An 87,500-nucleotide genomic window follows, 5' to 3' on the forward strand; every position below is an offset into this window, starting at 1 on the left:
TCTATCGTTTCCCACAGGATTGGGTCCAACCAACAATGTTGCGGTTGGGCAGGGCCTGCGATGAGGCTAGGTCAGGGTTGTACAAAACCATAGAACCTCCCACGGCCCGCGGAAGAATTCGCTATGGGCAAACCTGAAACCAAGTATTTCAGAAAGCCCGGTCCTAGGAATTTGCCTACGCCGGTCACAGCCGCTTCCGCGTTGTTGTGCCTTGCCATCAAGGCTAACGTTGCCCGCTCGCCCACCGAGGTGACAGGAGAAGCACCATGACCGATCAGGCCGCCAACGCACCCGCAGCAAAAACCAGCCGCAACTTCTTCACCATCAACCACGACATGTCCGGCGAAGACGCACTGGTGCATGCCATCGAACTGATCCGCGGCATAGAAGACACCATCGATGAATACTGCTGCGCCATGGCCGGCGAGCCCGGCGTGGGCATGCTGGTCAACGCCGCGCACAATGCGCAGATGAGCCGGGCGCTGGCCGAGCATGCCCTTAAACGCGCAGTGCCCGACTAGCTGGCAAAAAGCAGGCTGTCAGTCTTCGAGCAGCGTGCAGGCCATGACCAGTGCATCTTCACGCCCGCCCGCCAGCGGGTAGTAATCGCGGCGCCTGCCGATTTCGTTGAAGCCGTAGCGCTCGTACAACCGGTAGGCCGACTGATTGCTCGCACGCAGCTCCAGAAAGCACTCGCGGCCATTGAGCTGATAGGCCCGCGCCATCAGATGCTCAAGCAGGCGCAGGCCCAGCCCGCGCCCCTGGTTCTCCGGCTTGACGGTGATATTGAGCAGGTGCGCCTCGTCGATGATCACATTGATCACGCCATGGCCCACCTGTTGCTGGCCGTCGAACATCAACCACACTTCATAGGACTTCAGCGCATCGGTGAAGATGCCGCGGGTCCAAGGGTGGCTGAATGCGGCATATTCGATTTTCAGCAGGGCATCGAGGTCCGCCTCGGTTGCCGGGCGGAAACTGATCGAGTCACTCATTCAACGCTCTTCCAGCGCGCCATCAGCTGGCGCATGGCTTTCCAGACGTGCGCTTTACGCTGCGGCTCGTCCATCAACAGTTCAAGGCCCGGCAACGCCCATGCGTCACCGAGCAGGTCGACCTTGAGGGTCTGGTAGTACGCCTCGGCATCGGCCTCGCCGGCAAAGCGCACGGCAGGCAGGCCGATCAGCCACAGGCAGCTGCACGGCGCTTCTTCGACACGGGCGGCAATAAACCCCTGCACGAAGTCGCGTGCAGCGTCCGGGCCTTGGTCCATGTTGCCGCGCACCAGCAGCGGCCAGCGCACCGGCTCGCCGATGATCTGCGGCGCGTCCGGCAGGCCGGCGGCGCGCAGCAGGTCCTTGAGCAACAGGTAGGACGGGTCGCGGCTCTGGAAGGGCTGGCCAGTGGCAAGCTCGACCAGCAGCAGGCAGCTACCGGCGCGCAGCAGTTGCAGCGAAAACCGCGGAGGCGGCACCGGCGCTGGGCGCGAGGGCGCTACCTCAGGCTCGGCTTCGACCGGCTTGGCGGCGACCTTCGGCGCGCTGCCTGGGCGCGGAATTTCGATTTTCGGCCGCTCGCTGCGCGCCTGGGGCGCTGCCGGGGCGGCGCTGGGCGTGGCACTAGGCGCCGCCGGGCGCACCTCGAAATCGGGCTCGTGCAGCGGTGCCACCGGCAACAGCAGTTCTGGGCGCGAGGGCGCGGCGAACGGCAGCTCGGCGCGCGGCAGCCAGTGCACCACTTGCATGGCGGACAGGTAAGCGCGGCGGCGGGACTCGATCAGCAAGGGCGGATTTCCGGGCGGGTGAAGTCAGGCGCGCATTCTAACGTCATTGGCGGTGTGGCGCCGCATCAGATTGTCGGGCCTGTCGCGGTGGTTCGGCGTTCCGACCAGGCCCGCTCCCAGGGCACATGGGCAGCCCAACCAGAAAAAACCCCACAAAGGCTCAGGCATTCCCTCATTGCAGACCAAGGGGTGAAATCCTCCCCCCCGGATGCAGTACAATCGCCGCTTTTATTTGGCAACGAGTCGACCCGCCAATGATCGAACCCAAGCGCGTCCTTCGCGCCCTAGCCGAACACTGGGCCTTGATCGAGCCGCTGTGCGAGCGCTTCGACCAAGGCACCCTGAGCCTGGTCGAACTGCGCCAGCAACTGGCCCGCCAGCAGGTGGAAAGCACCGCGCAGGACATCACCCAACTGCTCGACGTGTGGATCCGCCTGGACATCCTGGTCCCGGTAGCAAAAAGCCCGAACCGTTTCGAACTCAACGCGCAGATCCACGATTTTCTGGCCTACCTGCGCCGCGAGCACCGCCTGGGCCTGTGCCTTGAGATCGAAGCCTACCTGCGCCACCTCGAACGCCTGGCCGGGCATATCCAGGACGCCTTCGACAACCGCGACAGCGACGACCTGGCGCGGCAACTGCGCCTGCTCGACATGCGCGTGCGTGACGTACTCAAAAAGCTCGACAACGACGAGCAGGCGCTGGTGGCCGTGGCCGAGCGGGCCAAGACCAGCAACCGGCAGATCCCCCTGCGCCAGCGCTACGCCGAAGTGCTGGCCACCTGGGACGAGTACGTCGAGCCGATGATCCAGCTGGTCAACGCCGACGGCGCCTTCGAGCAGGGCGTGCGCAAGGTAGAAACCGTGCTGCTGCGCCTGCTGGGCGAGCAGGCGCGGCTGGGGCACCTGGTCGATGACGACATGTTGCTGCGTACCCACGCGCGTATTCTGGAAATGCAGACCAGCGCCCAGCTGACCCTGCGCCACGCCCGCGAACTGCTGCTGCCGCTGCGTGAAGAAGCGCGCCGGCACAACGCCGTGACCCGCGGTGCCGCGCTGGCGTTGTCGGTGATCCGCAAAAAAGGCATCGACGCCGTGCCCCAGGCGGCCATGCCGATGTTCACCCGCCCGCAAAGCACCTTCCTCGGCAGCGCCAGCCAGGTCGAGGCCTACGTCTATGCCCTGGCGCGTTTCGAGCCCAAGCCTGCGCGCTTCCCCAAGGCGCACAAGACCCACAAGGGCCCGGTGCCGCGTGCACCGCGCACGGTCAAGGAAATGCTCGAACGCTGCGCCGATGCCCTGCCGCTGCCCGACCTGATGGTCTGGCTGCTGGAGCAGGAACCCGAAGGCGCCACCGACGAGCTGCTGTACTGGTTCTCGCGCCTGTCGCGCGAAAAACGCTTCAGCCGCCAGCGCCTCGAACGGCAGGAATATGCCACCCGCGAACACCTGGTCAGCCTGCGCTCCTTCGCCCTGACATCCAGCCGCGAACCTACAGCCGCTGCCACCGAATCCACCGCGAGCCCAGCCAATGCATCTTGATCTTTCCGAACTGTCCCAGCTCGCGCCGATCTTCCGCGAACTGTTCAAGGGCTTCCACGTCAGCCGCCGCGACCCTGAAATGTACGCGCAGCTGTCGAACTTCCAGGACCAGTACCGCACGCTGTTCAAGGCCCTCGGTTTCGAGCTGGTCTGCGACACCCGTGGTTTCTACTATTTCGTCCCCGATCAGGCCGCCGCGCAGGTCAACAAGACCGCCCAGCGCCTGTCGCTGTTCACCTTCATCCTGGTCGAGCACCTGGCTGACCAGGGCCGCGACCCGATGGCGGTGCTCGACGGCGGCAGCATTGGCCGCGACGAGCTGCCTTCGCTGCTGGACAAATACCGCGACCTGTTCCTGCAGGCCGAAGTGCAGGCCGTCGACGAGCTCGAGGAAAAGATCCTGCGCCGCATGACCCAGCTGGGCTTCGCCGCCGAAGAAGGCGGCATCTACCGCTTCCTGCCGCCGATGCACCGCTTCCTCGACGTGTGCCTGTCGGTGCAGCAGGACCGCGACCTGGCCGCCACCCTGCACAGCGACCTGCCGCTGCCGGTGCCTGTGCTGGTCGAAGAAGAATCGCCCGAGCAACTCAACCGTACCGACGACCCGCTCGACCTCACCCCGTTCGAGGGTGAAGAAAGCGAAGAGGACGCGCTGGCCCGCGCCATCCGCGAAGAACAGGAGATTGACGCATGAGCCAGGAACGCTACGGCATCCGCCGCTTCGCACTGCTCAACACCGCAGGCTACAGCCTTGGCCTGTTCCCGCTGGAGCACCCGCTGTCGGTCTACGGCGCCAACAACCTGGGTAAATCGGCGTCGATCAACGCGCTGCAGTTCCCGATTCTGGCGCGCATGTCGGACATGAGCTTCGGCAAGTACAGCCTTGAGCAGTCGCGCCGCTTCTATTTCGCCACCGACACCAGCTACATCCTCTGCGAACTCAACCTGCCCCACGGCCCGCACGTGATCGGCGTGGTCGGGCGTGGCCCCGGTGGCGGTTTCGGCCACCAGTTCTTTGCCTACCAGGGCGAGCTGGACCTGGCCCACTACCAGAAAGACGACACCTGCCTGCGCCAGAAGGAGCTGTTCACCAACCTTGAGCGCAACGGGCTGAAAGCCTACGAACTCAAGCCCGACGAACTGCGCCGGCTGCTGGTCGGCGGGCACACTTCGGTGCCGCTCGACCTGACCCTGATCCCGCTGCGTTCGACCAGCGAGCAGAGCCTGAAGACCTTCCGCGCGCTGTTCATCAACCTGCTGCACATGCGTGAAATCACCGCCGCCAAGCTCAAGCAGCTGTTCCTCGATGCCTTCGAGCACAGCCTGCGTTCGGGCAGCGTCGACTATATCGCCGCCTGCGAGGAAGCCTTCCGCGACGTGCGCCGCATGGAGCAGGACTACAACGCCCTGGTCGCCGCCGGCCCGCTGGTCGAGGCCCTGGCCGGTGGCGTGGCGCAGCGCGAGATCCTGCGCGGCAAGCTGCACCGCATCTCGCCGGTGCTCGACAACCTGCTGGGCACCTGGCAGGAATACGGCATGGCGCGCAAGGAAGAGCTGGTGATCCAGGCCGAGCACTACCGCGCCGAACAAGACCGCCTGCAGAACGACCAGCGCGGCGGCACCCAGGAGCTGATGCGCCTGGAGCGCGAGATCACGGGCGTGCAGCGTTGGCTGGGCGAACTGGCCGTGCTCAAGCACCGCTTCGCACTGGTTGAGAACGCCAAGGTACTGGAGCAGCAACTGCTGGCCGCCAAGGACGCCCACGACGAACTGGCCGGCGCCTTGGCGCAATCGCGCCAATTCTCCGCCGAAGACCTCGACGAGCGGGTGCGCGACCTCGAAAAACGCCTGAAGGCGGTCAAGCAGCAACTCGACCACGCCGACAACAACAGCTACGCCCGCCTGCGCGAAGAGTTCTCGCAGCAGGACGTCGACCGCCTGATGCGCCTGTTCAACGGCGCGCTGTTCAGCCTGCCGCTGGGCGAGCGTGGCATCGAGCTGGACGAGAGCGACCTGTGGGTGAAAACCCTCGAAGGCGTGCTGGACCGCTTCAAGGGCGAGCGCTTCGAAGTGCCGGGGCTGTCCATCGACATCTCGCACATCGACCCGCCGGCGCTTCAGGCCCTGGCCGACCGCGCAGCCCTGCGCGACCAGAAAGAACGCCTGGAAAAAGAGCTCAAGCAGCTCAAGACCCAACAGTCGGTCGCCCTCGACCGCACCGCCAGCAAGGCGCAGACCGAAGCCCTGTACCAGCAGGTGCTGGATGCGCAGAAAGCGCTGGAAGACTACCGCCGCAGCGAAACGCTGAGCGCCGAAGAGCCGGAAAAACTCGAACAGCTGGCCCAGCTCGAAGCCGCCCAGGACGAGCTCAAGCGCTCAAGCGATGCGTTCACCGAGCGGGTCCAGCAACTGTCGGCCAAGCTGCAACTGGTCGGCCGCCAGATCGCCGACCTCGAAGCCAAGCAGCGCACCCTCGACGACGCCCTGCGCCGTCGCCAACTGCTGCCGGCAGACCTGCCGTTCGGTACGCCGTTCATGGAGGCGATCGACGATTCCATGGACAACCTGCTGCCCCTGCTCAACGACTACCAGGACAGCTGGCAGGCGCTGCAGCGCGTGGATAACCAGATCGAGGCGCTGTACGCCCAGGTGCGCCTGAAGGGCGTGGCCAAGTTCGACAGCGAAGACGACATGGAGCGGCGCCTGTCGCTGCTGATCAACGCCTACTCGCACCGTACCGAAGAAGCGCTGACCCTGGCCAAGGCGCGCCGTGCGGCGGTGACCGACATTGCCCGGACCTTGCGCAACATCCGCAGCGACTACGACAGCCTTGAACACCAGCTGGCGCTGTTCAACCGCGAGATCAACAAGCGCCAGGTCTCGAACCTGGAGAGCTTCCGCGTGGTGCTGGCACCGAACAAGGAAGCGCTCAAGCACATCGACCAGATCATCCACAGCGCCGGCCAGTACGAAGAAGGCGAGACGCTGTCGGTGTTCGACCTGACGCAAAGCGCCGACCAGGACAACAAGAACGAAGAAGCCAAGGAATACCTGGCGCGGCTGGTGGCGGCCAACCACAACCAGTTGGGTTTGAAGGATTTGTTCGAACTGGCATTCGAGATCACCAAGATCAACAGCCAGCCGGTGATCCATGCCGACATCGACGGCGCCGCGTCCAACGGCACCACCATGACCATCAAGGCGCTGACCAACATGTACCTGTTGCTGCACCTGATGGACCGCGACCTGGCCGGGCGCATTCGCCTGCCGTTCTACCTGGACGAGGCGGCGGACATCGACGAACGCAACCAGGCGGCATTGCTTGAAACCAGCCAGCAATTGGGCTTCGTGCCGATTCTGGCGAGCGTCAAGCCGCAGGTGTCGGCGCGTGTGGCGATTGACCTTGAAGGTGGCAGCGGGCCGAATGGCATCTACATCGACGAGGCGGACTGGAAGTACATCAGCCGGCTGGATGAAGTGAAGGCGATTGTGCGTGAGGATCAGGCCGAAGAACTGGTCTGAGGTAGCAGCAGGGCCGCTTTGCGGCCCATCGCGGCACAAGGCCGCTCCTACAAGGGTTGCGCGCAACGCAAAACATCGCGGGGCAAGCCCGCTCCCACGCCTCTGATTACCGGGGCGTGGGAGCGGGCTTGCTCGGAATGCCGAACCACCGCGATCATTTCGGCTGGGGTATTACTGCGCCCAAGGCACGATCGGAATCGCCGTCACCGCGTTCTGCGGGCTGCCTTCGATCAGGCGGTCGCTGTATACCAGGTACACCAGCGTATTGCGCTTCTTGTCGAGAAAACGCACCACTTGCATGGTCTTGAACACCAGCGAAGTGCGCTCCTTGAACACCTCCTCGCCATCCTTCAAGTCACCCTTGAAGTTGATCGGCCCCACCTGGCGGCAGGCAATCGACGCTTCGGCACGGTCTTCGGCCAACCCCAGCCCACCCTTGAGCCCACCGGTCTTGGCCCGCGACAGGTAGCAAGTCACGCCATCGACCTTGGGGTCATCGAACGCCTCGACCACGATGCGGTCGTTAGGCCCGACAAACTTGAACACAGTGGACACTTGGCCGATTTCCTCGGCACCCGCCAGCATCGGCAGCGCCAGGGCGGCGACGGCGATCAGTTTTTTCAGCACGCTCAACTCCTTCACACCAGTACCAGGTTGTCGCGGTGCACCAGCTCAGGTTCCGCGCTGTAGCCAAGCAGGCTTTCGATGGCATCGGACGGCTGGCCAATGATCTTCTGTGCTTCCAGCGCGCTGTAGTTGGCCAAGCCACGGGCGACTTCAAGGCCGTCCGGGCCGACACACACCACCATCTCGCCACGGCGGAAACTGCCCTGCACGGTCTTTACGCCGACCGGCAGCAAGCTCTTGTTGGCCTGGCGCAGGGCCTGCACGGCACCGGCGTCGAGCACCAGCGTGCCACGGGTTTGCAGATGGCCGGCCAGCCATTGTTTACGGGCGGCGAGCATGCCGCGCTCAGGCGACAGCAACGTGCCCAGGCGCTCGCCGGCCTTGAGGCGGTCGAGCACGCGCTCGATGCGCCCGCCAATAATGATGGTATGGGCACCGGAACGCGCAGCCAGGCGCGCCGCACGCAGCTTGGTCTGCATGCCGCCACGGCCCAGCGCACCGCCAGTGCTGCCGGCAACGCCGTCCAGCGCCGGGTCGTCGGCACGGGCTTCATAGATAAGCTGGGCTTCGGGGTTGTTGCGCGGATCGGCGTCGAACATGCCGTCGCGGTCGGTGAGAATCACCAGCAGGTCAGCTTCGACCAGGTTGGCCACCAGCGCCGCCAGGGTGTCGTTGTCACCAAAGCGGATCTCGTCGGTGACCACGGTGTCGTTCTCGTTGATCACCGGCACCACGCCCAAGTCGACCAGCGTGCGCAGGGTGCTGCGCGCGTTGAGGTAGCGCTTGCGGTCAGAAAGGTCGTCGTGGGTCAGCAGGATTTGCGCGGTGTGCTTGCCGTGCTCGCCGAAGCTCGACTCCCACGCCTGCACCAGGCGCATCTGGCCCAGGGCGGCGGCAGCCTGCAGCTCGTTCATCGCGCTCGGTCGGGTGGTCCAGCCCAGCTGGCTCATGCCAGCGGCCACGGCCCCGGAGGACACCAGCACCAGTTCGACGCCTGCTTCACGCAGGGCCACCATCTGCTCGACCCACACCGCCATCGCGCCACGGTCGAGGCCCTTGCCATCAGCCGTCAGCAGCGCGCTGCCGATCTTCACGACCCAGCGCTTGGCGCCCGTCACCTTGCTTCGCATCTTGTCTTCCAACCTGTGTCGAATCTGTAGATACCGTAGATACAAAAACGCCGCTCCTGGGAGCGGCGATTAGTGTACTGCAACCGATCAGTCGCGCACGTAAATGATTTCCGGGCCGTCTTCGTCGTCCTCGAAATCATCCCAGTCGTCGTCATCGCCGATGTCGTGCACGCTCTTGACGCCGGTACGGCGCAGGGTGCGCGCATCGTCCAGGGCCTGCAGCTGGGCACGGGCTTCGTCTTCGATGCGCTGGTCGAGGTCAGCCAGCTCCGCGGCGTAGGCCGGGTCGTTGGCCAGGCGGTCGGCGCGGTCTTCAAGGTAACGCATCAGGTCACGGCTGAGCTGCTCGGTGCCCTGCTTGGCGATGGCCGAGATCACATAGACCGGGCCTTCCCAGTTCAGGCGCTCGACCACATCCTTGACCCGCTCGTCACGCTCGTCGTCCATCAGCATGTCGGCCTTGTTCAGCACCAGCCAGCGCTCACGGTCGACCAGCGCCGGGCTGAACTGCGCCAGCTCGTTGATGATCACCTCGGCAGCATCGGCCGGGCTGCTGTCATCAAGCGGTGCCAGGTCGACCAGGTGCAACAGCACGCGGGTACGGGCCAGGTGCTTGAGGAAGCGGATACCCAGGCCTGCGCCTTCGGAGGCACCTTCGATCAGGCCGGGGATGTCGGCGATGACGAAGCTCTTCCAGCGGTCGACACTGACCACACCCAGGTTTGGCACCAGGGTGGTGAACGGGTAGTCGGCAACCTTTGGCTTGGCAGCAGAAACCGAACGGATGAACGTGCTCTTGCCGGCATTGGGCAGGCCCAGCAGGCCGACGTCGGCCAGCACTTTCATTTCCATTTTCAGGTCGCGCTGATCACCCGGCTTGCCCGGCGTGGTCTGGCGCGGCGCACGGTTGGTGCTGGACTTGAAACGGGTGTTGCCCAGGCCGTGCCAGCCGCCTTGGGCGACCATCAGCTTCTGGCCCGGGGTGATCAGGTCACCGATGACCTCCTGGGTGGAGGCGTCGATCACGGTGGTACCGACCGGCACGCGCAGGAACAGGTCCTCGCCCTTTTTACCGGTGCAATCGGTGCTGCCACCGTTGGCGCCGCGCTGGGCTTCGTGGTGACGGGTGTAACGGTAATCGACGAGGGTGTTGAGGTTCTCGTCGGCAACCATGTACACCGAGCCGCCGTCACCACCGTCACCGCCGTTGGGGCCACCGTTCTCGATGAATTTTTCGCGGCGGAAGCTCATGCAACCGTTACCGCCATCACCGGCTTTTACCCGGATCGATACTTCGTCTACAAACTTCATTCAAAACCGCCTCTCGCCAAATGACGAGTTGAAAACCAGAAAACATGAGGCTCTTGCAAAAATGAGCGCGGCGGCCCCGTACCATCAGAAACCAACGCCGGCAGCCCAGACAAACAGCTTTGCAAGAGGCTCACCACAAACGAAAAAGCCCCGTCGCGTGACGGGGCTTCTGGAGCGGCGTCGCGATTAAGCGGCGACGATGCTCACGTAACGGCGCATGAACTCGCCTTTCTTCTCGAACTTGATCACGCCTTCGATCTTGGCGAACAGGGTGTGATCCTTGCCCATGCCAACGCCGTAGCCTGCGTGGAATTCGGTGCCGCGCTGACGGACGATGATGTTGCCTGGTTTGACAACCTGGCTGCCATACATCTTCACGCCAAGGCGTTTCGATTCTGAGTCGCGACCGTTACGGGTACTACCACCAGCCTTCTTGTGAGCCATGGTTCAATTCTCCAAATAAATTCAGGGGACCTGGGGGATTAACCCTGGATACCGGTGATTTTGATCTCGGTGAACCACTGGCGGTGGCCCATACGCTTCATGTGGTGCTTACGACGACGGAACTTGATGATGCGGACTTTGTCGTGACGGCCTTGCGAAACGACTTCAGCAACGACTTTAGCGCCGGCGACGACGGGTGCGCCGATGGTGACTTCTTCACCGTTGGCAACCAGCAGAACGCGATCGAAGGTTACGGATTCGCCAGTGGCGACTTCCAGTTTTTCGATCTTGAGGAATTCACCTTCAGCGACTTTGTACTGCTTGCCGCCGGTAACAATTACTGCGTAAGACATGGTATTTCTCCGATAATCCTGCTCACCCAGCGCTTTATATGATGAGTATTGGCTGGCATGGCTGCACGAGGCTGGAACGGCCCGGTGCAATTGCGTAAGGCAGGTGCTGCCCAGGAAGTTAGGGTGCGCGATTGTACGCAACCGGCCAATGCCTTGCAAGTGGCGCCCAAGCACCACCGGCACCGCGCCTTGACACGCCGATACCCGCGACCTAGCATGCCGCGCAACCTTAATGGAGCAGCCGATGCAACCCCAATCCTTCTACCGCGCGGTAGCTGACGATTTCAGCGCCGTCGACGAGATCATCAAGAAGCAGCTGACCTCGCGCGTGCCGCTGGTATCGAAGATCGGCGACTATATCACCTCTGCCGGCGGCAAGCGCCTGCGCCCACTGCTGGTGCTGCTGTGCGGCAAGGCCCTGGGCCGCGAAGGCGACGACCTGCGTCTGCTGGCAGCGACCATCGAGTTCCTGCACACCGCCACCTTGCTGCACGACGATGTGGTCGACATGTCCGGCATGCGCCGTGGCCGCTCCACCGCCAACGCACTGTGGGGCAACGCCCCAAGCGTGCTGGTGGGCGACTTCCTTTATTCGCGCTCGTTCGAAATGATGGTCGAGCTGGGCTCGATGGCGGTCATGCAGATCCTTTCCAAGGCCACCCGGGTGATCGCCGAGGGCGAAGTGCTGCAGCTGTCGCGGGTACGCGACGCCAGCACCAGCGAAGAGGTCTACATGGAGGTCATCCGCGGCAAGACCGCCATGCTCTTCGAGGCTTCGACCCACAGCGCGGCAGCGCTGGCCGGCGCCAACGAGCAACAGCGCGAGGCGCTGCGCACCTTCGGCGACCACCTGGGCGTTGCATTCCAGCTGGTCGACGACCTGCTCGACTACAAGGGCGACTCCGAAACCCTGGGCAAGAACGTCGGTGACGACCTGGCCGAGGGCAAGCCGACCTTGCCGCTGATCTACACCATGCGCGAAGGCACACCGGAACAAGCCGCGCTGGTTCGCCAGGCCATCCAGAAAGGCGGCCTGGAAGACCTCGAGCAAATCCGCATTGCCGTCGAAGCCTCGGGGGCGCTGGACTACACCGCCAAAATGGCCCGCGACTACGTCGCCCGCGCCATCCAGTGCCTTGAAGTACTGCCGGCCAGCGAGTACCGGGATGCCCTGGTAGAGCTCAGCGAGTTCGCGGTCGCCCGTACCCACTGATTCCTCGCGTCACCCTCATCGCGGTGGTTCGCCGCTCCGAGCAAGCCCCCCCACTAGCCCCAGGGCATTTGTGGCGGCGGGCTTGCCTGGAGTGGCGAACCACCGCGACGCATTTGTGCATCCCGACACTAAACCCTATACAATGTGCGCCTTTATTGACCTGTCCCCTTAAGGAAGCGAAGTGAGCACTCTGCCGCACTGCCCCAAATGCAACTCCCAATTCACCTACGAAGACGGCACCCAGCTGGTTTGCCCGGAATGCGCCCACGAGTGGTCGGCCGCAGGCGATGCGCAGGACGCCAGTGACGACGTGGTGAAAAAGGATTCGGTGGGCAACGTGCTGCAGGACGGCGACACCGTCACCGTGATCAAGGACCTGAAGGTCAAGGGCTCGTCGCTGGTGGTCAAGGTCGGCACCAAGGTCAAGAACATCCGCCTGTGCGACGGCGACCACGACATCGACTGCAAGATCGATGGCATCGGCGCCATGAAGCTCAAGTCCGAGTTCGTGCGCAAGGTCTGACGCCCGTCTGGGGCTGCCGTCCGCGCAGCCCCGACAGACCCTGCAACAGGGTCGCCTGTACCATTCGGAAGAATTCTTCCAATAGTCACTTGCTATTTTGATAATAAGAATTATTCTCATTGGAATTGATATCCAAGGAGAACAGCCATGACCTACCTGATCGACGCCTGGCTTGATCGCCCCCACCCTTACCTGCGCATCCTGCATCGCGAAACTGGCGAAGTGTGCGCCGTGCTCGAAAAAGACGCGCTTGATGAGCTGCGTGACCAGGGCGACCTGGACATGACCGGTTTGAATTCGAGTGAGCCTTCGGTGCTCAAGGAGCTGGTGAGGAACCTGTTTCTGTTCTGCTATGCGCGGGCATTGCGCCCTGGGGGTACCGATTGGAACTGAACAGCATCGCAGGGTAGGCTCGCTGCCAGCAGGTCGCAAACAACCGGTGGCAACGGGCCCGCCCCGCGATCAGGCATTACAGAACGTCGAGCAGCTCGACGTCGAACACCAGGACGCTGTGCGGCGGGATGCTGCCAACGCCTTGAGCGCCGTAGGCCAGCTCGCTCGGCACGTACAGGCGCCATTTGCTGCCAGCGTTCATCAGTTGCAGGGCTTCGGTCCAGCCTGGGATCACGCCACCGACCGGGAATTCAGCCGGCTGACCACGCTCGTAGGAGCTGTCGAACACGGTGCCGTCGATCAGGGTGCCGTGGTAGTGGGTGCGCACGTTGTCTTCGCGCGATGGCTTGGCGCCGTCGCCTGCGGTCAGCACTTCGAACTGCAGGCCCGAGGCCAGGGTGGTGATGCCGTCACGCTTGGCGTTTTCAGCCAAAAATTCCTTGCCGGCACCCGCAGCAGCTTCGGCCTTGGCAGCGGCTTCGGCTTGCATGATGTCGCGGATGACTTTGAAGCTGGCCGACAGGTCTTCTTCGCTGACGCGGCTATCGGCGCCGTTGAAGGCGTCGGTCAGGCCGGCAACGATGGCTTGCAGGTTGACGCCCGGTGGCGGGTTGTCACGCAGCTGGCCACCCAGCTGGCGGCCGATGCCGTAGCTGACGCGGGATTCGTCGGTAGTCAGGTTGAGTTCGGACATTTCGCACTCCGCAGTAGGGCGAACGCAAAGCCGCCCTATTAGAAAAAGGGCATGAAGCCTAGCACACAGCGGTGCCGTGAATCAGCTTCAGCGCCAGAGATTGGATCAAGCAGCGCCGTGCTTGGAGATCTTGTCCAGGTAACCCATTACAAATGCCGAGATCACGAACGTCATGTGGATGATCACGTACCACATCAGGTAATCGGTGGAGATGTTCTGCGCATCCATGAATACGCGCAGCAGGTGGATCGAGGAAATCGCCACGATGGACGCGGCCACTTTCATCTTCAGCGAAGACGAATCCATCTTGCCCAGCCAGCTGAGCTTTTCCTTGTGTTCATCGATGTCGAGCTGCGAGACGAAGTTCTCGTAGCCGGAGAACATCACCATGACCAGCAGGCCGCCGACCAGCGACATGTCGATGAGCGACAGGATCACCAGCACCAGGTCCGCCTCGCTGAGGGCGAAGACGTTGGGCAGCACATGGAAGATTTCCTGAAAGAACTTCAGGGCCAATGCCAGCAGGCCGAGCGACAGGCCAAAGTAGATCGGGGCGAGCAGCCAGCGTGAGGCATACATCGCGTTTTCGAGAAGACGTTCCATGGACAGGGGGGCTCGATAAGTGGCTGAAAAATCGAGCGCGAGTATAGCCAGCCGCCTGTTACAGCAAAAGCCTGTGGTGGCTGTTAGGGGTGCAGAACGCCGCCTTACTGGCAGGTTCACAGTGGACCCTGTAGGAGCGGCCTTGTGTCGCGAAGGGCTGCGCAGCAGCCCCAGGATCTGCGCATCATGCTTTATTGCCGGGGCTGCTGCGCAGCCGTTCGCGACACAAGGCCGCTCCTACACCAGGTCGCGTGGCTGCCGTGGAGGCCCTCAGGTTTCGGGGTGAAATTGGTAGTCGCCCAGGTGACGGCAGCGCTCGCCGTTGATGCGCCGTAGCTGCGCCTGCAGGTGCAAGCACCAGATCTGCGGGTCTTGCGCCACTTGGTAGCCATGCAAGGTCAAGCTGTCGACGATGGCGTTCATCACCGACTCGGCCACCATCGGGCCATGGAATGGCCCCTGCGCCTTGATGGCCGAAGGTTGCTCACCGGCCATGCCGGCCGCGAACAGCAGCGTCCACATACCGTTGTCACCGGCAAGCGGGCGGATACTGCATTCAATACGTGTCACCAGGCCCAGGCACTGGCGAGTAAGGCTGAGGTTGCGCATGACCGCGTCCCCTCCATAAAGCCCTGTTCAGCCCGAACCGCTCCGGGCTGTTTCCATCCTGAACCCTGATGCTGTCCCTTGGTTCAACTCTAGCCGATGGGTGGAGAAAGTTAGAAAACCGGCGCCGAACGGTAGCAATGTGCCTCCAGCGCCGGTTTATTGACTTACGCCGGTTTGGCCTGGGCGACCATCTCCTCAAGCCGCTCTTTCTCGGCTTCCTTGATCTCTTCCTCGCTGATCATTTCGGAAATTTCCCGCAAGCGCTCAACCACGCGGGCGTTGACGCTGCCCTCGGCGAACTCGCCCTTGTCGTCCAGCGCGCCGGCCTCCTCGCCCACTAACAGGCTCAGCGCCTCGTCGGCCTGGCTCACCGCATACACATGGAAGCGCCCGGCCTCTACAGCCTGTAGTACACGCTCATCGAGCATCAGGGTGGCCACGTTGGCGCGCGGGATGATCACCCCTTGCTCGCCCGTCAGGCCGCGGGCCTCGCAGAGGCGGAAGAAGCCTTCGATCTTCTCGTTGACCCCGCCGACCGCCTGCACTTCACCAAACTGGTTGATCGAGCCGGTGATGGCAAAGCACTGCTTGAGCGGGGTGCGTGACAGCGCCGAGATCAAGGTGCAGGCCTCGCCCAGCGAGGCACTGTCGCCATCGACGTAGCCGTAGGACTGCTCCAGGGCGATGCTGGCCGAAATCGCCAGGGGGAATTCCTGGGCGTAACGGCTGCCCAGGTAACCGGTCAGAATCATCACCCCCTTGGAGTGAATCGGCTGGCCCAGGTTGACCTCCCGCTCGATATCGACAATGCCGCTGCCGCCCGGGTAGACCGTGGCCGAAATCCGCGCCGGCATGCCGAACGCCGAATCGCCCACTTCCAGCACGGTCAGGCCGTTGCACTTGCCGATGGCCGCGCCCTCGGTGTCGATCAGAATGATCCCGGCCAGCATGTCGTCGAGCACTCGCTGCGAGACACGGCCAGTGCGCGTGGCCTTGGCCTTGAGCGCCCGCTCGATGTGCCCGGCGTCAGTCATTGCCTCGTTGGCCAGTTGGCGGATGAAATCGGCCTCGCTGACCAACTGGAACAGGTCGCCGATACGCGCCGACAGGCGCGACTGGTTCTCTGCCAGGCGGGCGCTGTAGGTGGCCAGGCGCGCCACTGCGTCACTGGTCAACGGCGCCATGCCCTCTTCGTTGGTGCGGGTGCGCAATAGCTGGGCGAACTGCTCAAGGTTCTCATCGACCATGGGCATGTCTTCGTCAAAATCGACCAACACCCGGAACATCTCCTGGAAGTCCGAATCGTGGTCTTGCAGCGCGTAGTAGAGCTGGCGCGAGCCAATGATGACTAGCTTGACGCTGAGCGGGATCACCTGCGGGGTGAGGCTCACGGTGGCGACCCGGCCCAGCTCGCCCAGCGGCGACTCCATTTTCAGCTTGCGCGACTGCAGGGCGCGCTTGAGCGCATCCCAGACGAACGGCTCGCCGAGCATCTTTTCTGCTTCCAGGATCAGGAAGCCGCCATTGGCGCGGTGCAAGGCGCCGGGGCGCAACTGGCGGTAGCAGGTGTACAGCGCGCCTTGGTCGGTGCTGTATTCGATACGGCCAAACAGGTTGTCGTAGGTAGGGTGCGGCTCGAACACCACGGGTGCGCCGCCATTGCCGGGGTGGCCGACCACAAGGCTTGGCGCATATTGCTCCTCGAGCATCTTGCGGGCCACGGCGTCGGTCTTGCTGTCTTCGACCAGTTGCTCGACCACGGTGCGCAGCAGGTTGAGCTGAACTGACTGCAGATAGGCGCAAACAGCGGCGTTTTCGGCGTATTTTTCCGATAATGGCGCCAGCAGCGGCTGTAGCGCCAAGGTGATGGTCTCTTCGTTCAACTGGCGCAGCTGGTTGTTCGACTCACGCTTCCACTGCGGCAGGCTGGAAAGCTCGTCGTTGAGGCGCTCCTCGAGCTCGGAAATGTCCTCGTGGAAGCGCTCGCGCAGTTCCTCAGGCAACTGCGCAAACTCGGCCTCATCCAGCGCCTTGCCGTCAGCCATGGGGGTGAAGGCGACGTTGCTGCTGTCGCGGTACAGGGCCACGTCCTTTTCCAGCGAAGCGCGTTCGATGACGTCCAGGGCGCGGTCATAGCGCTGGTTGAAGGCGCGGTCGATGGCGCCTTTTTTCTGCTGGTAGGACGGGTGCTCGAACACCGCCGGGAAGGTTGCCAGCAGGTTGTCGATCAGCCCGTTCATGTCGCTGATGAATTCGTTGGCGGTGCCCGAAGGCAGCTCCAGCGCCCGCGGCTCGCGGGATTCTTCGAAATTGTTGACGTACAGCCAGTCTGGCGGGGTGGCCTGGCGCTTGCCTTCGGCCTTCAGGTAGCGCTTTACGAACGAGAAGCGGCCCGTGCCGGGCTCGCCCATGACATACACGTTGTAACCAGGGCGCGGCATGGCCACCCCGAATTGCAGGGCCTCAACGGCACGCTCCTGGCCCAGCACACCACGAAACGGCTCCAGATCGTCGGTATTGGAGAAGGCAAACTGTTCAGCGCAGAAACGCCGGGTCAGGGCTTCGGGCGCAAGACGCAGGCGCGAGGCGACAGGATCGGGCATGGGGTTTCCTTACTTCGGCGGGGCGGATGCAGGCATTCTGGCGCCGCCAGCGCGCAGCTTGCAAGGCTGTACAGGACTTTATGTCGCAGCCTGGGCTTTGCAATTTTTCGCAATAAACAACGCAACCTTTGGATCGTGCCTAAACTCCAAGCTGCGCGGGGGGGTGGAAAACTTCCCTGTCCTGGCAGCCCTGTTGCCAGAACTGACCCTTTGGTAGTCACTAGAATGAGAACAACGCTATGAAACGGATTCTTCTGGGTACTCTGTTCGCCGCTGTCTCGATCAACGCCATGGCGGAAGCGCCAGGCGGCCCGAACTGCGGCTGGGGCAACATGCTGTTCGAAGGCCAGCGCGGCACACCTGCGCACTTCCTGGCCTCCACCACCAACGGCACCTCCGGTAACGCAACCTTCGGCATGACCTCGGGCACCAACGGTTGCTCGACCAAAGCGTCGCTGACCTATGGCGGCCGCTCCTGGTTCGCCATGAACGGCATGATGAACGAACTTTCCGAAGACATGGCCAAGGGCGATGGCGAAGCCCTGACCACCTACGCCGTGGTACTGGGCGTGGCACCTGAGGACCGCGCGCACTTCGCCGCTGTCACCCATGAGCACTTCCAGCAGATCTTCAGCAGCGCTGATGTGACTGCCGAAACTGTCCACAGCAACACCCTGGCCGTGCTCAAGAGCGACCCGCAACTGGCCAAGTACGCCACCGAGGCTTGAGTCCCGCGTCTCCCGCCCCGCTACCGGGGCGGGTTCTGGCGCGTTATCTTTCGGCATCATCAGGATGTAGTTGCCCGACATGCTCAAACGCCTCGCACCCTTGGCGCTGCTTGCCAGCGCACCGTTGCACGCAGCACCACAACCCGACCCCGGCCGCCTGCAACAGCTCGCTGCCACGCCCTACTGGATTGCCCTGGGCCATTACGAAACCGCCAAGCTCGGCGGCTGGCGCAGCTATGTCGACGACAAGCGCTTCTTCCTGGCCGCCGACGGTGCCCACCACCCGGACCAGGAGCTCAAGGCAACGGTCGATGCGCTGTATGCGCCGGCAAGCCTTGGCGACAAACACGCCCAATGTGTTTATCCGGCACGCACCCGCTGGTTGCGCGAGCAGCTTGCGCTGACCGACCTGCCAACGCCCGACTGCAAGGAATTCAACACCTGGTACACGTCGATCGACCCGCACAGCGCGGCATTGATATTCCCGGCGGCCTACCTGAACAGCCCGTCGTCGATGTTCGGCCACACGCTGCTGCGTATCGACCAGTCCAACACCCGGCGTGACGACACCACGCTGCTGAGTTACGCGATCAATTTCGGTGCCTATATCGAAGGCAGCGACAACAGCATTCTGTATGCCTGGAAGGGCCTGATGGGCGGTTACCCCGGCCTGTTTGCGATGATGCCCTACCAGGACAAGCTCTCCGAATACCGCAGCCTGGAAAACCGGGACCTGTGGGAGTACCAGCTGGACCTTACGCCGCAAGAGACCGGGCGCATGGTCGAGCATGTGTGGGAACTCAAGCAGATCCAGTTCGACTATTTCTTCTTCGACGAAAACTGCTCGTACCGCCTGCTCGAACTGCTGCAGGTGGCCCGCCCCGGGCTGGACCTCACCTCGCAGTTCCCGCTGACGGCCATCCCGACCGACACGGTCAAGGCGGTGCGCCAGTCGGGACTGGTGTCCGACGTGCGCTACCGCCCGTCCCGCGAGCGCGAGTTGCTGGCCCGCGCCGAAGCGCTTGAGCCTACCGAGAAGCAGCAGGTGCTGGCAGTGAGCGCCGACACCACGCAACTGCAAAGCCCGGCCTTCACAGCCCTGCCTCGCGACCGCCAGGCGCTGGTTCAGGACGCCGCCTACCGCCTGGAGCGCTACCGCGCCAATGGCCAGGAGCGCGACCCAGGCCAGGCTGCGCGCAGCTTCGAGCTGCTGCGGGCGATGAACCGCAACCCGCCACCGCCACTTGAAATCGAGCGCCCCGGCCTGCCCGAAGACGGCCACCAGTCGCGCACCTGGCAGCTGGGGGTGGGCACCCGCAAGGACCGCGCGTTTGCCGAATATGGCCTGCGCATGGCTTACCACGACCTCAACGACAACATGTACGGCTTCCCGCTGGGCGCGCAGATCGAGATCCTGCAACTGAAGTTGCGCCAGTACGAGGGCAACGACTGGCAGGTCCAGCGCCTGGACCTGGCCACCATCCGCTCACTGACCCCGCGCAATGCACTGCTCAAGCCGTGGTCGTGGCAGGTGGCTGGCGGCCTTGAACGGGTGCCGGGCAAGCATGACGACGAGGTGCTGGTCAGCCACGTCAACGGCGGTGCCGGTGGCACCTGGCAACTGAACGACGAACTGCTGGGCTTTGCCCTGGGCACGGTGCGGGTCGAGCATCACAATGATTTTGCCGAGTTCATCTCCCCGGCAGCCGGCTTCAACAGCGGGCTGCTGTGGCGCAACCCGCTTGGCAACATGACCCTGGAGGCCAAGGGCGATTTCTTCACCAACGGCGAGGTACGCCGCAGCGTGAGCCTGAACCAGCAGTGGGAAATCAGCCAGAACCTCGGCCTGCGCCTGAGCGCATCACGCCAGTTCAGCCACCTGGCCACGGCGCAGAACGAGGTGATGCTGGAGTTGAAGTGGTATCACTACTAGCCGAGGGGCTGTCTACGGATCCTTCGACAGCGTTTTGACATCGCGCCCACATTTACCGCTCTAGACTTGCCGGTATCTACTGGAGGTCATGTGGTCATGTCGCGGTACTTGTGGGTGTTATGCATTGCAGCGCTGCTGGCCGGCTGCCAAACCCAGCACGAGCAGATGCTCGGCCAGGGCTATCCGCCCGCCTATGCCGACGGCTTCGACGACGGCTGCAGCAGCGGCCGCCAGGCGGCCGGGCTGATGGTTGGGGAGTTTCGCAAGAACGTGCCGCGCTACCTGCATGAGCGTCAGTACGAAAGCGGCTGGGACGACGGCTTTCGCCAGTGCCATGCCATGCAAAGCAGCGAAGACACCCGCCAGTACCGCGAGCGCTACTGGGACCAACGCGACCGCGATTGGCAACGGGAAAAAGACCAAGGCGCTGCCCGGGCATTTCGCCATAACTGAGGTCGCAACCGGATAACCGTTGAAACCCTGCTGCTGCGACCATGGTCTCTTGCACAAGGAGGCCCAACCATGAGCCGAGCATTCGTCAACGAAGACCACGCCGCCGCCCAGGCCAGCCAGCCGGTGGAACGGCGCATCAGCGACCAGCCAAACTACATGACCGCCAGTGGCCTTGCCGAGCTACAACAACGGGTGGCGGCACTTAACAACTTGCGCAGCGAGCTGCAGGGGTTGGGTGATCGGGCGGATAAACAGCGCCTGGCTGACGCCGAGCGAGACCTACGCTACTTCAACGCACGGGTGCAGAGCGCCCAAGTGGTACCAGCAGCGACCTCAACGCAGCAGGTGCAGATTGGCAGCCGGGTGCGTTTTGTCGATGAGGACGGCCGGGAGCATGAGGTGCAACTGGTGGGCGAAGACCAGGCCGATGCCCAGCGCGGGCTGATCAACTGGGGCTCTCCACTGGGGCGTGCGCTGCTAGGCGCAGCGCCCGGGGATGAGGTGCTGTGGCGCAGGCCGGTGGGGGACCAGATGCTGGAAATCATCGAGATCAGCGCCGAACGCTAGAGCGGGCGTGCCCCCTCGCAGAATTCTCTACGGGGGGTGTGCAGGCTTGCCCCGGCCTCATCGCAGGCTGTCGCCAGCTCCCACAGGAATCTGGGCCAACTCTCGAAATTGCGACTGTGCGCGGTCCCTGTGGGAGATTCTATGGTTTTGTACGAGCCTGTTCTCGCCAGACATATCTCCTTGTGGCGAGTTCCCTTGTGGCGAGCGGGCTTGTCCCGCGTTGGGCTGCGCAGCAGCCCCTCAAAACTCAAGGGCAATCCTCAGGGCTGCTGCGCAGCCCAACGCGGGACAAGCCCGCTCGCCACAACTACCTGTCATTTCCCACAGGACTGGGCCCAACCAGCAATGTTGCGGTTGAGCAGGGCCTGCGATGAGGCAGCCCCCGGTTTGCTCAGACCACGCCTTGCGCCAGCATGGCATCGGCGACTTTCACGAAGCCTGCGATGTTCGCGCCCTTGACGTAGTTCACCGAACCATCGGCCTCTTGGCCGTAATGCACGCAAGCATGGTGAATGGACTGCATGATGTGGTGCAGCTTGCTGTCCACTTCGCCATCGGTCCACAACAGGCGCATGGCGTTCTGCGACATCTCAAGGCCCGACACCGCCACGCCACCGGCGTTGGACGCCTTGCCCGGCGCGTACAGAATGCCCGCCTCGATGAACAGGTCCACCGCATCCAGCGTGGTCGGCATGTTGGCGCCTTCGGCCACGCAAATGCAGCCGTTGCCTAGCAGGGTACGCGCGTCTTCGGCATTGAGCTCGTTCTGCGTCGCGCAGGGCAGCGCGATGTCGCAGGCCAGGCTCCACGGCGTCTGGCCTTTGCGGAACTCCAGGCCAAACTGCGCCGCCAGCTCGCTGAGGCGGCCGCGCTTGACGTTTTTGAGCTGCATCAGCGCATCCCACTGGCCATCATTCAGGCCAGCTTCGCAGTACAGCGTACCTTCGGAGTCGGACAGCGAAATCACCTTGCCGCCCAAGTCCATGACCTTGCGCGCAGCGTACTGGGCAACGTTGCCCGAGCCCGAAATGGCCACGCGGCGGCCGTCGATACGCAGGCTTTTGCGCTTGAGCATTTCTTCGGCGAAGTACACGCAGCCGTAGCCGGTGGCTTCCGGGCGGATCAGGCTGCCGCCGTAGGTCATGCCCTTGCCGGTCAGCACCGAGGTGAACTGGTTGGCCAGGCGCTTGTACTGGCCGAACATGTAGCCGATCTCGCGCGCGCCCACACCGATGTCACCGGCCGGTACGTCGCAGTCGGCGCCAATGTGGCGGTACAGCTCGCTCATGAACGCCTGGCAGAAGCGCATCACTTCAGCGTCGCTCTTGCCCTTTGGATCGAAGTCCGAGCCACCTTTGCCGCCGCCCATGGGCAGCGAGGTCAGCGAGTTCTTGAACACCTGCTCGAAGGCCAGGAACTTGAGTACGCTCAAGGTCACCGAGGGATGGAAGCGCAGGCCGCCTTTGTAGGGGCCAATGGCGCTGTTCATCTGGATACGGTAGCCGCGGTTGACCTGCACCTTGCCCTGGTCATCCACCCACGAAACGCGGAACAACACTGCACGCTCAGGCTCGACCATGCGTTCGAGAATCCCGGCTTGCAGGTACTGTGGGTTGGCTTCGAGGAAGGGCCAGAGGGTACGCAGCACCTCCTCCACTGCCTGGTGGAATTCGGGCTGGGCCGGGTCGCGCTGTTGCAGGCGGGCCAGGAAACTGTCGACGGATTCGATCATGGTAGACGTCTCACCAAAGAGGGATTGTTTATTGGTTTTTTCTGAAATGTACCAAGAAGCAAACGCACTGCAACAGGGCGAAATGTCGTTTTTTTGAAATTATTTGGTGCGTTTTATATAAATGTATACAAAATACCCACTGATTTGCCGGCGCAAAACGAAATTGCAGGCACAAAAATGGGGCCACTAGGGGCCCCATTTCTGTGCAACTGAACCCGCCTTACTGGGCGAGTTTCTTGTGACGGACGCGGTGCGGCTGGGCAGCAGCGTCGCCCAGGCGCTTTTTGCGGTCGGCTTCGTACTCGGTGTAGTTACCTTCGAAGAACAACACGCTGGAATCGTCTTCGTACGCCAGGATGTGGGTGGCCACACGGTCAAGGAACCACCGGTCGTGGGAAATCACGATGGCGGCGCCCGGGAAGTCCAGCAGGGCTTCCTCCAGCGAACGCAGGGTTTCGACGTCGAGGTCGTTGGACGGTTCGTCGAGCAGCAGGACGTTGCCGCCCTCCTTGAGGGTGAGTGCCAGGTGCAGACGGCCACGCTCACCACCGGAGAGGTCCTTGACGAACTTCTGCTGGTCGCCGCCCTTGAAGTTGAAGCGGCCCACGTAGGTGCGCGACGGGATCTCGTAGTTGCCGATGCGGATCTGGTCGGAACCATCGGAAATCTGCTGGAACACCGTCTTGCTGCCGTCGAGGTCTTCGCGGCTCTGGTCAACACACGCCAGTTGCACGGTTTCGCCAATCTCGATGCTGCCCGAGTCTGGCTGTTCCTTGCCCATCAGCATGCGGAACAGGGTCGATTTACCGGCACCGTTACCACCGATTACGCCGACGATGGCGCCTTTTGGCATGGCGAACGACAGGTTGTCGATCAGTACGCGATCGCCGTAGCCTTTGGTAACGTTCTTGAACTCGATGACCTTGTCACCCAGGCGCGGGCCGGCCGGGATGTAGATTTCATTGGTTTCGGAACGTTTCTGGAATTCCTGCGATTGCATTTCTTCGAAGCGCTGCAGACGAGCCTTGGATTTGGACTGGCGGGCCTTGGCGCCTTTGCGCACCCACTCCAGTTCCTCTTTCATCGCCTTCTCGTGGGCGCTCTGCTGCTTGGATTCCTGCGCCAGTCGGTCCGACTTGGCCTCCAGCCAGCCCGAGTAGTTGCCTTCGTATGGAATGCCGGCGCCGCGGTCCAGTTCGAGGATCCAGCCGGCGACGTTGTCGAGGAAGTAACGGTCGTGGGTAATCGCTACCACGGTGCCGGGGAAATCGTGCAGGAAGCGCTCAAGCCAGGCTACCGAGTCGGCATCCAGGTGGTTGGTCGGTTCGTCCAGCAGCAGCATGTCGGGGGCCGACAGCAGCAGGCGGCACAGAGCAACACGGCGTTTTTCACCGCCGGAGAGGTGTTCGATCTTGGCATCCCAGGCCGGCAGGCGCAGGGCATCGGCAGCAACGTCCAGCTGGCGCTCGAGGTTGTGGCCATCGGCGGCTTGCAGGATGGCTTCGAGCTTGGCCTGTTCGGCGGCCAGCTTGTCGAAGTCGGCATCAGGGTCGGCGTAGGCTGCGTAGACTTCGTCCAGGCGCGCCTGGGCGTCCTTGATGACGCTGACTGCTTCTTCGACCACTTCACGCACCGTCTTGGTGGGGTCGAGTTGCGGTTCCTGGGGCAGGTAGCCGACGTTGATGTCCGGCATCGGGCGGGCTTCGCCGTCGAACTCTTTGTCGACGCCAGCCATGATGCGCAGCAGGGTCGATTTACCCGCGCCGTTCAGGCCGAGCACGCCGATCTTGGCGCCGGGGAAGAACGACAGGGAAATGTTCTTGAGAATTTCACGCTTCGGCGGCACGACCTTGCTCAGCCGATGCATGGTGTAGACGTATTGAGCCAAAACCAAGCCCTCTATCAAATAGGTAAAGACATCGACGTACGCCCGCGGCGGTTGCCCGGGGGATGTGTTTACGGGGTGTCAGTGAACAAAGTGGGCCATTCTACGCCAAGTCGGGGCATTGCACAGATGGGGTAGATGGCAGGCGGGCCGTCAGGCCCTGTAAGGCCCGGGCCCACCCTGCAGGCTGTATCAGACGTGCGCCTGGCGTTTCTTGCCACGCGGCAGACGGCTACGGCCCGGCTGCTCGCCCAGGCGCGCAGCCCAGGCCGACTTGACGCAAAAACCGCCACTGCGGGCCGGCGGTTGCGCATCTTTTTCGGCAGGCTTGCTGGCCACAGCCGCCGGCTTGACCACAACTGCAGGCCTGGCCGGCGCGGCCACAGCCACTTCGCTGACAACCGCTGCGGCCATTTTCGCGGCCTTGGCCGACTTGCGCAGCTCGGCCAGCGACGGCGTCTTGTTGACGGCGACGGCCTCAGGCTTGGCCAGCGAACGTTGGCAGGTCTTGCACGACACGCCCTCGGCCAGGGCGGTGCTGACCAGCTTGTCACTGCTGCGCCCGCAGGCGGATTCAAGCCCATTGATGGAATAGTGGGTAACCAAAACCGTACTTCTCCGATGCGTTGACTATTGAAGCGGCCGGCATTCTCGCACAGCTGGCAGGGGCTTGCCGAACAGGCCGGGCAGGATGGCCGCACCGCCCATCGCCAAGCCGGCTGGCACTTTGCCACAATTGCAGGCATGCTAGCCGCCTTCAAATGTGCAGCTTATAGTGCGCCGGCCATACGCCAGGCCACGGCATGCGCCGTGCATGGAACCCCTGCCATCGCCAGCCCAATCGCAGGACCAACGCTTGACCAATCTGACGCAAATGCCCCCTCTGCGCCCTGCTGCCGCCCACGCGGTCGGCTCACACCTGCGCGGTTCGCTGAAGGGCGCACTGGCCCTGCTGGCCTTGGTTTTGCTGGCCCTGTTGCTGTGGCAACTGGTCACCCAGTACCGCCACACCCAGAATGACCTGCGCCAGCAAAGCGTGGCCACCAGCGCCGAACTTGCCGACCATCTTGGCCTGAACATGTCGCTCAAGGCCCAGCAGGCGTTGAATCTGGTGCAGGCCTACGTCAAACCACCGGCGTCCAGCGCGTTACCCAATTTGCTCGAAACCTTGCAGACGCGCCTGCCTAGCCTGCGCGATCTGGCCTGGATGGATACCAGCGGGCGCTTGCTCAGCGACACCCTGGCCGGCAGCCCCGACCGTCAGTTGATTGACGAAATGCGCCAGTTGAACCAGGGCCATGCGTTCTTTTTCTCCAACAGCCCCGACAACCAGCGCATCTACCTGCTGCTGCGCCAGACCGCAGAGCAGGACCGTGGTTACTGGCTGCTGCGCCTGAGCACCGACTACTACGAGGAACTCACCCAGCACCTGGACGGCTCCGGCCAGCCGCTGTGGCTGCTGGAAAACAGCCGCGACGGCGCGGTCATTGAGCGCCACGGGCCAACTGCCACAAGCGGCGAGCCGTTGCAAAGCGTGATGCTGGCGTTCCTCGACCACAGCAACTGGCAGCTACGCGGGTTGTTCGACGAAGGCCTGGCGCGGGGCAAGTTGCTTCCGGCACTGCTCGGCAAGTGCCTGCTGGCCTTGTTCTGCGCCCTGCTGCCGGTGCTGGCGCTGATCAATATGCGCAGGCGCCAGCGCGCCCTGCAAGAAGACCGTCGGCGCTATCAGGAAATCTTCGAAGGCACGGGCGTTGCCCTGTGCGTGCTTGACCTTTCCAGCCTGCCCGGCCAGCTCGACCGCTACCACCTGCGCAATCTTGCTGCACTCAAGCAGAGCCTGGCGCTGGACGCCAACCTGCGCCGCTCACTGTTGCAAGAGCTGAAGATCACCGAAATCAACCAGGTAGCCCGCCAGTTGCTCAATGTCGACTGCCACGCAGGCGCCTGGCAGCGCCTGATCGACGGCAGCGGCGATGGCCGCGACAGTGTCGGCATGCAATTGATCGATGCGCTGCTCGAAGGCCGCAGCCAGCTTGAACTGGAAGTGCGTTTGCAGGCCCCGCAGGGCGACGAGTTGCACCTGTGGCTGATGGTGCGCATGCCGCAGCAGCGGCGCGACTATCAGGCGGTGATCCTCAGCATCAGCGACATCACCAGCCGCAAGCGGGTCGAGCTGTCGCTGCTCGAACGTGAGAGTTTCTGGTCGGATGTGGTGCGCACCGTGCCGGACCAGTTGTATGTGCAAGATGTGCACAGCCAGCGGATGATCTTCAGCAACCGCCACCTCGGCCAGACCCTGGGCTACGACCGCGCGGAGCTTGCGCAAATGGGCGAGCGTTTCTGGGAGCTGCTGCTGCACCCCGAGGATGCCGAGCACTACAACGCCTTGCGCCAACAGCAGCTGGACAGCAGCTACGGCGACTCGCTGCACTGCCAGTTGCGCTTTCGCCACCGCGATGGCCGCTGGCGCTGCTACGACATTCGCGAACAGGTGCTGACCCGCGATGGCGATGGCCAGGTGCAGCGCATCATCGGCGTGGGCAAGGACGTCACGGTGCAGATCGAGGCCAGTGCCTCGCTGCGCGACAGCGAACAACGCTACCGCATGCTCGCCGAAAGCATCAGCGACGTGATCTTCTCCACCGACAGCAAGCTGCAACTGAACTACGTCAGCCCCTCGGTACAGGCCGTGCTGGGCTACCAGGCGGACTGGATCTTTGCCCACGGCTGGCAGTCGATCGTCGCCAACCCGGCACAACTTACCGGTGTGTACGCACTGATGGAGCGGGTCAGCAAGGCGCTGGGCGACAGCGAGCAACTGGCCAGCCTGCGCACCACCCTGCCGACGCAGTTGTTCCTGTTCGACTGCATGCGTGCAGACGGTCGCAAGATCCCCATCGAGCTGCGTCTGGTGCTGGTCTGGGACGAACACGAACACTTCGAGGGTGTTCTGGGGGTGGGCCGTGATATCAGTCAGCAGCGCCGCGCCGAGAAAGACCTGCGCATGGCGGCGACGGTATTCGAGCACTCGACCTCGGCCATTCTCATCACCGACCCGGCCGGTTACATCGTCCAGGCCAACGAGGCATTCAGCCGCGTCAGTGGCTACGCCGTGGCCGAGGTGCTCGACCAGTTGCCGGGCATGCTCACCGTGGCAGACCAGCAGGACGCGCACCTGGGTTATATCCTCAAGCAGCTCAACCAGCGCGGCAGTTGGGAGGGCGAGGTGTTCCTCAAGCGCCGCAACGGCGAGCACTACCCGGCCTGGGTCGGCATCACCGCCGTGCTCGACGACGAAGGCGACCTGGCCAGCTACGTGTGCTTCTTCACCGACATCAGCGAACGCAAGGCCAGCGAGCAACGCATCCACCGCCTGGCCTACTACGATGCCCTCACCCACCTGCCTAACCGCACGCTGTTCCAGGACCGCCTGTACAACGCCTTGCAGCAAGCCGAGCGGCAGAAGGCCTGGGTGGTGCTGATGTTCCTCGACCTGGACCGTTTCAAGCCGATCAACGACTCCCTCGGCCACGCCGCCGGCGACCGCATGCTCAAGGACATGGCCGAACGCCTGCTGGGCTGTGTCGATGGCGACGATACGGTCGCGCGCATGGGCGGCGACGAGTTCACCTTGCTGCTACAGCCGCGTGCCACCCGCGAACAGGCGCTCAACCGCGCCATTCATGTGGCCGAGAACATCCTTGCCCGGCTGGTCACGCCGTTCGTGCTGGAAAACCGCGAGTTCTTCGTCACCGCCAGTATCGGCATCGCGCTCAGCCCGCAGGATGGCAGCGAGCTGAGCCAACTGATGAAAAACGCAGACACCGCCATGTACCACGCCAAGGAGCGCGGCAAGAACAACTTCCAGTTCTATCAGGCCGACATGAACGCCAGCGCCCTGGAGCGCCTGGAGCTGGAAAGCGACCTGCGCCATGCGCTGGAGCAGAACGAGTTCATTCTGTATTACCAGCCGCAGTTCAGCGGTGACGGCAAGCGCCTGACCGGCGCCGAAGCGCTGCTGCGCTGGCGCCACCCGACCCGCGGCCTGGTGCCGCCGGGCGAGTTCATCCCGGTGATCGAAGAGCTGGGCCTGGTGGTGGATATCGGCGACTGGGTGCTGCACGAGGCCAGCCGTCAGCTCAAGGTCTGGCACCAGCAGAAGGTGCGGGTACCGAAAGTGTCGGTGAACATTTCGGCGCGGCAGTTCTCCGATGGCCAGTTGGGCACGCGCATCGCCAACATCCTCGAAGAAACCGGCCTGCCGCCGGCGTGCCTTGAGCTGGAACTGACCGAAAGCATCCTGATGCGTGAAGTCAACGAGGCCATGCATATTCTCGACAGCCTGAAAAACCTCGGCCTGAGCATCGCGGTCGATGACTTTGGTACCGGCTATTCCTCGCTCAACTACCTCAAACAGTTCCCGATCGATGTATTGAAGATCGACCGGACCTTCGTCGACGGCTTGCCCTCGGGCGAGCAGGACGCACAGATCGCCCGGGCCATTATCGCCATGGCCCACAGCCTGAACCTTGCGGTAATCGCCGAAGGCGTCGAAACCCACGAGCAGCTTGAGTTCCTGCGCGAGCACGGCTGTGACGAGGTGCAAGGCTACCTGTTCGGGCGGCCGATGCCGGCCAACCAGTTCGAGGCGCAGTTCAGCAACGAGACGTTGTTCATGTTCCAGTGAGGCAGGCAGGTTGTTGTCGAGCACCTCGCCGGGGCCGCTTTGCGGCCCTTTCGCGGCACCAGGCCGCGCCTACGCAGGCGTGCGTGAAAGCGGACTCCGAAGTCAACTCCAGCCCAGTCCCGACGCGGCCTGCAACATGAACCCCTTTGGTCCGCGACTTGATGCCACTTCATATGCCAGGCGCGAATCAATCGGTTAGAATGCCCCCCCAATTAAGCCCGATCCTTGAGGACCGCCATGTTCAGCCGTGATTTGACCATTGCCAAGTACGACGCCGAGCTTTTCGAAGCCATGCAGCAAGAAGCTCTGCGCCAGGAAGAGCATATCGAGCTGATCGCTTCGGAAAACTACACTAGCCCAGCCGTCATGGAAGCCCAGGGTTCGGTACTGACCAACAAGTACGCCGAAGGCTACCCAGGCAAGCGTTACTACGGCGGCTGCGAATACGTCGACGTGGTCGAGCAACTGGCCATCGACCGCGCCAAAGAGCTGTTCGGCGCCGATTACGCCAACGTTCAGCCACACGCCGGTTCCCAGGCCAACGCTGCGGTCTACCTGGCCCTGCTGTCGGCCGGCGACACCATCCTGGGCATGAGCCTGGCCCACGGCGGCCACCTCACCCACGGCGCTTCGGTCAGCTCGTCGGGCAAGCTGTACAACGCTGTGCAGTACGGCATCGACGGCAACGGCCTGATCGACTACGCCGAAGTCGAGCGCCTGGCTGTCGAGCACAAGCCAAAAATGATCGTTGCCGGCTTCTCGGCCTACTCGCAAGTGCTGGACTTCCCACGCTTCCGCGCAATCGCCGACAAAGTCGGTGCCTACCTGTTCGTCGACATGGCCCACGTCGCTGGCCTGGTTGCTGCTGGCGTCTACCCGAACCCGGTGCCATTCGCCGACGTGGTCACCACCACCACCCACAAGACCCTGCGCGGTCCACGTGGCGGCCTGATCCTGGCCCGTGCCAACGCCGACATCGAGAAGAAGCTCAACTCGGCAGTCTTCCCAGGCGCCCAGGGCGGCCCGCTGGAGCACGTCATTGCCGCCAAGGCGATCTGCTTCAAGGAGGCGCTGCAGCCTGAGTTCAAGGCCTACCAGCAACAAGTGGTGAAAAACGCCCAGGCCATGGCCGAAGTGTTCATCGAGCGTGGCTTCGACGTGGTGTCCGGCGGCACCCAGAACCACCTGTTCCTGCTCTCGCTGATCAAGCAGGAAATCTCGGGCAAGGACGCTGACGCAGCCTTGGGCAAAGCGTTCATCACCGTCAACAAGAACTCGGTCCCGAACGACCCACGCTCCCCGTTCGTCACCTCGGGCCTGCGTTTCGGCACCCCAGCCGTCACCACCCGTGGTTTCAAGGAAACCGAGTGCCGCGAACTGGCCGGCTGGATCTGCGACATCCTCGCCGACCTGAACAACGAAGCGGTAATCGACGCTGTCCGTGAGAAGGTCAAGGCCATCTGCAAGAAGCTGCCGGTGTACGGCAACTGATTGGCGAATGCCTGATATGAAGAAGCCCGGCCTTGTGCCGGGCTTTTTTGTGAACGGTTGCCCCGGATCTTGAGAGCCAACCCATTCAAGGTATTTTTGAGAGAACTGGGTCCCTGAACGGCGTGGGCGGTTCTATGGTTTTTTGCAAGCTTGTGGTGGCCTCATCGCAGGCTGTCGCCAGCTCTCATAGAACAAACGCTAACTATCTGATTTACATGGATAACGTGGGAGCGGGCTTCCTCGGAATGCCGAACCACCGCGATGGATGGCACCGGCGACGCCGGTATCGCGGGGCCCAGTTCTCTGCGCGACAGCGCAGCCCGGAAGGGCTGGGTGATCTCCCACAGGATCTCGGTCAGACATCTCTATCACCGGCTGGCGCAGTATGTATGGGAAATTCTATGGTTTTGTACAACCCTGTTCCCGCCAGACATATCTCCTTGTGGCGAGCGGGCTTGTCCCGCGTTGGGCTGCGCAGCAGCCCCTGGGGTTTTCAGGGCTGCTGCGCAGCCCAACGCGGGACAAGCCCGCTCGCCACGACTCTCTATCATTTCCCAAAGTATTAACCAGCAATGTTGCGGTTGAGCAAGGCCCCTGTGGGAGTGGGAGCTGGCGCCAGCCTGCGATCAGGCCGGTGCAGGGGTGCGCATAACCATTCAGCTACATCCCTTTCACACGCAGGCCAAAGCCTCGAACCCCGTCCGTATCTTATCCTCCGGCAGTTCATCCCCAATGAACACCATCACGCTCTCGCGCGCCTCGCCGTCTTTCCACTCGGCATCCCAGTCGAACCCGTACAACTTCAACACCCCTTGGAAAACCAGGCGGCGGTCTTCACCGGCGATGTTCAGCACGCCTTTGTAGCGCAGCAGTTGCTTGCCGTGGCTTTCGAGCAGCTCGTTCATGAAGTCGCTGAGGCGGTCGATGTCCAGCGCTGTGTCGCTGCGCAGCACCAGCGTGCTGATGCGGTCCGGGGTGGCCGGCTTGAGCACCGGGCGCAGGGCCGGTTTGGGGCTGATGCCCAGGTCCGGGTTGAGGTTGAAGCCGCGCACGTCCAGCAGTTCGGCCAGGTCGATGCGGCCGTGCTCGACTACGCGGATTGCCGCCCGGCCATTGATCCGCGACAGGCGTTCACGCAGGGCCTCTACCGCTGCAGGCTCGGCAAGGTCGGTCTTGCTCAGCAACAGGCGGTCGGCAAAACCAACTTGAGCCTGGGCGATGGCCTGGGCCAGGTGCACCTCGGCATGCACGGCATCGACCAAGGTGATGATGCCGTCGAGGATGTAGCGCTCGCGCAGGTCTTCGTCGATGAAGAATGTCTGCGCCACGGGTGCCGGGTCTGCAAGGCCGGTGCATTCGATCACCAGGCGGTCGAAAGCGATTTCGCCCGCATCCAGGCGTTCGAGCAGCAGGTACAAGGCGCGAGTCAGGTCACCATGGATGCTGCAGCAGACACAGCCGTTGGCCAGGGTCATGACCTGCACCGGTTCATCGCCCAGCAGTTGGCTGTCGATGCCGGCCTCGCTGAACTCGTTTTCGATGACGGCGAGCTTCATGCCGTGTTCGGCCTTGAGCATGTGCTTGAGCAACGTGGTCTTGCCGGCACCGAGAAAGCCGGTAAGCACGGTTACGGGTATGGGCGTGTGCACGCAAATATCTCCTGAAGCCGAAAATGACTGTGGGAGGCCGGTTGCCCGGCCTCCCACAGGTTCAAACGTGTCGCAGGTTCAACAGCACTTGGGGCCGGACTTGCCACCATAACGCGCTTCCTGGCGTTCACGGAAGAACGCCTCGTAGCTCATCACCGGCTTGTCCGGGTGGGTTTTCTGCATGTGCTCGACATAGTTGTCGTAGTCAGGCATGCCTACCATCAGGCGGGCCGCCTGACCCAGGTACTTACCCAGCCGACCCAGGTCGTTGAACATTGCGGCAGTCCTCTCAAGCGTCCGGCAGAGCCTGGAACGGGGTTTCTTTATCGGTCCGTTCCTTGCGGCCCCAGGCGGCGTAGCCAACCTTGACGGCGAAGAACAGGATGCTGAACACCACCACCAGGAACAGGATGGTCAGGCCGGCGTTGGTGTAGGCGTTGAAGATCACGTGCTGCATCTGCCCGATATCCTTGGCCGGAGCCAGTACCTGGCCTGCGTCCAGCGCGGTGCGGTACTTGTTCGCCAGGGCCAGGAAGCCGACCGCAGGGTTGGGGTCGAACAGCTTGATCAGGCCAGCGAAGGTGGTGCAGATCAGCAGCCACACTGCCGGAACCAGAGTGACCCAGATGTAGCGCTGGCGCTTCATCTTGATCAGCACCACGGTACCGAGCATCAGGGCGATACCGGCCAGCATCTGGTTGGAGATGCCGAACAGTGGCCACAGGGTGTTGATGCCGCCCAGCGGGTCGATCACGCCTTGGTACAGCAGGTAGCCCCACATCGCCACGCAACCGGCGGTTGCCAACAGGTTGGCACCCCACGATTCGGTGCGCTTGAGCGCAGGCACGAAGCTGCCGAGCAGGTCCTGCAGCATGAACCGCCCGGCACGTGTGCCAGCGTCTACCGCGGTCAGGATGAACAGCGCTTCGAACAGAATGGCGAAGTGGTACCAGAACGCCATGGTGTTCTCACCTGGCAGCACCTGGTGCAGGATCTGCGCGATACCCACCGCCAGTGTCGGCGCACCACCGGCACGGGCCAGGATGGTGTGCTCGCCGATATCACGGGCCACCGCCTCAAGCTGCTCGGGGGTAATCAGGAAGCCCCAGCTACTGACCGTCTGCGCCACCGACACCACGTCGCTGCCCACCACTGCGGCCGGGCTGTTCATGGCGAAGTACACGCCTGGCTCTATCACCGAAGCGGCAACCATGGCCATGATGGCGACGAACGACTCCATCAGCATGCCGCCGTAGCCGATGTAACGGGCGTTGGTTTCGTTGTCCAGCAGCTTGGGCGTGGTCCCCGAGGAGATCAGCGCGTGGAAGCCGGACACCGCACCACAGGCGATGGTGATAAACAGGAACGGGAACAGGGTGCCCTTCCAGACCGGGCCGGTACCGTCGGTGAACTGGGTCAGCGCCGGCATTTTCAGCTCAGGGGCGATGATCAAGATACCGATGGCAAGGCCGACGATGGTGCCGATCTTGAGGAAGGTCGACAGGTAGTCACGTGGCGCCAGCACCAGCCACACCGGCAGCACGGCGGCGACGAAACCGTAGCCCACGAGCATCCAGGTGATCTGCACACCGGTGAAGGTGAATGCCGGGCCCCAGACCGGATCCGCGGCAATCTGGCCCCCCAGCCAGATCGACAGCAGCAGCAAGACCACGCCGACCAGCGAGATTTCACCGATGCGGCCCGGGCGGATGTAGCGCATGTAAATGCCCATGAACATCGCGATCGGGATGGTCGCCATCACCGTGAACATGCCCCACGGGCTCTCGGCCAGGGCCTTGACCACGATCAGCGCCAGCACCGCGAGGATGATGATCATGATCAGGAAGCAGCCGAACAAGGCGATGGTGCCCGGAATGCGGCCCATCTCCTCGCGCACCATGTCGCCCAGCGAGCGGCCGTTGCGGCGGGTGGAGAGGAACAGGACCATGAAGTCCTGGACCGCGCCGGCCAGCACCACGCCTGCGATCAGCCACAGGGTGCCGGGCAGGTAGCCCATCTGCGCAGCAAGCACCGGGCCGACCAGCGGGCCGGCGCCAGCGATGGCGGCAAAGTGGTGGCCGAACAGGATGTGCTTGTTGGTCGGAACATAGTCCAGACCGTCGTTGTTGAGCACCGCGGGGGTTGCCCGACGGGGGTCGAGTTGCATCACCTTGGTGGCGATGAACAGGCTGTAGTAACGGTATGCGACCAGATAGATGGCCACTGCCGCGACCACGATCCACAAGGCGTTGATGGCCTCACCGCGACGCAGGGCAACCACACCCAGCGCGCAGGCTCCTATGATCGCCAGTGCCAGCCACGGGATGTGGCGTAGCAGGCTGTTATTGTTGTTCATGGCATGCTTCCAGCTGATTGGTTGGAAAGGACTGCCCCCTGAGTCTAGGGCCTGCCTGCGCGCATTACCATATTGAATTTCTTACACCCACCTCGACCGCCAGCACCCGCGCTAGAGCGGCATCGGCCATTGGATGGCGAGGCACCTGACATTTTTGCCAGTTGTGGGATCTTTTACGGTGACCGATCTTCAAGGCCCACCTATAGCATGCCAAGGATGACCACCATGAACATGGTCTTGAGAAGCGCGATTGCCCTGCTCGCTGCCGGGCTCAGCCTGCCCGGCATGGCGGCGCCGGTAACGCCGATGCATGGCGCAATGGAAGTACCGGCGTCACGCCAATTGGCCTGCCACAAGGCTGGCGACTACAACTGGCCGCTGGACGGTTCGGCGATCAAAAGCCCAGGCTGCCGCGCCGCCTACCAGCACGTATACAAAAAGTTCGACAATGACGCCTTGCAGGCGGTGTTCCAGTTCAACCAGTGGCACGAGGTGTCCAAGAACGTTTCGGACTACCGCAACATGGATGCGGTAAAGGCGGCCATTCCTGACGGCCAACTGTGCTCGGCGGGAAATCACGTCGACCCAGCCAAACGCAACGACTTGACCGCCTGGCTCAATAAGTTCAAGAGCCTCCTGTGGTTCCACGTGCTGGTCAACGACAAGAGCGGCCTGGACGTCGCAGCCGACTGGCAGGCCTACAATCTGCAAAAGGACGCCAACAACAAAGTGCAGATGCACTTCAAGATCATGGCCGAACACAACCCCAGCTACTGGGAAATCTATGTCTCCAAGGACGGCTATGACGCCAGCGCGCGGCCAATGAGGTGGGATGACCTGGAACTGGTTGCACAGATCGGCGACACCCAACCCAGCAATGGTTACTACCTGCTCGACGTAGACTTGAAGAACTACACCGGCAAGCGGGTCATCTATACCCGCTGGCAGCGCGACGATGCAGCAGGCGAAGGCTTCTATAACTGCAGCGACGTGAACATCGTCGCGGCTAAATAGCCAGGCGCAAGGTCACGCCTGAGTGGTCATGGCTGGTCTATAGTCAGTGCAACTGACCAGGGGCCTTGCCATGACCACTCCATCCAACGAACGCCGCCGTTTCCAGCGTATCGACTTCGATGCCCCGACCGAATTGCGCCAGGGTGATCGGCGCTGGCAGGTGAACCTGCTGGACGTCTCGCTCAAAGGCCTGTTGGTGGAACGCCCGGCGCGCTGGGATGCCGACCTGAGCCAGGACTTCGAGGCGGTCATCCACCTGAGTGACAAGCGCTCGGAGGTACGCATGCAGGTCGAGCTGCGCCATGAAGAACCCGAACGCCTGGGCTTTTTCTGCCTGCATATAGATGTCGACTCGATGACCCACCTGCACCGTTTGGTGGAGCTGAACCTGGCCGACAGCACCGAAATGATGCGTGAGCTGCGGCAATTGATCGAAGATTGAAATCTCTTAGCCTGCTAAGCAAACCCCCGCCAAAGTGTTTCCTGACTACTCAGACAGCTTACATCCGGCTGGCTGACGGGTTGTACACACACATCTAGTACCGAATTCATCAAGTTGGAACGCATTCTGCATCCAGGCACCACGTCAATGGAGGCGCGCGCGTGCTCGTTACAATCAAAAACTTGTATACAATTTCGATAGCAATCGAATGCACTCCTTGCCTACAGTAGTTCGACAACAATAAATTCGAGAGCCTGCTCCATGACTACGTCCACCAGCACGTCTCCTACGCCGCGCCCAGAGGATGAAAACCTCGGCCTCGGCGCCAACCTGGCCTATGGCCTGCAGCATGTTCTGACCATGTACGGCGGCATCGTTGCAGTGCCGCTGATTCTCGGCCAAGCCGCAGGGCTTGGGCCGGCTGAGATCGGCCTGCTGATCGCCGCGTCGTTGTTTGCCGGGGGCCTTGCGACCCTGCTGCAAACCCTCGGCCTGCCGTTCTTCGGCTGTCAGCTGCCGTTGGTACAAGGGGTGTCGTTCGCCGGAGTGGCGACCATGGGTGCAATCATCAGCAGCGAAGGCGGCGGTGGCTTGCAGGGCGTACTGGGCGCGGTCATGGCGGCTTCGTTGATCGGTTTTCTGATCACCCCAGTGTTCTCGCGCATTACCAAGTTCTTCCCACCACTGGTAACCGGCATCGTCATCACCACCATCGGCCTGACCCTGATGCCGGTGGCCGCACGCTGGGTGATGGGTGGCAACAGCGCATCGCCGGAATTCGGCAGCGTGGCCAATATCGGCCTGGCCGGGCTGACCTTTGCCATCGTGCTGTTGCTGAGTAAATTGGGCAACGCAGCCATTTCACGCCTGTCGATCCTGCTGGCGATGGTGGTCGGCACCCTGATCGCCTGGTCCCTGGGCATGGCCGACTTCAGCAAGGTCAGCGAGGGCCCGATGTTCGCCTTCCCCACGCCGTTCCATTTCGGCATGCCAACGTTCCACATCGCAGCCATCCTGTCGATGTGCATCGTGATCATGGTGACGCTGGTGGAAACTTCGGCGGACATTCTGGCGGTCGGTGACATCATCGACACCAAGGTCGATTCCAAGCGCCTGGGCGATGGCCTGCGCGCCGACATGGCATCGAGCATGCTGGCGCCGATCTTCGGCTCGTTCACCCAGAGCGCATTCGCCCAGAACGTAGGCTTGGTGGCAGTGACCGGGGTCAAGAGCCGCTATGTGGTGGCCACCGGCGGGGTCATTCTGGTGGTGCTCGGCCTGCTGCCGGTCATGGGCCGGATCATCGCCGCTGTACCCACGCCAGTGCTGGGCGGCGCCGGCATCGTGCTGTTCGGCACGGTCGCGGCCAGTGGCATCCGCACCCTGAGCAAGGTCAGCTACAAGAACAACGTCAACCTGATCATCGTGGCGGCCTCATTGGGCTTCGGCATGATCCCCATCGCTGCCCCGACCTTCTACCACAACTTCCCTAACTGGTTCGAAACCATCTTCCACTCCGGTATCAGCTCGGCGGCGATCATGGCCATATTGCTGAACCTGATGTTCAACCACTTCACCACCGGCAACTCGGAAAACCAATCCGTTTTCGCCGCGGCCTACGAGCGCACCATCCAGTACTCCGACATCTCGGCACTGCGCGACGGCGATTACTTCAAGGACGGCAAGTTGTTCGATGCCGAGGGTAATGAAGTGCCGGTACTGGAGCTGGACGAGCAAGGTAACCAGGCGCCCCGGCGCAAGGCGGTGGCCGAGCACTGACTGCTGATCGAGGCAGTCAACGCAGGGCAGCCGACGCGCATCGTCGGCTGCCCTTTTTGCTACTCGAACAACGCATCCAGCGCCTGTTCCAGCCGGGTTACTGCAATCACCTGCAAGCCTGCCGGCGATTCCTTGGGGGCGTTGCCCTTGGGTACGATGGCGCGTTTGAAGCCGTGCTTGGCGGCCTCTTTAAGGCGCTCCTGGCCGCTGGGCACCGGGCGCACTTCGCCAGACAGACCGATTTCGCCGAACACCAGCAGGTCATGGGCCAGCGGCCGGTTGCGCAGGCTCGACATCACTGCCGCCAGCAGCGCCAGGTCAGAGGCGGTCTCCAGCACCTTGACGCCGCCGACCACGTTGAGGAAAACGTCCTGGTCGTGGGTGGGGATTCCGCCATGGCGATGCAGCACCGCCAGCAACATGGCCAGGCGGTTCTGATCAAGGCCCAGGGTGACCCGGCGTGGGTTGGCCAGATGGCTGTCGTCGACCAGCGCCTGAACCTCCACCAGCATTGGCCGGGTGCCTTCCCAAGTGGCCATCACCACACTGCCGGGTACTTCTTCCTGGGTGCGGTTGAGGAAGATGGCCGAGGGGTTGGACACCTCCTTGAGGCCACGGTCAGTCATGCCGAACACGCCCAGCTCGTTGACCGCGCCGAAGCGGTTTTTCACAGCCCGCAGCAAACGCAGACGCCCGTCCGACTCACCCTCGAAATACAGCACGGTATCGACCATGTGCTCAAGCACGCGCGGCCCGGCCAGCGAGCCTTCTTTGGTGACATGGCCAACCAGGAAGATCGCCGTGCCGCTCTGCTTGGCGTAGCGCACCAGCAACGCAGTGCTCTCGCGCACCTGCGCCACGCCACCAGGCGCAGATTGCAACTGCTCGGTAAAGATGGTCTGGATCGAGTCGATCACCATGACCCGGGGTTTTTCCTGGCGGGCGGTGGCGATGATGGTTTCGATGCAGGTTTCGGTCATCACCTTGAGCTTGTCCTGGGGCAGGCCCAGGCGCCGCGAGCGCATGGCCACCTGTTGCTGCGACTCTTCGCCAGTGACGTACAACGCCGGCATTTGCGTGGCGATGTTGCACAGGGTCTGCAGCAGGATGGTCGATTTGCCGATACCTGGGTCGCCGCCAATCAGCACCACCGAACCGTCGACCAGGCCGCCGCCGAGCACCCGGTCCAGCTCGCCGCTGCTGGTGCTGAAACGTGGGATTTCCTCGACGCTGACTTCGGCCAGGGTCTTGAGCTGGGCCTGTTGCCCGGTCCAGCCGGCGCGCCCGCTGGGGGCGGCAGCGCCACCGCTTTCGATCATGGTTTCGACCAGGGTATTCCAGGCCCCGCAGTCGGCGCACTGGCCAGCCCATTTGGGGAAGGTCGCGCCGCACTCGGTGCAGCCATACAAGCGCTTGGCCTTGGCCATGGACGGGGTACTCCTGGAAAAAACCGCCATGATAGCCGAACCGCAGGTGCTCACGGGCGCCCTGGGATGCGACAAAACTATTCGGTCTAACCGAAGTCAACAGCCCTGTATCCAGCGCATGAAGCGTCACAGTGGCTTACACTGCGTTTACCTCACCATTTGTTACAAGGAAAATCCAACATGGGCGTGCTCAGTGAGTTCAAGGCCTTCGCGGTCAAGGGCAATGTGGTCGATATGGCCGTGGGTATCATTATCGGCGCGGCCTTCGGCAAGATCGTCTCATCGTTCGTGGGCGATGTGGTCATGCCGCCACTGGGCCTGTTGATCGGCGGTGTCGACTTCAGCGACCTGGCGGTAGTGCTCAAGCCCGCCGCAGGCGATGTGCCGGCAGTGGTGCTGGCCTACGGCAAGTTCATCCAGACGGTGATCGACTTCGTGATCGTTGCCTTCGCCATTTTCATGGGCGTAAAAGCCATCAACCGCCTCAAGCGCGAGGAGGCCGTGGCCCCCAGCGCACCGCCAGTACCGACCCCACAGGAAACCCTCCTGACCGAGATTCGCGACCTCCTCAAGCACCAGCAGCAGAAATAAGCGGCAAGCTTCGGGCTGCAAGCGACAAGAAAAAGCCGGACCGCAGTTGCTGACAAAGCGCGGCCCGGCTTTTTCTTGCAGCTTGCAGCTTGCCTTCTACCAGTAGTTCTCGACGGCCACTTGGCCGGGGCGTTTGCTCAGGCTCAGTTGCAGGTCTCGGGCCTTCAGCACTTGGCGCGTCTCATCGATCATCTGCGGGTTGCCGCAGAGCATCACCCGCGAATGCTCCGGCGACAGCTCAAGCCCGGCCGCCTTCTCTAACTCGCCGGTTTCAATCAATGTGGTAATACGCGCATTCAGCGCCCCAGGGTGCGCCTCGCGGGTGACCACCGGGATGAACTGCAACTTGCCGGCGAATTCGGCCAGGTAGTCGCGCTGCTCAAGCTCGGCGATTTCCTGCTCGTAGGCCAGTTCCTGGGCTTCGCGCACCGAATACACAAGCTTGATGTTATCGAAACGCTCCCAGGCTTCGAAGTCCTGCAAGATCGACATGAACGGTGCAATACCGGTACCTGTGGCCAGCAACCACAGATCGCGGCCGCCGACGAAACGGTCCAGGGTCAGGTAGCCGAACGCCTGGCGGTCGATCAGCAAGGTATCGCCCTGCCCCAGGCGGCTCAACTCGCTGGTGAACTCGCCGCCGGGCACCACGATGGAGAAGAAGTCCAGATATTCATCGTGGGGGGCGCTGACCATAGAATACGCCCGCCACACCACGCTGCCATCCGCCTTGGTCACACCCAGACGGGCGAACTGGCCAGCGCGAAAACGGAAACCGCTGTCACGGCTGACGCGCAGGCTGAACAGGTTCGGCGTCAGGGGCTGGACATCGAGCAGAGTCTGGCGGGTGAACTTGTCGGCACTGGCGGTCATTTCGGGCTCCTGGAATCAGATGCGCCAAGTGTCGCGCAAAGCGCCGCAGATAAACACCGCCGGTTTGTAAGGCATCGCGCGAACACGCGTTTTTGCTAAAGAAGAGTAAGGGCTATAGCAAAAAAAACGAGCAGCCGATCACGACTTTTCCTACACTTCGCTCGTGCAGCATGGAAATTGGATCCACAGCGATCAATGGAGTTTCACCGATGAAACACTGGGAAAGCAACGCACTTCAGCAACTGATGCTGGATTCAGACCCGCAGCGGGTGTTTGCCCAGGCTGTGCGTCTTGCCCAAGAGCTGGACATGGAGTTCGTCGGCCTGAGCCTGCACTTGCACGTCGCCGCGCATTCCCCCCAAGTGATTCTGTACAACAACTACCCCAAGGAATTTAACCAGCGCTATCAGCAAGACCGCTTCATCAGGATAGATCCGATAGTATCGATGTGCCACCAAAGTACAATGCCTGTGCTGTGGTGCGACGAGCAGTTCGAGGAAGTTCCGCATTTGCGTGAGGCCGCTTGCCAACATGGGATGAGGCACGGCTGGAGCCAATCGGTGCATGACCTGCTGCACAACGAAAGCCAGCTCAGCGTGTCGCGCGCGCTAAACCCCATCGACACCCACGAGCTGTACGCCAAGAGTGGGCAGGTCATGTGGCTGTGCCATACGCTGCACGCGGTGCTCAGCGAGCATCACCTGGCAAGCTTGACCCCACCGCCGCAATTGAGCGAGCGCGAGAAAGAAGTGCTGAAATGGTCCGCAGAAGGCAAGACCGCTTCCGATGTGGCAACTATTCTGTCGCTCTCGACCAGCACCGTGAATTTCCATCTGCGCAACGTCATCAGCAAATTCGACGCCTGTAACAAGACCCGCGCCATCGTCAAGGCAACCCGCCAAGGCTTGGTCTGACAGCACGCTCCCCCGCAACTGGCAAAGCCCTGTAGAATCGCCCGCCTCAAGCCTGTCGCGCCGAGCGCCAGGCAGATCCGCAGCAGAGCCGCCACGTCATGCCCTTGTTCAACAGCCCCTTCGCCGACCTCGACCTGATCCGCCAGCCGGAGCAGGCCAACGACCCGTTGCTGGCCTTCGATGCCGCCGACCAGTACTTGCTGGAGCACCTGGCTGCCCAGGCGCCGCAGCCAGGTTGCCGGGTGCTGATTCTCAACGACAGTTTCGGTGCCTTGGCTGCAAGCTTGACTGGGCAGGTGCAGGTCACCAGCAGTGGCGACTCGCATCTGGCGCGCATGGCGCTGGAAAAAAACCTCGCCCGTAACGGCAAGGGCTTCGACAGCGTGCCGTTCATCGCCGCCAACCAGGCCTGGCAGGGGCCGTTCGATTGGGTGCTGCTGCGCGTACCCAAGACCCTCGCCCTGCTCGAAGAACAGCTGATCCGCCTGCAGGGCCATCTGGCCCCCGGTGCGCAAGTGGTTGCCGGGGCGATGATCAAGCACCTGCCGCGGGCCGCCGGTGACCTGATGGAAAGGTACATTGGGCCAGTGCAGGCTTCGCTGGCGCAGAAAAAGGCGCGGCTGCTGACCGCTACCCTGGCGGATCGGCCACACGCACGTTCGCCCTACCCATGCCGTTACCTGCTCGATGAGCCGGCGCTTGAGTTGGTCAACCATGCCAACGTGTTTTGCCGCGAAGGGCTGGACATCGGCACCCGCGCCTTCCTGCCGCACCTGCCCCAAGGCCTGGGCAACGCCCGTGTGGCAGACCTTGGCTGCGGCAACGGCGTACTGGCCATCGCCAGCGCCCTGCGCAACCCGGATGCCCATTACACCTTGGTGGACGAGTCGTACATGGCCGTGCAGTCCGCCCGGGACAACTGGCAGGCGGCGCTGGGCGAGCGTGAGGCGGACATACTCGCCGCCGACGGCCTGGCCGGGGTCGAGAAGCAATCGCTGGATGTGGTGCTGTGCAACCCACCGTTCCACCAGCAGCAGGTGGTTGGCGATTTTCTGGCATGGCGCATGTTCCAGCAGGCGCGTGAAGCGCTGGTGGTCGGTGGCGCGCTGTACATCGTCGGCAACCGCCACCTGGGCTACCACAGCAAGCTGGCACGCTTGTTCAGAGGCGTAGAGCAGGTTGCCGCCACGCCGAAGTTCGTGGTGCTCAAGGCGCGTAAGTGAACGAGGCAGAGTGGGACATTCTAAGATTTTGTACAACCCTGCCCTGGCCTCATCGCAGGCTATCGCCAGCTCCCACAAAGACCGCGCACAACCAAAATATCGAGGCGTGAGCTGGATTCCTGTGGGAGCTGGCGACAGCCTGCGATGAGGCCGGAACAAGCCTGCACATAACTGCGCGCCTCAAATTCGGCGTGGGAGCGGGCTTGCCCCGCGATGGGCCGTGCAGCAGCCCGTTGGCAGTCACTCAGTCGTTCAATGCGTGCTCAGCCCCGCCGCACTCATGAACAAGCGCATCCCGTAAGCCACCACACCCAACGCAGCCACGCTCAGTGCCCAGATCAGTACCAGCCAGCCAAGGCGCTGCCATAGCGGCTTCTTCTGCTCGATATCCATCTGCATGCTCCTGCTAATGGTAACCATCGTCATGGGTAACCTTGCCGCGGAACACGTAATAGCTCCAGAACGTGTAGCCCAGGATGAACGGCAGGATGAACAGCGTGCCCACCAGCATGAAGCCCTGGCTCTGCGGGGGCGCTGCGGCGTCCCAGATGCTGATCGACGGCGGGATGATGTTCGGCCACAGGCTGATACCAAGGCCGCTGTAGCCCAGGAAGATCAACACCAGCGTCAGCAGGAACGGCAGGTAGTGCGCGCGGCGCTGCACTGCGCGCAGCAACTGGTAGAACGTCACCAGCACCAGCAGCGGCACCGGCATGAACCACACAAGGTTGGGCATGCTGAACCAGCGGTCGGCGATTTGCGGGTAGGCAATCGGCGTCCACAGGCTGACCACCCCGATCACCGCCAGCAGCACCAGCGCCAACGGCCGGGCCACCTCGTGCATCTTCTGTTGCAGCGGCCCTTCGGTTTTCATGATCAGCCAGGTGCAGCCCAGCAGCGCGTAGGCGACGATCAGGCCCAGCCCCGAGAACAGGGTGAACGGCGTCAGCCAGTCCAGCGTACCGCCCACGAACTTGCGGTCCACCACCTTGAAGCCTTCGATGAAGGCACCCAGCGCCACGCCTTGGAAGAAGGTCGCCACCAGCGAACCCCAGATGAACGCCTTGTCCCAGATGTGGCGTTTGTGGGCCCGCGCCTTGAAGCGGAACTCGAACGCCACGCCCCGGAAGATCAGCCCCACCAGCATCAGGATCAATGGCAGGTACAGCGCCTCAAGCACCACCGAATAGGCCAGCGGGAAAGCGCCGAACAATGCCGCGCCGCCCAGCACCAGCCAGGTTTCGTTGCCGTCCCATACCGGCGCGACGGTGTTCATCATTACATCGCGGTCGCCCTCGGCCTGAACGAACGGAAAAAGAATGCCGATCCCCAGGTCGAAGCCGTCCATGACCACGTACATCATCACCCCGAAGATGATGATCACGGCCCAGATCAGCGCAAGGTCGATGCCCATCTCAATTCCCCTTGTTCAGGCGGGTGGAGTCGGCCTCATGGCCATCGTCTGCGGCTGAAAGCGGCCGCGCTGGCGTGCGTTGCTGGCCAGGGCCACCCGGCGGCTGGGAATCGCCCTCCCCGGTATGCGGGCCCTTGCGCACAAGGCGCATCATGTAGCCCAGGCCGGTGCCAAACAGCGCAAAGTACACCACCACGAACATCACCAAGGTAAAGCCGAGCTGGGCATAACTGTGGTTGGACACCCCGTCGGCGGTGCGCATCAGCCCGTAGACCACCCACGGCTGGCGACCGATTTCGGTGGTGAACCAGCCCGCCAGGATGGCGATCAGCCCAGACGGCCCCATCCACAGGGTCAGGTAAAGGAATGGCCGCGAGCTGTACAGCGTGCCGCGCTTGCGCAGCCACAGGCTCCACAGGCCGACGAAGATCATCAGGAAACCAAGCCCGACCATGACCCGGAACGACCAGAACACAATGGTCGAGTTGGGCCGGTCTTCAGGCGGGAAGTCCTTCATCGCCGGCACCTGTTTGTCCAGGCTGTGGGTCAGGATCAAACTGCCGAGGGCCGGGATCTCGATTTTGTAGCGGGTCGTCTCGGCCTGCATGTCAGGGATGCCGAAGAGGATCAGCGGGGTCGGCTCGCCGGGTTTGTTCTCCCAGTGGCCTTCAATAGCGGCAATTTTTACCGGCTGGTGTTTCAGCGTGTTCAGGCCATGGAAGTCGCCGATGACCGCCTGGATCGGCGTCACGATCAGCGCCATCCACATGGCCATCGACAGCATCTTGCGCACCGCGGGGTTGTCACGCCCGCGCAGCAGGTGCCAGGCCGCCGAAGCGCCGACGAAGAACGCCGTGGCAACGAACGCCGCAGTGGCCATGTGCATCAGGCGATAGGGGAACGAGGGGTTGAAGATGACCGCCAGCCAATCGACCGGAATCACCCGACCATCGACGATTTCAAAGCCCTGAGGGGTCTGCATCCAGCTGTTGGAGGCCAGGATCCAGAAGGTCGACACCAGCGTGCCGATGGCCACCATGACGGTTGCGAAAAAGTGCAGGCCGCGCCCGACCCGGTTCCAGCCAAACAGCATGACGCCAAGAAAACCGGCTTCAAGGAAGAACGCGGTGAGGACTTCGTAGGTGAGCAGCGGGCCAGTAATAGCCCCGGCGAAGTCGGAGAACTGGCTCCAGTTGGTACCGAACTGATATGCCATGACCAACCCGGAGACCACGCCCATGCCGAAGTTGACGGCAAAGATCTTCGACCAGAAATGGTAGAGGTCACGGTAGGTATCGTTGGACGTTCTCAGCCACAGGCCTTCGAGAACCGCCAGGTAGCTCGCCAGGCCAATGGTGATGGCTGGGAACAGGATGTGAAACGACACGGTAAAGGCAAACTGGATTCGGGCGAGCTCTAGGGCTTCTAATCCGAACATGGTGCTTCCTCTTCAGATAATTCGGCGTCGGGCTTGTGGCCCAATGCCCACTGCCCCTACGTGAGTCGAGTGCGGCGTGTTGGAATTGTTCTGTTCGATCGCAGGGATTGCGGCCCAGTGGCCAATTCGTTGCATCTGTAACGGTTGATCCAGATCAACGAATGTCAGCAAGCATAGTCCCGAATCCTCTGCCAGGGTGCGTGGCGCAATGCCGCGTGACCGGTTGTCCCACCCTCTTTACCTGCGGCTTGAAGCTTGACCCACGGCGCATTCAGCAACTCTTTGTTACAAACAGATGGTAGTCTGCAAAACCCTGTCTTTCCGAGGCCGCAGGCTCGCCGATGTCCGACTCCGCCCCGCAATTGCTGCGTCATCACCGCCCTTTCCTGGCTTTCTGGCTGGCCCGGGTGTTCACCGCCAGCGGCTTCCAGATGCTCACTGTGGCCATCGGCTGGCACCTCTACCAGCTCACCGGCAATGTGCTCGACCTGGGCCTGGTCGGGCTGGTCGAGTTCGCCCCGCGCGTGCTGTTCATGCTGCACACCGGGCATGTGGCCGACCGCTATGACCGGCGCAAGGTCGCCGCGTTGTGCCAAACCCTGCAAGCGCTGATCGCCCTGGCGCTGGCGCTGGGCAGCGTTAGCGACAATATCAGCCGCGAGCTGATCTTCGCCCTGGCGTTTCTGCTCGGTGCCACGCGCTCCTTCGAAATGCCGGCCACCCAGGCGCTGCTGCCCAACGTGGTGCCGCCTGGGCTGTTCCCGCGGGCCGTGGCGGCCTCGGCTTCGGCCACCCAGGCGGCAACCATCATTGCCCCGGCGATCGGCGGTTTTCTGTATGCCTTCGGCAGCATCTGGGTGTATGCGCCAACGGTTGCGCTGTACTTCATTGCCTGCCTGCTGATGCTCAGCCTCGATGCCCGCCAGCAGGCGCCGCAACGCGGGCGTGCGACGCTGGACTCACTGCTGGCCGGGATTAGGTTCATACGCAGCCGCCCGGACGTGTTCGGCGCCATCTCCCTGGACCTGTTCGCCGTGTTGCTAGGTGGCGCCACCGCGCTGCTGCCAGTGTTTGCCAAGGACATCCTGCTGACCGGCCCCTGGGGCCTGGGGCTGCTGCGCTCGGCGCCTGCGGTCGGGGCACTGTTGATGTCGGTGTGGCTGGCGCGTTTTCCGGTGGAGCGCAAGGTCGGGCGCACCATGTTCACTGCCGTCGGCGTGTTCGGCGTCGCAACCATCGCCTTCGGCCTGTCGACCTCGTTCTGGTTCTCGCTGGCGGTGCTGGTGGTGCTGGGGGCGGCGGACATGATCAGCATGGTCATCCGCGGCGCCTTCGTGCAGTTGCAGACCCCGGATGAAATGCGCGGCCGAGTCAGCGCGGTGAACGGGCTGTTCATCGGTGCTTCCAACCAGCTGGGCGAGTTCGAGTCGGGGGTTACCGCGCACTGGCTGGGGACGGTACCTGCGGTGGTGCTGGGCGGGGTTGGCACCTTGGTGGTCACCGGCGTGTGGATAAAACTGTTCCCAAGCCTTGCCCATCGCGATCAGTTGCACGGCAAGGAGCCGAGCTGACACGGACGCCCATTGCGGGGCAGTGTCAGCCTGTAATGCCGCCATCGCAGGCTGTCGCCAGCTCTCATAGAACAAACGCTAACTGACTGATTTACATCGAAACGTGGGAGCGGGCTTGCCCCGCGATAGCGATAGCACTGCCAGCATCGCATCGCGGGCAAGCCCGCTCCCACGGTGCCCAGTTCTCTGCGCGACAGCGCAGCCCGGAAGGGCTGGGTGATCTCCCACAGAGCTCGCCCATCCCCATATCGATGCCGTCTACGCGGTCAGTGTAGGAGCGGCCTTGTGTCGCGAAAGGGCTGCGAAGCAGCTCCAGGATCTGAGCAACCACCAGAATCGCTGGGGCTGCTTCGCAGCCCTTTCGCGACACAAGGCCGCTCCTACACAATCAAAAGCGACTTGCCCGAAACCATAGAATCTCCCACAGGGATCCGAGCCAAGCATCAATATCTTGGCAGGCACAGTTTCTGTGGGAGCTGGCGACAGCCTGCGATGAGGCCGGAACAAGCCTGCACAGGGTTGTGTCCGACGAGCTTGGCGTGGGCCGTAAGGGCCGCAACGCAGCGCTCAGGCCCCAATCAGGAAGGTAAAGCGCCGCTCGTAGCCGACACGCGCGGGGTAACCATTGCCAGTGTCGTGCCAGCAGGTGGCGCGGTAGCAGGCAATGGCCGCCTGGTTGCCCGGGTCGACCGACAACTGCAAGCGGTCGACCTCAGGCCACACGCCGTGCACCCAAGCCGGCAGCGCCTGCATGCACAGCCGCCACAGGCCACGGCCCTGATACCGCCGGTCGATCTGCAGCGCGCTGACCGTGGCGGCGCCCGGTTCGCTCCACGATGCCCGAAGCCCACGCTGCAACAGCATGAACCCGCACGGCTCGCCATCGAGCAGCAACACCAGGCCGCGTATTTGCTCGCGGTTGGCACTCGACAGCAGGTACAGCGCGCTGTCGATGGCGCCTGCGTGCATCTGTTGTTCGGGATGCACTTCAAGCCCCTTCAGGCGCTCGCGCTGCACTGGGTCCAATTGGTCGTAGTCGCTGAGTTGCATGGCGGTGGCGCACCTGCCTGAGAGGATTGGCAGCAGATTCCGCCGCATGCTGCAGTCTATCGCGACATTCGTTACCGCTCAGCAAGCATGCTGGTATGATGCGCGGCTTTTTTCCACCCCACGCAAAACTGCGGCATCCGCTGATGACTGTGCTTTGCTGATGGGGTCGATACATTCACGGCGCCTGGGCGCCCGGGGAGCAGGCATGCTGGAAAGGCTGTTTCAACTGAAAGCGCACAACACCAATGTGCGCACCGAGATTCTGGCAGGGGTCACCACCTTCCTGGCCATGGCTTACATCCTGTTCGTCAACCCGAGCATTCTCGGCGAGACCGGTATGGACAAAGGCGCGATCTTCGTCGCCACCTGCCTTGCCGCTGCCATCGGCTCGGTGACCATGGGCCTGATCGCCAACTACCCGATTGCGCTGGCGCCGGGCATGGGCCTTAACGCGTTCTTCACCTACACCGTGGTGCTGCACATGGGCCACACCTGGCAGGTGGCGCTGGGTGCGGTGTTCCTCTCGGCGGTGCTGTTCTTCCTGTTGTCGATCTTGCGCATCCGCGAATGGATCGTGAACAGCATCCCGCTGCCGCTGCGCTCGGCGATTGCCGCAGGTATTGGCCTGTTCCTTGCGCTTATCGCGCTGCATAACGCAGGGATCGTCGTCGATAACAAGGCCACCCTGGTGGGCCTGGGCGACCTGACCGAACCGGCGCCAATCCTCGCTACCCTGGGCTTCTTCGTCATCGTCGCGCTGGAATCGCTGAAAGTGCGCGGCGCGGTGTTGATCGGCATTCTGGCCGTGACCATCGCCGCGATTGCATTCGGCGTCACCCCATTTGCCGGTGTCGTGTCGATGCCGCCATCGCTGGCGCCGACCTTCCTGCAGCTGGACATCAAAGGCGCCCTGGACGTTGGCCTGATCAGCGTGATCTTTGCCTTCCTGTTCGTCGACCTGTTCGACAACTCCGGCACCCTGATCGGTGTGGCCAAGCGCGCCGGCCTGATGGGCAAGGACGGCCACATGCCGAAGATGGGCCGCGCCCTGATCGCCGACAGTACCGCGGCCATGGCCGGCTCCCTGCTGGGCACCTCGACCACCACCAGCTACATCGAATCTGCCGCAGGCGTGAGCGCCGGTGGCCGCACCGGCCTGACCGCCATCGTGGTGGCCGCGCTGTTCCTGCTGGCGCTGTTCTTCGCCCCGCTGGCCGGCAGCGTGCCGGCCTTCGCCACGGCGCCTGCGCTGTTGTTCGTGGCCGTGCTGATGGCCTCGGGCCTGGCCGAAATCAATTGGGACGACGTCACCGAAGCGGCGCCGGTGGTAGTTACCGCCCTGGCCATGCCGCTGACCTATTCGATTGCCAACGGCATCGCCTTCGGCTTCATCGCCTGGACCGCCATCAAGCTGCTTTCCGGTAACCGCCAGGACCTGAACCCAGCGCTGGTGATCCTGTCCATCCTGTTCGTCATCAAGCTGGCTTGGTTCAACGCATGAGTGCTGCCTTCGACCCTACGCAATATGACGCGCAACTGGCGGCCAAGGCCGCCCGCTTGCGCGAGCTGCTGGCCCCGTTCGATGCGCCGGAGCCTGCCGTGTTCGATTCCCCGCGTGCGCATTACCGACTGCGCGCGGAGTTTCGCCTGTGGCGCGAGGACGGCCAGCGCCACTATGCAATGTTTGCCCCAGGCGACAAGCACAAGGCGATTCTGATCGATGAGTTCCCCATTGCCAGCGAGCGCATCAATGACCTGATGCCGCGCCTGAAAGCCGCCTGGCAGGCCGATGAAGCGTTGAACAATCGGCTGTTCCAGGTGGAGTTTCTGACCACCCTGGCGGGCGATGCAATGGTCACGCTGTGCTATCACCGCCCGCTGGACGAGGCCTGGGAAGCCGCTGCCCAGCAGCTTGCAAGCGAGCTGAATGTCAGTGTGATTGGCCGCTCGAAGGGCAAGCGGGTGGTGATCGGCCGTGACTATGCGGTTGAAAAGCTCGATATCGCCGGGCGCACGTTCAGCTATCGCCAGCCGGAGGGCGCGTTCACCCAGCCCAACGGCGCGGTGAACCAGAAAATGCTGGGCTGGGCCGTGGACGCCATGGGCGAACGTGACGATGACCTGCTGGAGCTGTATTGCGGCAATGGCAACTTCACCTTGCCGCTGGCGACCCGTGCGCGCCAGGTGCTGGCCACCGAGATCAGCAAGACCTCGGTCAATGCCGCGCTGCATAACCTTGATGAGAACGGTGTGGGTAACGTGCGCCTGGTGCGTCTTTCGGCTGAAGAGCTGACGCAGGCGCTGAACGAGGTGCGGCCGTTCCGTCGGCTGGAAGGCATCGACCTGAAGCGCTACGCGTTTGGCACGGTGTTCGTCGACCCGCCGCGTGCAGGCATGGACCCGGACACCTGCGAGTTGACCCGCCGCTTCGAGCGGATTCTGTACATTTCGTGCAACCCCGAGACCCTGGCGCAGAACATCGCCCAGCTGCATGACACGCACCGCATCGAGCGCTGTGCGTTGTTTGACCAGTTCCCGTATACCCACCATATGGAAAGTGGTGTGCTGCTGGTTCGTCGCTGACGAGCACAGGGTGAAGGCCTGCAAGGCCTTCACCCTGTGCTACCTACCCTATCGGGACCAGCGCCACAAGATCGGACTTTTCCTATCCTCACGCCACAGGCGCAGGTCTACCCTGTGCGCCCCCTAATCCGGCGTAAGGCTTCCCCATGAAATCACTGCAATCAATGGCCACTGGCCTGGCCCTGGCGCTGCTGGCAACCGCAGCCTCTGCCAATGACACTTTGGTATCGGTGCCCAACAGCACCGCACTGGCTTGGCAGCAAGTGCCTGGCACCGACGGCGCGGTCAGCTACGCCAACGTAGAAGGAGACCTGTTCGGCAAGGGCGCCTACTCCGCGTTCGTCAAGTTTCGCAAAGGCACCGATAACGGCCTGCACAGCCACAGCCAGGCGCTGCCGACCGTGGTCCTGGGCGGCACCTTCTACGCGGTGATCGACGGCAAGCGTGTGGAATACCCAGCCGGTGCCTACTACCACCTGCCAGCTAACCTGGTGCATGAGAGTGGGTGCAGCGCAGCAGCCGACTGCTTGCTGTTCCAGTATCAGCCCGGGGCGTTCGATCTGGTGCCCGCGCAAGGCTGAAACGACCAAGGGGCAAGCCATGCCGGCGCACCGGTAGAGCTTGCCCCGTGCAGCTTGAATACTCAGAAGTCGAAGAACACCGTCTCCCCCTCCCCCTGAATGCGCATATCAAACCGATACGCCGTCTTGCCATCCACTTCACAGCGCTTGGCAATCAGCGTCTCGCGCCGCTGCGGCTGTTCAATCAGGTTAAGCACCGGGCACTTGGCGTTAGCCTCGGCCTCGTCATCGAAATACACCCGCGTATGCAGGTGAATATTGATGCCACGGGCAAACAGGCTGATGTTGATGTGCGGCGCCATCGGCACACCGGCAGCATTGTTGACCACCCCAGGCTTGACCGTGTGCAGCGTCCACTCCCCAGCATCGAAGGTGGTGGCGGTCCGACCGAAGCTGTTGAACGCATGCTCCTGGTTGTAGTCATCCTGATACTGGCCATTGGCGTCGGCCTGCCAGACTTCGAGGAATGAATCGCGCACCAGGTGGCCATTGCCGTCATAGACGTGGCCGATCAGCAGAATGTGCTCGCCTGGCGCCTGCGGCTTGGCCAGGCGGCTCCAGATTTCCTGTTCGCGGGTCGGGTTGCCCGCAGCTTCCAGTGCCAGGCCAATGTGCACGTAGGGGCCAGCAGTCTGCGATGGGGTTTCCGGCAGCAGTTCGATAGGCATGACGGCGCTCCTCAGCGGTTTTCGAAGTGGGTCTGGCGCTGGCCGCGCAGCACGATGTCAAAGCGATACGCCAGGCAATCCATCGGATTGGCCGCGCTCATGTCGAGCTTGGCGATCAGTTGCTGGACCGCATCAGGGTTGGCGATCGACTTGACGATAGGGCACATCGGAATCAACGGGTCACCTTCGAAATACAGCTGGGTGATCAGCTTGGTGGCAATCGATGGGCCGCTCACCGAGAAGTGGATATGCGCCGGGCGCCAGTCGTTGGGGCCGTTGCGCCAAGGGTATGGGCCGGGCTTGATGGTGCGGAAGCTGTAGTAGCCGTCACGGTCGCTAAGGCAGCGGCCAACGCCACCGAAGTTGGGGTCCAGCGGGGCCAGGTAACGGTCGTTCTTGTGCCGATAGCGGCCACCTGCGTTGGCTTGCCACATTTCGACCAGCGTATTGGGCACCGGCTTGCCGTACTGGTCGACAATGCGCCCGGCCACGATAATGCGCTCGCCAATCGGCAGGCCACCGTTGTTGAAGTTCAGCAGCAGGTCGTGGTCATGTTCGCCAAAGCGCAGATGGGAAAAATCCGGGCCGGTGGTTTCGCTGATCGACTGCGGAATGCTCACCAGCGCTTGGCGCGGGGAGCGGGCAATCGAGGTCTTGTAATCAGGCGTGAGGGCCTTGGGGTGCCAGTTGCGATCACGGATCACGAAGCGGCTGGTGTCCTGGGCGGGCATGCCGGGTTCCTCTCTTGGAATTATCGAAGCGCCTGGGCGTGGCAGGCGGACTTGCAGTTTCCGGCAGGCCGGGCGGGATGAATACTGAAATTGGCGGTCACAGGCATAACCATTTGGTTATGCATGAGCGGGTTGCTCAGCGCTGGACTAATCTTTCGACTTGATGTTTCAACAACCGGAGAGCTCCACATGGAATGGCGAAAAGGCCGACGCAGCGACAACGTGGTCGATGCCCGCGGCGCAGGTGGCGGTGGCGGCGGCATGCGTTTTGGCGGCGGCAAGGGCCTTGGGCTCGGCGCCATTTTGCTGATCGTCGGCATCAGCTGGCTGACCGGGCAGGACCCGCTGCAGATTCTTGGCCAACTGACCGGGCAAATGCAGCAACAGGCGCCGGCCACTGTCGGCAACAAGGCGCCGGCGGGCAACGACGAGCAGGCGGCCTTTGTTGCCTCGATCCTCGGCGACACCGAAGACACCTGGAAAGCCCTGTTCGCCCAAGCCGGCAAGCAATACCAAGACCCGAAACTGGTGCTGTTCAGCGGCCAGGTGAACTCCGCCTGCGGCTTCGCCTCCTCGGCAGTGGGGCCGTTCTACTGCCCGGCCGACCAGCGCGTGTACCTGGACATGACGTTCTTCCGCGAAATGGAAACCCGCTTTGCCGCCGAAGGCGACTTCGCCCAAGCCTATGTGATCGCCCACGAAATCGGCCACCACGTCCAGACCCTGCTTGGCGTATCGGCCAAAGTCGACGCCGCACGCCGCAGCGGGCAACGCATGGAAGGCGACAACGGCTTGCTGGTGCGCCAGGAATTGCAGGCCGACTGCCTGGCTGGGGTCTGGGCCTATCAGGCGCAAAAACGCCTGAACTGGCTGGAGCCCGGCGACGTCGAGGAAGCGCTCAACGCCGCCAACGCCATCGGTGACGACCGCCTGCAACAGCAGGGCCAGGGCCGCGTTGTGCCTGACTCCTTCACCCATGGCACTTCGCAGCAGCGGGTGCGCTGGTTCAAGGCCGGTTTTTCCAGCGGCGACGTGAACCAGTGCGACACCTTCGCAGCCCGCAGCCTGTAAGCCCTCCAGGGGCTGCCTCGCGGCCCCGAAACCCACACATTTCAATGGGTTATAAATCTGCTGAACGGCGTTTCAGCTTACGCCTCGCTGGCCGATAACACCTTCACGAATCAGCCGGGCCCTGCACAAGAACAACGCCCGCGGTTTGAGATCAAGTGAAAGAAATCAAATTCGGAGAGCGTGCATGAACAGCTGGTTTGCCAACATCAGCGTCAACCTCAAACTCGGCCTGGGCTTCGGCCTGGTGCTGGTCCTGACCGGCCTGCTGGCCCTGACCGGCTGGAACAGCCTGGGCAGCCTTATCGACCGCAGCAACTGGATGAGCGACATCGGTAAGCTCAACAAAGACCTGACCGACCTGCGCGTGGCGCGTCTGCAGTACATGATCGCCAACGGCGACGACGCCTCGGCGGCCAATACCCAGACCAAGCTGGACGCCTTCAGCAAGCAGCAGGATTACCTGGTCAGCACCTTCAAGAGCCTCGACAACGTCAAGTTGCTGCAGGCGCTGGGCCAGACCATCAGTGAGTACAAGGTGTCGCTGAACAAGATGCGCGCCGGCTACAAGGTCTCTACCGCTGCCCGCGATTCGATGAACCTGGTGGCGATCAAGGCCGACGAAGCCATGGACGCCCTGAGCCAGGACGTGATGAGCCGCAGTGAGTCCGACAGCGTGCGCCTGGCCCAGTACCAGTTGATCAGCAAGGCCCGCCAGCAACTGCTGCAGGTGCGCATCGACGTGCGCGGCTACATCGCCGACAACAGCGCCGCCAACGAACAGGCCGCCCTGCGCCAGCTCGATGCCGCGCTAGTCGAAGTCGACACGCTCAAGCGCGAACTGCCCAACGAAGCCCCCCGCCTGCAACAGTTCGAACAGTCGGTGCTGGCCTACCGCGACGCGGTGCGCCAGTTCCGTGATGCGGTCGCAGCCATCGCCACCGCACGCGCCGAGATGACTGTGCAAGGCGCCGACATCGTCAAGCGCAGCGATGCGCTGTACGCCATCCAGATCGAGCGCCGCGACATCGAAAGCGCCCAGGCCCGCAGCCTGCAGATCATCGCCACCTTGCTGGCGCTGCTGGTCGGTGTGCTGGCAGCATTCATCATCACGCGCCAGATCACCCGCCCGCTGCGCGAAACCCTGGACGCTGTGGAAAAGATCGCCGCAGGCGACCTGACCCAGAACCTGCGCGTTACCCGCCGCGATGAGCTGGGCGTGCTGCAACAGGGCATCGCGCGCATGGGCACCACCCTGCGCGAGCTGATCGGCGGCATCCGCGACGGCGTCACGCAAATCGCCAGCGCCGCCGAGGAACTGTCGGCGGTGACCGAGCAGACCAGTGCCGGTGCCAACAGCCAGAAGGTCGAAACCGACCAGGTGGCCACTGCCATGCACGAAATGGCTGCCACCGTGCAGGAAGTTGCGCGGAACGCCGAGCAGGCTGCCATGGCTGCCACCAACGCCGACACTGAAGCGCGCAACGGTGACAAAGTGGTTGGCGAGGCGATCAGCCAGATCGAGCGCCTGGCCACTGAAGTCAACCGTTCCACTGAAGCCATGAACCTGCTGCAGCAGGAAAGCCAGAAGATCGGCAGCGTCATGGATGTGATCAAATCGGTGGCCGAACAGACCAACCTGCTGGCGCTTAACGCCGCCATCGAAGCCGCCCGTGCCGGTGAAGCGGGCCGTGGTTTTGCCGTGGTCGCCGACGAAGTCCGCGGCCTGGCCCAGCGGACCCAGCAGTCCACCGAGGAAATCGAGGGCCTGATTGCCAGCCTGCAACAGGGCACCCAGCAGGTTGCCGACGTCATGAGCGGCAGCCGTAGCCTGACCGACAGCAGCGTCGAGCTGGCGCGCAAGGCCGGTGGTTCGCTGGACAGCATCACCCGGACGGTGTCGAACATTCAGTCGATGAACCAGCAGATCGCCGCCGCCGCCGAGCAGCAGAGCGCCGTGGCCGAAGAGATCAGCCGCAGCATTCTGAACGTGCGTGATGTGTCCGAGCAGACCGCCTCGGCCAGCGATGAAACCGCAGCGTCCAGCATCGAGCTGGCGCGTCTGGGTGGGCACCTGCAGACCTTGGTCAGCAAGTTCCGCGTCTGACCCGGTAAAACACCGCGGGGCAAGCCCGCTCCCACGGATGCCGACACGGGCACCGTAGGAGCGGGCTTGCCCCGCGATCATTTGCGCAAGCGGTTACTTGACGACCATGCCCACGCCACGCCCACGTGGGTCGGAGGCGGTCTCAAGTTTCTGCCCGGTGACCCGGATCGCCTGGATGTCACCCATCTCCCAGCCCTGATCCTCAAGCACATACCCCATTTTCTTCAGGTCATCGGCCACTGGCCCTTTGAGCGGCGCGTAGCTGTCGAAGTAAATGGTGTCCTTGGGCAGCAACTGGTGGTGCACCCGCTGCGCAGCCACGGCTTTTTCCAGCGGCATGCCGAAGTCATACAGGTTGTTCATCACCTGGAAGATCGAGGTAAAAATCCGCGAGCCGCCCGGCGTACCGACCACCAGCACCACCTGCCCATCACGGGTCACCAGACTCGGGCTCATCGACGACAGCATGCGCTTGCCTGGCTCGATGGCGTTGGCGTCACCGCCGACCACACCAAATACGTTGGCTGCACCCGGTTTGGCACTGAAGTCATCCATTTCATCGTTGAGCAGGAAACCCGCCCCTTTCACCACCACGCCACTGCCGTAGTCCAGGTTGAGGGTGTAGGTGTTGCTCACCGCGTTGCCCTGCTTGTCGACGATGGAGAAGTGCGTGGTCTGGTGCGGCTCCAGGCCCGGCTTGACCTTGTCAGTGGCCGAGATGGCGTTGGGGTTGACCTGCGCTGCGCGCTTGGCCAGGTAATCCTTGGCCATCAGTTGATCCACCGGCACCTTGGTGAAACCAGGGTCGCCGAGGTAGTCGGCGCGGTCGGCGAACACGCGTTTTTCGATCTCGGCCAACAGGTGAATGTATTTGGCCGAGTTGTGTTCCACGCCCTTGAAGTCCGCTGCGCGGTCTTCCTTGATGCCCAGCAACTGGGCCAGGGCCACACCGCCCGAGCTTGGCGGTGGCGCGGTGTAGACCACGTTGCCGCGCCAGCTGATGGCAATCGGGTCACGCCACACGGCCTTGTAGTCGGCCAGGTCCTGTTTGCTGATCAGGCCGTTGTCGGCCTTCATCTGTGCCACCAGCAGGTCGGCGGTCTTGCCTTGGTAGAACTCGCTCACGCCCTTGTCGGCGATGCGCTCCAGGGTCTGCGCCAGCTCCGGCTGCTTGAACAGCTCGCCGACTTTCATATGGCCAAAATAGTCGTTGAAGTTGGTCGCGGTCTTGAACAGCCCCTGGGCGTCGTCGCGGTACTGGTACTGCTTCTGGGCGATCTTGAAGCCGTTCCTGGCATAGCCGATGGCGGGGGTGAGCAACTCGCTCCACGGCAACTTGCCAAACTTCTGGTGCGCCTCCCACAACCCCATCACCGTGCCCGGCACACCTGCGGCGCGGGCGCCGACCAGGCTCAGGTTCTCGATGACCTCGCCCTTGTCGTCCAGGTACATATTGCGCGTGGCAGCCTTGGGCGCGACCTCGCGGTAGTCGATGAAGTACGGCTTGCCGTCGACGTACAAGGTCATGAAGCCGCCGCCGCCAATGTTGCCGGCCTCGGGGTAGGTCACCGCCAGGGTGAACGCGGTGGCCACGGCGGCGTCCACGGCGTTGCCGCCTTTTTTGAGAATATCGGCGGCCACCTGTGCGCCATATTGATCAGGCGCGGCCACCGCGCCGCCTTCGAGGGTGACGGCAAACGCCGAGGAACAGCTCAGGATCGCGGCCCCAAGGGCCAGTAGCTGGAACGGGACAATACGCATGGGCACTTCCTGGTGTTGTTTTTGTTGATCAGTCATTAAAGGCCGAAGCCTTCATGCCCGGCAACCAACCCAGGGAAATTTCGCCGCCCTTGGACAGATACTGTCGCGTTCAGGCAACTGCGCAGGCGTACGTGGCGAGCTTTTTCTGGATGAAATCCAGGAAGCACTGGATGCGCAGGGCCAGCTGGGTGTTGCGGTAGTAGACCGCGTGAATAGGCTGGCGATAACCGTTGTTGTGCTCGCCCAGCAGCACCTGCAGGCGCCCGGTGCGGATATCTTCGTGGGTCATGAAATGCGAAAGGCTGACGATGCCTTCACCGGCAATCGCCAGTTGCCGCAGGGTTTCGCCACTTGAGGCAAGCAACTGCGCGCGGATGCGCCAACTGTCGCCCTCGGCGTGGCGCAGCGGCCACAGGTTGAGCGATTCGGGGGCGCTGAAGCCGAGCAGGCAATGCGCATTGAGCGCCTCGACAGTGGTCGGGGTGCCATGCCGGGCCAGGTAGTCGGGGCTGGCCAGGATCTGCACCGGGCTGCAGCCCAGCGAGCGCGCATGCAGGGTGGAGTCGGCCAGTTCGCCAATGCGGATAGCCACATCGGTGCTCTGTTCGAGCAGGTCGATGATCAGGTCATCGGTGTTCAGTTCCAGTTCGATACCGGGGTATTGCTGGCGGAATTCGCCGATCCACGGCAGGATCGCATGCAGCATGAACGGCGCAGCGGCGTTGATGCGCAGGCGCCCCGATGGGGTCTGGCGGTGCAGCGACAGGCGCTCTTCCATGTCGACCATCTGCTCAAGCACCTGGCGCGCCCGTTCAAGGAAGAACCGCCCCTCCTCGGTCAGGTCCATGCGCCGGGTGGTGCGGTTGACCAAGGTGGTGCCAAGCTTGGCCTCCAGGCGCGCCAGCGTGCGGCTGACCGCAGACGGGGTCTGGCCGATCTGCTCGGCGGCAGCCGAGATCGAGCCGCCGTCAATCACGGCGACGAATACCTGAAGCTCTTCGGATCGGGTTTTCACGGGGGTTGGCCTTGGCAGGAAGTCGTCCTGATAAATAGCGGCTACCTCAAGGCGATGCAAGCCGCCATCAGCGCAGGTTGCCGAACACCTGCTGCAGGTGTTGCTGGTAAGCGGCCAAGGCCGCAGGCACATCCGGGCGCTTCATCACATCCACCGCCAGGAAGGTCGGCAGGCCGCCCATGCCCAGGAACTGGTTGGCCTTGTGGAACGGGAAGTACACCGCATCCACACCTTTACCCTCGAAGAAGTCAGCCGGGTCGTCGAAGGCCTGCTGCGGCGCGTTCCAGGTCAGCGACAGCATGTACTGCTTGCCCTGCACCAGGCCGCCGCTGCCGTACTTCTGCGAAGCGTCCGAGCGGGTCCGGCCGTCGCTTGCATAGAGGCTGCCGTGGCCTTCGGTGAACACTTCATCGATGTACTTTTTTACCGTCCACGGCGCGCCCATCCACCAGCCCGGCATCTGGTAGATGATCACATCGGCCCAGAGAAATTTCTGCACCTCGGCTTTGACGTCGTAGCCGCCGTCGATGAAGGTTTGCTGAACGTCGTACCCGGCGCTGTCCAGGTAGGCCAGGGCGGCATCGTGCAGGGTCTGGTTCAAAAGGCCGTCGGAGTGGGCAAAGCGTTTGCCGCCATTGAGCAACAGGATGTTTTTCATGAGGGTGACTCTGAAGTGGGATTGCCGGCAGGTTAGGCACTCGCGAGGCCCGGAAAAAGCCGCCCCGGAGCAAAATACATTTGCCTTGATTTCACGAATCCCCAAGCCATTGTTGCTTTAGACTTTGCCCACCTTCTTCTTCAAGGACTCCGCCATGAGCCAACAGCACGCCTTTATTCTGAAAGCCAAGACCCGCCCGGAAATGTCCGAGGCCTTCGAACAGTTGCTGCGCCCCTTCGTCGAGCCAAGCCGCCAGGAGCCGGGCTGCATCGAATACCACATGCTGCGCGACAAACAGGACCCAAGCCTGTTCCTGTTCTTCGAAGTGTGGGCCGACAAGGCCGCGCTGGATGTGCACTCGGCCCTGCCGCACATGCAGGCGTTCTTCGAAACCCGCATGGACTACCTTGAGCACGACCTCGACGTGCAGATGATCGAGATGCTCAGCCCATCGAGCGCTAGCCGCTGATCAGCAAGTGCGCGCCAAGCAGCGCCAGGCCGATGAAGAACCAGCGCTTGAACAGCGCTGCGCTGATGCGGCCGCGCAGCCACTGGCCCGCGAACATGCCCAGCAGCGCTGGGGCCAGCATCAGCAATGAGGCCCCCAGCGCCTCGCCGCCCAGGGCATCCTGCCCGGCAAGCCCGATGGCCAGCGCCAGGGTCGAGACTGTGAACGACAGGCCCAGGGCCTGGACCATTTCATCACGGCTCAGGCCCAGCCCCTGCAAATAAGGCACCGCCGGCATGACGAACACGCCGGTGGCCGCCGTGACCACGCCAGTCACCAGCCCGCACAACGGGCCCAGCCATTTCTCCCGCTGCGGCGCAACATGCAGCCCCGGCCCGGCCAGCCCATACAGCGCATAGACCAGCAACGCGCCACCCAACGCGTGCGCCGCCCACGGCCCGCTGTCGATGCCCAGCCACACGCTGCCCAGCAAGGTGCCGACGAAAATCATCAGCAGCATGCCGCCCAGGCGCCGGATCAGCGCCAGCAGATGCCCGCCTGCCGCCAGCTGCCACAGGTTGGTCAGGGTCGACGGCACAATCAGCAGCGCCGCGGCCTGCGCGGGCGGCATCGCCAGGCCCAGCAGGCCCATGGCGATGGTCGGCAGGCCGAGGCCGATTACCCCTTTGACGGTACCCGCCAGCAGGAAGGTGAGCACCACCAGCAGGGTCAGGGCCAGGCCGATGTCCTGGTAGAACGCGAAGAGAGTTTGCATGGGGCTATCCTGACCGAACCTTGCGCTGTGGGAAAGGTGCATTGCCCGGCAGGCGCCTGGCCGCGCACGGCCTGCTAATGCGCCGCTGCCAGTTCGCGCAGCGCGGCCGAGGCCAGGAAGCCGGAGCGTGACGCATAGCGATGGTCGCGCTTCACCTTCTCGTCGATACGCTGCAACAGGTTCTCGGGCAACGTGGCGTTGAACCGCACGGCCTTGCCCAGGTACGGGGTGACATCGAAGTCCACCACCGCCCAAACGCCTCCGGCGTAGTCAGGGTTGACGATATGTACGTCTACCTCCGCCGGCTGCGGAAGTTCCTCGCCATCGGCGACCAGACCTTCAAAATGCAGGGCCAGGGCTTCTTGCACGTTCTCCAGCGCCAGGGCAACGGTGGCACCGGCTGAAAAGCAACCGGGCACATCGGGCACAGTAACGCCGTAATCTGAATCTGCGTCCTTGTGCAGCACTACTGGAAATTTCATAGCTTGTCTCCATTGATGTTCGGGGCCGCAGGGCGAGCACGCCAGCATGATCGCCATCATTTCAGTCCCGCCTGTTTCAGGATGCTGTGCACTGTGCCCCGGGGCAAACCGTGCCTGGGGTGTGGCACCGTCACGCGCCCAGGCTTGCATGGGTGCCTGAACTGATGATGACTTCCTTTGACTTCCACCTCGTACCAGCCGTCAGCCTCGATCAGCTGAATCACTTCCCTGCTGCGCATGTTGGATTCCTTGGCAGTCGATGTGTAGAGTACACATCAAAGTAAAATTAACCAGTGCCAATACACACCACACACACTTGGTGCGACAAGCGGACTAAGCCGGCATTGCTGAAGGCAAGGTCAGACTCCGCAGCAGGAAAGATCTCCCTCCCCGCGATGGGCCTTGCCCTCCCCCTGCGCTTTCCCCACAATCCGCCCACGCCGCACACGACAGGGAGTTTCTCGTGCCATCGATCTACCAGCTCAAACCCCGCTTCCAGGCGCTGCTGCGCCCCTCCGTGCAGCGCCTCTACGACCGCGGCGTCACCGCCAACCAGGTCACGGTCAGTGCCGCCGTGGTTTCCGTCGCCCTCGGCCTGCTGCTGGCCTGGCTGCCGCATGTCGCCTGGCTGTTCATCCTCATTCCGGTGTGGATGCTGCTGCGCATGGCGCTCAATGCCGTGGACGGCATGCTGGCCCGTGAATTCGGCCAGCAATCCAGACTCGGCGCCTACCTAAACGAACTCTGCGACGTGATCGCCGACGCCGCCCTGTACCTGCCTTTCGCGCTGCTGGCCGGCGTCTCGCCGGTGCTGGTGGTGCTAGTGGTGCTGTTCTCGGTGGTCAGTGAATACGCAGGCGTCATGGGCCCACTGGCCGGTGCCTCGCGCCGCTACGACGGGCCAATGGGCAAGAGCGACCGCGCCTTCGCCTTCGGCGTGCTCGGTACCGGCGTCGCGCTGGGGCTGCTCAACGCCACCTGGATCAACGGCCTGCTGCTGGTCATCCTGCTGCTCTCGCTCTATACCCTCTACAACCGCGTGCGCCAGGGCCTGGCCGAAACCCGCTGAACTGCTTTTCGCCGAAAAAGGATATTCGCCATGCGCCAAGCGCAATCGCTGCACTTCAGTACCCACGACGGCGTCGAGCTGCACTACCGTCACTGGCCCGCTACCCGCAACGAGCACCAGCCGCGCCGGGCGGTGGTGATGTTCCACCGCGGCCACGAGCACGGTGGGCGCCTGGCGCATCTTGCCGATGAGCTGAACATGCCGGGCTACGACTTCTTCGCCTGGGACGCCCGTGGCCATGGCGAATCGCCGGGCGCGCGCGGCGACAGCCCAAGCTTTGGCACCAGTGTGCGCGACGTGCAGACCTTCATCGAACACCTGCAGGCCCGTCACGGTATCGCCGAAGCCGACATGGTGGTGCTGGCGCAGAGCGTCGGCGCGGTGCTGATCGCCACCTGGGCCCACGACTACGCGCCCAAGGTGCGCTGCCTGGTGCTGGCCTCGCCGGCCTTCAAGGTCAAGCTCTACGTGCCGTTCGCCCGGCCTGGCCTGAAACTGCTCAAGGCGCTGCGCGGCAACTTCTTCGTCAACAGCTACGTAAAACCGCGCCTGCTGACCCACGACCCCGAGCGGGTGATGTCGTACCAGGCCGACCCGCTGATCAGCCGGCCGATCTCGGTGACCATGCTGCTGGGCCTGTACGATGCCGCCGACCGCGTGGTGGCCGATGCCCAGGCCATTCAGGTGCCCACGCAACTGTTGGTGTCCGGCGCCGACTTTGTGGTCGAGCGCGGCCCTCAGCAACGCTTCTTCGACCGCCTGGGCAGTGCCCGCAAAGAAATGCATGTTCTGCCGGGGTTCTTCCACGACACCCTCGGCGAACGTGACCGTGGTCATGCCCTGGCGCGCATCACCCGCTTCGTCGAACACTGCTTTGACGCGCCACTGCCGGCACCGTCGCTGCTCGATGCCGACAAAGCCGGCGCCAGCTGCGCCGAAGCCGAAGCACTCGCCGCCCCCCTGCCGCGCAACTCGCTGCGTGACCTGTACTGGCGCGCCACCCGCGCCAGCCTGCACCTGGGCAAGGGCTTGTCGGCCGGGGTGAAACTGGGCTTCGACACCGGTTTCGACTCCGGCTCCACCCTCGATTACGTCTACCGTAACACCCCCACCGGCAAAGGCCGCCTGGGCGAGCGCATCGACCGCAACTACCTCGACGCCATCGGCTGGCGCGGCATTCGCCAGCGCAAGCTGAACGTCGAGGAACTGCTGCGCCAAGCCATCGCCAGCCTGCGCGAGCAACAGCGCCCGGTGCATATCGTCGACATCGCTGCCGGCCACGGCCGCTACATCCTCGAAGCGCTGCAAGGCCTGGAGCAACTGCCCGATTCGATCCTGCTGCGCGACTACAGCGAACTCAACGTGCAGCAAGGCCAGGCGCTGATCAGCGCCAAAGGCCTGGGCGACATAGCGCGCTTTGTCCAGGGCGATGCCTTCGACCGCCAGAGCCTGGCCAGCCTCGACCCGCGCCCAACCCTGGCGGTGGTGTCCGGGCTGTATGAGCTGTTCGCCAGCAACACCTTGGTCGGCAACTCGCTGGCCGGCCTTGCCGATGCCGTCGAAGACGGCGGTTACCTGGTGTACACCGGCCAGCCTTGGCACCCGCAACTGGAGATGATTGCCCGCGCGCTCACCAGCCACCGCGGTGGCGAGGCGTGGGTCATGCGCCGCCGCAGCCAGGCCGAAATGGACCAACTGGTCGAAGCGGCGGGCTTTCGCAAAATCGCCCAGCGTATCGATGAATGGGGCATCTTCAGCGTCAGCCTGGCCCAGCGGGTGCGTTGATGGCCCGTGAAGCGGGGCTGATCCGCCGCGGCGTTTTCTGGCTGTTGCTGCTCGGGCCGTTGTTTTTTCTCAGCTACGGCCTGAGCAACAGCTACACCGCAGGGCGCGACGATGTCGGCAGCCTGGTGTTCGCCTGGGAGCGGCACATGCCGCTGTGGCCGTGGACGATCATCCCGTACTGGTCGATCGACCTGCTGTACGGCCTTTCATTCCTGCTGCCGCTGAGCCGCCGGGAAATGGACCGCCACGCCCTGGCCCTGCTCAGCGCGCAACTGATCAGCGTCAGTTGCTTCCTGCTGTGGCCCCTGCGTTTTACCTTCGAGCGCCCGGAACTCGCAGGCCTGTTCGGCTGGTTGTTCGACGTGCTGATGGGCTTCGACAAACCCTACAACCAGGCGCCGTCACTGCATATCGCGCTGCTGGTGATCATCTGGGCGATGTTTGCGCGTCACACCCAGCGCCCGCTGTGGCGCTGGCTGGTGCATGGCTGGATGGCGCTGATCGGGGTCTCGGTACTGACCACCTGGCAACACCACTTCATCGACCTGCCCACCGGGGCGCTGGCGGGGTTGCTGTGCCTGTGGCTATGGCCGGCACAAGGGCCGCTGCCCTGGCAACAGGCGCGCCTGGCGCGCGACCCCAAGCGCTGGCGCCTGGCGCTGCGTTACGGGCTGGGCGCGCTGCTGCTGGCAGTGTGTGCGCGCACGTTCGGGCCTGCGCTCTGGTGGCTGCTGTGGCCGGCGTTGGCGCTGCTGATGGTGGCGCTCAATTACGCGGTGTTTGGCGCGGCTGGTTTTCAGAAAACCCCGGATGGGCGCTTGTCGCTCGCTGCGCGCTGCTTGCTGGCGCCGTACCTGCTGGGGGCGTGGGTCAACTCACGGCTGTGGACCCGGCGCCACCCACAGGCCGACGAGGTGTGCGACGGGGTTTATCTGGGGCGGGTGCCTGGCAAGGCTGATGCGTCGGGGTTCGCTGGGCTTGTGGATTTGAGTGCGGAGCTGGGCTGTAGCGCCGCCACCGCGGGGTTCGAGGCGGCGCAGCGCTATGTGTGCCTGCCATCGCTGGACCTGATCGCCCCGGACAAAAACACCTTGGAGCAAGCCGCGCAAGCCATAGAGCGCTTGCGCCAGCACGGCCCGGTATTGGTCTGCTGCGCGCTGGGCTATTCGCGCAGTGCCAGCGCCGTTGCCGCCTGGCTGCTCGCCAGTGGGCGCTGCGCGACCTGCGCCGATGCCGAGGCGCTGATCCGCCAGGCACGCCCGGGCGTAGTCCTGCATCCAGCCCATCAGCAGGTGCTGCAACGCCTGGAAGCCCGGCCATGAACCTGTTTGTTACCGCCAGCCTGCTGGCCCGTGGCCGCCAGCTGGAGCGCCTGTCAGACGGCATCACCCTGCTGGCGTTGGCGCTGAGCCTGGCGCCGCTGCTGGGCCTTGCGCTACCCATGCTGCCAAAAGTGCTCTGTGCAGGCCTGGTGCTGCTGGGCCTTGCCCATAAGTACTGGGCCGTGCGCGTGGCGCTGGATGCCGAGTTGTTCACGCGCATGGCTGCAAGCGGCGACCTGCCTGCCGACACCCAAGCCCTGGACCGCGCCCTGCATGCGCTGCGGCTCAAGGCCCAAGCCTGCGACAGCCGCGACTGGCCTGCCCGCAGCCAAGGCGCACTGTCGCTGCTCAACCGCCAGGCCGTGTGCCTGGCTTTGCAGCTACTGTTGATTCTCACCCTCCCCTTCACCGGATAAGACCGATGCCATGCTTGCCAGCCTGACCGCCTTCGCCATTACCTCCGCCGCTCGCCTGATCACCGGCGCCCGCGCCTTGTGGCTGGGCTGCACGCCGCAACCGGTACAGCGCCTGTACTTCGCCAACCACAGCAGCCACGGCGACTTCGTGCTGCTGTGGGCGGCGTTGCCCGAGACGCTACGCCGCCACACCCGGCCGGTGGCCGGTGCCGACTACTGGTGCAAACCGGGCCTGCGCGAGTTCATCATCCGCCGGGTGTTCAACGCCGTGCTGATCGACCGCCAGCGCCCGTCCGCCGAAGGCAACCCGCTGCAGCCGGTGCTCGATGCCTTCGCCCAGGGCGACTCGCTGATCTTCTTCCCGGAAGGCACGCGCAACCTGGGCGATGAGCAGTTGCTGGCGTTCAAGAGCGGGCTGTACCACCTGGCCGCCGCCAACCCGCAAGTCGAGCTGGTGCCGGTGTGGATCGCCAACCTCAACCGGGTCATGCCCAAGGGCCGCGCCCTGCCCTTGCCGCTGCTGTGCACCTTGAGCTTTGGTGAGCCGCTGCACCTGCAGGACGATGAAAGCAAGCAAGCGTTTCTCGAGCGGGCCCGCCAGGCCCTGCTGAACCTGGCCCCGAAGGAAGCCTGAAATGGATCACAACACGCTGTCCCTGTTCGCTGGCATTGGCGCCTTGCTGCTGCTCGCCAGCCTGATCGGCCGCCTGCTCAAATGGCGCGCAGGCCCTGCCCCGCATGCCGTGATCGACAACCTCAACGCCCGCATCAACGCCTGGTGGGTGATGGTGCTGGTGATCGGCATCGCCTTCGTGTTCGGCAAATATGGCGTGATCGTGCTGTTCTACGGCGTGTCGTTCTACGCCCTGCGCGAATTCATGACCCTCACCCCAACCCGGCGTAGCGACTACCCGGCGCTGGCGGCAGCCTTCTACCTGGCACTGCCGGTGCAGTACCTGCTGATCGCCATGGACTGGTACGGGCTGTTCAGCATTTTCATCCCGGTTTACCTGTTCCTGCTGCTACCGATCCTGGCCAGCCTTGGCGGCGACACCACGCGGTTCCTGGAGCGCGCCTCCAAGGTGCAGTGGGGCCTGATGATCGCGGTGTACTGCGTCTCGGCGGTGCCGGCGCTGATGACCCTGGACATCCCGGGCTTCGAAGGCCGCAACCTGCTGCTGATCGCCTGGTTGATCATCGTGGTGCAACTGAGCGATGTGCTGCAATACGTGTGCGGCAAGCTGTTCGGCAAGCGCAAGGTGGCGCCTAACCTGTCGCCTTCGAAAACCCTCGAAGGCCTGCTGGGCGGTGTAGCGCTGGCCACCCTGATCGGCGCCATGCTGTGCTGGATCACCCCGTTCACCTTCTGGCAGGCTGCACTGATGGCGCTGACCGTCAACGCCATGGGCTTCTTCGGCGGCCTGGTGATGTCGGCGATCAAGCGCGACCGTGGCGTCAAGGACTGGGGCCACATGATCGAAGGCCACGGCGGCATGCTCGACCGCATCGACTCGGTGTGCTTCGCCGCGCCCGTGTTCTTTCACTTCGTGCGTTACTGGTGGGCGTAAGGCGGGTGATAGCGCAGGCAGACAGCTGAGCGTCGAGCCTAGGCAACTGCGGGCACGGCGATGGCCCTATGGTAGTGAGTCTTACCACTCTTTGCCTGGAGCCACGCCATGTCCGATTTCATCACCGTGCTGCGCGAAACCTGCCCAACCCCGGTCGTCGATGCGACCAAATGGAAGCGCATCGGCGGCGAGCCGCACACGGTCAACCTCAACGCCTACCTGTCGGCTGACGGCAGCAAGATCATGGGCACCTGGATCTGCACCCCGGGCAAGTTCGAGGTCAACTACGACAAGTGGGAGTTCTGCCACTTCCTCGAAGGCTACTGCATCATCACCCCGGAAGGCGAAGAACCCAAGCACCTCAAGGGCGGCGATGTGTTCGTGATCGAACCGGGCATGAAAGGCACTTGGGAAGTGGTCGAGACCGTGCGCAAGTATTTCGTGTTTGCCTGACAGCCCATTGCGCGTTGGGGCTGGATGCCTGGATTTGACGCGGTCAATGTGTAGGAGCGGCCTTGTGTCGCGATGGGCTGCGTAGCGGCCCCACTATCTCGACCATCTGCAAAATCGCCGGGGCCGCTTTGCGGCCCTTTCGCGACACAAGGCCGCTCCTACGCCAGGCCGCGTCGCTTAGGCTGAGCAAAAAAACGCGGGGCCGGATGCCTTTCCCCTGGTGCTCAGTTGCAGAGGAAAGGCACACGGCCCCGCGATCTAACTCGCTTGTCGAATCAATCCTTCTTGCGATACCCCTCGACGATCGCCGAGAAATCCTTGCCGCCGTCACCGCGCAGGCTCATGGCCTGATACAGCTGCTGCGCCACCGCGCCGAGGATCACCGGCTGGTGCGCCTGGCGGGCAGCTTCAGTGGCCAGGCCCAAATCCTTGAGCATCAGTTCGGCGCCAAAGCCACCGGTATAACCGCGTGCCGCCGGCGCTGTCTCGATCACGCCAGGCCACGGGTTATAGGTGTCTGAACTCCAGCAACGCCCGGTCGAGCTGTTGATGATGCCGGCCAGCACCTGGGTGTCGATGCCCAGCGCGTTGCCCAAGGCCATGGCCTCGGACACACCGATCATCGAAATGCCCAGCAGCAGGTTGTTGCAGATCTTGGCAATCTGCCCGGTCCCCACCTCACCACAGTGCACGATGTTGCGGCCCATCTGCTCCAGCACCGGCTTGAGGGTGGCGAACAGTTCGGCACTGGCGCCCACCATGAAGGTCAAGGTGCCGGCCGCCGCGCCCCCGGTGCCGCCGGAGACCGGCGCATCACCCATGTCGATGCCTTTGGCGGCGGCCGCCTTGGACACATCGCGGGCGGTCTGCGGGTCGATGGTGCTGCAGTCCACCGTCGGAGTGCCGGGCTTGATCCCCGCCAGCACGCCGTCGTCGTTCAGGTAAACCCCACGCACATGGGCCGCAGCCGGCAGCATGGTGATCACCAACTCGCTGTTGGCCGCCGCGTCCTTGGGAGAACGGCTGATCTGCCCGCCCAGTTCGGCAAGCTCGGCCAGCACGCTCTGGTTGAGGTCGAACAGCTGCAACTGATGCCCGGCCTTGATCAGGTTGCGGGCCATGGGCGCGCCCATGTTGCCCAGGCCGATGAATGCAATACGCATGGCGAACTCCTTAGCGCAGGCTGATGGTGGTGTTCACACCGTCGTTGACGCTGTCGTCATCGAACCAGCGGGCGGTGACGGTCTTGGTCTGAGTGTAGAACTGCACCACTTGTTTGCCGTACGGGCCGAGGTCGCCGAGCTTGGAGCCGCGCGAGCCGGTAAAGCTGAAATAAGGCACAGGCACCGGGATCGGGATGTTGATACCCACCTGGCCGATGTCGATCTCGCTCTGGAACTTGCGCGCCGCCGCGCCGCTTTGCGTGAACAGGCCTGTGCCGTTGCCGAACGGGTTGGCGTTGACCAGCGCGATGGCCTCATCGAGGGTATCGACAGTCAGGGTCACCAGCACCGGGCCGAAGATCTCCTGGGTGTACACCTGCATGTCGGTGGTCACGCCGGAGAACAGGGTCGGGCCAATGAAGTTGCCTTGCTCATAGCCCGGCACTTGCACATCGCGGCCATCGAGTTCGAGCGTGGCGCCTTCCTTGATGCCGCTCTCGATCAGCCCCAACACGCGCTCCTTGGCGCGCCGGGACACCACCGGGCCGACATCGGTGCCAGGCTCGCAGCCGGCGTTGACCTTGAGTTTGGACGCCGCTTCCTTGATGTCCGGCAGCCACTCGCGGGCCTTGCCCACCAGCACCGCGACCGAGGTGGCCATGCAGCGCTGGCCGGCGGCGCCGAACGCAGCGCCGACCAAGGCGTTGACGGTCTGCGTGCGGTTGGCGTCAGGCAGCACCACGGCGTGGTTCTTGGCGCCCATCATCGACTGCACGCGCTTGCCGTGCTGGCTGCCGAGGTTGTAGACGTGGGTGCCGACCTCGGTGGAGCCAACGAACGAAATCGCCTTGATGTCCGGGTGGGTGCAGATGGCATCGACCACCTCCTTGCCGCCGTGCACCACGTTGAGCACGCCCGCCGGCACCCCGGCTTCCAGCGCCAGCTCCACCAGCATCACGGTGGACAGCGGGTCCTGTTCGGACGGCTTGAGCACGAAGGTATTGCCACAGACGATGGCCATGGGGAACATCCACAGCGGGATCATCGCCGGGAAGTTGAACGGGGTGATGCCGGCGCACACACCGATAGGCTGGCGCAGGGTGTAGGTATCTACGCCGCCGGCCACGTTTTCGGCAAATTCGCCCATTTGCAGGGTGCCGATTGAAGCGGCGTGCTCGACCACTTCAAGGCCGCGGAAAATATCGCCCTCGGCGTCGGCAATGGTCTTGCCCTGTTCAGCGCTGAGGGTCTGGGCGATGCGCTTGCTGTGCTCACGGATCAGCGCCTGCAGCTTGAGCATGATGCGCATGCGCGCGCCAATCGGGGTGTCGCGCCAGGTCTTGAAGGCGCGCTCGGCGGCGGCGACGGCGGCGCTTACCTCCTCGGCAGTGGCAAACGGCACCCGCGCCAGCACTTGCTGGGTTGCCGGGTTGACGATGTCGCGCCATTCGCGGGTTTTCGACTCGACCCATTGGCCGTCGATCAACAGCTTGACCTGCTCGACCTGGGTCTGGTCTGGGGTGTGCGGTGCGTTCATCTGCGCTCTCCTTGGAATTATTGTCGCAGCGATGATGCCAGCGCCCGGAATGACCACGGGGTGGCGTGTAGGGGCTGAGTTCGAGTATAGATGTGCAAACATCCAACAAGAATCAACAAAAAAACCGGATCATCATGCAAAAAGACCTCACCTCCCTGAGCGCGCTGAACTGGGACGACCTCAAGTTCTTTCTTGAGGTAGCGCGCACCCGCAAGGCCAGCAGCGCCGCCAAGCGCCTGGCGGTGGACTACACCACGGTGTCGCGGCGCATCAGCTCGCTGGAAGGGGCGCTGGGCACGTTATTGTTCGAAAAATCCCGCACCAGCGGCTTTGTGCTGACCGCCGAGGGCCAGCGCCTGCTGGGTTACGCCGAGGCCATCGAGAGCACGCTGCACATGGCTTGCGAGCAAGTGTCGGGCTCCGGGGTCGCGTTGTCGGGGCATGTGCGCATGGGCTGTACCGAGGGCTTTGGCAGTTTCTTTGTCACCCCGCAACTGAGCCATTTCGTCGATGCCTGGCCGGCGATCTCGGTCGACATCCTGCCGCTGCCGCACTTCATCAGCCTGTCAAAGCGCGAGGCCGACATCGTCATCGCCTTGGAGCGCCCCGAGCACGGCCCCTATGTGTGCTGCAAGCTGTGCGACTACCGCCTGCGCCTGTACGCCACCCAGGGTTACCTCGACAACCATGCGCCAATCAACACCCTGGCAGACCTGGCCAGCCATCCGTTCATCAGCTATGTGGACGACCTGGCGTTCAGCTCGGAGCTTCTGTACCTGGCCAACCTCATCCCCAACGCCCAGGCGCACCTGCGCAGCACCAGCGTGATTGCCCAGTACACCGCCGCCCTGCAAGGGCGCGGCCTGGCGATCCTGCCCTGCTTCCTGGCCGCCCAGGACCCACGGTTGGTGACGGTGTTGCCGGAGCAGATCGAGGTGACGCGGCAATTCTGGATGTATTGCCGGGAGGATTTGCGCAAATTGAAGCGCATTACCCTGCTGTGGGATTACATCCGCGAGGTGACCGAAGCCAATGCGCCGCTATTGATGGGCGAGACGCGGGAAATGAGGTTTGCTTGAAAGTGGGATATGCGGCACTGAGGGGTTGCCGACCTGTCATTTTTGCCAGTAGACCAAGCTCCGCGGAGGGCGCCAAATGTTCTTGAATACACTTTCAAGGAGTGACGGTCATGCAATCAAACTCTGGGAGAACCAAGCCGTGCCTGAACCTGATCGTGATCGGCGATGCAGGCCAAGGCAAGACAACCCTCACCGCCGCGCTGACTCATTACAGCGCGAAGTTTTATGCGACAACCAGAGCGGAATACAAAGACCTGTGTGAGGGGAAAGAAGAAATAAGTGGCAACGCGCGCTATAAAGTTGCTCGTGTGGAGTATGAGACGCACAACCGCATCTGCAGGCAGTTAGATTTTCCAGATCACACTGACTGTGTGAAATATTTGGAAAGTGGTGCAGCCAAGGTTGACGGTGCCATCCTGGTTTGCTCACAAACTGATGACTCTATGCTGGTCGTCAAAACGCAGTTAAAACTGTGCCGAGCGGCAGGCGTAGAGCACCTCGTGGTCTTCCTAAACAAAAAAGTTGAGACCATGGACCCAGAATTACTGGAGCTGATGGAAATGAAAATTAGTGACCTTTTGAACGCTGAAGGATTTAACGGCGATGACGCGCACTTTCAGGCCGGGTCTGCGCTTACTGCAAATAATGACGAACTTGATTGCCCTGTATACCTGCTAATGGGCAACATTGAAGCGGAGATTCCTCTGCCCGAACGCGGACCTCTCGGGGAGTCATAACACTGCCCGATTTAATAGGCCGGGGCCGTTTAGGACCACCACTTGCAGCACAACTAGCCCCTTCAATCCGACGCCACCACAATCGACACCCGCCGGTTCTCCATCCGCCCAGCCCCGGTGCGGTTGTCGGCCACCGGCTGGCTGCTGCCGAGCCCGCGGGTCTTGATGTTCTGCGCCTGCATGCCGATACCGGTCAGGGCATTGGCAACGCTTTGGGCGCGGCGCTCGGAGAGTTGCTGGTTGTAGGCGGCCTTGCCCGATGCATCGGCATGGCCGTCGATACGCACCTGCTGGATATCGACCGACAGCAAGGCTTTGCCAATGCGCTCGACGATGGCCTGGCTCTGGCTGTTGAGGCCGTCCACGTCGCTGCCGAACAGCACCTTGCCCGACAAGTCGAAGGCCCAGCCTTCATCGGTAGGGGCAAAGCCTTCGCGTTTGAGCACGGCAATCTGCTCAGGGCTCAGGCCTTTGGGCGGCACGCTCTGGCAGCCTTGTAGCGCCAGCACGGCCAGCAACAAGGCCAGCAGGGCAATACGGACATTCAACACACGCTCGATCACGGTTCAGCTCCTGTTTTTTCCATCAGCGGCGCAGCTTTCCGTCTGCGCCACTTGCCATTGGCCACGGCGCTTGCGCTTGGCCTGGTACATCGCCGCATCGGCGGCATTGAGCAGACTGGCCGGGTCGTGGCCGTCGTCCGGGTAAAACGCGATGCCCACGCTCAACGAGGTGGTGATGCTGCTGCCATCGCTCAGCTGGATCGGCACCTGCATGCTGCTCACCACCTTTTCGGCGATGCGCTGGGCGTCTTCGCGGGCCGGCAGGGGGCTTAGCAGTACGGCGAACTCGTCACCGCCCAGCCGCGCCACCAGGTCGTGCTCGCGCAACTGCGCGCGTACCCGGCTGGCGACACTGATCAGCACTTCATCGCCCACGGCATGGCCAAGGCGGTCGTTGATCTGCTTGAAGTGGTCGCTGTCGAGGAACAACAGCGCCACCTGCCCCTGATGCTGTGCGGCGTTGCGCAGGCAGCGGTGCAGGCGGCCTTCAAAATAGGCGCGGTTGGGCAGGCCGGTCAGGCTGTCGTGGCTGGCCTGGTGGGCGAGCGTCTGGTTCTCGCTTTGCAGGTGGCTCTGCCAGGCTTCCAGTTCATCGAGCAAGGCGTTGAAGTCGTTGCCCAGTTCATTCAGTTCGGCGATGCCGGTCGGCGGCACGCGGCGGTCGAAACTGCGCTCGCGCCGAGCGGCGTGGGCAACGCTGGCAAGATGGCGCAGCGGGCGGATGATATTGCCGAACACACGCCGCGACAGGTACAGCGCCAGCAGCGCACTGACCACGCTGCACAGCAGAATACCGCCCAGCCCGCTGAGCAGAAAACGCATCAGGCTACCGCCCTGCCCGGTCAGCTCGACGTGGCCGACTGGCTGCCCCATATGTTGTATCGGCAGGTTGATCGGGTCTTCGAGCAGTGTGTCGGCCACCTGCGCCTGCAACTGCGCAAACAGGCCCGCGTCGTCGCGCTGCCAGCGCGCCAGCAATACGCCGTCCTTGCCGTACACCTTGGCGTCGGCCACTTCTTCATTGCTGGCGATCAGCGCCAGTGCCTCGTTGGCCGCTGCGCTGTCATCGAACACCACGGCGGCCTCGACGGTGTAGCTGATGGAGCGGGCGATCAGGTCCAGATTGTGGCTGGCGTACACCCGTAGCGCCGCCACCCCGAGCAGCGTCACCAGCACCCCGGCAAGGCCCGCAGCCAGCAGCGCGACACACAGGTGGCCACGCCCAAGCACCGAGCGCAAGGTCGGCAACGGGTAGCGCAACGTCCTACGCTTCACGGCTGCACCGCCCGGCGCCGCGACAACTGCAGCACGCTGGGGTGAATGCGCACGCCGCTGCGCGCGACCGAATCCAGGTTGACCTCGAACGCGACCTGCTGGTCGCTGACCCGCAGGCAGAACAGGCTGCCGACCGTGCACGGGTCATCGGCCTCGCTGATGCTGAGCACCGGCTGGCCCGTCAGGGTGGTGAACAGGCGCCCGCGCTGGGCCGTGTCGAGCTTGCCGATGTACACCGCGTCGCAGGCCTGGGCCACGCTTGCGTCATCGGCCAGCAGGCGGCGCACCTGCAACGGCTGCCCGGAATTCTGCAGGTTGCCCTTGATCAGGTCGTCGGCATATTCCGTGGGGCCGACCAGGCACAAGCGCAGCGGGTTGGGGGTGTTGGGCCAGCGGGCGTAGCCAAGGATGCCCAGCACCACATGGGTGACCGCCTTGGCGCGCTGCTGGGCCTGGGCGACAGCGGCGCCGCTGTCGGCATGGGCGCAGGTGCCAAACAGCAACAGCGTGGCCAGCAGCAGCGAGAGCGCAGGGTCCGTCACTCGTCTCAAGGCCGACACTGCCACGGTCATGGGCGGTTCTCTCAGTGTGTTACCAAGTAATGCCGCAACGATAGCATAGTGCCGCTGTGTGCCATCACTGCGTGTGCTCCAACATCAGCCCGGAAACCCGCCGTACCTTACGCGCCACAGTGTCTTCGAATACCCCGGCACGCGGCTCGATCAGGCTGAAGCAATGCTTGGCACGGGTGATACCGGTGTACACCAGCTCTTTGGTCAGCACCGGGTTCAACGCATCCGGCAGCACCAGCGCGGTATGGGCGAACTCCGAGCCCTGGGACTTGTGCACGGTCATGGCGAATACGGTTTCCACCTCGTTGAGCCGGCTGGGCAGCACGAAGCGCACCCCGCCGCTGCCGTCGTTGCGTGGGAACGCCACCCGCAGCAGCGCCTGGCCCTGGTCATCGGGCAAACGCAAGGCGATGCCGATGTCGCCGTTCATCAAGCCAAGGCCGTAGTCATTGCGGGTGACCAATACCGGGCGGCCTTCGTACCAGGCTTGCTGGCTGTCGATCAGCCCGGCGTTGTGCAGCACCCGCGCGACCCGTTCGTTCAGGCCCTCGACACCCCAGGCGCCACGGCGCACCGCACACAGCAACTGGAAGTCCTCGAAGCTGTGCAGCACCTCGGCCGCCCAGTGTTCCCAGCGCGGATCATCGGCGCCAGTACCGGGCGGCGGGCGCAGGCGGCCGATGGCGCGCAGGTAGCTGCGATAGCCCTGCGGGCCGTCGGCGCCGCGATTGAGGCCGTCCAGCAGCAGGCGGTCGAAGCGCTTGTCGTGCTCGCCGCCCAGGGTCAGGCAGAACACATCGGCAGGCGCGCTGGCCAGCATTTCGCGGGCTTCGGGCGCCTGCTGGCGGTTGACCAGCCGCGCCAACTGGCCGATGCCGCTGCCTTCGCCAAAGCGCCGCGAGTGGCGCAGCATGACAATTTGCTGGGCCAACGGCTTGCTGGGCGCCACGGCAGCGGTCAGGCCGGTTGCCGCCAGTGACTGCCCACCCACCTGCTCCAGCCAGCTCAGCGTCTGCGGCCAATAGCAGCCTTCTTCGGCGTCGCGACACAGGTCGCCGAGCACCGCGCCCGCCTCGACCGAGGCCAGCTGGTCCTTGTCGCCGAGCAGCACCAGGCGGGCAGCAGGCGGCAGCGCATCGAGCAGGTTGGCCATCATCTCCAGGTCGATCATCGACGCTTCGTCGACCACCAGCACATCCAGCGGCAGCGGGTTACCGGCGTTATGCCGAAAATGCCGAGAGCCGGGACGGCTGCCGAGCAGCCGGTGAACGGTGCTGACTTCAGTGGGAATGTGCGCGCGCACGCTGCTGTCGACCTGCAACCGCTCGACCTGTTGGCCGATGGACTCGGTCAGCCGCGCCGCCGCCTTGCCGGTGGGCGCCGCCAGGCGGATGCGCAGGGGCCTGCCCTGCTCCACTGCCGGCGCTTGCAGCAGGGCCAGCAGGCGCACCACAGTGGTGGTCTTGCCGGTGCCGGGACCTCCCGTTATTACGCTGAAGCCTGCGCGGGTCGCCAAGGCGCAGGCTAGTTTCTGCCAGTCCACCTCGCCTGCGGGCGCACCGCCGGCAAACAGCTGCTCCAGGCGCTCGGCAAGGTCGGGCTGCAGCGATTGATGGCGCGCCAGGCGCTGGTGCAACGCCGCATCAATGCGCCGTTCATAGGCCCAGTAGCGGCGCAGGTACAACCGCTCGCCGCTGCGCACCAATGGCCGGGTGCGCTGCTCGGGGGCATCGGCAGCAGCCACCAGCGGGCTTTCGCCGATGCGCTGCAGCCAGGTAGCCAGGTCGAGGCTAGCCAGCAGCTGCGAAGGCAGCAGCAATGGCCCGGCCAGGGCATCGCCCTCAGGCGGCAGCGACAGGGCAAAATCGGGCTCGGCCAAGGTTTGCGCAAGGTCCAGGCAGACATGCCCATGGCCCAACTGGTGGCTGGCCAGTGCGGCGGCCAGCAGCAGCAAGGGGTCACTGCCGGGGGCGCGCTCTTCGAGAAAACTCACGAAGGCCCGGTCCAGGGCACGCAGCCAGCCGCGTTCCACCCAGCGGTCGAGCAGGGCCAGCAGGTCGAGGCTGTCGCGCAGTGGCGCCAGGGCACTGAGGTGCTCGGCCTGAAGTGCGGTGGGCAGCAGGTCGGCAAGGCTTCGGCTCATGGCACCGCTCCGGCAAACAGGTCCTGCTGTTCCGGGGCTTGCTCGCCCCGGAACAACGCATCGAGCGCTTCGATCAGCGCCCGTGGCGGGCGGGCCTGATACAGGCCGTGGCCTGCGGCGGTGACGCCACGCAGGAAGATGAACAAGGCACCGCCAACATGGCGGTCGTAGTCGTAATCTGGCAGCCGCGCACGCAACTGGCGATGCAGGGCCAGCAGGTAGAGCACGTACTGCAAGTCGTAACGGTGATCGAGGATCGCCTGCTCCATGGCCAGCGCGTTGTAGGCCTGGGCGTCGGGGCCAAGCCAGTTGGACTTGTAGTCGGCCACGTAGTAGCGCCCGTCCAGCTCGAAGGCAAGGTCGATGAAGCCTTTGAACATGCCGTTGAGCTGGCTCGGCTGGAGGGCGGGTCGCGCAGCGCCATCATGGGTGTGGCGCGCCACCAGGTGGTCGAGCTGCAGCACATTGACCTGATGGCTGGCGAACCAGAACTCCATCTCGATCTGGTACTGGTTCAGGCCTGCCAACGTCAGGGTGCCCTGCTGCAGCGGCATCGGCTGCACCAGCATGGCCTGCAACCATTGCGTCAGGGTCGGGATCCAGCCGTTCCAGTCGCGGCGGTTACACCGCTGGCCGACAGTGCGCACGATTTGCTCGGGCTGCGCGCCCACCTCGGCAAAGCCTTCGCGGCCCGCCCATTCCAGCAAACCATGAAGGAAAGTACCGGGCGCCGGGCCACGGGGGAAGCGGTGAATGTCGCCGGCCTCGGCCGGGACTTCGCGCAGCAACTGGCTGTCGAGCACTTCGTCATCGAGTAGCTGCTGGGCCTGAGAGCTGTCGGCGACCAGGGTCTGATCGCCCACGCGCAAGGCGCTGTAAGAGGCGATCCACCAGTTCTCGGCTGCCGCGCGGCGCGGCTTGCGTGGTGGCAACAGCTCGTGCTCGCTGGCAGGGATGCGGTAGCGCTGCTCGTCGGCCTCGGGCAGCGGCGCGCTGCTGATCGCAGGCATGTCGTTACCGAGTGCCTGCAACCATTCGCCGAGCTGGCTGGAGGCAGCCAGGGGCTGGCCGCCGCCGAGCAGGTAGCCCAAGGCCGAGCGGTGCAATTGCGAGCTGCGCTGGCTGCCGCGCTTCAAATCGGCAACGCCCAGCCAACAGGCATGCTGGGCGCGGGTCAGGGCCACATAGAGCAGACGCAGGTCTTCGGCCAGGCGCTCGTCGTCGGCGCGCTCTATCTGCTGGGCGGTGGGGGTCAAGGTCAGCTGGCTGGCGCCGTCGTCGTCATGCCAGGCCAGCGGCAGGCGCGAGCCGTCCACGGGCTTGCCGGTGCAGATGAACGGCAGGTACACCAACGGGTATTCAAGGCCTTTGGACTTGTGGATGGTCACCACTTTGACCAACTGCTCATCGCTCTCAAGGCGCAGTATCTGCTCCTCGCCGGCCTGCCCGGCATTGGCCAGGTGTTCGGCCAGGTGCCGAATCAGCGCCTGCTCGCCATCCAGCTCACCGGCGGCCTGTTGCAGCAGCTCGGCCAGGTGCAGCAGGTTGGTCAACACGCGCTCGCCGTCGCTGCGAACCATCAGGCTGCGCGGCAACTGGAAGTCATGCAACAGGCGCCGCAACATCGGCAACACGCCTTGGCGCTGCCAGGTTTCGCGGTAACGACGGAAATCCATGACCCAGTTTTCCCAGACCCGCTCGTCCTGGTTCAGCCGCTCAAGCTCACGCAGCGGCAGGTCGAGGGTAAGGCTGGCCAGCGCGGCCTTGAGCAGGCGCTCGGAGTCGGGTTCGGCGCAGGCCTTTAGCCACGCCAGCAAGTCATGGGCTTCTTGCGCGGCAAATACCGAGTCCTTGTCGGACAGATACACACTGCGCACGTCACGGGCGGCAAGCTCGGCGCGGACCATCTGCGCCTCGCGCCCATCACGCACCAGGATGGCGATATCCGACGGCAGGCATGGCCGTAGCCTGCCCTCTTCATCGGCAAAGCCGGTCACGCCCTGCTGGCCGCCATTGAGCAAGGCAACGATGTGGCTTGCGCAACTGGCGGCCATGCGCTGGCGGTACAGGGTATTGGCGACCGGCTCATCGCTTTGGAGTTGCCAGCATTGCAGCGCCGGACACGCTTGGCCGTCGATCTGCAACTGCTCGCTGCGGCCCTTGGCTTTGACCTCGATGAACGGCAGCGGGTTGTCGCCCTTGGCGCGGAACAGGAATGCGCCCCGGCCTTGCTCGCGCTGTTCGGCCAGCATGAACACGCGGTTGACCGCAGCGACCATGGCCTGGCTTGAGCGGTAGTTGGTGTCCAGGCTGTGCAAGCGCCCGGTGGTGGCGCGCCGGGCGGCCAGGTAGGTGAAGATGTCAGCGCCGCGGAAGGCGTAGATCGCCTGCTTGGGGTCGCCGATCATGAACAGGCCGGTGTCGGGGTTGTTGTCGCTGATGCGGTAGATACGCTCGAAGATGCCGTACTGCACCGGGTCCGTGTCCTGGAACTCGTCGATCAGCGCGACCGGGAACTGCTCGCGAATCAGCGCGGCCAGGCGCTCGCCCGCCTCGCTGCGCAGCGCCTGTTGCAGGCGCAGCAGCATGTCGTCGAAGCCCATCTCGGCGCGGCGGCGTTTTTCCACCTCAAAGCGCGCCGAAACCCACCCTGCGGCGTGCTCCAGCAATTGCGCATCGGGGGTTGGCAGGTTCTGCAACTGCTCGCGCAGGCCATGCATGGCTTGCAGGCCCGGGTGCTGCGGCGGCTCGCCGACTTTCCACGCTTCGGCCATGCCGTCGGGGGTCAGGCGCGTGAAGCCGGTGCCCAGGTCCAGCTCCATCGCCTGCGCGTCGCCGGCCCAGGCGCGCAGCTTGTCGAACCACGGTTCGAAGTAGCGGGCTTGCAGCTTGCGGCCATCGGCGTGCTTGGCCGCGACGGCATCGCGGCAGATCTGCTGCAGCTCGTCGGCCCAGACAGCCCAGGGCGCCTTGAGCTGGTCGAGCTGCTCGGTGCGCAGGCGCAGGGCTGCTTCGATCAGTGCCTGTGGCTCAAGCTCGCTCACCTCGGCGCGCATGCGCCCGAACAGGGGGCGGATACGTGGCAACAATGCGTCGGGGCTGACCCAGTTGCTGCGCACCCAGTTCAGCGACTCGCCGCGCATGCCGTAGCAGAAGCGCCGCCAGTAATCGCGAACCACTTGGCCGAGCAATTCGCTGTGGTCGGTTTCCAGGCTCTGGGTGAACAGGCTGCCACTGTCGAAGGCGTGCTCGCGCAGCATGCGCTGGCACCAGCCGTGGATGGTCGAGACGGCGGCCTCATCCATCCATTGCACGGCAATTTCCAGGCGGTTGGCACAGCGCGGCCAGTGCGCTTCGGGGTAGTCATCGCGCAGCAGGTGCAGCAGCGGGTCGGCGCCGGCAAGCTCGCCGCGGAAAAACCGCGCAGCTTCCGCCAGGCGGGCGCGGATCCGCTCGCGCAGCTCTTTGGTGGCGGCGTCGGTGAAGGTCACCACGAGAATCTGCGGCGGCAGCAGTTCGCGGCTGAACGCCTGGTCGTCGCCATGGCCCAAGATCAGCCGCAGGTACAACGCCGAGATGGTGAAGGTCTTGCCGGTGCCGGCGCTGGCTTCGATCAGCTGGCTGCCGTGCAAGGGGAAACTCAAGGCCAATGGGCGGGCCTGGCTCATTGGGCGCTCTCCGTGTTGCCGAGGGTTTGCCAGGGGGCAGCGAACAGCGGCCGGTACAAGGTTTCGCACCAGCCTTCGAAGGTTTCATCTTCGCTGAGCGCGGCAAAGTCGCGGTACTGGCGGGCCAGGGCGAGGCTTTCGCTGCGCTCGCCAAAGCTGTTCTGGCCGTCACCTTCGTAGGCACGGGCGGCAGCGGCCAGGGCTTTGTCCGGGTCTTCCTGGGCCAGCCAGGCGAAGGCGGTTTTGGCCGCCACCGGCAGCGGTGCATTCATTGCCGCCTGGCGCGCAACCAACAGCTCGCCCAAGCGCTCGGCCGCTTCAGCCTGGGGCAAGGGTGCAAGTAGCAGCGTCAGGTCGCTGGCCACCAGCGCGCTGTGCAGCGGGTAACCTGAGGCGCAGGCCGCCAGGTGCATCACCCAGGTGGGGATCAGCCGGTGGCGCTTGAGGTTGTTACGCCCGGCGTTGAGCGTGTTGGGCACGGTGGTGATGCTCAGCAGGCTCTGGTCGTGCGCCTGGTACACGCGCCCGAGCCAGCCTTCCAGGCGCTGCCCACCGTGCTCGAAGTGGATCGGCAGCGCGCCCTCGACCAGGCTCGGCCAGCGTTGCAGCAATTGCCGGTGGCGCTGTAGCAGGTCGGGCAGCGGCTCGATCAGCTCGGCCTGCAGGGCCTCCCCAAACCCGGCCAACGGCAGCAGGCCACACGCCTGCAATTTGAGGGCCTGGGCCTTGAGCGCGTGTTCCGCGTTGTCGGGGTCGGCCAGCGCGGCGCCCAGCAGGCTTTCACTCAGGCCATAGCGCTGCAAGGCATCGAGTACGAAGGGTTCTTCATCAGGGGTGGGCGCTTCCAGGGCTTCGAAGAATACTTTCAGGCGCTGGCTGAAGAAGTGCCTGACCGGGTGGCGCAAAAAATCCTGCAATTGCATCAGCGTCAGCGGTTCGTCGCTTTCGTAGGGCGGCAGCGCTTCTGGCGCGGCCTGCGCGCTGGCGTCGATGCCGTGCAGGGCCAGCCACTCGTTGGCGAAGCTGAACAGCGGGCTGCCCTTGTGGAAGTAGCGCTGGCTGAAAGGTTGCAGCGGGTGTTCCTGGGTCAGTGCGTGCAACAGTTGCTGGCCGGCGTCGTGCTTTTCGTCGTGCTGGGCGCCGGCCAGTCGCCAGCCGGCCGCGAGGTGGTCGCGCAGCTGGCCGATCAATACCGAGGCCGGGCGCTCGCTGTTGTCGCGGATGCTGCGCCCGACCCAGCTGACATACAGCTGATCGCGGGCCGACAGCAGCGCTTCGAGCAGCAGGTAGCGGTCGTCCTCGCGGCGTGAGCGGTCGCCTGGGCGGTAGTCGCTGGCCATCAGGTCGAAATCGAGCGGTTGCTGCGCACGCGGGTAATCGCCGTCGTTCATGCCGAGCAGGCAAACCACACGGAACGGGATGGCGCGCATGGGCATCAGCGTGCAGAAATTCACCGAGCCTGCCAGAAAGCGCTGGGACAGCTTGCCTTGGTCCAGGCCCGACAACCACGCCTCGCGTACCACGGTGAGGGGCAGCAGGTCGTTCAAGGCTACCGATTCGCACGTCTGCAGCCAGGTGTCGCGCAGGTCCTGCAACTGGGCCAGCAGCAGTTCATCGTGCTCGTGCTCGGCCAGGAAGAAAATCTGCAACAAGGCGTGCAGGCGCTCACCCCATTGGGTGGCAGTGGCCGGCTCAGACAACACATTGCACGCGACGTCGAGGGCATCGAGCAACGCGACCAGCGGGCCAATCAGGGCGGCGTCCAGGCCGCCGATCTCATCGAACGGCTCGATGCCGTCGCAGCCTTCGCCCATGCCCACCGCATAGCCGAGCAGCATGCGCCGCAGGCCGAAACGCCAGCTGTTCTGCTCAAGCCCTTCGGGCAGGCCGAGGGTAGCGCGTTGCCGGGCATTGAGGCCCCAGCGGATGCCGGCGCCTTCGATCCAGCGGTGCAGCGTCGGCAGGTCGCTTTCCTGGATGGCAAAGCGGGCGCGCACAGCGGGCACGTCGAGCAGGTCGAGCACTTCACTCACTGCAAAGCGGCTGTCTGGCAGCTTGAGCAGGTGTTCCAGGGCGATCAGCAGCGGGTCGCGGCCACGTTGGCCCTGATCGGTCAGGGTGAACGGGATATAGCGTGGGTCGTTGCGATCCAGTTGGCCGAATACCGCCCGAATGTGCGGGGCGTAGGTATCGATGGCGGGCAGCATGACGATGATGTCACGCGGGCGCAGGTGCGGGTCGGCACTGAAGCGGGCGAGCAACTGGTCGTGAAGGATCTCGACTTCACGCTGCGGACTGTGGGCAATATGGAAGCGTACCGAGCGGTCCTTGGCGGGGTTGACCGCTGGCCACTGCTCGCGGGTTTCGCTTAGTGGGCGCAGTTCGAGGATATCGTCCTGCAGCTGGTTCAGCAGGGTCTTGGGGTCGGCCTCGCTGAACAGGTCGATACGCCCATCGCTGAATACGCCTTGATAGCTGCCCGGGTCGTCGTAGCTGTCGAGCAGGTTGATGTAGTCGCGGCCTTGCTTGCCCCAGGCTGCGAGCAACGGGTGAGCATGCTGGTGCAGCAGTTCATCGTCCAGCTGCAGCGGCATGCCTTGCTTGCGCTGCTGGCGCTTGTACTGGTGGCGCAGCAGGTCTTTGTCGGCAACGATGTCGCCCCAATGGTGGCGGCAGGGGTTGTGCACGCACAGCAGCACCTGGCTGAAGCGGGCAAGGCCGGCAAGGGCTTCGAGAATCTGGGCCGGCAACGATGAAATACCAAACACGATCAGGCGTGCCGGCAGGCCCTTGGGTGCTTGCTCCAGGCCGTTGATGCGTTCGATGAAGCGCTGGTGCACCCCGGCGCGGCTCTGTGCCATGCCGGCCTCGCCCACGTCTTCGAGCAGGGTCCGCCAGAGCTCGGCTTGCCAGCGGTTGCCGGGCGCCAAGGGCTTGCGCTCGCCACGGGCGGTGTTGATCACGTGGTTGCCGCTGGCCCAGTCTTTCAGCCAGTCAGCGCGATAGACCTGGTATTGGTCGAAAAGGTCGGCAAGGCGCTCGGCCAGTTGGTAGCGCTTGCGCAGGTCGGTATCGTCGGTGAGAAAACGCCGCAGCGGCTCGAAATGCGGGCGCTCGATCACTTCGGGCAGCAAGCGCATCAGGCGCCAGGTCAGCGGGGCCTTGTCCAGCAACGACACTTCAGGGATTTCGTCGCGGCCCAGCACCCGACGGTAGAGCTGCCACATAAAGCTGCCCGGCAACTGCACATCTATGGCGGCAGCAATGCCGCAGCCGCCTTGATCGTCATCTTGCGGGTCTTGCGCCAAGGCGAGCTTGAGCCACTGGGCAATGCCGTTGCTCTGCACCAACGCGATTTCGTTCTCTAGCGGTGCCAGCGGGAAACGGCGCATCACACTCACCACCAGGTTGCGCAGTTCATCCAGGCGATTGCCCTGGACGATCATGAAGCCTGGATGCAGCGAGGTAGTGGTGGTCATTCAGCGCTCTCTGGGAGGGTTGGTTCTGCCGGGGAACCATATCACGGGCCGCTCTTTTTCCGACTCGGAAAAGACAAAACCCCTACCTGCATGCGCAGATAGGGGTTTTGCGAAATGAATCTTGACGATGACCTACTCTCACATGGGGAAACCCCACACTACCATCGGCGATGCATCGTTTCACTACTGAGTTCGGGATGGGATCAGGTGGTTCCAATGCTCTATGGTCGTCAAGAAATTCGGTAGCCAGTCCGTTCAGATGAACAGCCCAGCGAATTCGGATATGTGATTTGTGTGTGCCGCGAACTTTCGGTTCATGCGTCTTCACCACCACAATTCGGCTTACGCGCAAATTGCTTGGGTGTTATATGGTCAAGCCTCACGGGCAATTAGTATTGGTTAGCTCAACGCCTCACAGCGCTTACACACCCAACCTATCAACGTCGTAGTCTTCGACGGCCCTTTAGGGGATTCAAGATCCCAGTGAGATCTCATCTTGAGGCAAGTTTCCCGCTTAGATGCTTTCAGCGGTTATCTCTTCCGAACATAGCTACCCGGCAATGCCACTGGCGTGACAACCGGAACACCAGAGGTTCGTCCACTCCGGTCCTCTCGTACTAGGAGCAGCCCCTCTCAAATCTCAAACGTCCACGGCAGATAGGGACCGAACTGTCTCACGACGTTCTAAACCCAGCTCGCGTACCACTTTAAATGGCGAACAGCCATACCCTTGGGACCGGCTTCAGCCCCAGGATGTGATGAGCCGACATCGAGGTGCCAAACACCGCCGTCGATATGAACTCTTGGGCGGTATCAGCCTGTTATCCCCGGAGTACCTTTTATCCGTTGAGCGATGGCCCTTCCATACAGAACCACCGGATCACTAAGACCTACTTTCGTACCTGCTCGACGTGTTTGTCTCGCAGTCAAGCGCGCTTTTGCCTTTATACTCTACGACCGATTTCCGACCGGTCTGAGCGCACCTTCGTACTCCTCCGTTACTCTTTGGGAGGAGACCGCCCCAGTCAAACTACCCACCATACACTGTCCTCGATCCGGATAACGGACCTGAGTTAGAACCTCAAGGTTGCCAGGGTGGTATTTCAAGGATGGCTCCATGAGAACTGGCGTCCCCACTTCAAAGCCTCCCACCTATCCTACACAAGCAAGCTCAAAGTCCAGTGCAAAGCTATAGTAAAGGTTCACGGGGTCTTTCCGTCTAGCCGCGGATACACTGCATCTTCACAGCGATTTCAATTTCACTGAGTCTCGGGTGGAGACAGCGCCGCCATCGTTACGCCATTCGTGCAGGTCGGAACTTACCCGACAAGGAATTTCGCTACCTTAGGACCGTTATAGTTACGGCCGCCGTTTACCGGGGCTTCGATCAAGAGCTTCGCTTGCGCTAACCCCATCAATTAACCTTCCGGCACCGGGCAGGCGTCACACCCTATACGTCCACTTTCGTGTTTGCAGAGTGCTGTGTTTTTAATAAACAGTCGCAGCGGCCTGGTATCTTCGACCGGCATGGGCTTACGGAGCAAGTCCTTGACCCTCGCCGGCGCACCTTCTCCCGAAGTTACGGTGCCATTTTGCCTAGTTCCTTCACCCGAGTTCTCTCAAGCGCCTTGGTATTCTCTACCTAACCACCTGTGTCGGTTTGGGGTACGGTTCCTAGTTATCTGAAGCTTAGGAGCTTTTCTTGGAAGCATGGCATCAACCACTTCGCGCTCTAATGAGCACTCGTCATCAGCTCTCGGCCTTGAGATCCCGGATTTGCCTAAGATCTCAGCCTACCACCTTAAACTTGGACAACCAACGCCAAGCTGGCCTAGCCTTCTCCGTCCCTCCATCGCAATAACTAGAAGTACAGGAATATTAACCTGTTTTCCATCGACTACGCTTTTCAGCCTCGCCTTAGGGACCGACTAACCCTGCGTCGATTAACGTTGCGCAGGAAACCTTGGTCTTTCGGCGTGGGAGTTTTTCACTCCCATTGTCGTTACTCATGTCAGCATTCGCACTTCTGATACCTCCAGCAAGCTTCTCAACTCACCTTCACAGGCTTACAGAACGCTCCTCTACCGCATCATCATAAGATGATACCCGTAGCTTCGGTGCATGGTTTGAGCCCCGTTACATCTTCCGCGCAGGCCGACTCGACTAGTGAGCTATTACGCTTTCTTTAAAGGGTGGCTGCTTCTAAGCCAACCTCCTAGCTGTCTAAGCCTTCCCACATCGTTTCCCACTTAACCATGACTTTGGGACCTTAGCTGACGGTCTGGGTTGTTTCCCTTTTCACGACGGACGTTAGCACCCGCCGTGTGTCTCCCATGCTCGGCACTTGTAGGTATTCGGAGTTTGCATCGGTTTGGTAAGTCGGGATGACCCCCTAGCCGAAACAGTGCTCTACCCCCTACAGTGATACATGAGGCGCTACCTAAATAGCTTTCGAGGAGAACCAGCTATCTCCGAGCTTGATTAGCCTTTCACTCCGATCCACAGGTCATCCGCTAACTTTTCAACGGTAGTCGGTTCGGTCCTCCAGTCAGTGTTACCTAACCTTCAACCTGCCCATGGATAGATCGCCCGGTTTCGGGTCTATACCCAGCGACTAAAGCGCCCTATTAAGACTCGCTTTCGCTACGCCTCCCCTATTCGGTTAAGCTCGCCACTGAATATAAGTCGCTGACCCATTATACAAAAGGTACGCAGTCACCTAACAAAGTAGGCTCCCACTGCTTGTACGCATACGGTTTCAGGATCTATTTCACTCCCCTCTCCGGGGTTCTTTTCGCCTTTCCCTCACGGTACTAGTTCACTATCGGTCAGTCAGTAGTATTTAGCCTTGGAGGATGGTCCCCCCATGTTCAGACAAAGTTTCTCGTGCTCCGTCCTACTCGATTTCACTGGCAAGAGATTTTCGTGTACGGGGCTATCACCCACTATGGCCGCACTTTCCAGAGCGTTCCACTAATCTCAAACCAGCTTAAGGGCTGGTCCCCGTTCGCTCGCCACTACTAAGGGAATCTCGGTTGATTTCTTTTCCTCAGGGTACTTAGATGTTTCAGTTCCCCTGGTTCGCCTCTTGCACCTATGTATTCAGTACAAGATACTCAGCTTATGCTGAGTGGGTTCCCCCATTCAGAGATCTCTGGATCACAGTCTGTTTGCCGACTCCCCAAAGCTTATCGCAGGCTACCACGTCTTTCATCGCCTCTGACT

74 protein-coding genes and 2 rRNA genes (1 of these 76 running past the window's edge) are annotated in these 87,500 nt (G+C 63.1%); 35 read left to right on the top strand and 41 right to left on the bottom strand.

The genetic code is table 11. The features are described from left to right. Positions 1-266 precede the first annotated feature (266 nt). Positions 267-521, top strand: coding sequence for a hypothetical protein (locus tag HU719_RS16245; RefSeq protein WP_186537146.1), 255 nt, complete (start codon positions 267-269; stop codon positions 519-521). Between the two features lie 18 nt (positions 522-539). Here the strand turns inward: HU719_RS16245 and rimI are convergent, their stop codons facing one another. Then, positions 540-995 carry a ribosomal protein S18-alanine N-acetyltransferase gene (gene rimI / locus HU719_RS16250; protein WP_186519234.1) on the bottom strand — a complete coding sequence of 152 codons (456 nt, stop codon included), beginning with the start codon at positions 993-995 and terminating at the stop codon, positions 540-542. After that, on the bottom strand, positions 992-1,783 hold the full coding sequence (locus tag HU719_RS16255) for an energy transducer TonB (protein WP_186519236.1): 792 nt from the start codon (positions 1,781-1,783) through the stop codon (positions 992-994). The genes rimI and HU719_RS16255 overlap by 4 nt, the downstream gene beginning before the upstream one ends. 254 nt (positions 1,784-2,037) lie before the next feature. Between HU719_RS16255 and mksB the strand changes: the two genes are divergently transcribed. Genes mksB through mksF form a run of 3 tightly spaced genes read left to right on the top strand, consistent with a single transcriptional unit; the run spans position 2,038 to position 6,846 of the window. After that, the gene (gene mksB / locus HU719_RS16260; RefSeq protein ID WP_186537145.1) at positions 2,038-3,324 is read left to right on the top strand and encodes an Mks condensin complex protein MksB; all 1,287 of its coding nucleotides are present in this window, start codon (positions 2,038-2,040) and stop codon (positions 3,322-3,324) included. Then, on the top strand, positions 3,314-4,018 hold the full coding sequence (gene mksE, locus HU719_RS16265) for an Mks condensin complex protein MksE (protein ID WP_186519240.1): 705 nt from the start codon (positions 3,314-3,316) through the stop codon (positions 4,016-4,018). The genes mksB and mksE overlap by 11 nt, the downstream gene beginning before the upstream one ends. Further along, positions 4,015-6,846: an Mks condensin complex protein MksF gene (gene mksF / locus HU719_RS16270; RefSeq protein ID WP_186519242.1), complete on the top strand. Its 2,832-nt coding sequence runs from the start codon at positions 4,015-4,017 to the stop codon at positions 6,844-6,846. The genes mksE and mksF overlap by 4 nt, the downstream gene beginning before the upstream one ends. Before the next feature lie 171 nt (positions 6,847-7,017). Here mksF and HU719_RS16275 read toward each other — a convergent pair whose 3' ends face one another. The 5 genes from HU719_RS16275 to rplU form a co-directional block, all read right to left on the bottom strand. Beyond that, entirely contained in the window at positions 7,018-7,431 is a 414-nt protein-coding gene (locus HU719_RS16275; RefSeq protein ID WP_186519340.1) for a CreA family protein, read from the bottom strand. Between the two features lie 53 nt (positions 7,432-7,484). Continuing rightward, complete coding sequence (gene proB, locus HU719_RS16280; protein ID WP_186519244.1) at positions 7,485-8,603, bottom strand: glutamate 5-kinase; 1,119 nt, start codon at positions 8,601-8,603, stop codon at positions 7,485-7,487. Positions 8,604-8,690: 87 nt separating this feature from the next. Further along, a complete protein-coding gene (gene cgtA, locus HU719_RS16285) occupies positions 8,691-9,914 on the bottom strand; it encodes an Obg family GTPase CgtA (protein ID WP_186519246.1) in 1,224 nt (407 codons plus the stop codon). 186 nt (positions 9,915-10,100) lie between these two features. After that, a complete protein-coding gene (rpmA, locus tag HU719_RS16290) occupies positions 10,101-10,358 on the bottom strand; it encodes a 50S ribosomal protein L27 (protein ID WP_186519248.1) in 258 nt (85 codons plus the stop codon). 38 nt (positions 10,359-10,396) lie between these two features. Continuing rightward, the gene (rplU, locus tag HU719_RS16295) at positions 10,397-10,711 is read right to left on the bottom strand and encodes a 50S ribosomal protein L21 (protein WP_186519250.1); all 315 of its coding nucleotides are present in this window, start codon (positions 10,709-10,711) and stop codon (positions 10,397-10,399) included. A 244-nt stretch (positions 10,712-10,955) separates the two neighbouring features. On the opposite strand from rplU, the gene HU719_RS16300 reads away from it, so the two are divergent. The 3 genes from HU719_RS16300 to HU719_RS16310 all read left to right on the top strand — a co-directional run bounded on the left by HU719_RS16300 (position 10,956) and on the right by HU719_RS16310 (position 12,840). Next, positions 10,956-11,924 carry a polyprenyl synthetase family protein gene (locus tag HU719_RS16300; RefSeq protein WP_186519252.1) on the top strand — a complete coding sequence of 323 codons (969 nt, stop codon included), beginning with the start codon at positions 10,956-10,958 and terminating at the stop codon, positions 11,922-11,924. Positions 11,925-12,105: 181 nt separating this feature from the next. After that, positions 12,106-12,447 (top strand): zinc ribbon domain-containing protein YjdM, encoded by a 342-nt coding sequence (locus HU719_RS16305; RefSeq protein ID WP_186519254.1) that lies wholly within the window; start codon positions 12,106-12,108, stop codon positions 12,445-12,447. Between the two features lie 147 nt (positions 12,448-12,594). After that, entirely contained in the window at positions 12,595-12,840 is a 246-nt protein-coding gene (locus HU719_RS16310; RefSeq protein WP_186519256.1) for a PA4570 family protein, read from the top strand. Between the two features lie 76 nt (positions 12,841-12,916). On the opposite strand, the gene bamJ is transcribed toward HU719_RS16310, so the two are convergent. The 4 genes from bamJ to HU719_RS16330 form a co-directional block, all read right to left on the bottom strand. After that, positions 12,917-13,534 (bottom strand): BamJ family beta-barrel-assembly machinery protein, encoded by a 618-nt coding sequence (bamJ, locus tag HU719_RS16315; RefSeq protein ID WP_186519258.1) that lies wholly within the window; start codon positions 13,532-13,534, stop codon positions 12,917-12,919. 105 nt (positions 13,535-13,639) lie between these two features. Continuing rightward, the gene (locus HU719_RS16320) at positions 13,640-14,137 is read right to left on the bottom strand and encodes a TIGR00645 family protein (RefSeq protein ID WP_186537144.1); all 498 of its coding nucleotides are present in this window, start codon (positions 14,135-14,137) and stop codon (positions 13,640-13,642) included. Between the two features lie 270 nt (positions 14,138-14,407). Continuing rightward, positions 14,408-14,746 carry a PA4575 family protein gene (locus HU719_RS16325; protein ID WP_186519261.1) on the bottom strand — a complete coding sequence of 113 codons (339 nt, stop codon included), beginning with the start codon at positions 14,744-14,746 and terminating at the stop codon, positions 14,408-14,410. Positions 14,747-14,910: 164 nt separating this feature from the next. Continuing rightward, the gene (locus tag HU719_RS16330) at positions 14,911-17,349 is read right to left on the bottom strand and encodes a Lon protease family protein (protein WP_186519263.1); all 2,439 of its coding nucleotides are present in this window, start codon (positions 17,347-17,349) and stop codon (positions 14,911-14,913) included. Positions 17,350-17,588: 239 nt separating this feature from the next. Between HU719_RS16330 and HU719_RS16335 the strand changes: the two genes are divergently transcribed. The 4 genes from HU719_RS16335 (at position 17,589) to HU719_RS16350 (ending at position 21,030) form a co-directional block, all read left to right on the top strand. Then, a complete protein-coding gene (locus tag HU719_RS16335) occupies positions 17,589-18,077 on the top strand; it encodes a DUF3015 domain-containing protein (RefSeq protein WP_186519265.1) in 489 nt (162 codons plus the stop codon). A 79-nt stretch (positions 18,078-18,156) separates the two neighbouring features. Continuing rightward, positions 18,157-20,010 (top strand): Lnb N-terminal periplasmic domain-containing protein, encoded by a 1,854-nt coding sequence (locus tag HU719_RS16340; protein ID WP_186537143.1) that lies wholly within the window; start codon positions 18,157-18,159, stop codon positions 20,008-20,010. A gap of 96 nt (positions 20,011-20,106) precedes the next feature. Then, positions 20,107-20,463, top strand: coding sequence for a hypothetical protein (locus HU719_RS16345; RefSeq protein ID WP_186537142.1), 357 nt, complete (start codon positions 20,107-20,109; stop codon positions 20,461-20,463). Between the two features lie 69 nt (positions 20,464-20,532). Further along, positions 20,533-21,030: a GreA/GreB family elongation factor gene (locus tag HU719_RS16350; protein ID WP_186537141.1), complete on the top strand. Its 498-nt coding sequence runs from the start codon at positions 20,533-20,535 to the stop codon at positions 21,028-21,030. A 391-nt stretch (positions 21,031-21,421) separates the two neighbouring features. Here the strand turns inward: HU719_RS16350 and gdhA are convergent, their stop codons facing one another. The 3 genes from gdhA to HU719_RS16365 form a co-directional block, all read right to left on the bottom strand. Next, on the bottom strand, positions 21,422-22,762 hold the full coding sequence (gene gdhA / locus HU719_RS16355; RefSeq protein WP_186521212.1) for an NADP-specific glutamate dehydrogenase: 1,341 nt from the start codon (positions 22,760-22,762) through the stop codon (positions 21,422-21,424). A 220-nt stretch (positions 22,763-22,982) separates the two neighbouring features. Next, the gene (gene ettA, locus HU719_RS16360; protein ID WP_186521213.1) at positions 22,983-24,650 is read right to left on the bottom strand and encodes an energy-dependent translational throttle protein EttA; all 1,668 of its coding nucleotides are present in this window, start codon (positions 24,648-24,650) and stop codon (positions 22,983-22,985) included. A 189-nt stretch (positions 24,651-24,839) separates the two neighbouring features. Next, positions 24,840-25,253, bottom strand: coding sequence for a hypothetical protein (locus tag HU719_RS16365; RefSeq protein WP_186537413.1), 414 nt, complete (start codon positions 25,251-25,253; stop codon positions 24,840-24,842). Positions 25,254-25,521: 268 nt separating this feature from the next. Here HU719_RS16365 and HU719_RS16370 point away from each other — a divergent pair, with 268 nt between their 5' ends. Next, entirely contained in the window at positions 25,522-29,337 is a 3,816-nt protein-coding gene (locus HU719_RS16370; RefSeq protein ID WP_186537415.1) for a sensor domain-containing protein, read from the top strand. Between the two features lie 237 nt (positions 29,338-29,574). Continuing rightward, positions 29,575-30,828, top strand: a complete 1,254-nt coding sequence (gene glyA, locus HU719_RS16375; protein WP_186537414.1) for a serine hydroxymethyltransferase — start codon at positions 29,575-29,577, stop codon at positions 30,826-30,828. 671 nt (positions 30,829-31,499) lie between these two features. Here the strand turns inward: glyA and yjiA are convergent. From yjiA to HU719_RS16390, 3 genes are all read right to left on the bottom strand, one after another. Further along, entirely contained in the window at positions 31,500-32,477 is a 978-nt protein-coding gene (gene yjiA / locus HU719_RS16380; protein ID WP_186537299.1) for a GTPase, read from the bottom strand. Positions 32,478-32,555: 78 nt separating this feature from the next. Continuing rightward, positions 32,556-32,753 (bottom strand): YbdD/YjiX family protein, encoded by a 198-nt coding sequence (locus HU719_RS16385; protein ID WP_003251633.1) that lies wholly within the window; start codon positions 32,751-32,753, stop codon positions 32,556-32,558. A gap of 13 nt (positions 32,754-32,766) precedes the next feature. Next, positions 32,767-34,833, bottom strand: a complete 2,067-nt coding sequence (locus HU719_RS16390; protein WP_186521218.1) for a carbon starvation CstA family protein — start codon at positions 34,831-34,833, stop codon at positions 32,767-32,769. A gap of 225 nt (positions 34,834-35,058) precedes the next feature. On the opposite strand from HU719_RS16390, the gene HU719_RS16395 reads away from it, so the two are divergent. From HU719_RS16395 to HU719_RS16405, 3 genes are all read left to right on the top strand, one after another. Next, complete coding sequence (locus HU719_RS16395) at positions 35,059-35,847, top strand: lytic polysaccharide monooxygenase (protein WP_202883370.1); 789 nt, start codon at positions 35,059-35,061, stop codon at positions 35,845-35,847. A gap of 70 nt (positions 35,848-35,917) precedes the next feature. Next, complete coding sequence (locus HU719_RS16400) at positions 35,918-36,289, top strand: PilZ domain-containing protein (RefSeq protein WP_186521220.1); 372 nt, start codon at positions 35,918-35,920, stop codon at positions 36,287-36,289. 261 nt (positions 36,290-36,550) lie between these two features. After that, positions 36,551-38,068, top strand: coding sequence for a nucleobase:cation symporter-2 family protein (locus tag HU719_RS16405; RefSeq protein WP_186537300.1), 1,518 nt, complete (start codon positions 36,551-36,553; stop codon positions 38,066-38,068). 59 nt (positions 38,069-38,127) lie between these two features. Here the strand turns inward: HU719_RS16405 and radA are convergent, their stop codons facing one another. Continuing rightward, positions 38,128-39,495: a DNA repair protein RadA gene (gene radA, locus HU719_RS16410; protein ID WP_186521222.1), complete on the bottom strand. Its 1,368-nt coding sequence runs from the start codon at positions 39,493-39,495 to the stop codon at positions 38,128-38,130. Positions 39,496-39,675: 180 nt separating this feature from the next. On the opposite strand from radA, the gene mscL reads away from it, so the two are divergent. Continuing rightward, positions 39,676-40,086 (top strand): large-conductance mechanosensitive channel protein MscL, encoded by a 411-nt coding sequence (mscL, locus tag HU719_RS16415; protein ID WP_186521223.1) that lies wholly within the window; start codon positions 39,676-39,678, stop codon positions 40,084-40,086. A 96-nt stretch (positions 40,087-40,182) separates the two neighbouring features. On the opposite strand, the gene HU719_RS16420 is transcribed toward mscL, so the two are convergent. Then, positions 40,183-40,959, bottom strand: coding sequence for a ferredoxin--NADP reductase (locus HU719_RS16420; RefSeq protein WP_186537301.1), 777 nt, complete (start codon positions 40,957-40,959; stop codon positions 40,183-40,185). 209 nt (positions 40,960-41,168) lie between these two features. Between HU719_RS16420 and HU719_RS16425 the strand changes: the two genes are divergently transcribed. After that, positions 41,169-41,873 carry an autoinducer binding domain-containing protein gene (locus tag HU719_RS16425; RefSeq protein ID WP_186521225.1) on the top strand — a complete coding sequence of 235 codons (705 nt, stop codon included), beginning with the start codon at positions 41,169-41,171 and terminating at the stop codon, positions 41,871-41,873. Positions 41,874-41,971: 98 nt separating this feature from the next. Then, positions 41,972-43,096, top strand: coding sequence for a methyltransferase (locus HU719_RS16430; RefSeq protein WP_186521226.1), 1,125 nt, complete (start codon positions 41,972-41,974; stop codon positions 43,094-43,096). 252 nt (positions 43,097-43,348) lie between these two features. Here the strand turns inward: HU719_RS16430 and HU719_RS16435 are convergent, their stop codons facing one another. Genes HU719_RS16435 through HU719_RS16445 form a run of 3 tightly spaced genes read right to left on the bottom strand, consistent with a single transcriptional unit; the run spans position 43,349 to position 45,948 of the window. After that, complete coding sequence (locus HU719_RS16435; protein ID WP_186521227.1) at positions 43,349-43,489, bottom strand: DUF2474 domain-containing protein; 141 nt, start codon at positions 43,487-43,489, stop codon at positions 43,349-43,351. A 13-nt stretch (positions 43,490-43,502) separates the two neighbouring features. Continuing rightward, the gene (cydB, locus tag HU719_RS16440) at positions 43,503-44,510 is read right to left on the bottom strand and encodes a cytochrome d ubiquinol oxidase subunit II (protein WP_186521228.1); all 1,008 of its coding nucleotides are present in this window, start codon (positions 44,508-44,510) and stop codon (positions 43,503-43,505) included. A 1-nt stretch (position 44,511) separates the two neighbouring features. Beyond that, positions 44,512-45,948, bottom strand: a complete 1,437-nt coding sequence (locus tag HU719_RS16445; RefSeq protein WP_186521229.1) for a cytochrome ubiquinol oxidase subunit I — start codon at positions 45,946-45,948, stop codon at positions 44,512-44,514. Between the two features lie 341 nt (positions 45,949-46,289). On the opposite strand from HU719_RS16445, the gene HU719_RS16450 reads away from it, so the two are divergent. Further along, complete coding sequence (locus HU719_RS16450) at positions 46,290-47,519, top strand: MFS transporter (RefSeq protein ID WP_186537302.1); 1,230 nt, start codon at positions 46,290-46,292, stop codon at positions 47,517-47,519. 567 nt (positions 47,520-48,086) lie between these two features. On the opposite strand, the gene HU719_RS16455 is transcribed toward HU719_RS16450, so the two are convergent. Continuing rightward, a complete protein-coding gene (locus tag HU719_RS16455) occupies positions 48,087-48,569 on the bottom strand; it encodes a GNAT family N-acetyltransferase (protein WP_186536613.1) in 483 nt (160 codons plus the stop codon). Between the two features lie 205 nt (positions 48,570-48,774). Here HU719_RS16455 and HU719_RS16460 point away from each other — a divergent pair, with 205 nt between their 5' ends. The 3 genes from HU719_RS16460 to HU719_RS16470 all read left to right on the top strand — a co-directional run bounded on the left by HU719_RS16460 (position 48,775) and on the right by HU719_RS16470 (position 51,733). Continuing rightward, positions 48,775-50,070, top strand: coding sequence for an NCS2 family permease (locus HU719_RS16460; RefSeq protein ID WP_186536612.1), 1,296 nt, complete (start codon positions 48,775-48,777; stop codon positions 50,068-50,070). Continuing rightward, entirely contained in the window at positions 50,067-51,152 is a 1,086-nt protein-coding gene (trmA, locus tag HU719_RS16465; protein ID WP_186536611.1) for a tRNA (uridine(54)-C5)-methyltransferase TrmA, read from the top strand. The genes HU719_RS16460 and trmA overlap by 4 nt, the downstream gene beginning before the upstream one ends. A gap of 146 nt (positions 51,153-51,298) precedes the next feature. After that, positions 51,299-51,733, top strand: a complete 435-nt coding sequence (locus HU719_RS16470; protein ID WP_186520571.1) for a cupin domain-containing protein — start codon at positions 51,299-51,301, stop codon at positions 51,731-51,733. 62 nt (positions 51,734-51,795) lie between these two features. Here HU719_RS16470 and pcaG read toward each other — a convergent pair whose 3' ends face one another. Both pcaG and pcaH read right to left on the bottom strand, forming a co-directional pair. Next, entirely contained in the window at positions 51,796-52,401 is a 606-nt protein-coding gene (gene pcaG, locus HU719_RS16475) for a protocatechuate 3,4-dioxygenase subunit alpha (RefSeq protein WP_186536610.1), read from the bottom strand. An 11-nt stretch (positions 52,402-52,412) separates the two neighbouring features. Beyond that, positions 52,413-53,132, bottom strand: coding sequence for a protocatechuate 3,4-dioxygenase subunit beta (gene pcaH / locus HU719_RS16480; RefSeq protein ID WP_186536609.1), 720 nt, complete (start codon positions 53,130-53,132; stop codon positions 52,413-52,415). 189 nt (positions 53,133-53,321) lie between these two features. Here pcaH and ypfJ point away from each other — a divergent pair, with 189 nt between their 5' ends. Together ypfJ and HU719_RS16490 are read left to right on the top strand one after the other, a co-directional pair. Beyond that, positions 53,322-54,203: a KPN_02809 family neutral zinc metallopeptidase gene (gene ypfJ, locus HU719_RS16485; protein ID WP_186536608.1), complete on the top strand. Its 882-nt coding sequence runs from the start codon at positions 53,322-53,324 to the stop codon at positions 54,201-54,203. 319 nt (positions 54,204-54,522) lie between these two features. Beyond that, a complete protein-coding gene (locus tag HU719_RS16490) occupies positions 54,523-56,307 on the top strand; it encodes a methyl-accepting chemotaxis protein (protein WP_496197696.1) in 1,785 nt (594 codons plus the stop codon). A gap of 93 nt (positions 56,308-56,400) precedes the next feature. Here HU719_RS16490 and ggt read toward each other — a convergent pair whose 3' ends face one another. From ggt to mdaB, 3 genes are all read right to left on the bottom strand, one after another. Continuing rightward, positions 56,401-58,068 carry a gamma-glutamyltransferase gene (gene ggt, locus HU719_RS16495; protein ID WP_186520576.1) on the bottom strand — a complete coding sequence of 556 codons (1,668 nt, stop codon included), beginning with the start codon at positions 58,066-58,068 and terminating at the stop codon, positions 56,401-56,403. Between the two features lie 109 nt (positions 58,069-58,177). Beyond that, a complete protein-coding gene (locus HU719_RS16500) occupies positions 58,178-59,083 on the bottom strand; it encodes a LysR substrate-binding domain-containing protein (RefSeq protein WP_186520577.1) in 906 nt (301 codons plus the stop codon). Between the two features lie 67 nt (positions 59,084-59,150). Further along, a complete protein-coding gene (gene mdaB / locus HU719_RS16505) occupies positions 59,151-59,741 on the bottom strand; it encodes an NADPH:quinone oxidoreductase MdaB (RefSeq protein ID WP_186536607.1) in 591 nt (196 codons plus the stop codon). 154 nt (positions 59,742-59,895) lie between these two features. Here mdaB and HU719_RS16510 point away from each other — a divergent pair, with 154 nt between their 5' ends. Next, positions 59,896-60,210, top strand: coding sequence for a putative quinol monooxygenase (locus HU719_RS16510; RefSeq protein ID WP_186520579.1), 315 nt, complete (start codon positions 59,896-59,898; stop codon positions 60,208-60,210). Here the strand turns inward: HU719_RS16510 and HU719_RS16515 are convergent. From HU719_RS16515 to HU719_RS16525, 3 genes are all read right to left on the bottom strand, one after another. After that, complete coding sequence (locus tag HU719_RS16515; protein WP_186536606.1) at positions 60,200-60,964, bottom strand: sulfite exporter TauE/SafE family protein; 765 nt, start codon at positions 60,962-60,964, stop codon at positions 60,200-60,202. The two genes, HU719_RS16510 and HU719_RS16515, sit on opposite strands and share 11 nt — an antisense overlap. Before the next feature lie 74 nt (positions 60,965-61,038). Continuing rightward, positions 61,039-61,446 carry a type II toxin-antitoxin system HicB family antitoxin gene (locus HU719_RS16520; RefSeq protein WP_186536605.1) on the bottom strand — a complete coding sequence of 136 codons (408 nt, stop codon included), beginning with the start codon at positions 61,444-61,446 and terminating at the stop codon, positions 61,039-61,041. A 56-nt stretch (positions 61,447-61,502) separates the two neighbouring features. Continuing rightward, positions 61,503-61,685, bottom strand: coding sequence for a type II toxin-antitoxin system HicA family toxin (locus HU719_RS16525; RefSeq protein ID WP_186520582.1), 183 nt, complete (start codon positions 61,683-61,685; stop codon positions 61,503-61,505). Between the two features lie 224 nt (positions 61,686-61,909). On the opposite strand from HU719_RS16525, the gene HU719_RS16530 reads away from it, so the two are divergent. The 7 genes from HU719_RS16530 to HU719_RS16560 all read left to right on the top strand — a co-directional run bounded on the left by HU719_RS16530 (position 61,910) and on the right by HU719_RS16560 (position 68,059). Further along, complete coding sequence (locus HU719_RS16530) at positions 61,910-62,515, top strand: CDP-alcohol phosphatidyltransferase family protein (RefSeq protein WP_186536604.1); 606 nt, start codon at positions 61,910-61,912, stop codon at positions 62,513-62,515. A gap of 30 nt (positions 62,516-62,545) precedes the next feature. Beyond that, a complete protein-coding gene (locus tag HU719_RS16535) occupies positions 62,546-64,300 on the top strand; it encodes a bifunctional alpha/beta hydrolase/class I SAM-dependent methyltransferase (protein WP_186536603.1) in 1,755 nt (584 codons plus the stop codon). Next, entirely contained in the window at positions 64,300-65,622 is a 1,323-nt protein-coding gene (locus HU719_RS16540; RefSeq protein ID WP_186536602.1) for a phosphatase PAP2/dual specificity phosphatase family protein, read from the top strand. Before HU719_RS16535 ends, HU719_RS16540 begins: the two co-directional genes overlap by 1 nt. Further along, on the top strand, positions 65,619-66,038 hold the full coding sequence (locus tag HU719_RS16545) for a hypothetical protein (protein WP_186536601.1): 420 nt from the start codon (positions 65,619-65,621) through the stop codon (positions 66,036-66,038). The genes HU719_RS16540 and HU719_RS16545 overlap by 4 nt, the downstream gene beginning before the upstream one ends. 10 nt (positions 66,039-66,048) lie before the next feature. After that, positions 66,049-66,672, top strand: a complete 624-nt coding sequence (locus HU719_RS16550; RefSeq protein WP_186520587.1) for a lysophospholipid acyltransferase family protein — start codon at positions 66,049-66,051, stop codon at positions 66,670-66,672. Position 66,673: 1 nt separating this feature from the next. After that, positions 66,674-67,606 carry a phosphatidate cytidylyltransferase gene (locus HU719_RS16555; protein ID WP_186520588.1) on the top strand — a complete coding sequence of 311 codons (933 nt, stop codon included), beginning with the start codon at positions 66,674-66,676 and terminating at the stop codon, positions 67,604-67,606. 108 nt (positions 67,607-67,714) lie between these two features. Further along, positions 67,715-68,059: a cupin domain-containing protein gene (locus HU719_RS16560; protein ID WP_038411964.1), complete on the top strand. Its 345-nt coding sequence runs from the start codon at positions 67,715-67,717 to the stop codon at positions 68,057-68,059. A 275-nt stretch (positions 68,060-68,334) separates the two neighbouring features. Here HU719_RS16560 and mmsB read toward each other — a convergent pair whose 3' ends face one another. Both mmsB and HU719_RS16570 read right to left on the bottom strand, forming a co-directional pair. Then, on the bottom strand, positions 68,335-69,222 hold the full coding sequence (mmsB, locus tag HU719_RS16565; protein ID WP_186520589.1) for a 3-hydroxyisobutyrate dehydrogenase: 888 nt from the start codon (positions 69,220-69,222) through the stop codon (positions 68,335-68,337). 10 nt (positions 69,223-69,232) lie between these two features. Further along, positions 69,233-70,759: a CoA-acylating methylmalonate-semialdehyde dehydrogenase gene (locus HU719_RS16570; RefSeq protein ID WP_186520590.1), complete on the bottom strand. Its 1,527-nt coding sequence runs from the start codon at positions 70,757-70,759 to the stop codon at positions 69,233-69,235. Positions 70,760-70,893: 134 nt separating this feature from the next. Between HU719_RS16570 and HU719_RS16575 the strand changes: the two genes are divergently transcribed. Both HU719_RS16575 and HU719_RS16580 read left to right on the top strand, forming a co-directional pair. Further along, complete coding sequence (locus tag HU719_RS16575; protein WP_186520591.1) at positions 70,894-71,838, top strand: LysR family transcriptional regulator; 945 nt, start codon at positions 70,894-70,896, stop codon at positions 71,836-71,838. Positions 71,839-71,948: 110 nt separating this feature from the next. Next, a complete protein-coding gene (locus HU719_RS16580; protein WP_186536600.1) occupies positions 71,949-72,575 on the top strand; it encodes a GTP-binding protein in 627 nt (208 codons plus the stop codon). 62 nt (positions 72,576-72,637) lie between these two features. On the opposite strand, the gene yfiB is transcribed toward HU719_RS16580, so the two are convergent. The 8 genes from yfiB to HU719_RS16620 form a co-directional block, all read right to left on the bottom strand. After that, positions 72,638-73,135, bottom strand: a complete 498-nt coding sequence (gene yfiB / locus HU719_RS16585; RefSeq protein ID WP_424804435.1) for an outer membrane lipoprotein YfiB — start codon at positions 73,133-73,135, stop codon at positions 72,638-72,640. 6 nt (positions 73,136-73,141) lie between these two features. Beyond that, complete coding sequence (gene dgcN, locus HU719_RS16590; RefSeq protein ID WP_186536599.1) at positions 73,142-74,413, bottom strand: diguanylate cyclase DgcN/YfiN; 1,272 nt, start codon at positions 74,411-74,413, stop codon at positions 73,142-73,144. Next, on the bottom strand, positions 74,410-74,985 hold the full coding sequence (gene yfiR / locus HU719_RS16595; RefSeq protein ID WP_186536598.1) for a regulatory sequestration protein YfiR: 576 nt from the start codon (positions 74,983-74,985) through the stop codon (positions 74,410-74,412). The genes dgcN and yfiR overlap by 4 nt, the downstream gene beginning before the upstream one ends. A gap of 64 nt (positions 74,986-75,049) precedes the next feature. Next, on the bottom strand, positions 75,050-77,128 hold the full coding sequence (gene recD / locus HU719_RS16600; RefSeq protein ID WP_186536597.1) for an exodeoxyribonuclease V subunit alpha: 2,079 nt from the start codon (positions 77,126-77,128) through the stop codon (positions 75,050-75,052). Then, entirely contained in the window at positions 77,125-80,796 is a 3,672-nt protein-coding gene (gene recB / locus HU719_RS16605; RefSeq protein WP_186536596.1) for an exodeoxyribonuclease V subunit beta, read from the bottom strand. Before recB ends, recD begins: the two co-directional genes overlap by 4 nt. After that, positions 80,793-84,275, bottom strand: coding sequence for an exodeoxyribonuclease V subunit gamma (gene recC, locus HU719_RS16610; RefSeq protein ID WP_186536595.1), 3,483 nt, complete (start codon positions 84,273-84,275; stop codon positions 80,793-80,795). The genes recB and recC overlap by 4 nt, the downstream gene beginning before the upstream one ends. A gap of 119 nt (positions 84,276-84,394) precedes the next feature. Continuing rightward, positions 84,395-84,510, bottom strand: a 5S ribosomal RNA gene (rrf, locus tag HU719_RS16615). Positions 84,511-84,643: 133 nt separating this feature from the next. Next, positions 84,644-87,500 (bottom strand): 23S ribosomal RNA (locus HU719_RS16620); it runs 37 nt beyond the window's last position.

It is taken from the genome of Pseudomonas farsensis, from assembly GCF_014268805.2.
Taxonomy (GTDB): domain Bacteria; phylum Pseudomonadota; class Gammaproteobacteria; order Pseudomonadales; family Pseudomonadaceae; genus Aquipseudomonas; species Aquipseudomonas farsensis.

Bases quoted from the DNA above. Each gene is read 5' to 3' on its own strand.
- HU719_RS16300 (WP_186519252.1), top strand. From the start codon at position 10,956: ATGCAACCCCAATCCTTCTACCGCGCGGTAGCTGACGATTTCAGCGCC.
- rimI (WP_186519234.1), bottom strand. From the start codon at position 995: ATGAGTGACTCGATCAGTTTCCGCCCGGCAACCGAGGCGGACCTCGAT.
- pcaH (WP_186536609.1), bottom strand. From the start codon at position 53,132: ATGCCCGCCCAGGACACCAGCCGCTTCGTGATCCGTGATCGCAACTGG.
- HU719_RS16535 (WP_186536603.1), top strand. From the start codon at position 62,546: ATGCGCCAAGCGCAATCGCTGCACTTCAGTACCCACGACGGCGTCGAG.
- HU719_RS16435 (WP_186521227.1), bottom strand. From the start codon at position 43,489: ATGGATATCGAGCAGAAGAAGCCGCTATGGCAGCGCCTTGGCTGGCTG.
- HU719_RS16405 (WP_186537300.1), top strand. From the start codon at position 36,551: ATGACTACGTCCACCAGCACGTCTCCTACGCCGCGCCCAGAGGATGAA.
- HU719_RS16570 (WP_186520590.1), bottom strand. From the start codon at position 70,759: ATGAACGCACCGCACACCCCAGACCAGACCCAGGTCGAGCAGGTCAAG.
- rplU (WP_186519250.1), bottom strand. From the start codon at position 10,711: ATGTCTTACGCAGTAATTGTTACCGGCGGCAAGCAGTACAAAGTCGCT.
- HU719_RS16370 (WP_186537415.1), top strand. From the start codon at position 25,522: ATGCCCCCTCTGCGCCCTGCTGCCGCCCACGCGGTCGGCTCACACCTG.
- pcaG (WP_186536610.1), bottom strand. From the start codon at position 52,401: ATGCCTATCGAACTGCTGCCGGAAACCCCATCGCAGACTGCTGGCCCC.
- HU719_RS16245 (WP_186537146.1), top strand. From the start codon at position 267: ATGACCGATCAGGCCGCCAACGCACCCGCAGCAAAAACCAGCCGCAAC.
- HU719_RS16525 (WP_186520582.1), bottom strand. From the start codon at position 61,685: ATGCGCAGCAGGGAAGTGATTCAGCTGATCGAGGCTGACGGCTGGTAC.
- HU719_RS16335 (WP_186519265.1), top strand. From the start codon at position 17,589: ATGAAACGGATTCTTCTGGGTACTCTGTTCGCCGCTGTCTCGATCAAC.
- radA (WP_186521222.1), bottom strand. From the start codon at position 39,495: ATGGCCAAGGCCAAGCGCTTGTATGGCTGCACCGAGTGCGGCGCGACC.
- HU719_RS16400 (WP_186521220.1), top strand. From the start codon at position 35,918: ATGACCACTCCATCCAACGAACGCCGCCGTTTCCAGCGTATCGACTTC.
- HU719_RS16310 (WP_186519256.1), top strand. From the start codon at position 12,595: ATGACCTACCTGATCGACGCCTGGCTTGATCGCCCCCACCCTTACCTG.
- HU719_RS16330 (WP_186519263.1), bottom strand. From the start codon at position 17,349: ATGCCCGATCCTGTCGCCTCGCGCCTGCGTCTTGCGCCCGAAGCCCTG.
- mdaB (WP_186536607.1), bottom strand. From the start codon at position 59,741: ATGAAAAACATCCTGTTGCTCAATGGCGGCAAACGCTTTGCCCACTCC.
- ypfJ (WP_186536608.1), top strand. From the start codon at position 53,322: ATGGAATGGCGAAAAGGCCGACGCAGCGACAACGTGGTCGATGCCCGC.
- mscL (WP_186521223.1), top strand. From the start codon at position 39,676: ATGGGCGTGCTCAGTGAGTTCAAGGCCTTCGCGGTCAAGGGCAATGTG.
- HU719_RS16425 (WP_186521225.1), top strand. From the start codon at position 41,169: ATGAAACACTGGGAAAGCAACGCACTTCAGCAACTGATGCTGGATTCA.
- HU719_RS16515 (WP_186536606.1), bottom strand. From the start codon at position 60,964: ATGCAAACTCTCTTCGCGTTCTACCAGGACATCGGCCTGGCCCTGACC.
- HU719_RS16460 (WP_186536612.1), top strand. From the start codon at position 48,775: ATGCTGGAAAGGCTGTTTCAACTGAAAGCGCACAACACCAATGTGCGC.
- HU719_RS16490 (WP_496197696.1), top strand. From the start codon at position 54,523: ATGAGCGACATCGGTAAGCTCAACAAAGACCTGACCGACCTGCGCGTG.
- recB (WP_186536596.1), bottom strand. From the start codon at position 80,796: ATGAGCCAGGCCCGCCCATTGGCCTTGAGTTTCCCCTTGCACGGCAGC.
- trmA (WP_186536611.1), top strand. From the start codon at position 50,067: ATGAGTGCTGCCTTCGACCCTACGCAATATGACGCGCAACTGGCGGCC.
- gdhA (WP_186521212.1), bottom strand. From the start codon at position 22,762: ATGATCGAATCCGTCGACAGTTTCCTGGCCCGCCTGCAACAGCGCGAC.
- glyA (WP_186537414.1), top strand. From the start codon at position 29,575: ATGTTCAGCCGTGATTTGACCATTGCCAAGTACGACGCCGAGCTTTTC.
- mksE (WP_186519240.1), top strand. From the start codon at position 3,314: ATGCATCTTGATCTTTCCGAACTGTCCCAGCTCGCGCCGATCTTCCGC.
- mksB (WP_186537145.1), top strand. From the start codon at position 2,038: ATGATCGAACCCAAGCGCGTCCTTCGCGCCCTAGCCGAACACTGGGCC.
- HU719_RS16550 (WP_186520587.1), top strand. From the start codon at position 66,049: ATGCTTGCCAGCCTGACCGCCTTCGCCATTACCTCCGCCGCTCGCCTG.
- HU719_RS16390 (WP_186521218.1), bottom strand. From the start codon at position 34,833: ATGAACAACAATAACAGCCTGCTACGCCACATCCCGTGGCTGGCACTG.
- HU719_RS16445 (WP_186521229.1), bottom strand. From the start codon at position 45,948: ATGTTCGGATTAGAAGCCCTAGAGCTCGCCCGAATCCAGTTTGCCTTT.
- recC (WP_186536595.1), bottom strand. From the start codon at position 84,275: ATGACCACCACTACCTCGCTGCATCCAGGCTTCATGATCGTCCAGGGC.
- HU719_RS16510 (WP_186520579.1), top strand. From the start codon at position 59,896: ATGAGCCAACAGCACGCCTTTATTCTGAAAGCCAAGACCCGCCCGGAA.
- HU719_RS16430 (WP_186521226.1), top strand. From the start codon at position 41,972: ATGCCCTTGTTCAACAGCCCCTTCGCCGACCTCGACCTGATCCGCCAG.
- HU719_RS16575 (WP_186520591.1), top strand. From the start codon at position 70,894: ATGCAAAAAGACCTCACCTCCCTGAGCGCGCTGAACTGGGACGACCTC.
- HU719_RS16350 (WP_186537141.1), top strand. From the start codon at position 20,533: ATGAGCCGAGCATTCGTCAACGAAGACCACGCCGCCGCCCAGGCCAGC.
- mmsB (WP_186520589.1), bottom strand. From the start codon at position 69,222: ATGCGTATTGCATTCATCGGCCTGGGCAACATGGGCGCGCCCATGGCC.
- cgtA (WP_186519246.1), bottom strand. From the start codon at position 9,914: ATGAAGTTTGTAGACGAAGTATCGATCCGGGTAAAAGCCGGTGATGGC.
- HU719_RS16275 (WP_186519340.1), bottom strand. From the start codon at position 7,431: ATGCTGGCGGGTGCCGAGGAAATCGGCCAAGTGTCCACTGTGTTCAAG.
- ggt (WP_186520576.1), bottom strand. From the start codon at position 58,068: ATGCGTATTGTCCCGTTCCAGCTACTGGCCCTTGGGGCCGCGATCCTG.
- proB (WP_186519244.1), bottom strand. From the start codon at position 8,603: ATGCGAAGCAAGGTGACGGGCGCCAAGCGCTGGGTCGTGAAGATCGGC.
- bamJ (WP_186519258.1), bottom strand. From the start codon at position 13,534: ATGTCCGAACTCAACCTGACTACCGACGAATCCCGCGTCAGCTACGGC.
- HU719_RS16385 (WP_003251633.1), bottom strand. From the start codon at position 32,753: ATGTTCAACGACCTGGGTCGGCTGGGTAAGTACCTGGGTCAGGCGGCC.
- HU719_RS16325 (WP_186519261.1), bottom strand. From the start codon at position 14,746: ATGCGCAACCTCAGCCTTACTCGCCAGTGCCTGGGCCTGGTGACACGT.
- HU719_RS16450 (WP_186537302.1), top strand. From the start codon at position 46,290: ATGTCCGACTCCGCCCCGCAATTGCTGCGTCATCACCGCCCTTTCCTG.
- HU719_RS16555 (WP_186520588.1), top strand. From the start codon at position 66,674: ATGGATCACAACACGCTGTCCCTGTTCGCTGGCATTGGCGCCTTGCTG.
- rpmA (WP_186519248.1), bottom strand. From the start codon at position 10,358: ATGGCTCACAAGAAGGCTGGTGGTAGTACCCGTAACGGTCGCGACTCA.
- HU719_RS16560 (WP_038411964.1), top strand. From the start codon at position 67,715: ATGTCCGATTTCATCACCGTGCTGCGCGAAACCTGCCCAACCCCGGTC.
- HU719_RS16420 (WP_186537301.1), bottom strand. From the start codon at position 40,959: ATGACCGCCAGTGCCGACAAGTTCACCCGCCAGACTCTGCTCGATGTC.
- yfiR (WP_186536598.1), bottom strand. From the start codon at position 74,985: ATGACCGTGGCAGTGTCGGCCTTGAGACGAGTGACGGACCCTGCGCTC.
- HU719_RS16540 (WP_186536602.1), top strand. From the start codon at position 64,300: ATGGCCCGTGAAGCGGGGCTGATCCGCCGCGGCGTTTTCTGGCTGTTG.
- HU719_RS16395 (WP_202883370.1), top strand. From the start codon at position 35,059: ATGAACATGGTCTTGAGAAGCGCGATTGCCCTGCTCGCTGCCGGGCTC.
- HU719_RS16345 (WP_186537142.1), top strand. From the start codon at position 20,107: ATGTCGCGGTACTTGTGGGTGTTATGCATTGCAGCGCTGCTGGCCGGC.
- mksF (WP_186519242.1), top strand. From the start codon at position 4,015: ATGAGCCAGGAACGCTACGGCATCCGCCGCTTCGCACTGCTCAACACC.
- HU719_RS16520 (WP_186536605.1), bottom strand. From the start codon at position 61,446: ATGAAATTTCCAGTAGTGCTGCACAAGGACGCAGATTCAGATTACGGC.
- recD (WP_186536597.1), bottom strand. From the start codon at position 77,128: ATGAGCCGAAGCCTTGCCGACCTGCTGCCCACCGCACTTCAGGCCGAG.
- cydB (WP_186521228.1), bottom strand. From the start codon at position 44,510: ATGGGCATCGACCTTGCGCTGATCTGGGCCGTGATCATCATCTTCGGG.
- HU719_RS16340 (WP_186537143.1), top strand. From the start codon at position 18,157: ATGCTCAAACGCCTCGCACCCTTGGCGCTGCTTGCCAGCGCACCGTTG.
- HU719_RS16320 (WP_186537144.1), bottom strand. From the start codon at position 14,137: ATGGAACGTCTTCTCGAAAACGCGATGTATGCCTCACGCTGGCTGCTC.
- HU719_RS16470 (WP_186520571.1), top strand. From the start codon at position 51,299: ATGAAATCACTGCAATCAATGGCCACTGGCCTGGCCCTGGCGCTGCTG.
- HU719_RS16455 (WP_186536613.1), bottom strand. From the start codon at position 48,569: ATGCAACTCAGCGACTACGACCAATTGGACCCAGTGCAGCGCGAGCGC.
- HU719_RS16580 (WP_186536600.1), top strand. From the start codon at position 71,949: ATGCAATCAAACTCTGGGAGAACCAAGCCGTGCCTGAACCTGATCGTG.
- HU719_RS16545 (WP_186536601.1), top strand. From the start codon at position 65,619: ATGAACCTGTTTGTTACCGCCAGCCTGCTGGCCCGTGGCCGCCAGCTG.